The following is a 110858-nucleotide window of genomic DNA, read 5'->3' as shown; positions in this document are numbered from 1 at the left end:
AAGGCAAAACGGAAGCCCGTGGCCCTCAGTTTGGCATTGGAAACCCGCTTGTTCTCTCCATAAAAGGAGCGGGCCATGGGCGTCATCTCGGCAGTCTCGAAAGGTTGCTCTGGCGGCGGTGCGACGCCCATCAGGCGGGCGGCTTCGACGATGACATCCTGTGGCGGGCCGGGCTGGTCGTCGGTGACATTATAGATGCCACCGAGCTCATGCTCTGACAAAAAGCGGGTGGAAGCGCCGATGTCCTCCACGCGGATGCGGTTGAAGACCTGATCCTTCTTGATGATGCGGCGCGCCGTGCCGCGATCCAGATTGATGAAGGCGTTGCGTCCTGGTCCGTAAATGCCGGAAAGACGCAATATTGCGGCCGGTACGTCGCGGCCACGTCCGAGCGCAAGCCAGGCGTCCTCAGCGTCCAGACGTTCCTTGGAGCGGCCGGAAACCGGCACACAAGGGGTTTCCTCGGTCACCCAGGAGCCTTTGTGGTCGCCATAGACGCCGACCGTGGAGAGATAGCCGATCCATTGCAGCTTCGGCAGAAGCACCGTGCTGTCGTTACCGAGCAATGCAAGCAGCGGATCGGCATCGCGCGGAGCTATCGACTGCACGAGATGCGTAACGCCGGCCATCGCCGCACGCAGATCGTCGCTCAGGGTCTCGCCGTCGAAGATGAAGGCTTCGATCCCGGATCTCCGCAGCTCTTCCGTTTTTTCCTCTGAACGGGTCGTGCCGGAGATGCGCATGCTGCTGTCACCAAAAGCTCTGGCGATCGCCGTACCGGAATAACCGCAGCCAAAGATCATCACATGCATTAGCTTACCCCCGCCAGTCGCCATTCGTTGAGGACCTCTTCGTCCGACTCATTTTCCCTTTGTGCGGCAAAGGCTTCGAATTCGCCAGCCTCCATGAGCCGCGACAGTGCCCAAACCGCCATGCCGCGCACGACAGGCGAGGCATCGGCGGCGAGCGCGCGACATCGCTCGATCAGGCTACGCTCGCCGGAATTGCCTGCAGCGATCAGCACATTACGAATGAAACGGTCGCGCCCGATGCGCTTGACCGGCGAACCGCTGAAGAACGTGCGGAAGGTCGGGTCGTCGAGGGTCAAAAGGAAGGCGATCGAAGGTTGCTTCAGATCCTCACGCGCCTTCAGCTTCATTTCCGACGCTTCGTTTGCGAACTTGTTCCAGGGGCATACGGCGAGGCAATCGTCGCAGCCGTAAATGCGGTTGCCGATCAGCGGCCTGAACTCGGGATCGATCGGCCCCTTGTGCTCGATCGTCAGATACGAAATGCAACGGCGCGCATCGATCTGGTAGGGCGCAGGAAAGGCAGCCGTCGGACAGGCATCGAGGCAGGCGCGGCAGGAGCCGCAATGATCGGTCTCCGAGGCATCTATATTGAGATCGGCAGTCGTGAACATAGAGCCGAGGAAAAGCCAGGAGCCGTGCTCGCGGCTGACGAGATTGGTGTGTTTGCCCTGCCAGCCGAGACCGGCCGCCGCGGCCAGCGGCTTTTCCATGACGGGTGCGGTATCGACGAAGACCTTTACGTCTGCGCCAGCCTTGGCTGCGAAGCGGGTGGCGATCTCCTTCAGTCGGCCCTTCATGACGTCATGATAGTCGCGGTTGCGGGCGTAGACGGAGATTGCCGCCCTATCCTTCTTGTCGAGAATGCCGCGAGGATCCTCGTCCGGCCCGTAATTGAGGCCGAAGACGGCAACAGCGCGCACATCGCTCCAGAGCGTGCGCGGATCGCCGCGGCGCTCACGCGTTTCCGCCATCCATTCCATTGTTCCGTGCCGGCCGGCATCGATGAATTGGCCGAGCCGATCCTTTGCGTCTGGGATCGAATCCGGGCGGGTGACACGACAGAGATCGAAGCCGAGAGCGGCCGATTCCGCCTTCAGGAAGGCGGTCAAATTGTCGCGGCGCTTCCGCTCCTTGATATCTTCGGCTTTCGGTTCGGGCATCAAACGCCCTCGTCAGAAATCCAGGTCGGCGTAATGGGAAACCGGCGTCAGACCGCGCACGCGCTCGGTGAGCAGCGGACGGAAGGAGGGGCGCGATTTCAGCCGCTGGTACCAGTCCTTGGCGAGTGGCGATTCCGACCAGTCGATCTCGCCGAGATAATCGAGAATGGAGATCGAGGCTGCGGCGGCAAGATCGGCATAGCTCATCCGCTCGCCGGCGAGCCATTGGCGCGAGCCGGCGAGCCAGGTGAGATAACGCATGTGCTGGCGGATATTGGCGCGTGCCGTGCGCAACATCTTGGAATCCGGGGCGCCGCCGCCCTGATCGGCCGTCATTTGCAGCTTGTAGACGCGCTCGCGCGCCAGCGGCTTGGTGACGTCGTTTTCCATCTTCTGCATGAACCATTCCGTCAGGCGACGGATTTCCGCGCGCTGGAACGGATCTTCGGCGAGCAACCGGCGGTCGCGCTTCAGCACGCCATGCGTCTCGTCGAGATATTCCGAAATGACCGTCGCGCCGCAGAGCGCGCGCATGCTGTCGTCCACATAGACGGGCAGCGTGCCAGCCGGGTTGAGCGCCAGGAAGTCGCGGCGTTTCTCCCAGGTCTGTTCTTCGATCAGCTCTGCTTGATAGCCGTATTCCGCCAGAATGAGCCTGACGAAGCGAGACGCGGACGACATGGGATGATGATAAAGCGTGGGCATCGATACTCGGACTTTTGATTGTTGTGCATGGGCTCAGGGGCGCGCCGATTATACCGCCCTAGTCATGACTCATTAGTTGAAGCTATAGGAGCTTGGCCCCTTCAATACAAGCGAATCGGGCCACACCTGCCTGACAAGGGACAAAACATGGCTGCCTGAACGATCGCAACTCCCCGCTCGCCTTTTCTTGCCTCCCGCTCTGGCGAATGATGATTGTGCAGTGCAATATAGCCTGACCGCCATTCCAGTCCGACCGAACCCCAAACCGGAGACACTTTATGGACTACATAAACTCTATAATTCTGGGCATTATAGAAGGGATCACAGAGTTCCTGCCGATTTCGAGCACCGGCCATCTGATCATTGCGGAGCAGTGGCTCGGCGCTCGCAGCGACACCTTCAACATCGTCATTCAGGCAGGAGCGATCCTCGCCGTTACGATCATCTACTGGCGTCGTCTGCTCGATCTGCTGCTTGGCTGGCGCGATCCGCAAAACCGCGATTATGCCTTTAAGCTGATTGTCGCCTTTCTGATAACGGCGGTTCTCGGACTGTTGGTCAAGAAGCTCGGTTTCGAACTGCCTGAGAACGCAACGCCGGTTGCCTGGGCGCTGATCATCGGCGGTATCTGGATGATCTTTGCCGAATGGGCTGCCGCCCGCCGCCCGCCGAGTTCCCATATCACCTGGCTCGTCGCCATACTTGTGGGCATTGCCCAGGTCGTTGCCGGCGTCTTCCCCGGAACGTCCCGCTCGGGTGCCACGATCTTCGTCGCCATGCTCGCCGGCACGGCTAATCGCGCTGCGGCAACCGAATTTGCCTTCCTGGTCGGTATTCCGACCATGTATGCGGCAAGCGCCTTTTCGCTCCTGAAAACCTTCAAGGATGGCGGTGCGGCAAACGAGGACTGGACCGCGCTCGGCATTGCCTTCGTCGTTTCCACGATTGTCGCCTTCGTCGCCGTCAAGTGGCTGCTGGCCTATATCAGGAGCAACCGTTTCACGGTATTTGCGATCTATCGCATCATTCTGGGTGTTGTGCTGCTCGGCATGGCGATGGCCGGCATGATCAGCTGAGTCACCGGACACGCGAGTGAGCGATATGTATCGCTCACTCCGGGAGAAAAAAATGAAGCCGGTTCGAAAGGACCGGCTTTTCTGTTAGTGGGTGATGGAGGCCGTTGAGCAGGGATCGACGCCGTAAGCAGGCGAGCAACTGCCCTTCACCGCTGCGACGGAGCCCGGCGCAATGAAGGAGCCTGCGAGGATTACCAGTGCCGCACACGCAAAAAGAAGCGCGATTGACTTACCCATCAGAAATAGCCTTTCACAGTGATTGCCGCACGCCTGCGAGGCGCCTTGAGTCTGTCTGGAGACGCGCGGGGGTGTTTAGTCAGTGGAATAGCAAATAGCAATAAATGTTCCTGCTAAATTTGGTGTTAATTCCACTAAATTTCCTATGCGTCTTTTATGCAACGTCACACAACATGAGATGCAGCTTAACACGCCAGGCTTGTGCCGGATTGACGCCTCGCGAAAATGGAAAACGCCGCCCGCGAAGACTCGCGAACGGCGTTTGAATTGCCGGCTATCGATTGATCAGGCAGCCTTGCCGGAGCCGGTATACTGGCCGTGCGGACGATACTGCACGAGATAGGAGTCGAGCACTGAAGTCGCCATCGTCGGCGTGATGCCGAGGCCCTTCAGTGTGCGGCCCTCGGCTTCGGCTTCCTTCGAAACGACGTTGTCGTGCTTGAGAAGCTTGACCTGGTCCGGCGTGATTGGCGGCGCGATGAACGGCACGAGTGAGGCGATGCTGCCGATCAGCGATGCGATGCTGAAGGGCAGGGAAACGAGCTGATTCTTGCGTACCGTAACCTTGAGTATGGTTTCGAGACATTCGCGGAAGGTCAGGACCTCAGGACCGCCGAGCTCATAGATCTTGCCGCCTTCGACCTTACCGTCGACGGCGCGGGCAACGGCCTCGGCGACATCCTCGACATAAACGGGCTGGAACTTCGTCTTGCCGCCGCCGACGAGCGGAAGGACCGGGAACGTACGCGCCATATCGGCGAACTTGTTGAAGAAGCTGTCCTCCGGGCCGAAGACGATCGACGGACGGAAGATGATCGCATCCGGCTTGATCGACAGGATGGCGGCTTCCGCGCGGCCCTTGGTGCGGCCGTAATTTGAGTTCGAACCGGCGTTGGCGCCGATGGCGGAAATGTGCGTCAACGTTGCACCGACGTTGCGGGCGGCTTCCGCTACGGCGCGACCGCCGAACTCCTGCACGGCGTCGAAGGTGTTGCGGCCGCTCTCGAAGAGAATACCGACGCAGTTGATGACATGGTCGGCGCCTTCGACAGCCCGGTCGATCGAGTTGCGGTAGCGCAGGTTGGCCTGAACCAAGGAGATCTGGCCGACATTGCCGAGCGGCTGCAGGAAGCCGGCAAGGTCGGGGCGGCGCACCGCAACGCGGATGCGATAGCCGCGCTTGGCCAGCACACGCACGACATGTCTGCCGATGAAGCCGGACCCTCCGAACACGGTAACGAGCGGCGGCAGGTTGGCAAGGGTCATGGCAGGCTCCTCGAAAGGCTTTGGAATGCTGTGATTGTTTTCGTCTTAGCCGAATACCGGCGCGACGAAAAGGGCCATCGCGCCGCAGTTCTTACCCGTTCGAAACTGGCTCAGACGCCTTCGACCACGACCATTTCCGCATCAGCCACCTCATGGCGAATTTTTGCGGCAGCCTGGTATTCCGGCGAATTATAGCAGTCGACGGCATGCTGCATCGAGGGAAATTCGATGACGACGTTGCGAGCGCGTGCTTTGCCTTCGAGTTCGGTGATCGCGCCGCCGCGGGCGAGAAAGTTCGCGCCGTACTTCTCGAAGGCAGGTTTTGCGGTTGCGACGTAATCCTTGTAGCGCTCGAGGTCGCGCACATCGACGCGAGCAATCCAGTATCCCTTGGGCATTTTTATCTCCCCTTCAGCGGATGTGTCAGCGGTTCGCCGGCCAGAGCGCGGCAACCATTTCATTGAGGATTGCGCGGGCCGCTTCCCGCGGCTCCGGCGCCTTGACGATCGGCCGGGCGACGACGAGATGGGTGGAACCGGCCTTCAGTGCATCCGAAGGCGTCATCACCCGCTTCTGATCGCCCCTCTCGGCGCCTGTCGGGCGGATGCCCGGGGTGACGATCGCCATGTCAGGTCCGACAATCTCGCGGACGCTGGCTGACTCCTCGGCGGAGCAGACGATGCCGCCCATCCCGGCAATGCGCGCCTGTTCAGCACGCCGAGCGACCAATGTTTTCGGGTCGTACTGATAGCCGGCCTCGACGAGGTCCTCAGCATCCATGGAGGTCAGCACCGTAACGCCGAGCAGGCAGAGGCTGGAGCCCTTGGCCGCCTCGACGGCGGCCTTCATCGCTTTCGGATAGGCATGCAGCGTCAGCATCGACATGCCCATCTTGGCGATGTTCTCGACGCCGGATGCGACCGTATTGTCGATGTCGAGCAGTTTCATGTCGAGAAAGATCTTCTTGCCGCTGGCAGCGAGATCGCGGGCAAATTCCAGCCCGCCGGCAAAGACAAGCTGATAGCCGATCTTGTAGAAGAGAATGTCGTCGCCGAGCGTGGAAACAATTTTTTCCGCTTCGCCAATCGTTGGAACATCAAGCCCGACGATCAACCGCTCGCGTGCGTCCATCTCAATTCATCCCCGCCAGTCCTCAATGGCTGTCCAGTCGCATGATAAGCGCCGATCCGCAAGGCCGAAAGCATAGAGATTGCCACCACCGCCTGGCTGGTCGCGATCACGCGCAATCGGTGCGCCCACCAGATGGCACTTGAGCAGCGTTCCAACGCCGCCATGGCCGATAAAGGCGATCGGCGCATTCGCCTCATGCGAGGATAGGATGGTCTCGACGGCGGAGGCGATGCGGATCTGCGCATCTGCGGCTCGCTCCCAGCCCCTGAAGCTCTCCAGCGGGTGGGCGAAGAACCAGTTGGCCGCCTCCTCGAACTTGTCGGGCGGCAGGAAACCGGTAGCGGAGCGGTCGTTCTCATGCATGCCATGCACGATCTCGATTTTCACGCCTGAGGCCGCAGCAAGGATTTCCGCCGTCTCGATCGCCTTCGTCTCATCGCTGGAGACGATGCGGGTCAGCCGCTTCGCCCAGTCGCTCGAAGCAGCCTTGCGGGCGCGCTCGGCGCCGATCTCGGAAAGACCCCATTGGGGAACGGGAACCTGTGGGTCGATCTTGACCTGAGGGTGGGTGATATAAAGTCCAAACATTTATCCGCGCCGATAGATCCAGAGTTGAGCCGGAGGAATATTGCGCACGATGAAATCAAAATGATGAATGCTGTAACGATCGGCATTGGCGACGATCGGCGAAACTGCGCCATAAGAGATCTGCACCATCGGCCGACCAGCCGGCATGCGGTCGAGCAGGCTTTCCAAGAGCGCAATACGCGCCTGCATGGGGAAATTCAGGAGCGGTATGCCCGAAATAACGGAATCGAATTTCTGATCCTTGAGCGAGCCGAGCGTTTTGTCGAGATCGAAGGCATCGCCGTTGATGAAGCTCACGCCGGGATAAAGCCGCATAAGGTGTTCGTAGAAGTCCGTCGAATATTCGATGGCGACAAGCTTTTCCGGCTTCACGCCATGGGCAAGGATCGCCTTGGTGATGGCGCCGGTGCCGGGACCGAGTTCGAGAACGGGCAGGTCCGAATGCGGATTTGCGACGCTTGCCATCTTGCGGGCAGTGATCGAGGAAGTCGGAACGATGGAGCCGACGGTCTTCGGCCCCTGCATCATGCCCTTGAAGAAGCGGATCTCCTCGTCAAACTTCCTGCCGAGGCGTTCCTTGAGCCGCAATGCCATGCCGTCCTCCCATGCCTGCCGGTCAACTTTCCCTTAATTGCAGGAGGTTGAAGCAAAAACAAGAGGCGATGTCGCGATCAGAAAAGTTTCAACCGCAAAAGCGACGCGTGCTTAAACGCGCATCGGCATCAGCACGTAGAGCGCGTCATCGCCGGCAGTGTCACGCACGAGTGTCGGCGAACCCGCATCGGCCAGAAGGAAGATCGCCTCGTCGCCGGAAAGCTGCGCGGTGATGTCGAGCAGGTACTTGGCATTGAAGCCGATTTCCATCGGATCCGTGTCATAGCCGACGGCGACTTCTTCCGTTGCGCTGCCGGAATCCGGATTGTTGACGGTGAGCAGAAGCTGACCATCGGAGAGCGCGAGCTTCACGGCGCGGCCACGTTCCGAGGAAATGGTCGAAACGCGGTCAACGGCCTGAGCGAAGCTCGTGCAGTCGACGCGCATTTCCTTGTCGTTATTGGTCGGGATGACGCGCTGATAGTCAGGAAAAGTACCGTCGATCAGTTTCGAGGTCATAACGATGGAACTGAGGGTGACCCGGATCTTGGCATCGGAAACTTCGACGGTGACGATCGCGTCAGGCGTATCCACCAGCTTCTGCAATTCGCCAACAGTCTTGCGCGGAATGATGATGCCGGGCATGCCTTCCGAGCCGGAGGGGGCATCGACATCGGCTCGGGCCAGACGGTGGCCGTCAGTCGCAACGGCGCGCAGCTTCAGGTCGCCGCTGCTCTCGATCGTATGGAAGAAGATACCGTTCAGATAGTAGCGGGTTTCCTCGGTCGAAATCGCAAACTGTGTGCGATCGATCAGCATCTTCAGATCGCTTGCCTTCAGCTTAAAGGAATGCGTGAAGGTTCCGGCGGTCAGATCCGGGAAGTCGGATTCCGGCAGGCATTGCAGCGAGAACTTCGAACGGCCGGACTGGACATTCATCGAGCCCCCGTCCGGCGTGGTCGCGAGCAGTACTTCCGCGCCATCGGGAAGCTTGCGGACGATATCGTAAAGAAGATGGGCGGGAACAGTGGTGGCGCCGGCCTGCTCGACATTCGCAGGCGTCGCTTCGGTGATTTCCAGATCGAGGTCGGTCGCCTTCATGTCGAGGCTCTGCCCATCGGCCTTCAACAGCACGTTGGACAGGATCGGAATCGTGTTGCGGCGTTCGACCACGCGGTGCACGTGGTTCAGCGACTTCAAAAGGTTTGACCGCTCAATAGTAATACGCATGGGATGCTACCGCTTTCGACCTTTATTGTCCGGGCGCCCGGAAGCGCCGCGTCACTGCTTTCCCCTTTGGGAGAGGGGAGTGGACGGGCAAAATGGCAGAACTTTGCCGGCGATTGCAAGAGGCATGGCTGCCCGCAGGCCCGCAAATGCCGTTTTGCAGTGCAATGCTCACAGAAATTGCGGCCCTTGTCGAAGCCACACCGCTCGCCCATAAAGGCAAGAGGCCGGCGGAATGAAAGCGAATGACATGACGGAAGAGACGACAGCGGAAACTGGCGCCCGGCGCGGCTTTCGCCTGCACAATATCGCGGTGCCGGCGCGCCCGCTCGAACCGGCTCTCTATCTCGTCGCAACGCCGATCGGCAATCTCGGCGATATCACGCTGCGGGCGCTGGAAACGCTTGCCGGTGCGGACGTCCTGGCCTGCGAGGATACACGCGTTACCCGCGTCCTGCTCGATCGCTACGGCATTCAGAACCGCCCCTTTGCCTATCATGAACACAATGCCGATGAGGCCGGGCCGCGACTCCTGCAGGCGCTCGAAGCCGGCAAGTCTGTGGCGCTCGTTTCCGATGCCGGCACGCCGCTCGTCTCCGATCCCGGCTATCGCCTGGCGCAGCAGGCGATCGAAGCAGGCTACCGCGTTATCCCCATTCCCGGCGCTTCCGCGCCGCTTGCGGCTCTCGTCGGCTCAGGGCTGCCGAACGATGCTTTTCTCTTTGCCGGTTTCCTGCCGACCAAGGACAAGGCCCGTCGCGACCGTCTCGCAGAATTCGCAAACGCACCGGCCACACTGATCTTCTTTGAATCGCCCCATCGCATCGGCGCAACGCTGCTGGCCGCTGCCGATGTGCTCGGCGCTGAACGCGAGGCGTCGGTCTGCCGCGAACTGACGAAGACCTATGAGGAATTCCGCCGCGGCACGCTTGCCGAGCTCGCCACCTATTATGAAGAGCATGACAATGTGAAGGGTGAGATCGTTCTCGTCATCGGCCCGCCGAAGGACGAGCCGGCAACTGCGGCGGATGTCGACGCCATTCTCGCCGATCTCTCAAAATCGCTGCCAACCGCCGGGGCCGCGACCGAGGCTGCCCGCTTGACCGGCCTGCCGCGCAAGGTGCTCTACCAGAAGCTTCTCGACATGAAGGCGGCGAATGGCTGACGGCGAAGCCACGCTCCGCAGGAGAAAGGCGCTGCGTCGGGGCTCGACGGCCGAATATGTCGCCGCCATTTTCCTGATGCTGAAAGGCTATCGCATCCTCGCCATGCGCTACAAAACGAAGCTCGGCGAGATCGATATTATCGCTCGCAAGGGAGACTTGGCCGTCTTTGTCGAGGTCAAGGCGCGCGCTGACGAAATGGGCGCGGTGGATGCTGTGTCCTACGCCTCGCAAAAACGCATCCGGGCTGCGAGCGATCTCTGGCTCGCCCGCCAGAGGGACTATGCCCGCCTCTCACAGCGCTATGATATCGTTGCGATATTACCGAGAAAACTACCTCGTCATTTCCCCGATGCTTTCTAGGAGGTCGCTAAATTCCGCAGGCGGCTAAAAACTGACGAATAAGCTTTCGTTAAAATTTTAGCGTCTGCTTGAACGGGCTTTTACGACTCTTTTGTTATCCACGGCTCAGCTAGGGGTAGCAAACTGGGGGTAATTCATGGCCTTGAAGATGATGCTTGCAACCGCGGTCGCCATGGCAGCGCGGTCCGTGCCTTACGCCGCGTTGAAGCCATCAGGTAAATCTTTCGTTGCACAGGCAAGCGACGGCATGGTGCTGAAGTCGACGCCTATCAATCCGGACTGGATCATCAGCGGCAATCCGCAGGCGCGTACGGCAGAACATTCCCGCGGCCATGACGAAGCATCGCTGACGGCGATCTGGGATTGCACATCGGGCGAATTCCGCTGGCGTTTCGGCTGGGACGAGACGGTCATGATCCTCGAAGGCGAAGTGCACGTCACCACCGAAGATGGCCTGGAACGCACGCTGCAGGTTGGCGATGTCGCTTTCTTTGCCGGCGGCACCTGGGCAAACTGGCGGGTCGACAATTATGTCCGTAAGGTCGCCTTCCTGCGCAAGCCTTTCCCGAAGCCGCTCGCCATTGCCTATCGCCTGCGCAACCTCTTGCGCAACGGCGGCGGCACCGGCATCGCGGCCTGAAAATTGCGCCGGCGGAGGCGCGCGAAGCCATTCATTGCCGTTGCGTTTGACGCCTGACCGACCTACATCTGGGCGGCATCAGCTCAAGGGACGGAAATGGCCAAGATCAAGAACGTAGCGGTCCAGATGGACCATGTCTCCGGCATCAATATCGCGGGCGATTCCACCTTCGCCATGAGCCTTGAGGCTCAGGCGCGTGGCTACAAGCTCTTCCATTACACGCCCGATCGCCTGAGCTTCCGCGATGACAAGCTCTATGCCGCCGTCGAGCCGATGGTGCTGCGCGACGTCAAGGGCGATCACTATGAACTCGGCGCGCCTGAGCGCATCGACCTGTCGACCATGGATGTCGTCCTGCTGCGCCAGGACCCGCCTTTCGACATGTCCTACATCACCTCGACGCATCTTCTGGAGCGCATCCATCCGAAGACGCTCGTCGTCAATGATCCGGCCTGGGTGCGCAACTCGCCGGAAAAGATTTTCGTCACCGAATTTTCAGACCTGATGCCGAAGACGCTGATCACCAAGGATCCGGGCGAGATCCGCCGCTTCCGCGACGAGATGGGCGATATCATCCTGAAGCCGCTCTACGGCAATGGCGGCGCCGGCGTTTTCCATTCCACCAAGGACGACCGCAACCTGTCCTCGCTGCTCGAAATGTTCGGCCAGCTCTTCCGCGAGCCTTTCATCGCTCAGCAGTACCTGCCAGACGTGCGCAAGGGCGACAAGCGCATCATCCTCGTTGACGGCGAATTTGCCGGCGCCATCAATCGCGTCCCGGCCGAGCATGACAGTCGCTCCAACATGCATGTCGGCGGCCGCGCCGAGGCGACCGAACTGACGGCGCGCGAAAAGGAAATCTGCGAACGCATTGGCCCGGCTCTGCGCGAACGCGGCTTCCTGCTCGTCGGCATCGATGTGATCGGCGATTATATGACCGAGATCAACGTGACCTCGCCGACCGGTATCCGCGAAGTGAAGAAGTTCGGCGGCGCCGATATCGCAAGTCTGTTGTGGGATGCGATCGAGCGCAAGCGCGGCTAAAGCAATACCAGCAAAAGTGCATAGCGGTTTTGCGTTCGGAATTGCGGGCAAAAAAGAGCAATACCAGCAAAACTGTGCAGCGATTTTGTGTGAAAACAAAGAGATAGAGCCTTTTCGTGTTTCGAAGAAAAACGGAAATGCTCCAAGTGTTCCGCCTTTGATCGCCTTCGTTCCGGCTTTACAACCTGCTGCAATTTGATTGCAGCAGATAGCTGAGTTCGTTCGCTTATCGTTCTTGTTTTATTCCAGATTCCATGCCAGATTGTGACCGCCTTCATAGGTTGGGGTTCAGGGTCACGGGGCAGGGCATGGTCGCGCGCGTCAGCACGGTTGCATTTCAGGGCATTGAAGGTGTGCCGGTCGAGGTCCAGGTCATGGTCGCTCCCGGTAAGATGGGAATCCAGATCGTCGGGCTTCCTGACAAGGCGGTGGCGGAAAGTCGCGAGCGGGTGCAGGCGGCCCTGCACGCTTCCGGCCTGGCGCTGCCATCCAAGCGCGTGACGGTCAATCTTGCGCCAGCCGATCTTCCAAAAGAGGGTAGTCATTTCGATCTCCCTATCGCACTTGGCCTGATGGCGGCACTCGGCGCCATCCCGGCGGATGCCTTGTCCGACTATGTTGTCGTCGGCGAACTCAATCTCGACGGCACAATTGCCGCCATCGCCGGTGCGCTGCCGGCTGCAATCGGCGCAAATGCGGCTGGAAAGGGCCTGATCTGCCCGGCCGAAAGCGGATCGGAGGCAGCATGGGCAGGTTCCGGGGTCGATATCCTGGCGCCACGGAGCCTGATCGCACTCGCCAATCATTTCCGCGGCACACAGATCCTCTCACGTCCGGAACCGTCCATTCGCCCGAATGCCGCCAACCTTCCCGATCTCGCGGAGATCAAGGGGCAGGAAAGCGCCAAGCGGGCGCTGGAAGTGGCGGCTGCCGGCGGCCATAACCTCCTGATGGTCGGGCCTCCCGGCTCCGGCAAATCGATGCTGGCCTCGAGGCTGCCGTCCATCCTGCCACCGCTCTCGGCTGCCGAACTGCTCGAAGTTTCAATGATCCATTCCATCGCCGGCCAACTGTCCGGCGGCAAGCTCTCCGACCGCCGGCCCTTTCGCACGCCGCACCATTCGGCGACCATGGCAGCTCTCATCGGCGGCGGCCTGCGTGCCCGGCCGGGCGAGGCTTCGCTTGCCCATCATGGCGTGCTTTTCCTCGACGAGTTTCCGGAATTCGCGCCACAAGTACTCGATGCCCTGCGTCAGCCGCTGGAAAGCGGCGAATGCGTCATCGCGCGCGCCAATCACCGCGTCTCCTATCCGGCGCGGATCCAGCTCATTGCGGCCATGAACCCCTGCCGCTGCGGCATGGCGGGCGAGCCCGGCCACACCTGTGCCCGAGGACCGCGCTGCATGACGGATTATCAGGCCCGCATCTCCGGTCCGCTGATGGACCGCATCGATATCCGCATCGACGTGCCGGCCGTTTCCGCCGCCGACCTGATCCGGCCGACGGTAGCCGAAGCGAGTGCCGATGTTGCCCGGCGCGTTGCGCGTGCCCGTGACATTCAGCGTGAACGCTATGCTGCAGGCGCTGTGGGTATTTCCACCAATGCCGGATGCTCGACGGCAATGATCGAGAAATTCGCAGAGCCGGATGCGGCAGGATTGCAGCTGTTGCGAGATGCCGCGGACAAGATGAAGTTTTCGGCGCGCGGTTACCACCGCGTTCTGAAGGTTGCCCGCACGCTTGCCGATCTCGACGGCAAGGAAATGGTCGGCCGCATTCATCTGGCCGAGGCGATTTCCTATCGTGTTGCTGGCGAGAGGCTTACCGCTGCGGCATGATAAAAGGGGCGCCGAAGCGCCCCAGGTACCGGGTGAGAGGAAGAACCCCGGAAGGTTCGATCAGCTTCCAAGACCTTCAAACAATGCCGTCGAAAGATACCGTTCCGCGAAGGACGGGATGATGACGACGATGTTCTTGCCGGCGTTTTCCGGACGGCGGCCGACCTCGATCGCGGCCGTCAATGCTGCACCCGAGGAGATGCCGACCGGCACGCCTTCGAGCTTGGCGACGAGGCGCGCCTGCTGAAACGCGTCGTCATTGCTGACGGTGACGACTTCGTCATAGATGCTGGTATCGAGAATCTTCGGTGCGAAGCCGGCGCCGATGCCCTGGATCTTGTGCGGGCCGGGCGTGCCGCCTGACAGTACCGGCGAGTCCGCCGGCTCGACGGCCACGACCCGGATATCCGGTTTGCGGCTCTTCAGCACTTGGCCGACGCCGGTAATCGTGCCGCCGGTGCCGATGCCGGCAACGAAGATATCGACCGTGCCATCCGTATCGTTCCAGATTTCCTCGGCGGTCGTCTTGCGGTGGATTTCCGGGTTGGCCGGGTTTTCGAACTGCTGCGGGATAACGGCGTCGGGCAGCGAGGCGGCGAGTTCTTCCGCCTTGGCGATCGCCCCCTTCATGCCCTTCGGTCCTTCGGTCAGCACCAACTCGGCGCCGAGCAGCGCCAGCATCTTGCGGCGCTCGACGGACATGGTTTCCGGCATGGTGAGGATCAGCCGGTAGCCTTTGGCGGCGGCGGCGAAAGCGAGCGCGATACCGGTATTGCCCGAGGTCGGCTCGATCAGCACGGTCTTGCCGGGTGAGATCTTGCCCTGCGTTTCCAGGTTCTCGATCATGGCAACGCCGATACGGTCCTTCACCGAGGCGATTGGGTTGAAGAATTCCAGCTTGGCAAGGATGTTGGCCACCACGCCCTTTTCCTTGGCGAGTTTGTCGAGGCGAACGAGTGGCGTGTCGCCGATTGTGTCCGTTATCGAGGAATAGATGCGGCCGCGGCCCGGTTTGTGCGACATGGTGCTCTCCCTTTGAAATCCATTCTGAAATCTGTGGAGAGAATAGGGTCAAAGTGGTGATGAGACCAGAGTGGCTTCACCCGCCGGCCGCTTGAGCTGGAGAAAAAATCCTTTGAGAACCGTCCGTTGCCGAATGTTTATTTCAGGCGGCGCGCGTGGCGATGAAGGCTGCCGTACCCGCCAGGATGCTTGCGGCGACGCGGTTCAGCGCCTGCAATGCACGCGGCTGCTTCAGCATCGTACGGGCGCGCGACGCAAGCATCATGTAGGGAATGAGCACGATCATCAGCACCACGAAAGTGACGGCGAGCAGGATGAGATACTCGCGCATGCCGATGCTGCCGAGATCGATCAAGGTCGGCACCAGCGCCACGTAGAACAGCATGGTCTTCGGATTGCCGAGCGTCACCAGCAGGCCGGAGAGGAAGGACATGCCGGCACTGCTGGATTTCTTCGCGGCGATATCCTGCGGCAGCAGGCCGGCAGTCCAGAGCTTCCAGGCGATGTAGCCGAGATAGAGGGCACCTGCGATCTTGATGACGAGGAAGATCTCAGTGAAGGTCTGCGCCACGAAGGCAAGACCGAGGATGACAGCGGTGAGATAGGTCATGTCACCGAGCACGAGGCCGAGACCCATGAAGAAGGTCTCGCAGAAGTTCGAGCCGAGTGCACGCGCCACGATCGCCGTGATCCCCGGGCCGGGAATGGCGGCGGCGATGAACAGGGCTCCGGCATAGGCGATCAGGACGGTAAGGCTCATCTTCATATCCACTGGCTTGCGCAGCCTCTCTATAGGCGCGCAAGGCAGGCCTCATCAATCGCCTGGCGCTGATCTGTCCATAACCATAAAGAATAGGTCGGCTGAACCATGATCTACTTGGAAACCGATCCGGCCTTGCTATTTTCCCCTTGCAAGCGGCCGCAGACACGGCCCGCCGCGGCTTCCCAAGGCTGTCGGCGCAGAAGGTTTTCATCACCAAGGAGAGAATGCATGTCGCCTACCTCAGCCGAAGCCCGCAGACGTTCGCCGCTCAAGACCCCTTCCGACCTGCCGACCAACGCGATCACCGATATTTCGGCCGCGTTGACCGCGCTGCTCGCCGATGTGTTTGCGCTTTATGTGAAGACCAAGAACTTCCATTGGCACATGTCCGGCCCGCATTTTCGCGATTACCATCTGCTGCTCGATGAGCAGGCGGAACAGATCTTCGATATGACGGACGAGGTTGCCGAACGCGCCCGCAAGATCGGCGGCACGACGCTGCGCTCGATCGGCCAGATCGCCCGCCAGCAGCGCATTCCGGACAATGATGCTGACTACGTCACCCCCGAGGATATGCTCTCCGAGCTGCGCGAAGACAACCTTCACCTCGTCTCCATCCTGCGCGAAGTGCACGAAGTCTGCGACGAGCATAACGATGTCGCGACCGCAAGCCTGATCGAGAACTGGATCGACCAGAGCGAGCGCCGTACCTGGTTCCTGTTCGAAACGACCCGCCAAGCGAAGTAACAGGTAAGCCGAAGTAATGGCTCAGCGTCCGGCCGCCGGCAGGCGAATAAGTCTCGCCGGCGACCAGCCCAGATTCATGCCGGCGGCGGCAAGCAGAATAACCGCCGCCCCGGCAATCTGCATCGGCTGCAGTGCGTGGTCGAAAGCGAAACGGTCGACTAGGATCGCGGCGACCGGATAGATGAACGACAAAGCGCCGGTCAGATGGGTCGGCAGCTTCTGGATCGCGCCATAAAGCAGCACATACATGAGACCGGTATGGACGACGCCGACGGCGATCAGGATCATCCAGGAACTGCTATCGGCGGGAAGGTTCGAGAAATCGGTCATCGGCGCCAGCATGACGATGCCGGTGGAAACCTGGATCAGCGCGATCAGATGCGGCGGCGTGCCTTTCAACCATTTGGCGGCAAGCGCTGCCAGCGCATAAAAGAAGGCGGCACCCAGCGCCATCAGGATGCCGAGACCGTAGCTGCCGGAGACTGCATCGGTATTTGGTTTCGCCTCGACGATAACAGCCATGCCGGCAAAGGAAAGCCCGAGCCAGAAGAGCTTGGTGCCGGTGATCTTCTCCCCAAGAAAGAGTGCGCCGAGCGCAAGCAGCATGAAGGGCTGGGTGTTGTACACCGTCGTCGCGATCGAGATCGAGGCGTGCGAATAGGAGGCGAACAGCAGCAGCCAGTTGGAGACGATTGCTATGCCGCCGAAGACAGCTATAGCGAGCGATCGCAGGCTGATGATGCCGGGCCTCAGCAGGCCGAGCGCGGTGCAGACCACCAGCAGGGTCAGCGCGCCGAAGAAGCAGCGCCAGAAGACCACGCCGCTGACCGGCTGACCCGACATGACGACGAACCAGCCGATCGTTCCCGAGATCAGCATCGCTGCCGTCATCTCTGCTGTGCCTCTTCTGATGTCACTCTGCATCGCCATCTCCATTCGTTAGCGGGAAATTGTATTGCGGCATCGCAGCATTTTCTATAAGCTGAAAAAGGGAAAGGCTGGATAAACCTAATCTTGTTAGGAGTTTTTGCCATGTTGGCTAACGAGATGCAGGCAGTCGACGATATTGACCGCGCAATGATAGAGGCGCTGGCAGGAAATTCGCGTATTTCCCTAAAAGAGCTCGCCCAGGCTGTAGGACTTTCTTCGCCGAGCGCGGCAGAGCGTCTGCGTCGGCTCGAGGATCGCGGCGTCGTGACGCTCTTCACCATCGATCTCGATCCGGCGGCGATCGGTTATCCCTTGCAGGCGATCGTGCGGGTGCGTCCACTGCCCGGTCAACTCCACATCGTCGAGCGTATTATCCAGGACACGCCCGAATTCATCGAATGCGATAAGGTGACCGGAGACGATTGTTTCATCGCCCGCCTCGTCGTCCGCTCCATGGGAGAGCTCGATAGCATTCTCGACAAGGTCGCCGAGCGCGCGGAGACCAATACGTCGATGATTAAATCCTCGCCGGTCAAGCGGCGCCTGCCGCCCCTGATACGGAAAAAATAGTCTCAGAAATCCGCCATTGGCGACAGCATGGCGGGATGATCGAGGCTCATCTCCTCCAGTCCACGCAGCATGAGCCGTGTTCCGCCTCCGTAAGGCGTCGCCTCGCCGGACCAGCCGAGCCTGTCCGGCCGGAACTGCGTTTCGACTGACGTTGCCTGGATGCCGAGACCGGCAAGGATGGCGGCGAGTGAGGGGATTTCACGCGCGACCACGTCGAGAAGAACGACGTGGCCGGGTGCCGGCATCTTCCATGCGATGACGGCCTTGCTCTCTTCCAGATAGCTCAAGCGGATATCGGGATCGAGCTGCGTGTTGATGAGGAACATCGCAGAGCTGCTGGCGACAGCGAGCGTCTCCGAAACTGGCTCGCGGTTCCTCAGCAGGCCCTGAAGCAGAGCGAGATCATCGGCATCGCGGGGCTGAAGAGGCCGTGATGCGGCGGCACCTTCAGACTTTGGTGCAGCGCCGACATACTTGTGAAGCGGAAGTGAGCGGAAACCGTAGGGCTCATAAAGCGCCGGCTTGTCCGTGTAGAGGATGATGGCCTCGAAATCCCGCGCCTCACACCAGGCAAGCGCCTTGCCCGTCACATCTCGGTAAAGGCCGCGGCCGCGCCATGGCGGGCGGACCGCGCCGGACTGAAAGGCGGCGGCATTGATGAGCCTGCCGTTGAGGACAAAAGGCATGGCGAAGGCGGAGAGATTAGCGGCGAGCAGGCCTTCATCCGTAAACCAGCCGAACGGCATACTGGTCGGGTCTGGGCCGCCAAGTTCGCGCAGCGGATCGATATCGATGCCGAACGTATCGTCGAGAAGCGAGACGAGAGCGGCCCAGGCCGCCGGGTCGCTGAAATAGTCCTGCCGGAAATAGAGGCCGGTCGTATCAGCGGCGCTCATACGCCTGTCGAGCCGAACCCGCCGGCGCCGCGTATGGTTTCGGTCGTCTCCGAGACTTCGGCGATGCGGGTCTGAACGAATGGCGCAATCACCATCTGCGCGATGCGCATGCCGCGTGTCACCATAAAATCCTCCTCGCCGTGATTGACGAGAATGACCTTCACTTCGCCGCGATAGTCGCAATCGACGGTGCCGGGCGCATTGAGGCAGGTGACGCCATTCTTGGCGGCAAGGCCCGAACGCGGACGAATCTGCCCCTCGAAACCCTCTGGGATTTCAAAGATGAAACCGGTCGGAACAAGAGCGCGCTTGCCGGGCGCCAGCACCAGCGGCTTGTCCTCTTCGATTGCCGCGCGCAGGTCCATGCCGGCTGCTCCGCGCGTTTCATAGGCGGGCAGATCAAGGCCTTGGCCGTTGGGCAGGCGGATGAGATTGAGGGTCGGGCGGGTGTCGGTGTGAATGGTCATGCGGCATTACTTCGCGCCACACGCCGCAAGGTCAATTGCAATGACGCTCTTTAGTCGCTAGATACGCGGCAATTCCACAGGATTTACATTATGGCCGAAAGTCTCGCCGAGGCGGTCTCCCGCCGCCGCACATTCGCTATTATCGCGCACCCGGACGCGGGTAAGACGACGCTCACCGAAAAGCTGCTGCTGTTCGGCGGCGCCATTCAGCTCGCCGGTGAAGTGAAGGCGAAGAAGGACCGCATTCAGACCCGCTCGGACTGGATGAAGATCGAGCGCGAACGCGGCATCTCGGTCGTGACTTCGGTCATGACCTTCGAGTATGAAGGCAATGTCTTCAACATTCTCGACACGCCCGGTCACGAAGACTTCGCCGACGATACCTACCGTACGCTCACGGCAGTCGATGCCGCCGTCATGGTCATCGACGCCGCCAAGGGTATCGAGCCGCGCACGCTGAAGCTTTTCGAAGTCTGCCGCATGCGCGACATTCCGATCATCACCTTCATCAACAAGATGGACCGCGAAAGCCGCGACCCCTTCGAGATCCTGGATGAAGTTGAAGAGAAGCTGGCGCTTGATACGGCCCCGGTCACCTGGCCGATCGGTCGCGCCAAGACCTTTTGCGGCTCCTATCACCTGAAGGAAAACACCGTTCGCGGCTCCGATACGGAAATCGCCGTCACCGCCGTCAATGGTCCGCAGAGTGTCGCCGACCGCCTGCCGGAAAATGAGCGCGACGCCTTCATCGAAGAAGTCGAGTTGGCAATAGAGGCCTGCCGTCCCTTCGATCGGGAATCTTTCCTCGAAGGTCATATGACGCCGGTTTTCTTCGGCTCGGCCCTGCGCAATTTCGGTGTGCGCGATCTCATTAACGCGCTCGGTGATTTTGCTCCGCCGCCGCGTGACCAGGTGGCCGATATCCGCACCGTGCATGCCGCCGAAGACAGGATGACGGCCTTCGTCTTCAAGATTCAGGCGAACATGGACCCGAACCATCGCGACCGTATCGCCTTCGCTCGCATCTGCTCCGGCAAACTGGAGCGCGGCATGAAGGCGCGGCTAGCACGTACCGGCAAGCAGCTCGGCCTCACCGCGCCGCAGTTCTTCTTTGCCTCGCAGCGCCAGCTCGCCGATACGGCTTTCGCCGGTGATGTGGTCGGCATTCCGAACCATGGCACGCTGCGCATCGGCGATACGCTGACGGAAGGCGAAAGCTTGGTTTTCCAGGGCGTGCCGAATTTCTCGCCGGAAATCCTGCGCCGTGTGCGCCTGGAAGACGCCATGAAGGCCAAGAAGCTGAAGGAAGCCCTGCAGCAGATGGCTGAAGAAGGTGTCGTTCAGCTCTTCCAGCCGGAGGATGGTTCGCCTGCCATCGTCGGTGTCGTCGGCGCGCTGCAGCTCGATGTCCTGAAGGAGCGCCTGATGGCCGAATATGGCCTGCCGGTCTCCTTCGAAATGTCGCGCTTCTCCGTCTGCCGCTGGATTTCGTCCGACCAGGCTGCTGAACTCGACAAGTTCCTCACCGTCAAGCGCGGCGATATCGCCCGCGATCTGGATGGCGACCCGGTCTTCCTGGCGCAAGATGGTTTCTCGCTGCGCTACGAGGCAGAGCGCTATCCGGCGATCAAGATGGTGGCAATCAAGGAATATCACGCGGCCAAGGCCGCCTGATCACCCCGCCAGCCGTTCGGCAAGGAACTCGACGACCGCGCGCACGGAGGGCAATTGCCCTCGTCGGTGCGGCATCAGGATCGTTGTCGTGATGCTGCCGGCCGTCCAGCCGGGAAGCAGACGCACGAGTTGGCCGTCCTTCAAAGCGTCGTTGCAGACCGAGGTCGGCAGAATGGTAATGCCCATGCCGGCCGCAGCCGCTTTCAGCAGCACCATCGGCTCGTCTGCCGCCATCACAGGCCGAGGCGTTACCATCGCCTCAGCGCCGTTATCCGAGATGAGACGCCACTGCTCCTCGGAAAGGCTGGGCATGATCGCCCTGTGACCGGCAATATCCTCCGGCCATTCGGGTTTCCCATACTGCGCTATGTAGTCGGGCGAGGCGACAAGCAGGAACGGATGAGCCGCGATCCGGCGCTGCACGAGCGTCGAATCCCCGAGTGGAAAGCGGTGRCTGCGCAGCGCAATGTCGAATCCTTCCTGAACGATATCGACGAAACGATCCGTCACGTGCAGTGATATCTTCAGCTTTGGATAGCGTGCTGTCAGTTCGGCCAGATGGTCGGCGAGCGTGAATTGCGCCGTCGGCACCGCTGCAGTCAGCCTGACGATACCGCTCGGCTCTCCCAGGCGGTTGCGCACGATACTCTCGGCCATTTCCGCTTCGATGATCGAAGCCTGCGCATGGTCGAAGAAATCCCCGCCGATATCCGTCAGTGCGAAGCTGCGCGACGTGCGCTGGATCAGCCGCACGCCGAGCCTCTCCTCCAGTTCCGCCACGCGTTTGCTGATCGTCGATTTCGGAATGCCGAGATGGCGTCCTGCCGCCGTGAAGCTGCCGCTTTCCACCGCTTGCACGAAGAGATGGAGGTCGTTGAGGTTGAAGGCGGTCACATTTATCTTCCATGCTTGTGGACTTTAAGATGCATTATCGCCGTCTACTGCCTCATCGTCCATGAAATCATATTGGTTGGGTCAACAATTCCTATGGAAAGGACCCGATAATGTCCCTCATATTGTTTTACGGCGTGCCGGAAGGTTGTTCCTTCGGTTCGATCGTCGCACTGGAATGGTCCGGCCTGCCGTACCGTCTCTGCCGCGTTCAGATGCCGGAAGTCGTCTCCGGTGACGAATACAGGCGCATCAACACCGTCGGCGAAACGCCGTCATTGCTGCTGCCCGATGGCCGGCTGATCAGCGAAAGCATGGCGATCCTGAATTACATAGGCGCGCAGTCGATCGACAAAGGATTGGGCTTTGCGCAGGGTACCGCGGATTTCGACCGCCTGAACCAGATGCTCGCCTATTTGAACACCAGCTTCTTCAATGCTTTCAGCCCGCTTTGGCACGCTGTCGAGCATGAACTGGAACCGAAAGAGAAAGACGTTCTCGTCGCCTACGGCACGGCCAAGGTGGAAAAGGCGCACCGCACGCTGGAGGGTCTGCTTGCCGGCCGGAAATGGCTGCTCGGCAACAGGCCCGGCATTGCGGATGCCTATTTCACCGGCATCGCCCGCTGGAACGACTTCCATAAGGTCGTCGATATCAGCCAGTTTCCTGCGCTGAACGATCTCTATCAGCGCATGCTGCAGGAGCCAGCCGTTCGCTTCGCGCATGCGATCGAGCACCAGGAAAATGCGGAAAGCACCGGTCGCTTTCTGGGAGAAATCGATCTGGAAGAAGCGCTCGGCCTGCTGCGCCAGGCTGCTTGAATATCCTATGGTGCCGCCTTGTTCAGACAGGGCGGCATTTCACGCGGCAGCGATGATTTCGATTTCCACCAGCCAGTCTTTCTGAAGCGTTTGAACGACGATGGCGGTGGTCGGTACGATATGATCGCCGAGTGCGGCCAGCCGCGCATTCTGGTTTGCTTCGGCATAGTCAGCGTCCCGTAGATAGCTGGTCAGGCGCACGATATTGCTGACGTCCATGTCGGCATCCGCAAGGATCACCCGCAGGTTCGACCAGATGAGGTCGAGTTGGACCGACAGATCTCTACCCGGCGTACGCTCCGCGTCGAGGCCCATCGTGCCGCTCACGAACAGAAAGCGGGTGGGATTCCTGACCTCCATCGCGTGGATATAATCGGATGTTGCCGCATAGATGCCGCCGCTCGGACTGCGCTTCACCAGCTCCATTTGAAAGTCCCTCCCTCGAATACCTGAAAGCTTGGCGCTATTATTGCCGAATATCCTTCGGCGATAAGGCGGATTTTCCGAATGGCAAAAGAAACGAATGGTATTCGACGCCGCAGGCGAGAGCCTGAGCAACTGGACCTTTTCGACCGAAAGATATTAGGCGCGTTGGCAGAGGATGCTCTGCAGAGCTATGCGGCGCTTGGCAAAGCCGTCAATCTCTCGCCGCCCGCCGTGCATGAGCGTGTCAAGCGGCTGCGCCGGTCCGGTGTCATGAAAGGCGCGCACGCTGCGCTCGACGGTACGGCGCTCGGCAAGCCGCTGCTGGCCTTCGTGCATGTCGAGGCCGCAGGCTGGGGCAAAAGCGAAAGGCTGATGCAGCTCTGCCGCTTTCCCGAGGTGGAGGAGATGCATTCGGTTGCCGGCGACGCCAGCGTCATCTTCAAGGTGCGGACCGAAAGCCCACGCGCATTGGAAGCCTTCCTCTCGCAGGTTCATGCTGTTCCCGGCGTGATGGCCACGAAAAGCTATGTGGCGCTTTCCACCTATCTCGAGCGGACGGTTCAGGCGGACATGACGGTGGACTGGCCGGAAAACCCGCTGCCGGCCTGAAGTGCCGAAGCGCTGTATTCCAACTGCTATATCGTCATGCAATAGTGCCGTTTTTGCGGGGAGAGTAGCCGATGGTGCGAGAAAACGAGATCCGCGAAAACGAGCTGGCGCTCGACAATCCGCCTGAAGCGACGGATGCCGGTCTCGTCTTCATCGGCCGTATTGTTACGCCCTGGACCTCACGCATGGAAACCCCGCGCCAGGGCCGTCATGACGGGCCGCTCTGCCGGATCGAGATATTCGATCTCTGGGTACCAGCCCTGCAGGGTATCGCGGCCTATGAGCGGCTGGAAGTGCTTTATTGGCTCCATCAGTCGCGGCGCGACCTGCTGCTGCAGAGCCCGGCCCGCAACGGCAAGACGCACGGCACCTTTGCGTTGCGCTCACCCGTACGTCCCAATCCGATCGGCACCTCCATCGTCAAGCTGGAAGCAGTTGAGGGCAATACGGTGCTGGTCCGCGGTTTGGATTGTCTCGACGGCRCGCCGCTCCTCGACTTGAAGCCGGACCGGACCCTTTTCAAGCCCATCGCCCCGCCGCAGCTGGGCGATTTCCAGACGGGCGATGCGTCGTAGCGAACGGCGAAACGTTAGTCGACACCCACCATCACATCGGAAGCCTTGATGACGGCATAGGCCTCTGAACCGACCTTGAGGCCAAGCTCGTCAACCGCCTCGTTGGTGATGGAGGCGGTGACGATAACGCCATTACCGATATCGATGCGGATATGAGCGGTCGTCGCACCCTTCACCACATCCACGACCTTGCCCTTCAGGCGGTTGCGCGCACTGATCTTCATGAAATCCTCTCTTGTTGTGCTCGCGAGACTATCTGCCGACAGACTTCAGCGTCAAATCGTTCAGGCGGCGAGATCGCCGAGAAAGTCATCGCACCAGCGCGAGACGTCGTGCTCCAGCAGATGGTCCATCATCCGCCGCCAGCGGTCGCGGCGCTCCTCGAGCGGCATGTTGAGGCCGCGCGCCAGCGCATTGGATGTGCCGACAATGTCGTAGGGATTGACAAGCAGCGCTCCGTTCAGCTCGCGCGCTGCGCCGGCAAAACGGGAGAGGACCAGCACGCCCGGATCATCAGGGTCCTGCGCGGCAACATATTCCTTGGCGACGAGGTTCATGCCGTCGCGCAACGGCGTCACGAGGCCGACCTTGGCAAGCCGATAGAGACCCGCGAGTACCGGCCGGCTGACAGAGCGGTTGATATAGCGGATCGGCACCCAGTCGACCGTGCCGAGTGCACCGTTCACGCGGCCGGCCTGTTCTGCGACCGTGCGCTGCATTGCCTCGTATTCCGGCACTTCAGAGCGCGATTTTGGAGTGATTTGCAGATAGGTGACCTGGCGCTGATGTGCCGGATTGTTGGTGACGAAATGCTCGAAGGCATCGATACGCTGGGTAATGCCCTTGGAATAATCCAGCCTGTCCACGCCGATGATAAGGCTGCGGTCTTCGATACTATGGCGTGCCTTCAGCACCATGCTGTGCGTGCCGGCCTTCCTGGCGAATTCGGCGAAGGCGGCCGTCTCGATGGCGATCGGATAGGCGCCGCCGCGGAACGTGCGCTCGCCGGCGACGAAACGCCCTTCGCTGATCATGTCGCCCATCTCCTCGCGGCGCAGGCAGCCCGCAAAATTTTCAAGGTCGTGATCGGTCTGAAAGCCGACGAGATCATAGGCGGCGAGCCCGCGCATGATTTCCTCATGGACGGGCATGGCGAACAGCACGTCGGCGGGCGGCCAGGGGATATGCAGGAAGAAGCCGATCTTGTTCTTGATGCCCATCTGCCGCAGTTCCGCAGCAAGCGGGATCAGGTGATAATCGTGGACCCAGATGATGTCATCAGGCTTGATCAGTGGTGCCAGCCGATGGGCGAAGAAGCGGTTGACCCGGAAATAGCCGGCCATCTCCGTGCGCCCATATTCTGCGAGATCCAGCCGGTAATGACAGATAGGCCAGAGCATGCGGTTGGCGAAGCCGAAGTAATATTCGTCGACATCCTTGGATGTCAGGTCGGTCAGCGCATAGGTGATGTTGCCGCGCTGCTCGATCGCAAGTGGACCGGGTTCGCCCTCGTCGTTGACGTTGCCTGACCAGCCCATCCAGACACCCCCCCGTTTCCCAAGGGCGGCCTCCAGTGCGACAGCGAGCCCGCCGGCAGACGCCGCCCCTTTCTTCTCCGGAACGGGCACGCGGTTTGAAACGACGACAAGGCGGCTCATGGTAAATTCCTTTCATTAGAAATAACTGCAAAAATACAATCAGCCGGCAAAACGCGCGACGATCTCGCGGACCGCTTCCGCGGAAGGCAGAGTGCCGCGGGCGGCAGTGCCTGCAGACGGCGGGCCGACGCGGATGGAGTAACCGCCAAGCCGGTTCGCCATGCCGAACATCGCCTCATCGGTGACATCGTCACCGATCGCGATCGGATGGCGGCCGCGGAAGGCTGGAGTTGCGAGAAAGCTTTCCAATGCATCGCCCTTGTTGGCTCTGGCGGGCCGGATTTCGAGAACCATCTTGCCGTGCTGCAAGGCCCAATCCGGTCCTGCACGGTTCAGGAAACGCTGCATCAGTTCCGTCAGTTCCGCCCGCCGCGCCGGCGCAAGACGGAAATGGGCGGCGACGGCCGCGCCCTTATCCTCGATGAGGACGCCGGTCCAGCCCGCCGTTTCCGCCCGAAGTTCAATCTTCAGCCTCTCGAACTCGGCCGTTGGCTCCACCTTGAAGATGCTGCCGTCGGGGTTGCGGCGTTCGGCTCCGTGTAGTCCGGCGATGGGAAACTGGTAGGGGGCGAAGAGGCGGTCTGCATAGGTAAGCCCGCGCCCGGTCACCAGAGCCAGTGCCCCGCCGAGCCTCTGCGACAGCGCATCGAGCTGCGCAGGAAGCGACGGCGGCACGAATATCTCATCCGGCGTCGGCGCAAGATCGAGGAGCGTGCCGTCGATATCGAGGAAGAGTGCGCCGTTTTGAAGATAGGAAGAGAGCGTGGAGAGGGTTTCATCCTGCCGGGAAGCGCTGCCGGATGGCGGAGCTTCTGGTAGCTGATTGCTGTTTGCCATGCTGGAGAAACTAGGTCAGCACGCCCCTCCGGCAACCCTCGATCGTCTTCAATCCGCTGGCGGGTTGGCGGGATGCTCGGCATAGAAGGCCTTGGCATCCGCCGTGAATGCGGCGCGCTGACCGGCGGTCGTGTAGAACATATGCCCGCCGCGATAGAGCTTCAGCGATACGCGATTTCCAGCAAGGGACGGCGGCAAGTGATCGCCCACATAGCGGCTGACGCCGTAGGGCGTCACGAGATCGCTGTAACCATGGGCGATCAGCAGGTGGAAAGATGGGTTGGAGGCGAGCATCTGCCTGATATCGTCGGTGGCGCTCGCCTGGAAACGTGAACCGCCGCCGCGGCCGCTGCCCCACTCCCAGCGCTGGCTGACATCATTTTCGAGCAGCGTATAGGTCATCTCGGTTTTGAAGCCGAGCTCGTTGCGGGCGTAGTCGGCGAAGGCGCCGCCATAGGCGCGGGTAAAGCCGTCAAGGATCGCATCGTCGCCTCGGTCGTAATCGGATTCCGGATAGGGGTCGGGCGTGGCGAAGGCAGCATCGTATGGGCTCATCACCTCGCCCGCCTGCTTGCCGGAATGCTTGGCGTAAGCATCGCCGAGGAAGCCGCGATTGCGGGTAACGACATCCTGCGGAATGCCCGTAAGACCGGAGATCTTGTTGTAAAAGGCTGTTGCCGCATCGCCCGTCGGTGCTGGGCCGGCAAGCGTCGTGAGATATTCGCCAAGCGCGAAACTCTCGGCATCGCGCTGGCCGGATTCGCTGAAGCTTTTGCGCCGGTCGGCCTCGGCGGCTGCCAATGAGGGGAATTCCAGCGCGGCACCCAGCGCGAACTGGTCGGCATTGAACATCAGCTGACCTTCGAGCAGCGGTGAAAGCATGACGGTGCCGGCGATGATGATGCCCTGGCTCTGCTGCAGGGCCGAGGCGACCTTGGCGGCGCGGAAGCCGCCATAGCTTTCGCCGAGCAGATATTTCGGCGAATTGCCGCGGTTATTATGCGCGACGTAGAGGGCGATCGTCTTCGCCATCGTCTGCGCATCGGCGCCGACATTGTAATAGTTCGAGGCATCGTCGGCCTTCACCGTGCGGCTCCAGCCGGTGCCGATTGGGTCGATCAGCACGAGATCGGTAAAGTCGAGCCAGCTATGCGTGTTATCGACGAGCTTCGCATTGGCGCCGTCGCGACCATCGGGCCCGAAGTCGAGTATCTTCGGCCCCACAAGGCCGAGATGCAGGAAGGCGGAAGCCGCACCCGGCCCGCCATTGAAGGCGAAGGTGATCGGCCGGTTCGGCCCGGCATCCTTGGCGACATAGGCGGTGTAGAAGATCGCAGCGTTCTGCCCGCCATCCTGACCGAAGAGATCAAGTGTGCCTGCTGTAGCCGTATAGGCGATCTTGCGTCCATCGGCCGTCGTCAACTCGTGCTCGGTAACGGAATCGCCTGGCAGCAGCTTGAGGACGCCCTCGCGGGACGAACCCTGTGCAGCAGGAGTACGGCGTTCGCCAGCCTCCTGCGCAAAGGAGAAAGCGGGTGCGAGCGCAGCGGTCAGCGCGGCGAACAGAAACAGGGATCGGAAACGCAAGGATTTTCCTCCGGTGGGCCAGAATGCGGCTGAGATAGGGTAGCAGCCGCATTCCTTCGATGGAGATCAAGAGATGGTGATACGCAAGTGAGCCTGGCTCATTCGCCCTTCTCGATCGTGAGCGCATTCACATGCAGCGCTCGACCGGCCCGCCACCCATTGAAGGCGGCACCAAGGCCAAGCGCGACGAAAAGCACTGCGCACCAGGCGAAGCTTCCCGTCCAGCCGCGGATCAGACCGACGATGAACGGGCCGATGGCGGCAAGCAGATAGCCCACGCATTGCGCCATGCCGGAAAGGTGAGCGGCGACATGCGGATCGCGCGAACGCAGCACGATGGCTGTCATCGCCGCGGCGATCAGCCCGCCCTGACCGATGCCCTGTAGCACGGCCCAGACCCAGACGGTGGAAAGCGGCGCAAAGAGCAGGCCGAGAAGTGCGACGACGGCGAAGGTGCAGAGCGTCACGTTGATGAGGCGCTGATCCTTGCCGCGTACCGCTATATGCGGCACGACGAGACAGGCGGCGGCCTGTACCATGACGGAGACCGAGACGATGCCGCCTGCCACAACACCGTCAAGACCGCGTTCACGCAGGATCGGCACCAGCCAGCCGAAGACGCAATAGGCAAGCGCCGATTGCAGGCCCATGAAAAGCGTGACCTGCCAGGCGAGCTTGTCCCGCCACAGACCTTCGACACGGAAACCGCTGCGCCGCGCCTGTCGACTGCTCGCAAAGACCTGCGGCAGCCAAATCAACCCAACGACGAGGGCAGGCAGTGCCCAGATGGCGAGCGCGCCTTCCAGCGAGCCGCCGAGCGCATGTTCGATCGGTAGTGTCAGGCCGGCGGCACTGGCAGCGCCCGCGCAGAGCGCCATCGTATAGAAGCCGGTCATCAGAGCCGTATTCGCGGCGAAGTCGCGTTTCACCAGTCCGGGCAGCAACACGTTGCCGACGGCGATCGCAGCACCGGCAAGCGCAGTGCCGAAAAAGAGCAAAGGGACGGAGGAAAGACCGCGTAGCGCGGTACCGAGCGTCAGCAGCAGGAGCACGCCGAGCAGTGTCCGCTCCGAGCCGATCCGCTGGGCAAGCCGCGGAGCAAGCGGCGAGAAGGCGCCAAGGCAAACGACGGGCAGGGTCGTCAGCAGACTGGCGCCGAGCGGCGACAGGCCGAGTTCGGTACGGATTTCCGGCAGCAGGGCGGAAGCGCTGGAAAACAAGGGCCGCAGATTGAAGGCGATCAGAACGAGGCTGGCACCGAGCAGGAAGCGAGCCGTCAGGCTCTGCTTCTGCGGCGGCAGTGGCATAGGCACGCTGTCGATTTCGGCATCGATCATCGTTTCGTCGACTGCGTCGAACGAGGATGTGGCATTCTGTATGGGCATCGTCATGAAAGAAGCATCCGGTCGAGCGCGGAAAGGATGGGTGCCATGAAGTCGCGCACGGCTGCATCAGCCTCGTCGGGGCTGCCGGTTTCGATGGCGTCGACGATCGACTGGTGCGCCTGCATGTCAGGCTCGGGAATCGCCTTGTCGAGCGTGGCGGCAATCGTCTCCGCGATCGAGGTGGAGAAGAAATCGTAGATCTCGATCATCGCCCGGTTGTTGGAGGCGGCGATGACGGCCTTGTGGAAGGCAAGGTCGCGTTCGATGAAGCCTGCCGGATCGCCGCCTTCATAATTGCCACGTTCGGCAAGCAATGCGCGAAGCCCGGCGATGATGCCGGGCGTCTTGCGGATGGCGACGAGCCGCGCGCCTTCGACATCGAGAGCACAGCGCGCCTCGAACTGGTCGCGCAGGCTGGCGCGCCGCGCCATGGTGAGCGGTCGGCTGCTATCGGTTGTCGAAAGCACATAGGTGCCGGAGCCCTGCCGCGTTTCCAAAAGACCCTGCGAGACGAGAACGCGCACGGCTTCGCGCACAGTGCCGCGACTGACCGACAGCATGGCCGAAAGCGATGCCTCATTCGGCAGTTTCTCGCCGACAGCCCAGCGCTTGGCGAGTATCTCGCTGCGGATCGCTTCGGTGGCCGTATCGGCAAGATTAGTCTTGTTGAGAGGTTGCATGAGCATTATTCATAAAGTCATCAGATGACTTTATGAATAATGCTATTCCGCTCGAGCGTCAACGGGGCAAAGAAAGCAATAAAAAAGGGCCGCTTTCGCGACCCTTTCCATGAGGTTTGGCCTGTAACTGGCCCGGACCGTCTTGTGCGATCCTAGGAAGGTGGGGTTTTAGAGCGAGGGCTGCCTCGCTTTCATCACCACTTCCATGCCCATTACGAGGTCCGAAAACTCATTAGACATTGGATCACCTTCCTTTCGTTACGTTGATAATGACCTAAAGGTAGGCCGATTCCCTGTAGATGCAAGAAAAAATCGCACGCCTTAAATCTAGCCGGCGTCTGGTTATGTCTTTCAATTATCGAGCTTTCCGCCATTGCGATCACGCAAATCCATATTGTTTTTGCTGAAAGTGATCCTGGCCGGCGTCAAGAATTCGTCATCTTCGCCTTGCAAATCGGGTAGCTGTTAAGCCGTTATTAGCCATGGCGTCAGACAATCCAAGACGTTTTCAGCATTCCTGCCGCAGCAGGCGGCGGGCCGGAGCAAGAGCATGTGTCGCTGGGCAGCCTATCGCGGAGACCCCCTCTATCTGGAGGAGCTGGTATCTTCGCCCGCCCATTCCCTGATCGAGCAATCCCATTGCGCCACCCGCGCCAAGACGGCGACGAATGGCGATGGTTTCGGCATCGCCTGGTATGGTGACCGACCTGAGCCGGGCCGCTACCGCGATATCCTGCCGGCATGGTCCGACTGTAATCTGAAGAGCCTGGCGCGGCAGATCCGTTCGCCGCTGTTCCTCGCCCATGTTAGGGCAGCGACCGGCGGCGGCACGCGGCGCGACAACTGCCATCCCTTCACGCATGAGACCTGGTCCTTCATGCATAACGGCCAGATCTCCGGCTTCGAGCGTCTGCGTCGGCCGATGGAGACCATGCTGGATGACGAACTCTTCAATGCTCGCAGTGGCACGACGGATTCCGAGCTTCTGTTCCTGCTCGCTCTGCAGTTCGGCCTCCGGGATGCGCCGATCGCCGCTGTGGCTCAGACCATCGCCTTCGTCGAAGGCCTGGCGGAAAATATTCTCGGCTCCGTGCTGCTGCGCTTCACCGCGGCCTTCTCGGACGGCAAGTCTCTTTACGCGGTCCGCTATGCCACCGACCACAAGGCGCCGACGCTCTATGCCTCGCCGCTTGCCAAGGGCTACTGCCTCGTGTCCGAGCCGCTGAATGATGATGGTGATGCCTGGCGGGAAATACCCGATGGGAGCGCTGTGATCGTCAGCGCCGATGGTCTTGGGATCACGTCTTTCCAGCCTGAAAAGCGCGCGTCCGCAAGGCCAGAGCCCGTCTCTATTCCTGCTTGAGTCGTTCGGCGATGAGCGCCGCCAGCCGATCCGCCACCTCGTCCTTGGAAAGATCGGGCCACTGCTCGATGCCGTCGCGGCGGATGAGCTTTACGCTGTTGCGCGTGCCCCCCATGATGCCGGTCGAAGGCGATACGTCATTGGCGACGATCACGTCAGCACCCTTGCGCTCCAGCTTCAGCTTGGCATTGGCCTCGACATCCTGTGTCTCTGCTGCAAAGCCGATCACCAATTTCGGCCGCGTCGTGTGATGGCCGACGGTCTTGAGAATATCCGGGTTCTCCGTCAGCGCCAGCGTCGGAATGGATTCGCCCGGATGCTTCTTGAGCTTCTGGTCGGCGGCCGAAGCCACCCGCCAGTCGGCGACCGCAGCCACCATGACGGCGACATCAGCGGGAAGGGCAGCGAGCACGGCATCGCGCATCTCTTCCGCTCGCTCGACATGTACCATCCTGACGCCCGCAGGATCAGGAATGGTTACCGGGCCGGACACGAGCGTCACATCCGCGCCGAGCCGCGCCAGCGCTGCGGCAATGGCATGGCCCTGCCGGCCGGAGGAGCGGTTGGCGATGTAGCGCACCGGATCGATCGGCTCATGCGTCGGACCTGAAGTGACGATCGCCTTTTTGCCGGCAAGCGGTTTCGGACCATCATCGAGCAGGACGTCGGCGGCCGCGACGATTTCCAGCGGTTCGGCCATACGGCCCGTGCCGGTCTCCCGGCTTTCCGCCATCTCGCCGGCGACAGGACCGATGAAGCGGATGCCGTCGCGCCGCAATGTCTCGATATTGCGTTTCGTCGCCGGATGCGCCCACATTTTCGGGTTCATGGCAGGGGCGGCAAGCACCGGCCGATCGGTGGCGAGCAGCACCGTGGAAGCGAGGTCATCGGCAAGCCCATGCGCCATCTTCGCCATGAGATCGGCGGTTGCAGGCGCGATCAGCACCAGATCGCAGTCGCGCGCCAGCCGGATATGGCCGACATCCTGCTCGTCCTGTCGCGAAAAGAGATCGGTAAAGACATGGTCGGCCGCGAGCGCGCCGACGGCAAGCGAGGTCACGAATTCCTGCGAACCCTTCGTCATGAGCGGCCGCACGGAAGCGCCGCGTTCCCGCAGGCGTCGGATAAGATCGAGGCTCTTATAGGCGGCGATGCCGCCCGAGATGATGAGGAGGATGCGTTTGCCGCTGAGAGCCATGGTTTTTCCCGCCGCTTCTTTGACCGGACAAAACCCTAAGCCTTTGGCAGAAAACATGCAATCGCGGCACTCAGGCTTGTTTGACCCGCTTCGGCGTGAAGATTGCGATCGCCATGCCGACGCCGATCAGCTGAAGGATGGCGCCGCCGGCTTCGGGCACGGTCGGCATGCGCTGCTCGAATAGAAAGCCGTAGAAAAGGCCGAAGACGGTTTCTGCGACGATCAACTGGGCGGCAAGCGCGAGCGGCAGAAGGCGTGAGGCAATCATCCAGCACAGCGTGGCAAGCCACGAGCCGGCAATGCCCATGATTGTCGCCCAGAGCACGAAGTGAAAGGTCTGCGTGCCGGTGAAGCTGACAGTCTCCCCGAGCGACGTGAAGGGCAGGAGAACGAGTGCGCCGATGCCGGCGCCGATCCCCTGCAAGGCGGTCCAGTATATGGCACTTGGCGCATCCTGCGACTGCATGACCGCAGCGCTCATCATCCCATAGGCGACCCAGAGCGCCAGGCCGATCAGCGCGGCCGCGATGCCGAGCAGGATCTCCGGCTGATCGCTGGCGGATGTCGTGGCGAAGATCGAGACATTCACCCAGCCGATGCCGGCAGCTATCAGGATCAGCGGTATTGCCAGTGTTCTCCAGTCGATGGACCGGTCCTTGAGATTGGCGATGATGGCAAGCAGTACAGGCATCGTGCCGATGACGAGCGGTGGAATGGCGGTGCCTGCGTAACGCACGGCATAGGAAATACTCATGAAATAACCGACATAACCGATGCTGCCGAGCGCAATGCCGGTCAGAACAAGCGACCGCCGCAAACCCACCGGACGAAAGCGTGGATTGACCATCAGGATAAGGCTGACGACGGCAAAAAGTCCGTAGCGTGCCACGGTCAGGTCGATCGCCGTATAGGGCGCGACGACGCGCGGGGCGACAAAGCTTAGCCCCCATAGCGCACAGGTGGCCAGACCGCAGAGGATGCCGATCAGCATGTGAAACTCCGAAGAGATGGGACTGGGCTCCGGCAGGAAAGGGATATGGAGCGGTCGAGAAGAGATATCGCCTAGCCGATATGCCCTATCGCGGGCGGAAACAAGAGCCTGCCTGCGACATCGCGGAGACGGGCTCGGCATAACGAGTCCAAATTGCTGCCTTCGTGTCATCAATCATATGACGTAAGCGCACTTCAGTCAAAGATAGTGCGGCAGCATAGTGGGCCAACCCAAATAAAGGAGTTGCCCCATGTTTGCTATAACCGGAATGACAGGCCAGGTCGGCGCCGCCGTTGCCGATCACTTGCTGAAGGATGGCGCCACGGTCCGCGCCGTCGTAAGAAATCCCGAAAAGGCCGCCGGCTGGAAAGAGCGGGGCTGCGAGATCGCTGTCGCCGACATGAACGACGCCGTATCGCTGACATCAGCGTTCAGAGGCGCGGAAGGTGTTTTTCTCGTCATCCCGCCGCTTTTTGATCCCGCTCCGGGCTTCCCGGAGGCGAAAGGCATGCTGGCAACACTGAAGACCGCGCTTGAGGCTGCAAGGCCCGGGAAGCTCGTCTGCCTGTCGACGGTCGGCGCACAGGCCACGCAGCCGAACCTGTTGAGCCAGCTCGGCATCGTCGAGAAGGAGCTTTCGACACTCTCCATCCCGGTCGCTTTCCTGCGCGCCGCCTGGTTCATGGAAAACGCCGCCTGGGATGTAGCGCCCGCACGCGAAACCGGCGTCATCCCGAGCTTCCTTCAGCCGCTAGACCGTGCCGTGCCGATGATTGCCGTGGATGATATCGGCGTGCTCGGTGCGAAGATGCTGCGCGAGAACTGGCAGGGTGCGCGCGTGGCGGAATTGGAAGCGCAGGAGCGCGTCAGCCCGGCCATGATTGCCGCCGCCTTCGCCAAGGCGCTCGGCAAGCCGGTGACGGCGGAAGTCGTGCCGCAGGAAAGCTGGGAAGAGCTGTTCCGTGCCCAAGGCATGAAGAACCCCGCGCCTCGCATGCGCATGCTCGACGGCTTCAACGAAGGCTGGATCGACTTTGAGGCCGGGTGTGAGAAATCGCTGAAGGGTACGACCAGGATCGAAACAGTGATCCGCCGCCTCGCCGCCGGCGCGTAAGCGAAAAGGCCGCGGTCAAAAGAAACCGCGGCCATTGCTTGAGACCTTGATATCAAGGGGGCTTAGAGGTTGCTCATGCCGCCGTCGATGATCAGTTCGCTGCCGACGATGTAGGCAGCCTCATCCGAGGCGAAGAAGACGATGGTCTTGGCGACTTCGCTGACCTCGCCGAAGCGACCGGCCGGGATCTGCGACTGGATCTGGGACGCCATCGCCTTGGAATCGGCTTCCGACATGCCGAGCTTGCCATAGAGCGGAGTGGCGATCGGGCCGGGGCTGACGGCGTTGACCCGGATGCCGCGACCGATCAGCTCGCCGGATAGCGTTTTGGCAAGCGTCAGCAGCGCACCCTTCGTCAGCGAGTAGACGCTCGAATTCGGCATGCCGATATGCGCATTGATCGAAGTATTGAGCACGATCGAAGCCTTCTTCGAGAAGATCGGCAGCAAGGCCTGGATCAGGAAGTAGGGGCCTTTGACATTGATTGCGAAAGACTTGTCGAAAGCAGCTTCGCTCCAGCCCTCGACAGGGCCGAATTCGGCAATGCCGGCATTGACGAAGAGGATGTCGAGCGTGCCGAAGGTGTTCCTCACCGTTTCGGCGACGGCGGCCTGACCGGCGACATTGCCGGCATCGGCCTGGATGACGAGAACCTTGTCGCCGAGTTCGGCGCGAGCGACTTCCACGCTCTTTGCACTGCTGCCGGTAATAACCACACGTGCGCCTTCGGCGATGAACTGGCGGGCGGTTTCAAGGCCGATGCCGCTGGTGCCGCCGGTAATCATGGCTGTCTTGTTTGCGAGGCGAGTCATTGTCGTGTTCCTTCGGGGGGTCGTTTGGCGTTTGACGCTTTTGATGCTGAGAGAATGCAGGAGGAAAGCCGGCGCGATAATCTGTTCGTTTCAGGAAGCATCATCAACCTGTAACGGACAATAGCGCCGTAGCCATCAGGTGCGGGTGATCGAGGCGCCGCCGTCGACCAATGTCGCCGTGCCGGTGACGAAGCTTGCATCGTCGGATGCGAGGTAGAGCACGGAACGAGCCAGCTCTTCCGGTGCTGCAACACGCTTCAGCGCATGAAGGTTGGTGATGAAGGCCTGCTTGTCCGACGTATCGTTCATTTCGCGGTACATGTCCGTATCGACAGCACCTGGCAGGATCGCGTTGACGCGGACGTTCTGCGGACCGTATTCGGCGGCGAGCGCCTGCGTCAGGCCGATGAGGCCGGACTTGCTGGCGGCATAGGCGGCAACACCCGGGAAGGCGAAGCTGTAGCCGACGAAGGTCGAGGTGAAGACGACGGAGCCACCGCCGTGCTTGACCATTTCGGCGATCTGATGCTTGGCGGCAAGGAAGGAAGCCGTCAGGTTGATTGCCAGGGCGTCGCTGAAGCCTGCCTCGGAGACTTCGGTGCTTGGGCCGGCTTCGCCGAGCGCGCCGGCATTGTTGAAGGCGATGTCGAGCTTGCCGTAGTTTACGACTGCGGCCGCGACCAATGCCTTGTGATAGTCTTCCGAGCGGACGTCGCCGGCAACGGCGACAGCTTCACCACCAGCAGCCTTGATTTCGTTGACGAGGCTGTCGAGTTCGGCCTGGCGGCGGGCGCCGACGACGACCTTGGCGCCCTCGGCGGCAAAAAGCTTGGCGGTCACACGGCCGATGCCCGAGCTTGCGCCGGTGACGATTGCGACTTTGTTGATCAGACGATTCATTGTTCCATCTCCTGAATTTGGGTTGGATCGGCATTGCCGTCCCGTTTCGATGACTGGAAGATGGCATTCTTCTTTCGTTCGGATTAGTCTCCTGATCGCGGAGTTCGAATTCGGAAAAGCCGAACGATGATGAAAATCGAAGGGATCGCGGCTTTTGTTGCCGTAGTGGAGGCGGGCTCGGTGAGCGAAGCCGCCCGGCGGCTGCGCCTGTCGAAGTCGGTCGTCAGCGAAAGACTGGCGGAACTGGAAAAGACATTGGGCGCCATGCTCGTCCATCGCACCACACGCAAGCTGACCTTGACGGAGGATGGAGCCGCCTTTTTGGAGCGCGCTGGGCGCATCGTCCGCGAGATGGAAGACGCCGCGGCCGATATGGCCGAGCGCCGAGGCACGCTTTCCGGCCCGCTGCGCATTGCAGCCCCCGTCACCTTCGGTCGCCTGCATCTCGGGCCTGCCCTCTATCCGTTTTTAAAGGCGCATCCGCAGATCGTGCTGACGCTCGACATGGATGACAGGCGTGTCGATCCGGCTTCGGATGGCTATGATGCTATCATCCGCCACGGCGCCATCGCCGATACAAGGCTTGTCGCCTGGAAGCTCGCTCGCAGCCGCAGGCTGCTGGTCGCCTCGCCCGATTATATCGAGCGTCATGGCAAGCCTGCCTCATTGTCCGATCTCAACGATCATCGTGGCGTCTTCTATACCAACCGCGGCGCAGCCGACTGGCGATTCCAGACGGGTGAGGGCACCGTCATCATCCGCGCGATGCTCGGCCTCGGCATCAACAATGGCGACATGCTGCATGATGCGGCGATCGAAGGTCTCGGCATCGCACTTCTACCGGCCTTCATTGCCGGCCCCTCTGTTCGTGATGGCCGCCTGATAGAGATCGATGTCGGCGCAAAGCCGGAGCCGGAATTCATCTACATGGCCCATCCCGAAGGCCGAAACCCCTCCGCCAAGCTGCGCGCCATCGCCGATCATCTGAAAAAGACCTTCGGCGATCCGCCCTATTGGGATCCCGACTGTTAGTTCAAAAGACCCATCAGGTTTTCGGTCACCGGCGAGCGCTGACTGCGCAACACCGCAAGCGCCAGCCGCGCCACGGCCGGCGGCCCCTCGATCGGCCGATAGGCGACGCCGGCAAGTTTGATCTGGGAAATCGAGGCAGGCACGATCGAGACGCCGAGATCGGCGGCGACGAGGTTGACGACCGATGAGATCTGCGGTGCTTCCTGCGCCACCTTCAGTTCGAAGCCGGCCCCGCGGCAGGCGCGTACCACGTCGTCATAGAGACTGAGGCCGACAAGACGCGGAAACAGGATGAAAGGCTCCTTCGCCAGCAGGGCAAGCGGCAGCGTCTTCTGCTTCGCCAGCCGATGGCTGGCCGGCAGGGCGACGACCATCGGTTCGTCCGGCAGGCGCTTCAGCCTGATGCCGTCGGGATCGTCGAGGCCGGGCCGCATAAAGGTCGCGTCCAGTTCTCCGCGTTCCAGCTTCTGCATCAGGCCGAGTGTGTTCATCTCCGTCAGCGACAGCTGCACGTCCGGCCATCTGGCCTGAAAACGGCGGATCGTCGTGCTGACGATGGGATTGAAGGCAGAAGAAGCGGTAAAGCCGAGCGACAGCCGGCCGGTCTCGCCACGATTGGCGCTCTGCGCTGCAAGCCGTGCCTTTTCAGCCGCCGCAAGCGACGCCTTCGCCTCCGGCAGAAAGGCCGTGCCGGCCGCCGTCAGCTCCGCCCCATGCGGCACGCGATGAAAGAGCATGGCGCCGATTTCGGTTTCGAGATCGCGGATCTGCTGGCTGAGCGGTGGCTGGCCGATGCCGAGGCGCGCGGCCGCCCGCGTGAAATTGCCCTCTTCGGCCACCGCCAGAAAATACCTCAGATGCCGCAACTCCATCGTCATCTCCAAAACCTATCAAGATCGCCAGTTTCATATATTGGACAAATGGAGGCGTCCTGACTAGATCGGAGGGCAGGAAGGAGTTGAGAATGTCCGACACTGCAATCCAAGACGTTGCCGACCTGAAAACGGCATACAGGAAACAGGCCAAGGAATATCTGACACGCGGCACCGGCGCCTATCGCCGCGCCAGCCTGGCGCTCTTCCTCTCGGGCTTTGCCACCTTCTCGCTGCTCTATTGCGTTCAGCCGATGCTACCGATTTTCGCGCAGGAATTTTCCGTCAGCCCGGCCGAAAGTTCGCTGGCACTGTCGCTCTCCACCGGTTTCCTGGCGATCGCCATCGTCTGCGCCGCCGCTGTCTCGGAAGGGCTTGGCCGTCGCAGCCTCATGTCGATCTCGCTGGTCGGCGCCGCCGTATTGACGATCGCCACTGCCTTTGCGCCGAACTGGCATCTGATGCTGGTCATCCGCGCCCTGCAGGGCTTCGTGCTCGGCGGCGTTCCGGCCGTCGCCATGGCCTATCTCGCGGAGGAGATCGACCCGCGCGGCCTCGGCGCCACCATGGGCCTTTATGTTGGCGGCACGGCCTTCGGCGGCATGTCGGGGCGGGTGCTGACGGGCATTTTCGCCGAATATCTCTCCTGGCGGCCGGCTCTGTTCCTGATCGGCGCAATCGGCCTTGCCGCCGCGATCGGGTTTCTCTTGCTCCTGCCGCCCTCGCGCAATTTCGTGCGCCGCGCCGGCTTTGACCCTCAGTTCCACTTGAAGGCATGGATGGGGCATCTTAACAATCCGGCTCTGCCCTTCATCTTCGCCATCGCCTTCTTCGCGATGGGGTCCTTCGTGACGATCTACAATTACGCCGGCTTCCGCCTCGTCGCGCCGCCCTATGAGCTGAACCAGACCGAACTCGGCCTGATCTTCACCGTGTACTTGTTCGGTATCGGCGCCTCCTCCGTCGGTGGCATTCTGGGCGATCGGCTCGGCCATTTTACCGTGCTACTGGCCGGCATCGTCATCACTGCCGCAGGCTGCGCTCTGACGCTGTCGGCCTCCCTGCCGCTCATCATCCTCGGCATCGTCGTGCTGACCAGCGGTTTCTTCATGAGCCATTCGGTAGCAAGTGGTCTGGTCGGTAAACTCGCCGCCGGCACCAAGGGCCACGCCTCCTCGCTTTACATGCTTGCCTATTACGTCGGCTCCAGCGTCATGGGCTCGGCCGGCGGCTGGTTCTGGGCGATGGAGGGATGGGCGGCGATCGTGATCTTCACGCTGGTCATGATGGCATTCGCTCTCCTGTCAGCACTCGCCGCGCGCCGGCTCGCTCGACGCCCGTCTTGACTTCCGGCCTGCGACGATTAATTTAACTTGTAGGTTAAATAAGAGTCGGAGGAGCATTGTGAAGAAGATCTATCATGGAAGTTGCCATTGCGGCGCCGTCGCCTATGAGGCCGGGCTCGACCTTTCGGCTGGCACTTTCAAGTGCAATTGCTCTGTTTGCCGCAAGAAACGCAGCTGGCTGGCAATCGTTCAGCCCGCTGACTTCCGGCTGGTTTCGGGCAGGGATGGGTTGCGTGAATATCTTTTCGGCTCCGGCTCTATCCATCACCTTTTCTGCGAAAATTGCGGCGTGGCTTCCTTTGCCCGCAACGACAACGAGACGATCGGCCCCTTCATCGCCATCGCCGTCAGTTGCCTCGATGATGCCAGCGCCGAAGAGCTTGCCGCCGCCCCAGTCGCCTATTTTGATGGCATGCACGATCGCTATGACGCCGCGCCGGCCGAAACGCGGCATCTGTGACGACGGCCTTCAGCCAAGCCGGATATAGGGCACGTCCTTCTTCGCCACCTCGTCCAGCGCTTCGTCGTAACCGGCATCGGCATAGCGCATGACGCCGAGCGCCGTATCGTTGGTCAGCGCATGGTCTAAGCGCTCGTCGGCGGCTTCCGAGCCGTCGGCCACGACCGTGACGCCGCAGCTCGTCATGTAACCGGCATAACCGCCGCCGCCCGAATGGACGACCACGAGCTCGGCCATYGAKGAGCAGAGCATCATCGCATCGATGAGCGGCCAGTCGGCAATGGCATCCGAACCATCCTTCATGCGCTCGGTCATGATGTTCGGATGTGCCATGGCGCCGGCATCGAGATGGTCGCGCGAGAAGGCGACCGGACCCTTGAGCTCGCCATTGGCGACCAGTTCGTTGACCCGCCGCGCCAGCGCCGTACGCTCGCCGTGGCCGAGCCAGGCGATACGTGCTGGCAGACCCTCGAAGGGAATATGYTCGCGCGCCAGCCGGATCCAGTTGGTGATGATCTTGTTGTCGGGAAACATCTCGAGCAGCAGATCGTCGATACGGGCGATATCGCTCTCCTCGCCCGAAAGTGCCATCCACCGGAACGGGCCAATAGCGCGGGCAAAGAGGGGACGCAGATAGGCTTCGGTGAAGATCGGAATGTCGAAGGCGTTGGCTACGCCGCCCTCGCGGGCCTGGGTGCGGATGAGATTGCCGTTGTCGAAAACCTCCGAGCCGCGCTTCTGGAATTCCAGCATCGCGGTGACATGCTCGACGATCGAGGCGCGGCTCGCAGCCATCAGCTGGCCCTGGCCGTCATCGCGCAGGCCCTTCACCTGATCGATACTCATGCCCTTCGGCACATAGCCATAGACGAGATCATGTGCCGACGTCTGGTCGGTGACGACATCGGGCACGATGCCGCGTCGGGCGATTTCCGGATAGATCTCGGCCGCATTGCCGACGAGACCGACGGAGAGCGCCCGCTTTTCCTTGACCGCGGCATTGATCATCGCAAGCGCGCTGTCGAGATCGGGCGCAATCTCCTGCAGGTAACCGATCTGCTGGCGCTTGCGGGCGCGTTCCGGATCGATATCGACGCAGAGGATCGCTGCCCCCGCCATACGCCCGGCAAGCGGCTGCGCTCCACCCATGCCGCCAAGCCCGGCTGTCAGCACGAAACGGCCGTGAAGGTCGCCACCGAAACGGCGCTCGGCAATGCGCATGAAGATTTCGTAGGTGCCCTGAATGACACCCTGGCTGCCGATATATTGCCAGGCGCCGGCCGTCAGTCCGCCCCAGCAGATCAGGCCCTTGCGCTGCAGCTCGTAGAAGACTTCGGCCTTTGCCCATTGGCCGACGATGTTGCAATTCGCCATGATGACGAGCGGCGCCTTGGCGTGAGTCTTCACGAGGCCGATCGGCTTGCCGGACTGGATGAGCAGCGTCTGGTCCTCGTCCATTTCGGTGAGCGCCTTGACGATGCCGCGATGCGCCGGCCAGTTGCGCGCTGCCTTGCCAAGCGCAGCATAGACCACGAGATTGTCGGGGTCTTCGCCGACCGAGAGCACGTTTTCCAGAAGCCTCAGCAGCGCTTCTTGCCGCCAGCCCTTGGCGCGCAGCTCCGGCCCGCCGGGAATCGGAAATTTCGGATGGCGTGGATTGGCCTTCGGCATCTTGGGTTCCTCGTCTTTCGTCATCGGCGCCTTGAAGGCACCGGTTCATTCACTTGGCGGGCATCGGTTCCACATAGGCAAGCGCCGCATCGATGAGCCGCCGCCGCGTGGCATCGTCGCCATAAACATCGGCATTGGCGCGTACCCAGCCATGCATGGTCCGTTCGCCCGAAAGCATCTGGATCACGCCGGGCAGAGCCAGTGCCCAGCCGTCATTACCCCTGCCGAGACGCAGCAGCATACCGTCCTGGCGCGCGCAGCAGAGCAGGTTGCCGTTGAGCATGAAGGCCCAGCCCCCGAACATGGATTTTTCGGTCAGCCCCGGTCGGTCGCCGAGTTCCTCGCGCATCAGTTCTTCCAGGCCGGGATCACGCGCCATGGTTCAGGCCCTCGTCTCCAGTGCATAGCGTGCTATCTCGATACCCATCGCCTTTTCGACGGGCGGATAAACGGTCGGATCGAGCACACTGGCCGAAAGCGGAATGATGTCCTTCGGCACGTGCAGGATAAAGACATGCATGCCGCCCTTGAGCTGCCCGACGGAGAGCGGCTCGCCCTCCTCGGAAAGCGTGGTGATCACGGCCGGGAAGGTTGCAACACGTGTGCCACTGGCGTCATCGACAGCCATATATTCGTTCATCACATGCAGGGTCACGGCCTTGTCGCCCGCGCCGACCGTGATCGTGCCGATATCGAAGGCTTCCTTGGTGTAGACGACATCCTTCTTGGTGATTGTACCCTCAGCCAGGATATGGCCGCCCGTCGTCTTGCAGATCGCATCGATGATCGCCGATCCACCTTTCTTTTCCGCTTCTATGATCGCTTCGCCGAGCTTCAGCGCCATGGAGATGCCGCCGAGCGCGGCATTCTTGCGGACATAGGAGGCGCGCAGCGGATTGCGGCAGCTGGCAATGAAGCCGCCAGACTGGTCTGCGGCCGCCCGCAGTACCGGCGAGATCTTCGCCGTCGCGCCCTTGACGACCAGCTCGATATAGCGGTTTTCAGTCCGGTTGCCGCCAACAGCCGTCTGGATCATCTGTTCCGGCGAACCTGCCATGCCGATCGACCCCATGTCGCCGGTCGGATGGGCGCGGATATCGCCCACTGCGTCCACAACCTTGGTGCCGAGGATAGCCGAAGGCAGCCAGCCGTTCAGTGTCGAGGATTTGCCGTTCTGGCCGATGATGAGACCGGAGAGCTTTTCGCCGAGCGTCTCCTGCAGGAGCTGCACGGCTTTCACGTAGTCGATACCCTGCATTTCCCAGGGCGTGGTCGAGGCCGGCGCGCCGATAGCAGCCGCCGTCGCGATCCAGTCGTTGTCGCCGAGTTCCTCAATGGAGACGAGTTCGGGCTTGCCGACATTGACGGCGGCATAACCGAGCATGCGGCCGTGATCGGCCCAGCCACCACCGCCGGCGGCATAGACGGAACCGCCCTTGACGGCGGCTTCCACGTCCTTCTCAACCAGTATGCGTCCCATTATCCTTCTCCGTCGTAAGTGTCCTGTCCATCTCGCGCACCGCCTCGAAAAGCACGGCGGCCCCGAGCGCTATGTCGTCATTTTCAGCCCATTCATCCGGGGAGTGGCTGCGGCCTTCCCGGCAAGGCACGAAGATCATCGCAGCCGGCGCCACGCGGGCGATCCAGGCCGTATCGTGGCCCGCACCCGAGGCCATGAAGCGGTGTTTGGCGCCGACAGTCTCGCAGGCCCGTTCCAAAATCGAGAGCAGGCCCTTATCGCTCGGTGTCGGGAAATTGTCAGAGATGCAGTTCGGGGGCGCGATCGTCACGCCAAAGGCCAGAGCGAGCTTTTCCGTATGGCCGTCCAGCCAGCGGCAGAAGGCTTCCATGTCGGCACGGATTTCGGCCCGCCCATCGATCAGCAACAAGACACGCGACGGCACGACATTGGCGGCATTCGGCTCAATGCGGAATTCGCCGACGGTCGCTGCAAAATGGCCGGGCGTCTTGGCAAGCTCGCTTGCAGCATTGCGGATATCGAGCACGATCTGCGAAGCGGCAACCAGCGCATCGGCGCGTGTATCCATCGGCGTCGTGCCGGCATGATCGGCGCGACCCTCGACGGTGATTTCGATACGGGTGATGCCTGATATCGCCGTGACGATGCCGATATCCTTGCGCTCGTTTTCAAGGACGGGGCCTTGTTCGATGTGCAGCTCCAGGAAGCCGGCAATGTCGGGCTTGTTCTCATGCGTCAGCACACCCGGCGACCCGCCGACCTCGGCAATCGCTTCGGCAAGATCGCGACCTTCGACTGTGCGAGAGAGCCATGCATGCGGCAATTGCCCGGTCATGCCGCGGCTGCCGATGCAGGAAACGCCGAAAATGCTGACCTCCTCGGCCAGGAAATCGACGATCTCCAGATCATGGTCGAGATGGATCTCCTGTTCGCGCAGCGCCCGCGCAACTTCGAGTGCCGCGGCAACACCGGCAATACCGTCGAAGCGCCCGCCGTCGGGGACGGTGTCGGAATGCGAGCCGAGCATGATGATGCCCGAGCCCGGCTTTGCGCCTTTGCGCCGGCCGATCAGATTACCTGATGCGTCGATGCGGGTATCGAGACCGATCGCCTGCATGCGTGCCTCAAGATAGGCGCGGCCTTCGAGGAAAAGCGGTGAAAAAGCCCGTCGCGTCCAGGGATGCCCCGGCTCGGTGATGGCGGAAAGGGCTTCGATATCAGCGGAGATCCGGCCAGGATTGACGGGCAGGTTGCGGCTCATGCCAGCACCTGTCGTGGAAGCGGGCGCACGAAGCGGCCGGCGCCGGGCTCGGCCAGAACCTTCAACCCCTCGGTGATCTTTTCGCCGCGCAGCCAGGCGGCAGAAACCGTCCACGGTAGGCGGATGCCGTTATAAGGGCTCCAGCCGACGACATTGTTGCCGCTGGCCGACGCGTCGTAGACCATCTCCTTCGGCTCCAGCACGACGATGTCGGCATCCTTGCCCGGCGTCAGTGCGCCCTTGATATGGTCGAGACGGAAGTGCTTCGCCGGATTTTCAGCCATAAGCTTCGCTGCCCAGGTCAGGGGGACGCCACGTTCCAGCGCGCCCTTGACGAAAAGCGGCACCATGACTTCCAGACCCGGAACACCTGATGCATTCGCCAACATGTCGGGATTGGTCTTGCGGTTTTCCGACCAACTCACGTGATCGGTCGACACCAGCCAGACGTTGCCTTCGGCAACCTTGCGCCACAGCGTCTCGACTTCGGCGCGCGGCCGCACCGGCGGATTAATCTTCGCCTTGCCGCCAAGCCGCTTCACATCGTTTTCTTCATCGAGCGTCAGGTAGTGAATGCAGCATTCCACCGTCGCCGCAAAGCCGTCGCGGCGATAGGCCCGCGCGATGTCGTAACCACGTCCGAGCGAGCAATGCACGACATGGGACGGGCAGCCGGTATTGGCGCCGGTCTCGAAGATCGTGTGCATGGCAAGCAGCTCGGTGATCGGCGGGCGCGACAGGCCATGGGCGCGCCAGTCGGTAATGCCGCTTGCCTTCACCTGCTCCATATAGGTGCGGACCGCCTCGTCATCCTCGTTGTGCACGCCGGCCGTCAGCCCGGTCGGGGCGATGGCCGCAAAGCAGGCGTCGAGCAGGGCGGGCGGAATGCGCGGGAAACGTTTGGGATCGGTGCCAAAGGTCGAGAACTTGAAGGCGGCAACGCCTGCCGCCACCATCTCGGCGATGCGGGCAGCACCTTCTTCGGGATCCACCGTACCGTAAAGTGCGAAATCGACCCGCGCCTGCGGGCCGGCATGATCGACCTTCTTCTTCACCGCAGCGGCTGAGCAGACGAGATTGCCTTCGTCATAGGGCATGTCGACGATGGTGGTAACGCCGCCGGCAGCGGCCGAGCGCGTCGACCAGATGAAATCCTCCTGGTCCTTCTGGGAGAGCGAGTGGACCTGCGCATCGATGGCGCCCGGCAGGATCAGTGCCTTGCCGAGCAGGTGCCGTTCTTTGGCCGCGGGCGGCACGCCGATACCGACTTCCGCGATCTTTCCGTCGTAAACGGCGACATAGCCGCCTTCGACAATGCGCTCCGGCAGCACCACCGTGCCCTGCAGAACGAGATCGAAATCCATGCCGCGTCTCCCTCGATAGGTCGAAATTCAGATGATGGCCGGTTCCCGCGTCAGCCTTTCCTCGATGCGCTCGAGTGACCCGAGCGCGAAGAAATCGTCAAAGGAGGCGATCGGCACCTGCTCGATCAACTTGGAGAGGAACGCATCCGAGCCGAGTTCCTCTTCGATTGCCTCGACCTCGGCCGAAAGCGGCCGGTCGACCGTATAGAAGCCCGCATGTTTGCGTACGACCTCATAGAGCATGCCGGCCACACCCTTCGGCGTATCGCCGATAATATCGATCGCCTGTGCCGAAAGCAGGGCTTCCAATGCGGCGAGACGCTTCAGCGCCCGCATCTGCCGGTCGAAACGTTCGATGACGAGTGGCAGAAAGGCCGCCTCGTCCTCAAGGCCCGCCGCAACGACGAGCGATTGCGCCGAAACCGGGTTCGACATGGAGAGTACGCGCGAAAAGATTTCGCCCGCAAGCTTGATGATTGGCCCGAAGCCGGTGGCGATGCGGCCGGGAGGCACGAGATTAACCGGCAGGCCGCGCCGCTGCCCGTTACCAAGCAGGACACAGCGGTTGAAGGCGTTGCGCGCCGCATGCGCCATGCAGAGTGCTGCCGATTCCAGCAGGATGGTCACGTCAAGCGGCAGCGAGCCGCCGGATGTCATCACGCGTCCCTCGACGACGACGGGATTGTCGTCAGAGCGGCCGGTGGCGGCGAGAATCTTATGGCCCGTCGAAAGCAGGTTCTCAATAACGGCACCAAAGACTTGGGCGATCATGCGGAGACTGAGCGCATCCTGCACGTGGGTCGCGACCGGCCATTCCCATTCGTCCGAGGCATTGCACAGCCAGGCGCCGATCAGCGCCTCCCGCGCTGTGCCGACATGGCGCACGGCCCTCCAGGGATCGCGCGATGCGCCAAGCGCACCTGAGGCCATCATGCCGGTTGCCAACAGCACACGGATCGAGGCGGCGGCATTACGCGTCGTTTCGGCGGCGGCGGCAAAGCTGACGGCGTTGACGCTGAGCGAGGCGAGGCTGTCGCGCGGCGCCATCCTCACCGGCTCCATGCCGGCTGCCTGGAAGGCTTCTGCGGCCTGCATGCGGTTGCCGCGATAGATCGCCTCGCCGACGCCCGTCAGCACCGCGCCGATCTGACCCATCAGGCCGATATCGGCGCAGCCGATCGAGCCGGTGCGGCGCACGACCGGAATGAGGTTTGCCTTCAGCATGCGCATATAGGCGTCGATGAGATCAGGCGTGCAGCCGACCTGGCCGGTCAGCGCGGTGTTCACGCGCATCGCCATGGCATTACGCACGACATTACAGGAAAAAGGCGTGCCGGTGCCGAAGTGGTGGGCGCGTACCAGGCCGAGATTGAAGACCTCGAGATCCTCGGGCGACCACTCGACATCTTTCATGGCACCCACACCCGTGGTCGCGCCATAAACCGGCATGCCGGATTCGATGGCATCCTCGACGATCGAACGCGCGATCTTCACGCGCTGCATACCGATCTCCGAGGCCGAAAGCGCAACCTTGCCGGAGCCGATCCTCATCATCTCGGCAAAGCTGAAGGGCTGGCCGCTCAGTTCGATTCCGGGGCGTTCATGCTTCATGTGCTCATCTCCATGGAGGCGAGACTAAGCGAGCCTCACGTCTGGCGGGATATCCCAAATGCCGAACACATCATGCTTTTGTTGCTTCCCGATCAGCTCAGTATCCAGGCAATATAGAGAAGCGTGAGCGCAATGATCCAGAGGGCCGCTTTGGCCGAGCGGTTGTGGCGTGCTTCCGCCTTGCCGATGGCCTCGGCCGTCTGCTCATCGAAGCGCAATCCGTGTTCGCTCATATGCAGAAGCTGATGGTGGAATTTCTCTGTCTGGGCGGCGATTTCGGGCGCGGCTTCGGCGAGCTTCACGGCCGCCTTCAGCCCATCCTTGAGATCGGTGACGATGCGCTTGGGGCCGAGATTGTTCTTGATCCAGTCGCCGACGACAGGCTCGGATGCCTTCCACATGTTGAAGCGCGGATTGAGCATGCGCGAGACGCCTTCGACGACGACCATCGTCTTCTGCAGCATGACGAGCTCTGGCCGTGTCTGCATGTCGAAGAGTTCGGTGACCTCGAAAAGCAGCGTCAACAGCTTGCCCATCGAGATCGTCTCTGCCGGCTGGCCGTGGATCGGCTCGCCGATCGCCCGGATCGCCTGCGCAAAACTCTCGACATTGTGGTGACCGGGCACATAGCCCGCCTCAAAATGCACCTCCGCCACCCGGATATAGTCGCGGGTGATGAAGCCGTAGAGGATTTCGGCAAGGAAGCGGCGCTCCTTCTTCCCGAGACGCCCGACAATGCCCATGTCGACAGCGACGATCATGCCGTCGGAATCGACGAAGAGGTTGCCCGGATGCATGTCGGCATGGAAAAAGCCGTCGCGCAGCGTATGGCGCAGGAATGACTGGATCAGCGTGTCCGCAAGCCGATTGAGATCGTGGCCGGCAGCCGGCAGCCCTTCGACATCGGACATTTTGACGCCGTCGATCCACTCCATGGTGATGACGTCGCGGCCGGTGCGTTCCCAGTCCACCTTCGGCACGCGGAAGCCTGGATCCTTTTCGGTATTCTCGGCAATCTCAGAAAGGGCAGCCGCCTCAAGGCGCAGGTCCATCTCTACCTTGGTGGTCTGTTCCAGCGTTTTCGTCACCTCGACCGGCCGCAGGCGTCGGCTGGCCGGCATGAAGCGTTCCTGCATATGGGCGACGAGATACATCGCCTCGATATCGTGGGCAAACCGCGCCCGGACACCTGGCCGCACGACCTTTACGGCGACCTTCTTGAGTCCCGCCGGCGTATCGACCTCGGCCGGATGCACCTGCGCAATGGAGGCCGCTGCAATCGGATCGCCGAAGCTCGCGTAGAGATCAGTGATCGATCGCCCGAGCGAGCCTTCGATATTGGCCTTGGCGGCTGCTGCCGGGAAAAAGGCCATCCGGTCCTGAAGCTGTGACAGGTCGTCGGCGAACTCGACGCCGACCACATCGGGGCGCGTCGCAAGGAACTGGCCAATCTTCACATAGGATGGACCGAGCCGCTCGACGGCCTGTGCCAGCCGGTCGCTGCGCTTCTGATACTTGCTGCGATTGCGCGCAAACATGCCGACAAAGGATTTTGCCAGGCTCACGGATGGCGGCAAGCCTTCCGAAGGCAGCGCCGAAATGACGCCTTCACGCACCAGAATCCAGCCGACCCTTACGAGCCTGAAATATGCCCCGAAAGCACTCATGCGGATCAGAGCTTCCAGCCGGAATGCAGCGCTGCGATGCCGCCGGTATAGCTGGTATAGGTCACGCGCGAGAAGCCGGCCGTGCGGATCATCGCCGCGAAATTCTCCTGGTTCGGGAACTTGCGGATCGATTCCACGAGATACTGGTAAGGTTCGGCATCACCGGTGATCGCCTTACCGAACTTCGGAATGGCATTGAACGACCAGGCGTCATAGACCTTGTCGAGAAGTGGCAGTTCCACTTCCGAAAATTCGAGCACCAACAGACGGCCGCCGCGTTTCAAGACGCGATAGGCTTCGGAGAGCGCCACTTCGATCCGCGGCACGTTGCGGATGCCGAAGGCGATCGTATAGGCATCGAAGCTGTTTGCCTCGAAAGGAAGGTCCTCGGCATTAGCTTCCACGAAAGTAAGGTTGTCCGAAAGCTTCTTCTTTTCCGCCCGCTCGGCGCCGACGCCAAGCATCGAACCGTTGATGTCGAGCACGGTCGCATGTGCCTGGCGGTTCGAGGCTTCAACGATGCGGAAGGCGATGTCGCCGGTGCCACCGGCCACGTCGAGCACCTTATAGCCGGGCTCCTTGCGCGGGTTCAGCGCCGCGATCATCGCATCCTTCCAGGCGCGATGCATGCCCATGGACATGACGTCGTTCATGATGTCGTAGCGCTTGGCGACCTTGTGGAAGACCTCGTTGACGAGGCCCTGCTTCTCACCGGTCGGCACCTCGCGGAAGCCGTAGGATGTTTCCATGCCGCCATCGGCGGAGGTCCGGCTGTCTGACATCAAGTTACTCCGTTCGCATCAAGAATTCGCGCGGCGACCATAGCGAAAGCGTAGCTGCGGCGCTATCTGTGGACCACGGTCCGCCCGCGGCACGTTGGCGCTATAGCGCACATCGCGGGCGGTTGAAACACGTTAGATATAGATGGGTTAAGATGCCGGAATTGCCAGAAGTCGAAACGGTGAAGCGCGGGCTCACGCCGGCAATGGAAGGTGCGCGCATCGAAAGGCTGGAGTTGCGCCGCGGCGACCTGCGGTTTCCATTTCCGCAGGATTTCGAAAGCCAGGTTTCCGGCCGCAAGATCATCGGCCTCGGACGGCGCGCCAAGTACCTGCTCATTGATCTCGACAGCGGCAAGACGATCATTTCCCATCTCGGCATGTCCGGCTCCTTTCGGATCGAGCAGGGGCCGCTGACGGCCACGCCGGGCGATTTTCACCACGAGCGCTCCAAGGACGAGAAGCACGATCACGCCATCTTCCATCTGGATGGCGAGGGCGGCCCGCGCCGCGTTATCTACAATGACCCGCGCCGCTTCGGCTTCATGGATATTGCCGATCGTTCCAAGCTCGATGCGAACCCTTTCCTGTTCGGCCTGGGGCCGGAGCCCACCGGCAACGAACTGTCAGCCGCCTATCTGGCCGAGCGTTTCGCCGGCAAGGCCCAGCCACTAAAGAGCGCGCTCCTGGACCAGAAGACCATCGCCGGGCTCGGCAATATATATGTCTGCGAGGCATTGTGGCGGGCGCATCTGTCGCCCGTGCGCGCTGCCGGCACGCTGGTGACGAAGACGGGCAAGCCGAAGGAGGCGCTGAACCTGCTTGTGACCTCCATCCGCGATGTCATCGCCGATGCGATCGCCGCCGGCGGATCGTCGCTGCGCGACCATATCCAGACGGATGGCTCGCTCGGCTACTTCCAGCACTCCTTTTCCGTCTATGATCGCGAAGGTCTTGCTTGCCGCACGCCGGGCTGTGGCGGTACGGTCTCGCGCATCGTGCAGGCTGGCCGTTCCACCTTTTATTGCGCCACCTGCCAGAAATAGGAGAGCGCCATGGCCTATGAAACTCTTGTTGTCGAAACCCGCGGCAATGTCGGCCTGATCACACTGAACCGGCCGCAGGCGCTGAACGCCTTGAATTCGACCGTGCTGAAGGAATTGAAATTGGCCTATGCGGCCTTTCATGCGGATGAGGTGATCGGCGCGATCGTGCTGACCGGCTCGGAGCGCGCCTTTGCCGCCGGCGCCGATATCAAGGAAATGCAGCCGCTCGATTTCGCCGAAGTCTATAAGAGCGATTTCATCAGCGGCTGGGACGAGATTGCCAAGGCCCGCAAGCCGATCATCGCCGCCGTCAGCGGCTTTGCGCTCGGTGGTGGGTGCGAGCTTGCCATGCTCTGTGACTTCATCATTGCTTCCGAGACTGCAAAGTTCGGCCAGCCGGAGATCACACTCGGCGTCATTCCTGGCATCGGCGGCTCGCAGCGCCTGACGCGGGCGGTTGGCAAGGCCAAGGCGATGGACCTAATCCTGACCGGCCGGATGATGGATGCGGCGGAAGCCGAGCGCGCGGGACTCGTTTCACGTGTGGTGGCGCCAGAGCGGCTTCTGGACGAAGCGATGGAGGCCGCTACCAAGATCGCATCGCTGTCCCACCCCTCGGTGCTAATGGCCAAGGAGGCGGTAAGCCGCGCCTTCGAGACGACGCTGGAAGAGGGCCTGCGTTTCGAGCGCCGTCTGTTCCAGAGCCTCTTTGCGACCGAGGACCAGAAAGAGGGTATGGCCGCCTTCATCGAGAAGCGTAAACCGGCCTTCAAGAACAGGTGAGCGGGCGGCGGCGGGAAAGGGGCCTTTCCTTGAAAATGCGCGTTGACGTGGCGCGGCTTTAGCGTTATATGCCCGCCCACGGTTCGGAAAGCCGCTCAGGTTTTCCGCTAATGCTCCCGCATTGCTGAATTGAGTGGCCGCAGGGCCAGCGCGGCAATGGCGGAGTTTTGTTCGAATTCTTGAGAGAGGCATCCATGGCCAATACAACTTCGGCGAAAAAGGCGACCCGCAAGATCGCACGCCGCACCGCAGTCAACAAGGCTCGCCGTTCGCGCGTTCGTACCTACGTTCGCCAGGTCGAAGAGGCACTCGCCGCTGGCGATGCCGCCAAGGCAAAGGAAGCCTTCATCGCCGCTGAGCCCGAGCTGGCGCGCGCCGCAAGCAAGGGCGTCGTGCATGCCAACACGGCATCCCGCAAGGTCTCGCGCCTCGCTGCTCGTGTGAAGGCTCTTTCGGCTTCTGCGAACGCCTAAATATCTCATTAACGAATTGCTCGTTATGATTAGCCCGGTAATTTTACCGGGCTTTTTCGATTCCGCCGTCCGCCGTGGGTATGGTTAATCCGGCGACGATTTCGTGTCAGAGGCATGACAGGAAAAATTCTTTTAAAACAATGGCTTACGCAAGGATCTTTTTAAGGCTTGCGACTCTGGTCACGCAACCCGTGGCCTCAAATGAGTCAAGAAGATTTTTTCTTTTTTCTTTTTATGCGTGTCCAAAATAACCCGGTCGGGGAATCTCCTTGATTCAAAAGCGATTCTTTTTTGACGTTGGTGTGACGCCCTAAAGGCCCCGCCGGAGTCAATGGCCGCGTCTTAATTTTGCGTAAAATTCATCGTTGATCTTGCCTTTTGATCCTGCCTAAATGGCGTCCAGCAAAGGGCGCGGACATCACCTGCAGAAGTCAGTCCAAACTGCCAAGTCGGCAGGAAGATGGTTCTGTGTCACTTGCAGCGGAGCGGACAGCTTCCGTTTTCTCACGCACTCGACGGCATTGTACCGTGACGTGGCTGTCACGGGACGGGACGTTTTGTGCGCTCCGCGGCCACACGTTTTGCGTGAGGCCGGGAGAAGGGCAGGGGAAAGTGTAGCATTGCGTTCGGGCTTGCGGGCGAAAACGAGGATCGGCCGCCAGCCTGACATAGAGTCTTTGAGACGGTTGTCGCATGACCGCGACCACCGAAGGGTTTCTGTGTCAGTCCCAAAAGGGACAGTGTTTGAGTGAACCGGCATGCGAGAGCGGCTCATGAAGATGCCGCCGGCTTTGTCAAAGCGGGGAATGATCGGGCGGCTGTCAACGAATGACCGCCCGAGGAAATGAAAGGCGGCATTATGCAGATGAATTCGATGACGACGGGTGCACTGGATAACGGGGAAGCTGCACAGCAGTCTTTCGGTTCCATTCACCTGAACGCAACGGAAGAAAAGGGCGAGATGAAGCATGGTGTTCTCTTCGACCGCGTCAGCGCGCGTCTGAAGGCACAAGTTGGTCCTGACGTCTATGCAAGTTGGTTTGCACGGCTCAAGCTTCATTCGGTTTCCAAGAGTGTCGTCCGTCTCACCGTTCCCACGACCTTTCTGAAGTCGTGGATCAACAACCGGTATCTCGATCTCATTGTCGGCCTGTTCCAGGCTGAAGACCCCGAAATCCTGAAAGTCGAGATCCTTGTGCGCACGGCAACGCGCGCCGGCACGAAGGCGCTGGACGACGCAGTCTCCGTCGAGACGGTCACCCAGCCCACCCAGCTTCGCCGCCCGGCATCTGCCCAGCCGGCGGGGCATATCGTCCAGCAGGCTGTTTCGGCCGCCGCTGCGGCACGCCCGGCAAGTGTCGGTTCGCCGCTCTTTGGCTCGCCGCTGGATTCCCGCTTCACCTTCGACACTTTCGTTGAGGGCAGCTCCAACCGTGTGGCGCTCGCCGCCGCAAAGACCATTGCGGAAGCAGGTCAGGGCGCCGTGCGCTTCAACCCGCTCTTCGTCCATGCGACCGTCGGCCTCGGCAAGACCCATCTGCTGCAGGCGATCGCCAATGCCGCGGTGCAGAACCCGCGCGGCCTGCGCGTCGTCTATCTGACGGCCGAATACTTCATGTGGCGTTTTGCGACCGCAATCCGCGACAATGATGCACTGACGCTGAAGGACTCGCTGCGTAACATCGACCTTCTGATCATCGACGACATGCAGTTCCTGCAGGGCAAGATGATCCAGCACGAGTTCTGCCACCTGCTGAACATGCTGCTCGACAGCGCCAAGCAGGTTGTCGTCGCCGGCGACCGAGCGCCGTGGGAGCTGGAATCGCTTGATCCACGCGTCCGTTCGCGTCTGCAGGGTGGTGTTGCGATCGAACTCGATGGTCCCGACTACGAGATGCGTCTCGAAATCCTGAATCGTCGCCTTGCGGTTGCCCGTCTGGAAGATCCATCACTGGAAATCTCGACCGATCTGCTGCAGCATGTTGCCCGCAACATCACGGCAAGCGGCCGCGAGCTGGAAGGCGCCTTCAACCAGTTGATCTTCCGCCGCTCCTTCGAGCCGAACCTGTCGATCGAGCGCGTGGATGAGCTTCTGGCCCATCTCGTCGGTTCCGGCGAGCCGCGCCGTGTGCGTATCGAGGATATCCAGCGTATCGTCGCGCGTCACTACAACGTCTCGCGACAGGAACTGGTCTCGAACCGCCGCACGCGTGTCATCGTCAAGCCGCGCCAGATCGCCATGTATCTGGCGAAGACATTGACGCCGCGCTCCTTCCCGGAGATCGGACGCCGCTTCGGTGGACGCGATCACACAACGGTTCTGCATGCCGTGCGCAAGATCGAGGAACTGATCTCGGGAGACACGAAGCTGTCGCATGAGATCGAGCTTTTGAAGCGCCTCATCAACGAATAAGCGGTGCGCAGGCACCGCGTTTCAACAGCCGGGAGCAATCCCGGCTGTTTTCTTTTATAAGCTTTTTATTCTATACAGCCCCCACGTGAGAAAAATGCGCCGGTGAAGAACGTCGGCGTTCGGGAGGACATCAATGAGTTTTGAACGGATTGCCGTGATCGGCCTCGGCAAGGTCGGACGGCTGGCGGCGACGCTTTTGCATGAGGGCGGCTTCGAGGTCATCGGCGTCGATGCACAACTGCCCGTGGGCGACCTGCCCTTCAAATGCCGGGCAGGCGATATCACCGATACCTCCGTCATCGGCGAGTTGCTGTCGAGCGTCGAGGCGGTCCTGTCCTGCCTGCCCTATCATTTGAATATCGAGTTGGCGCGGGCCGCCCATCTCGCCGGCATCCATTATTTCGATCTGACCGAGGATGTGCCGACCACCAATTTCATCATCGAGCTTTCCAAGACCGCCCGCGGGCTGATGGCGCCGCAATGCGGTCTGGCGCCTGGCTTCGTCGGCATCGTCGGTGCAAGCCTTGCCGATGGTTTTGACCGCTGCCGCTCGATCCGCATGCGCGTCGGCGCTCTGCCGCAGCATCCGACCGGGCTTCTGGGCTATGCCTTCAACTGGTCGCCGGAAGGTGTGGTCAATGAATATCTGAACGATTGCGAGGTCATCGAGGGTGGGGTTCGTAAACTCGTCTCGCCGATGGAATGGCACGAGACGATCTATGTCGGCGGCGTCAAGCTGGAGGCCTTCACGACCTCGGGCGGCCTCGGCACCATGTGCGACACCATGCTCGGCAAGGTCGATAATCTCGATTACAAGACGATGCGTTATCCCGGCCACATGGAGCTGATGAATTTCTTCTTCCATGAGCTTCTGATGCGTGACAAACGCCAGCTCGCCGGCGAGATCCTGACCAACGCCAAGCCGCCGGTCGATGATGACGTCGTCTATGTGCATGTCGCGGCCGAAGGCACGATCAACGGCTCCTTGCGCCGGAAGGAGTTTGTCCGCGCCTATTATCCGATCGAGATTGCCGGCGCCCGGCGTACGGCAATCGCCTGGACGACATCGGCCTCGGTGGTTGCCGTCATCGAAATGGTCCGGGACGGCCTGCTGCCGGCCAATGGCTTCCTGCATCAGGAGCACATTCCGCTGGACATGTTCCTGAAGACACCGACGGGCAGCCTGTTCAAGGCGGGTGCTACGAGCAGGGATTAGCGCAATTCCAGCAAAAGTGTGCGGCGGTTTTGCGTCCGGAATTGAGCAACACAGAGATAGAGCATTTCCGAATTTCGAAGAAAAACGGAAATGCTCTAAGCTTTTGCCTCCGAAAGCAGCCAGCGCCGGAAGGCCGCGACCGCCGGCCGTTCCAGCGCTGTGCCCGGATAGACGAGATGGTAGGCAAGCTTGCTTGTCAGCCCCAGCGGAAACGGAGCGACAAGCCGGCCTTCGGCAAGTTCCTTCTCAATGAAGGAACGGCGCATCAGCGCCACGCCGAAACCTGATTTCATCGCCTCGAAGGCGCCGTTGCCATCACTGAAGATCGGGCCACGGGAGGCGTCCACCTTGGTGGCGCCCGCTGCGGCCAGCCAGAGCTGCCAGTCGCGGCGGTAGACGTCATGGATGAGCTGATATCCTGCGAGCAGATCGGGCGAAGGATCGGCGCCAAGGGTCGCCGCAAGCGCAGGCGTGCAGATCGGCACCAGTTCGTCATCCACCAGCCGCTCGCTGATCAATCCCTCATAACCGCCAAGCCCGTGGCGGATGGCGAGATCGATCCCGTCGCGCTCGAAATCGAACATGCGATGGGAGGCGCTAATGCGCACATCGATATCAGGATGCATGTCCTCGAACCGCTGAAGCCGTGGCAGTAGCCAGTGCGTTGCAAAACCTGCCGTACAGGTGAGCGTCAGCGCATTGCCGCGCCGCCGTGCGGTCAGCGATGCCGTCGCCTCGCGTACGAGTTGGAAGGCGGTGCGCAGCGTCGCGAAATAGTCCCGGCCTTCCGCCGTCAGCAGAATCTGCCGGGTTCGCCGCTCGAACAGCGACACGCCAAGCGAGGCTTCGAGATCGCGGATCTGCAGGCTGACGGCGCCAGGCGTGACGTGCAACTCGTGCGCCGCCTGCGTCATGCTCAGATGACGCGCCGTCGCCTCAAAGGCGCGCAGGGCCGACAGTGAGGGCAGAGGATCGATCATGCTTTAGCTCAACTCAATCATGCAGACAGAAATGCTCGTTTGTCAGATGCAGGGAATACTAATAAAAACTGATACATCTGGCAAATCGATACGGGTGAGCCGGAAAGAACACTTTAGCAAAAATCGACAAAGGAGATTGTTATGTCCATTCAGAAGTCCATGGGAGCTGCAGAATGGACCATGCTGATCGTGCTGTCGCTTCTCTGGGGCGGCTCCTTCTTCTTCAACGGCATTCTCGTAAAGGCGCTGCCACCTTTCACCATCGTGACCGGGCGCGTGCTGCTTGCCGCTATCGCACTCAATCTGATCGTGCGCGCCATGGGCCACACCATGCCGCGCGACAGGCAGAGCTGGATCGCTTTCTTCGGCATGGGGCTCCTGAACAATATGATTCCCTTCTGCCTGATTGTCTGGGGTCAGACACATATTGCGAGCGGCCTCGCCTCGATCCTCAACGCCACGACGCCGCTCTTTGCCGTGGTCGTTGCCCATGTGCTGACTGTGGATGAAAAGCTGACGGCAAACCGTCTCTTCGGCGTGATCGTCGGTTTTGCCGGCGTGGCCTATATGATCGGTTTTGACGCCTTGAAGGATCTCGGATCGAACGTGCTTGCCCAGCTCGCGATCCTCGGTGCGGCCTTCTCCTATTCGCTGGCCGGCATCTGGGGACGGCGGTTCCGCCGGATGGGCCTTGCGCCGCTCATTCCGGCGGCCGGGCAGGTCACTGCTTCCACCGTGCTGATGCTGCCGATTGCGCTGATTGCTGACCAGCCCTGGACGCTCGCCATGCCCTCTGCCGAAACTTGGCTGGCGCTATCAGGCCTTGCGATCCTCTCGACTGCCGTGGCCTATGTGCTCTTCTTTCGCATCCTGGCGACGGCGGGCGCTACGAATCTGATGCTTGTGACCTTTCTGATCCCCGTCAGCGCGATCCTGCTCGGCGCCGCAGCACTCGGCGAGCAGCTGCAGTTCAAGCATCTGATCGGCATGGCCTTGATCGCGGTCGGCCTTGCGGCGATCGATGGAAGACTCGTTAATTTGAGAAAGAGGCGCGCTGCTTGACGCGGCTTAGAACATTCCAGCAATAGTGTGCTGCGGTTTTGTGCCCGGAACTGCGTAAAAACAGAGATAGAGCATTCCCGTGTTTCGAAGAATAACGGGAATGCTTTAGCAGGCGAGGTCCGCAACGACGGAATCGAGGATCAGCATGCCTGACGGAGTGCAGCGCAGCCGCGAATTGCCGATCCGTTCGATGAAGCGGTGTTCCAGTAAAAACTCTTCGCGTTTCGGATCGAGATCGCGGCCGGAAAGCTGCTGCCATCGGGCAAGATCGACGCCTTCCTTCAGGCGCAGTCCCATCAGCAGCAATTCATCGGCCTGCTCGTCGAAACCCAGGCGCTCTTGCTCGATGAGACCGTGCCCGTCGCGTTCGACGAGGTCCAGCCAGGCTTCCGGCTTGCGCTCCGTAGCGGTTGCGATCTTTTCTGGCCCGCGCGTCAGGCGCCCATGCGCGCCAGGGCCGATGCCGGCATAATCGCCATAGCGCCAGTAGGTGAGGTTGTGGCGGCTCTCGGCGCCGGGCCGGGCATGGTTGGATACCTCATAAGCCGGCAATCCTTCACGCTCGGTGATTTCCTGCGTGGCCTCATAGAGTGCGGCGGACTGGTCCCCATCGGGCACGATCAGCTTTCCGGCCTTGTGGAGGCCGTAGAAGGGCGTGCCTTCCTCGATGGTAAGCTGGTAGAGCGAAAGGTGATCGACTGCATAGGAGATCGCTTCTTTCAGTTCGCGCTCCCATTCCTCCACCGTCTGGTTCGGCCTGGCATAGATCAGATCGAAGGACATGCGCGGGAAGATGTCGCGCGCCAGCCTGATCGCCTTCAGCGCGTCGGCAACGTCATGCAGTCGTCCGAGGAATTTGAGATCGCGATCGTTCAGCGCCTGCACACCGAGCGAGACGCGGTTGACACCAGCGGCGCGGTAGCCGCGGAAGCGTTCGGCTTCAACGCTTGAGGGGTTGGCCTCCATCGTGATCTCGATACCGTCGGGCACATGCCAGTGTCGAGAAATGCCGTTCATGATCGCGTCCACCGTTTCCGGCTTCATCAACGAGGGTGTGCCGCCGCCGAGGAAGACGCTGGTCACCGTCTTCGGCCCGCTCATCTGGCGGGCCGTGGCGATCTCCTTCAGGAAAGCGGCGACATAACGCTCCTGATCGACCGGCTGATGGCGGACATGGCTGTTGAAATCGCAATAGGGACACTTCGCCGCACAAAAAGGCCAATGCACATAGATCCCGAACCCGGGTTCGCCGGTATCGGGCAGAAGCTTTGCGTCGGGTATCAGCGCAGGCGACTCGATCATGTTCTAAGCTTGGCCTTATGCTTCCAGGCAGGTTTCGACAAAAAGCTTGAAGGCGCGGGCGCGGTGCGACAGCGCCTGCGGCTTGCCGATATTCCAGCCATGCTTTTCCTCCGCACTCATCTCGCCGAAGGTCACATCATAGCCTTCTGGCTGGAAGACTGGATCATAGCCGAAACCCTGCGTTCCACGCGGCGGCCAGGCAACGGTGCCTTCCACTTCGCCGCGGAAAAGCTCCGTGTGGCCATCCGGCCAGGCAAGGCAGAGCACGCTGACGAAACGCGCGGTGCGCTGCTCCGGCTTCGTGGCGCCTGCCTTTTCCAGTGCCTTCTCGACCTTTTCCATGGCCATGTTGAAATCACGGGGGCCGTTGCCTGTCTCCGCCCAGTCGGCCGTGTAGACGCCGGGATCACCGCCGAGTGCATCGACGACGAGGCCGGAATCGTCAGAAAGCGCGGGCATGCCAGAGGCCTTGGCCGAGGCGAGCGCCTTGATCGTGGCATTTTCCTCGAAGGTCGTCCCGGTTTCCTTGGGCTCGATGAAATTGAGCTCGGCAGCCGATTTGGCGGTGAAGCCAAGCGGCCCGATCAGATCCTGGATTTCGCGGATCTTGCCCTGATTATGGCTGGCGACGACAATAGTTTTGGTTTCAAGCTTACGCATAAATATCCTTACCCCATGCCCCAGATTTTCGCTTCCGCGCATTCCAGGCTATTGCCATCAGGATCGCGGAAATAAATCGATCGGCCGCCCTGCGGCCAGTGAACCTCGGATTCGATACCGATGCCGGCAGCTTTCAGCTTCTCCGCCATCGCATCGAGATTATCTCCCGAAACCCTGAAGCAGGCATGGCCTTTTCCGATGGTGCCATGTGGCGGAACCTGCAGGCTGTCAGGTGCCGGTGGCTTCACCGTTTCCTCCGGGTTGAAAATCAGGAGCACGCCCTGTCCGCACCGGAAGAATACATGGCGGTTGCCCGAACGTGCGATCTTCTCAAGGCCCAGCACAGTCCCGTAAAAGCCTTCGGCCGCATCGAGATCGGTTGCGTAGAGCGCGGTCTCAAGAATGCCTTCGATGGGTTGCGCCATTGCCCGCCCCTTGTCCGGCCTTGCCCCCGGGAGCAGGGACAAGGAAATTCACTAGCGAGGCTTGAATAGGCCTCAGGCGATCGCCTGCTTCTGCAGATCCACCAGTTCGGCAATGCCTGCTTTGGCAAGGCCCATCAGCGAGGAGAATTCTTCCTCGGTGAAAGGCGTGCCTTCTGCCGTGCCTTGAATCTCCACAATGCCGCCGGCGCCCGTCATGACGAAATTGGCATCGGTCTCGGCCGAGGAATCCTCGAGATAGTCGAGGTCGATCACCGGCTGGTTGGCGAAGATGCCGCAGGAGATCGCCGCGACATGATCCTTCAGCACGCGGTCGGCCTTGATCATGTTGCGGGTTTCCATCCAGCGCAGGCAATCGTAAAGCGCAATCCAGCCACCGGTGATCGAGGCAGTGCGCGTGCCGCCATCCGCCTGGATGACATCGCAGTCGAGCGTGATCTGGCGTTCGCCGAGCGCGGTCAGATCGACCACGGCACGCAGCGAGCGGCCGATGAGGCGCTGGATTTCCTGCGTGCGGCCGCCCTGCTTGCCGGCAGCAGCTTCGCGCTTCATGCGCTCGCCGGTTGCGCGCGGCAGCATGCCATACTCGGCCGTGACCCAGCCCTTGCCTGTGTTGCGCAGCCACGGCGGCGTCTTGTCTTCGAGGCTTGCCGTGCAGAGCACGTGTGTGTCGCCGAACTTTACCAGGCAGGAACCTTCCGCATGCTTGGAAAAATTGCGCTCGAAGGAGACCTTGCGCATCTGGTCTGTTTTTCTGCCTGAGGGCCGCATTCTCTTCTCCTGAAACATGATGCCGAAAAGGGTAAGCGCTTCTCGGGCAATGTCTGCATGCATCGTATCGTCGCCCGCTTCTACGATTGGCTGCGTGCATTTGCAAATTCCCTTTTGCCACGGGGGGCAGATTGGCTATATTTCCCTGACATCATTCAATGCGGGTGCGAAAAGTTCATGAGCTACAGGTCGACATCAATTTCGGATGCCGTGGCTGCTCTGGATGAACGATCGAAGGAAATTTTCCGGCGCATCGTCGAAGGCTACCTGGAGCATGGCGAGCCCTTGGGCTCCCGCAATCTTTCGCGCCTTCTGCCCATGTCTCTGTCGCCTGCCTCCGTTCGCAATGTCATGAGCGATCTGGAAGAGCTCGGGCTTATCTATTCTCCGCATGTCAGCGCCGGCCGCCTGCCGACCCAGATCGGCCTGCGCTTCTTCGTCGATGCCTTCATGCAGGTCGGCGATCTCTCCGTCGAGGAGCGTGCCAGCATCGACCGCCAGGTCCGGGCCGGAAGCCGCGACAATCCGGTGGAATCGATGATGAACGAGGCAAGCCGCATGCTCTCGGGCATTTCGCGTGGCGCTGGCCTCGTCATAACGTCCAAGAGCGACCCGGTTTTGAAGCATGTCGAGTTCATCCGCCTGGAGCCTACCAAGGCGCTGGCCGTGCTCGTCGGCGATCATGATCAGATAGAAAACCGCATCATCGAGCTGCCTGCGGGCGTTACCTCCTCGCAGCTCACCGAAGCCGCCAATTTTCTCAACGCGCACATGACCGGCCAGACGCTGCCGGAATTGCGCCTGCAATTGAGCCGGCTGAAAGATGAAGTTCGCCACGAGCTCGACGCGTTGTCGCGAGATCTCGTGGAGCGCGGCATTGCCGTATGGGCAGGCAGCTCGGACGAGACCAAGCCTGCACAGCTCATCATCCGCGGCCGCGCAAACCTGCTGGAAGGCGTGGGCGGGGCGGAAGACCTCGACCGGCTGCGCCTTCTCTTCGATGACCTCGAGAAGAAGGACAGCTTGATCGAACTCCTGAACCTTGCCGAAAGCGGGCCGGGCGTGCGCATTTTCATCGGTTCGGAAAACAAGCTCTTCTCACTTTCCGGCTCCTCGCTCATTGTGGCGCCTTATCGCGATGACGACGACCGCATCGTCGGCGCGGTCGGCGTGATCGGTCCCACGCGGCTCAATTATTCCCGCATCGTGCCGATGGTGGACTATACGGCCCAGCTCGTGTCGCGCCTTTCACGCGGATCTCTCTGATCCCTTGCGCGAAACCGGCGGAATTTTAGCTTCTTCGTCACGCAGACTTGATTTTTTCCGGCCAAACATCGATATCGGGCGCATCTGAGAATACACGAACCGGAGACCGTCATGACTGATGAAACGACGAAGAACGGACCTGACGCGGCTGCGGCGGAAGCCACAGCCGACGCCGCCGCAAACGTCGAGAATGAAGCCGTGAAGGAAGCAGTTGCAGGCGAACCGGATGCGCTTGAGCTTCTGAAGGCCGAGAATACCGAATTGCGCGACCGCTATCTGCGGCTTGCCGCTGAAATGGATAATCTGCGGCGCCGTACAGAGCGCGAAGTCAAGGACGCCAAGTCCTATTCCGTCGCAGGCTTCGCCCGCGACATGCTGGCCGTCTCGGACAATCTGCGCCGTGCGATCGACGCCATTCCGCCCGAGGTCAGGGCTGCTGCCGACGCCGGCCTGATGACGCTGATCGAAGGTGTCGAGATGACCGAGCGTTCCATGCTCTCGGCTCTCGAGCGCCACGGCGTTCGTAAGCTGGAGCCGGTCGGCCAGAAGTTCGATCCGAACTTCCATCAGGCGATGTTCGAAGTGCCGAATACCGAAGTGCCGAACAATACGGTCGTACAGGTCGTACAGGCCGGTTTCTCCATCGGTGAGCGCGTGCTGCGCCCGGCCATGGTCGGCGTCGCCAAGGGTGGTCCGAAACTCGTGGAAGCCGAGGCCAACTCGGTTCTGGACGAGAAGGACGCCTAAGACAAAGGACGTCTGACAATTAAGAAAGGCCGCGCGAGCGGCCTTTTTGGCTCCTGTCTAATCTTGGCGGATCATATCCGCGCAAAGCGCTCGATCAGCAGATCGAAAAAGCCGTCGGCATCGACGTAGCGCATGACCTTCGCATTGCGCTTGCGCTCGGTCACATGCCACCAGTCGACAACGGTCATGCCGACGGTCAGCTCCGACGCTACCTCGATCTCGACATTGCAGTCCCGGCCCTTGAAGAGCTCAGGCTTCAGAAGGTAGGCGACCGTCGTCGGGTCGTGAAGCGGGCCGCCATCCGAGCCATATTTTTCGATGTCGAAGCGCTCGAAGAATTCCAGCATCTCCACCATCGCCTTGGCGGGCGCCGTGCCGATTTCGGCCATGCGCTTGACGCGGTCCTTCCGAGTCAAAAGCTGATGCGTCACGTCGAGCGGCATCATGACGACGGGCACGCCTGAGCGGAACACGATATCGGCGGCTTCCGGATCGACATAGATGTTGAATTCAGCAGCCGGCGTGATGTTGCCGCCTTCAAAGAAGCCACCGCCCATCATCACAAGTTCGTGGATACGCGGCACGATGTCAGGCGCTTTCTGGAAGGCCAGGCCGATATTGGTCAGCGGTCCGAGCGTGCAGAGCGTGACGGTGCCTTCCGGCTCGCGTCGCAGCGTTTCGATGATGAAGTCGACGGAATGCTGCGCCTGCAGCGGCATCGTCGGCTCAGGAAGGGTAGGGCCGTCGAGACCCGTCTTGCCATGCACGTGCTCGGCGGTGACGAGCTTGCGGGCGATCGGCCGGTCGGCGCCGGCAAAGACCTTGATATCAGTCCGCTCGCAAAGCTCGCAGATGATGCGCGCATTGCGGCTTGTCAGCGACAGCGGCACGTTACCGGCGACAGTGGTGATGCCCAACACGTCAAGCTCTTCGGGGCTGCCGAAGGCCAGCATGATCGCGGCAGCATCGTCCTGGCCGGGATCGGTGTCGATAATGATTTTTCTCGGTTCTGCCATCCGGGTAGTTCCATCCTCTGGTGCGCGTCGCTCTAGCATGCACCTTTTCATTGTCTTCACGCTCCCGTCGCAAATCAACACAGTGCACCGGGGCATGTTTTGATGCGGGGCACTGCGTCCTTTGTCAAGGAAGCGGTCCTACGAAGCTTTACCATAAAATATGGGAGGCCTGGCCGGCGGCCATCATGCCTTGCAGCGGGCAACCGTCGTTCCCATATTAGCGGTACCCGGATGCTGCATGTTGAGGTCCGGAGAGGTCGCTTGCGTCAAGGACTTTGGAAGATGAGCCGTATCACCCCTTTCGCCAGCCCGCTGCTTCTGGGCTTCGATGCCATGGAAAAGACGCTCGAGCGGATTTCCAAGGCGAGCGATGGTTATCCACCCTATAATATCGAACGCATCGCCGCAGGCCACGACGCGCCTGAGCGGCTTCGCATCACGCTTGCAGTGGCCGGTTTCAGCGAAGAAGAGCTCGATGTGTCGACCGAGGAAAACCAGCTTCTGATCCGTGGCCGGCAGATCGATCAGGGCGAGCGCGATTATCTCTATCGTGGCATTGCGGCGAGACAGTTCCAGCGGACCTTCGTTCTCGCGGATGGCATGCAGGTCTTAGGCGCAAGCCTCAAGAACGGTCTGCTCTCGGTGGATCTAATTCGCCCGGAACCGGCGCGCATGGTCAAGAAAATTAACATTTCGGTTTCACAGTAGCACAACGGTTTGTTGAACCGTTGGTCCCTTCTCTCGGAGGAACAGGAATGTTGATGAAAGAAGCTACGTCGCGTCTGACCAAGTCCGAACTTGCCGGCATCGGCAATGGCGAGGTCGCCTATATCCGCAAAATACGCAATGAAGAGGTTGCCAAGTGCTTCCCCGAGGCGCCGGATATCGATCCAAGCGTTGATCTCTGGGCATTGTTCGGCGCTGATGGTACACCGATCCTGCTGACGGATAACCGCTCTAGCACCTTCTTCAAGGCTGCCGAAGACGAGCTGAAAACAGTCAGCCTGCATTGATCACGACCGGACTGCCGCAAGGCTGGCCGTTAGAATGCATGTGTGAAGAATGATAATGGGCGATGCGAGGGACTCATGCTAGTCCCTTGCCCATGCGTATAGCCGCCTTCCAGCGTTTTCCCATTTTCGACGACGCGGAGGCCGCGGCCGATGCGATATTGAGCGATTTGCTCTGGGCCGATGCGCATGGCGTCGATCTTGCCCTCTTTTCCGAATCCTATCTCCAGGGACATAGCTACCGGCAGAGCCTGGTTGAGGGCCGTGCGCTATCGCTCGACAGTGCGGCATTCCTTTCGATCCTTGAAAAGCTCGCGCCGACAAGGGCAACCGCCATCGTCGGCTGTTTCGAACGCCGTGGCGAAGCGGTCTTCAACAGTGCCGTAGTGATCGAAGCCGGCGTGCTGCGTGGCACCTATGCCAAGGCCTATCCCATCGAGAGCGGCTGTGCTCCGGGAACCGACTTCCCTGTCTGGAGCCGCGCCGGCCGCACCTTCGGCATCAATATCTGTAACGACACCAACTATCCCGATGCCGCTGACAGGCTCGTTGCGCAGGGCGCGGATCTGATCTGCTGCCCGATCAATATGGTGCTGCGGCCCATCAAGGCCGAGATCTGGCGCGAGGAATCACTGGAGCATATGCGCTCCTGCGCGCGGCGGACCAAGCGCTGGTACATGTGTTGCGACGCCGTCGGTGAAAACCCGGACGGCTGGTTTGGCTATGGCTGCACAGCCATCATCGCGCCCGACGGCTCTGTCATAGGCCAAGCCGTCGAAGGCGTCGAGGATGTCGTGATGGCTGATCTGCCCTGAAAGCTCACACCTAAGTAGGTCAGACACGCTTGAAGGTGAGATAGGCCGAGGAGCGGCCTTCGCGGCGGGCCTTGGCTTCGTAGCGGGTGCTCGGCCAGCCCTCATAGGGCGTCAGCCAGTCGGCGGCATTCTGCGCTATCCATTCGAAGCCGCCATGATCGCGGCATTTCAGCAGCGTCCAGTTCACATAGGTGTCGATGTCTGAGGCGAAGCAGAACAGCCCGCCCGGCTTCAGCACCCGGTGAAAACGGTCGAGATTGGTCTTGGAGACGAAGCGACGCTTCCAGTGCTTCCGCTTCGGCCAGGGATCCGGATAGAGCAGGTCGATCTGATCGAGGCAATGATCGGGAAGCCAGTCGAGAAGCTGCGTCGCGTCGTCATTATAGACACGCACGTTGCGCGCACCCGTTTCGTCGACGCGTGCAAGCAGCTTCTGCATGGAGTTTACAAAAGGCTCGACGCCAATAAAGCCCGTCGAAGGCGTTTCCAGCGCGCGGTGGATGAGATGTTCTCCACCGCCGAAGCCGATCTCCAGCCGCATTTTCTCGACCGGATCAGGGAAAATGTTCTTCGGCGGCTCCGGGGGAGCCGCCGAAAGATCGATGATGAATGCCGGAAGCAGGGTAGCGAGCCGATCGGCCTGCTGTTCACGCAGGGCTTTTCCCTTGCGGCGACCGAAGAAGGCTTCGGTCGCCCGACCCCGGCGTTCCATATCCGTCATGCAGCAGCCTTGGTCTTGACGGAGTCCTTGAGCGCCTTCACGAGATCCGTGCGCTCCCAGGAGAACGAGCCGTCGCGGCCAGCCTTGCGGCCGAAATGGCCGTAGGCCGAAGTCTTGGCATAGATCGGCTTGTTGAGATCGAGATGACGGCGGATGCCTGACGGCGACAGGTCCATGTTCTGGCGGATCGCGGCTTCGACCTGATCCTCAGAAACACCCTTGCCTGTGCCATGCAGGTCGACATAGATCGACAGCGGCTGGGCAACGCCGATGGCGTAGGAGAGCTGGATCGTGCAACGGTCGGCAAGGCCGGCAGCTACGACGTTCTTGGCGAGGTAGCGGGCAGCATAGGCAGCCGAACGGTCGACCTTGGTCGTGTCCTTGCCGGAGAATGCGCCACCGCCGTGCGGAGCAGCACCGCCATAGGTGTCGACGATGATCTTGCGGCCAGTGAGGCCGGCGTCACCATCCGGGCCACCGATGACGAACTTGCCGGTGGGGTTGATGTACCACTTGCAATCGTCGGCGATCTTCAGGTCGCCGAGAGCTTCGCGGATATAGGGCTCGACGACGCTGCGAACCTTCTTTGAATCCCAACTATCGTCCAGATGCTGGGTGGAAAGAACGATCGAGGTGGCTTCAGCCGGCTTGCCGTCGACATAGCGTACGGTCACCTGGCTCTTGGCGTCGGGGCCGAGCTTGGCGACTTCGCCCTCGCCCTTCTTGCGGGCGACAGCAAGGAGCTGAAGGATCTTGTGGGAATAGTAGATCGGCGCCGGCATGAGATCAGGCGTTTCCTTGCAGGCGTAGCCGAACATGATGCCCTGGTCGCCGGCGCCCTCGTCACCCTGCTGGTCGGCGGCGCTGTCCACGCCCTGGGCGATGTCGGCCGACTGAGAATGCAGCAGCACATCGATCTTGGCCTTCTTCCAGTGGAAGCCGTCCTGCTCGTAACCGATGTCCTTGATAGCGCGACGAGCCGCAGCTTTGAACTTCGACGGGTTGATGACGTCGTTGCCGTCCTTGTCCTTCTTCATCAGGCTCGGCGGCAGGCGAACTTCACCGGCGATGACGACGCGGTTGGTCGTCGCGAGGGTTTCGCAGGCAATGCGCACGCCCCACGGATTGATGCCGGTCTTTGCCGCTTCGCGGTAGACCAGATCGACGATCTCGTCGGAGATGCGGTCACACACCTTGTCCGGGTGACCTTCGGCAACAGATTCGCTGGTAAAGAGATAGTTCGCGCGCATTCCGGGATTCCCCTCAAAGAACAAAAGCGGTCTAGTAGGTACTCACTTCGTGCCCCGATGACAAGCACAGAAGGACATAAATATATCTTTATATCTGCGGCGAAATGACAAATTTTGCCCCAAAAACGCAAAAAGGCGGCCTTTTGAGCCGCCTTAAGCTTTCCGAGCGTGGGGGACGCTCAGTCGGAGTCGGCTTCCGCCGCCAGTGCCTTCACCAGTTCGACGACTTTGCGACGAACCTTGGGATCGGTGATCTTCACAAATGCGCGGTTGAGCTGGAGACCTTCCGAAGAGGAGAGGAAATCGACGACGTAGTTCGAACTCGAGGCTTCCGACATGCCTGTCAAGGCACCGGAATGTTCGCCGGGAGCGTCTTCGAAGAAGAAGGAAACGGGAACGTTGAGGATGCTTGAAATGTTCTGGAGGCGGCTGGCACCAACGCGGTTGGTACCCTTCTCGTATTTCTGGATTTGCTGAAAGGTGATGCCGAGGCTTTCGCCGAGCTTCTCCTGGCTCATGCCTAACATAGTACGGCGAAGTCGAATGCGGCTACCGACATGGATGTCGATAGGATTCGGCTTCTTCTTATTTTCAATCATGGTCGTGCCCTAGCAAAGAAAAATTCAACTCTGTTCTAACCGGCATGCCCTGACCTCATTCCGTAACGCCACGTTGCAAGTCGCGATAACCCACCTTGAAGCATACGTTACTAACGCCGATTGCGACCACTATGCAATTTTAGGGGTTTTCGGTCAATTCAACCTGAAAATAAAACCCCTGCGTGAAATTAGCGCAATGATCATCAGTAACGTTTCAGTCAACCAGAAGTACGTTTGGCGGGGGTATGGGCTTCCCTTGTTTTTTCCGAATCCATCGAGAGTTGCATCAATAAAGCCCATTTCGTCCAATTTTAGACCTGAAACGATTTCGCCGCGCGCGTCTACAACCGCCGAAATTCCACTATTCGCATCGCGAATCAGCGGCAAACCGGTCTCAACCGCTCGTACGCGTGCCTGCTGAAAATGCTGGTAGGGACCCGGTGTTGAGCCGAACCAGCTGTCATTCGTGATGTTGAGAATGGCGTTCGCTTGGCCGATGTCGCCGGTCATTTCGTCCGGGAAGATGATCTCGTAGCAGACGAGCGGATAGAATTTCAGCCCGCTCGGAAGCTCGAGCAGATGACGGCTGGCGGCCGCCGAAAAACCGCCCGGCATCTCCACCACATTCTGGATGCCAAGTTCGTTGAGCATGTCCTCGAAGGGAAGATATTCGCCGAAGGGAACGAGATGCACCTTGTCGGAGGCGGCGACGATCTGCCCCCGCCCATCGATCACATAGATCGAATTATAATAGCGGGTGGGATAGCCGGGGCCGAGTTCTTCAGCGCGCACGGCGCCTGCGATCAGGATCTGGTCGTCGTCGAGCGTATCGGCAATCCGCGTCAGCGCATCCTTGTTGTCGGTGAGGATAAAGGGGATCGAGGTTTCCGGCCACACGATGATGTCAGGCCTCTTGCTGCCTTCCTTGGGAGGCTCAGTCGAAAGCTTGAGATGTGTCTCGAAGATCGCCTCGCGATCCGCATCATTGTCCATCTTGGCGGATTGATCGATTGCCGGCTGGACCAGGCGAATCACAGGCCGCTTGTCCTCGGGTAACGCCTCGGGCTTCGGCGTGAGATAGAGGATATAGGCGCCGTAACCGAGATGCGCCGCAAAGAGGATTGCCGCGAGGCTGATGCCGAGTTTCGCTCCCTGCCGCGTTCCGAGCAGGGCAGGGGCAGCAAAGACGAAGACCGAGAGAGCCGTCACCCCCATGGTACCGATCACATGCGCGGACTGCATCATGACAGGCATGGGCATCATGGCATAGCCGATGGTGTTCCACGGAAAACCGGTGAAGATGAAGCTGCGTACCCACTCAAGCAGGCCGAAGCTGGCAGCAAGTGCTGCAATCCGCCCCATGCCATCGGACCAGAAGATACGGGCAAGCGCTGCAGCCAAGCCGTAGAAGATGGCAAGGCAGGCCGGAAGGCCGAGGATCGCGAGCGGCAAAGCCCAGGCAAACTCCTCTGAATCGATCAGCAGCGCATGCCCAACCCACCAGAGCCCCGCAACGAAGTAACCGAAGCCGAACAGCCAGCCCGTGGCAAATGCCGGCCAGAGCCTGCCGGGAAGGCTGCTTTCAGGCGAGGCGGCCGCCCCGTCGATCAGCCAGACGAGTAGCGTGAAGGAAACGAACATCGCGGCGAAGAAGCCGATGGGAGGCAGCGCCAGGACGCCAAAGGCGCCTGCTGCGATCGCAAGCAATGACCGTTTGAAACCCCAGACGAGGATAATCCTGTCCGCAAGCCGCTCCATGCGCACCCCCATCAAAGCCGCGAATCAATCCAATCGCAGTCTTTCAAAAAAGCGCGCGCTTGTCGTCTTACGGAAAGGTCAGTTTGCGGTCGATTCCGCCGACCGATCATCGTTTCCGTCGCCGATGGGCGGCCCGTCACCATCCGCCTTGGCGCGGCGGCGGATTGCCTGGCGCTTGCGGGTGATGCGCACCCGCTTGATGCGGCGCGGATCGGCATCGAGGATGTGGAATTCGAAATCCGACAGGGCCTGGACGACTTCTCCGCGCACTGGGATGCGCCCCAGTGCCGAGAAGATCAGGCCTCCCAGCGTATCGACCTCATCAATCTGCTCGCTGATGTCGAAATCTGGACCGATGGCTTCGGCAATCTCCTCGAGCTCGACGCGCGCATCGGCAACGAAGACGTCCTCCGAAATGCGTTTGAACATGACTTCCTCATCGTCATGTTCGTCGTCGATATCGCCTATCACCATCTCCACAATATCTTCGTGCGAGGCGAGGCCGTCAGTGCCGCCATATTCGTCGATGACCAGCGCCATCTGTGTGCGGTTCACCTGCATGCGGCGCAGAAGATCGGATGCCAGCATGGAAGGCGGCACGAAGAGGATCTGTCTGATAATGCCGGTTTCGGCGAGCGTCTTCTGCAAGTCGACGCGCCCGAGATCGAAGTTCGGCTTGGCCGAGCGCGGCGCCTTCTGGATATTTTCCGGAGAGACCTCGATGGCGGGCGTGCCTGCCGCAGGCTTTGTACCGCTGCGGCGCTTGTTGCGTGCCTGCTTGGCGACGTAGGAAAGAAGATCGCGGATATGCACCATGCCGCGCGGGTCATCGAGCGTTTCGGCATAGACAGGCATGCGTGAACGGCCGCTTTCCTCGAAGAGGATCATCAGTTCGCCGATCGTGATGTTCTGGTCGACCGCCTCGATATCGGCGCGCGGCACCATCACGTCGGCAACGCGCACTTCGCGGAAGCGCAGGATATTGTGGAGCATCGCCCGCTCGTCGGGCGAAAAGGCATCGGCTGCAGCCGGGTCGGTCATCAGCGCGTCGGCGATGTCTTCACGCAGGCGCGAGCCTTGTTGCGGTCTTAAGATGCGCGCGGCGCGTGACCAGAAGGATTGCGGTCGGTGTCGACTACTGCCACCCTCATCGGAAGAGGAGGATTGCTCGGAGTCCCTGGCGTCTGACGCCGGCTTCGTTGAAAAGTCGCTCATGGTTCCATTTTAAGGTCTTGACCCTCGTAGGGGTCAGATAGGCCGAGTACTGCCAAAATGCGAGTCTCCAGCCCCTCCATAATTTCGGCTTCGTCATTATTCATATGGTCGTAGCCGAGCAGATGCAAGAAACCATGCACCATAAGATGGGTCAGATGATCATCAAAGCTCTTTTCGAGCTCTTGCGCCTCGCGCTCGACCGTTTCCAGGGCAATGATGATATCGCCGAGCATCGGACCGGGCATTTTGCCGGGTTTGACCGGAAAGGCCGGAAACGACAGCACGTTGGTCGGCTTGTCCTTGCCGCGCCATTCCGCATTGATGTCCTGGATGGACGCATCGTCGGTGAAGACGAGCGAAACTTCCGGCGGCATCTTCGGGAACGGTTGCTGTTCCTCTTCCCGCAGGTAAGTGACAGCCGCACCCAACACGCGTTCGCCAAGAGCATGCAATACATCTTCGGCGGGCCAGCCCGTGTCCTCGATGCTGATCTGTATGTCGAGCTCGGCCATCAGTCCTGCCGGCTGGCCTCTTCGTTTGCTGCGGTATAGGTCGCGTCATAGGCCTTGACGATGCGGCCGACGAGCGGATGGCGAACGACGTCGACATCCTTGAAGCGCACGATCGAAATACCCTCGACGTCGTTCAAGAGATGCAGCGCCTCTACAAGGCCGGATTTGACGCCACGCGGCAAGTCGATCTGGCTCGGGTCGCCGGTAATGATCATCCGCGAGTTCTCGCCAAGGCGCGTCAGGAACATCTTCATTTGCATCGCCGTGGTGTTCTGCGCCTCATCGAGGATGACGGCGGCATTGGCGAGCGTGCGTCCACGCATGAAGGCAAGCGGCGCGATTTCGATGACGCCGGCGGTAATCGCCCGTTCCACCTTATCGCCGGGCATCATGTCGTAGAGCGCGTCATAAAGCGGGCGCAGATAGGGATCGACTTTCTCCTTCATATCACCCGGCAGGAAGCCCAGGCGTTCGCCGGCTTCGACGGCCGGTCTCGAAAGGATGATCTTTTCGACCGCGCCACGCTCCAGAAGCTGGGCGGCATGAGCGACGGCGAGATAGGTCTTGCCGGTACCGGCCGGACCAACGCCGAACACCATCTCCGAACGCTCGAGCGCCCGCATATAGGCATCCTGTGTCGGCGTGCGCGCGATGATCGTCTTCTTGCGCGTCGAAATCTGCGCCATCGTCAATTTGGCTTTTTTCTCCATCGTCGGCAGCGTGAGCTGATCGTCGGCGGCAACCGCCATACGGATTGCGCCTTCCACGTCTGAACGCTCCACACTGCCGCCTTTCTGGAGTTTTTCATAGAGGTAATCGAGTGTGCGCCGCGCCTGATTGGTGGCCAGCACATCGCCGGTGATGACAACGGAATTGCCGCGCGCCCGCGCATCGATATGGAGCCGCTGTTCCAGCAGCTTGAGATTCTGATCGAACTGTCCGAAAAGTTCGCTGGCGAACCGATTGTTCTCGAACGTCAGGACGAAGTGATTGGCGTCGCTCGCAATGCGTGGGTGGCGCGGTGAAGTGGAAACCAATTCCTGTCCGTTCAAGCGGTCGAGCTCCTTGGGTTAGACCTCAGCCTCTGCGCGTTCGGCAAACAGGCTGTTGGTTCCGGTTCCTGTGATTCGCACTTTAATAATGTCACCGATTTGCGATGCTTTTGCATCAACATTCACGGACTGCAGCCACGGTGAGCGGCCAATAAGTTGGCCGGGCATACGGCCGGGCTTTTCCAGGAGAAGATCGATTTCCTTGCCGATGCAGGACTCGTTGAATTCCTGCGTCTGCTTGAGAAGCAGCGCCTGCAGGCGTTCCAGCCGTTCTGCCTTGATGTTTTCCGGCACTTGGTCCTTCAATTCCGCTCCGGGCGTACCTGGCCGCGTCGAATATTTGAACGAGAAAGCCTGTGCATAACGAACCTCCTCAACGAGTTTTAGTGTATCCTCAAATTCCCGGTCTGTCTCCCCCGGAAAGCCGGTAATGAAGTCGCCTGAGAGCGCGATATCGGGGCGGGCTTTGCGGATGCGCTCGATGAGGGAAAGATATTCGGCTGCCGTGTGGCGGCGGTTCATGGCCTTTAGAATGCGGTCCGAACCGGCCTGAACCGGAAGGTGCAGATAAGGCATTAGCGTGCGAAGGTCGCGATGGGCCTCGATCAGCCGGGTGTCCATGTCGCGCGGGTGGCTGGTCGTGTAGCGAAGCCGCGCAAGGCCGGGGATATCTGCAAGCCGGTAGAGCAGGTCGCCAAGGCTCCACTCTTCGCCCTTCGGGCCGACGCCATGCCAGGCATTGACGTTCTGCCCAAGCAGGGTGATTTCGCGCACGCCGCCATCAACGAGCTTCATCGCCTCCTCGACGATTTGTGCGACTGGCCGCGACACTTCGGAGCCGCGCGTATAGGGCACGACGCAGAAGGTGCAGAACTTGTCGCAGCCTTCCTGAACCGTCAGGAAGGCGGTCACGCCACGGGCACGGATCTTCGGTGCCTCGGCGATCGGCAGGTGCTCGAACTTGTCCTCGATTGCATATTCCGTATCGATGACGCGGTGGCCTTCCTTGGCGCGACGCAGCGCTTCCGGCAGGCGGTGATAGGTCTGTGGGCCGATGACCACATCGACAGCCGGCGCACGGCGCAGGATTTCCTCGCCTTCCGCCTGCGCTACGCAACCGGCAACACCGATCATCATCTCGCGGCCGTCGGCCGCCTTGCGCTTCTTCATCTCGCGCAGGCGCCCAAGCGCGGAATAGACCTTCTCGGCGGCCTTCTCGCGGATATGGCAGGTGTTGAGCAGGACGAGGTCGGCCTCTTCCATGTCCTCGGTCGTCTCATAGCCGTCGCGGGCAAGAGCATCGCTCATGCGCGTCGAGTCGTAGACGTTCATCTGGCAGCCATAGGTCTTGATGAAAACCTTTCGGCTGTTGGAGCCATCGCGGAGAGAAGCCTCCGGGGCCTGAAGAAGGGCGCTGTCCTGGGTCATGGCCCGTTATCTAGTGGTTTTTGACGCGCGAGAAAAGGGTATCTCGGATCAGTCGATCGCGCGGCCGCGCAGGCTGCGGTTCAACAGGTTGCGGATGCGAGCAGCGATCGTCGCGCTGACGTCCTTGCGATTGGTCTTTTCGCCATATTCGATCGCCTCGCCGAAGGAGACTTCGGCATCGATCGCGCCGCATTTCATGATGTCGGTCAGATGCGGTAGAAGCTCGATATCGCCGGGCCATGCCGCAAGCGGGCGGTGATAGCGGCCCATGGCGATACCATGCACCTGCGTATAGGCGATGGAAACCGGCTGGACCATGACGCCGCCGGTCGGGGAATGGGGCACGGCCATTGCGGCAGCGCCGAAGAGCGACGATTTGACCTCCAGCAGTCGATTGCCATCAGAGGTCGTTCCCTCGGGAAAAAGAACGACGATTTCGCCGTCTGCCATGCGGCCGGCGATCTCGCTCGCCTGATGGCCGGTGCGGCGCTTTTCCTCCCGCACCACGAAGACGCTTTTCTGCAGCTTGGCGAGCGTGCCGAAAATCGGCCAGTCGCGCACCTCGATCTTGGCGATGAAGGCGACGTCGGCCACGGCCGACATGACCATGATGTCCATCCACGAAGAATGGTTGGAACAGAGCATCAGCGGCCGGCGGCTCTCAAGCGTGCCGCGCACCTGAATGCGGATGCCGAGACAATAGCAGACGATACGATGCCAGCGCCGGGGCAGGGTACGCCTGAGTTTCCAGTCGAAACGCAGCGCCAGCACCTGTAGCGGCATGAGCAGGATGCTGACGACAATGATGCCGGTAATGGCGAAGGCGATGCGCAGCCAGACGATCAAATGCGGCGCTCCCGGACTGCCATGATATCAGATTTCGTCTTTCTTCAGCGGGATGCCATAGAGTTCCAGGCGGTGATCCACCAGCTTGAAGCCGTGCTCGCGAGCGATCCGCTCCTGCAGCGCCTCGATCTCCGGCGAACGGAATTCGATGACGACACCAGTCTTCAGATCGATCAGATGGTCGTGATGCTCTTCAGGCACTGTCTCGTAGCGGGAGCGGCCGTCACGGAAATCGTGGCGGGCGATGATACCGGCATCCTCGAACAGCTTCACCGTGCGATAAACCGTCGAAATCGAAATCTTGGCGTCGACCTTGACGGAGCGGCGATAGAGTTCCTCGACATCGGGGTGATCTTCGGAGTCCTCAAGAATGCGCGCGATCACCCGGCGCTGCTCGGTCATGCGCATGCCGCGTTCAGCGCAAAGCTCCTCAAGGGTTTTGGCTACCTCAGTCATGGCTGCCTTCTCGCTATTCCTGCCGAGAAGGGAACTACCGAAGAACGCGCTTCATGACAAGCGCCGTGGAGGTAGCCCCATTGGCATCCTTATAATAGCCTTTGCGCTCGCCAGCCACCTCGAAGCCAAGCTTGCGGTAAAGGCCGAGGGCGGCGGTATTGCCGTTATCGACTTCCAGGAACATGTTCTCGCCGCCACGAAGGCGTGCTTCGCGCATGGCGGCCTGCATCAGCCGCCAGCCGAGGCCTGAACGCGCGACCTTCGCCTGCACGGCGACCGTCAGGATTTCCGCCTCGCCCGCCACCTGGCGCGCCAGGATGAAGCCCGGCAGCGTCTTTTTCAGGATGGCATTGGTCTGGCGAGCGACAAAGCCGAAGACGGTGTTCTGCGAAAGCAGGCTGTGGAATTCGCCGTCACCCCAAGGGCGGGCAAAGCGCTCGCCATGCAGGACGGAAACGTCGAGGCAATCCTCCGGCTCCATGACGACGATTTCGAATTCCGGTTTCAGCGTCAGATAGGCTTCCAGCATCGTCATACTCTTGCAATCGCATACCCGGCCTGCGGTTTGGCATCGGGTCCGCGCAGATAAAGGGGCTTCGGCTTTCCGGTATTCGGGTTCGCGGCAGCACCAAGACGCGCCACGAGGGAGATCGGGAAGGAGTTGGCGTATTCGCCCGTTGCATCCGGCTTCAGGATCGGGATTGCCGAACCGGTGATCTCGCCGTCGAAACCGGCAGCGAAAGCCTGCGCTTCGGCAATGCTGACCGCCCGGGGCTCATCGAGCGCTGAGCCGTCGGCTGCAAAAGACTGGAGGTAGATTTCGTCCCGCTTGGCATCCATCGCCGCGAGCACTGCGCGGCCAGGCGTCTTTTCGCGCTGGGCGGCGGCCATCACTTCCAGCGTGGTTATGCCGACAGCGGGAATATTGAGGGAAAGCGCAAAGCCGCGGGCTGCGGCAACGCCAACGCGGATACCGGTAAAGGAGCCGGGGCCGATGGTGACGGCAAGGCGGTCGACATCCGAAAGTGCGACGCCCGCCTGATCCAGCGCGCGGTCGACGATACCCATCAGATGTTCAGCATGCCCCTTGCCGATCATGTCCGATGCCTCCCCCAGCATCGTATCCCTGCCGCTGTCATAAATAGCGGCAGCGCAATCCACACCTGCCGTGTCGAGCGCCAGAACGATCATGCTATCAATTTCCGAATAAACTATTGTCGCCTATCCATAAATCCGTCTGGCCGAACCCTAGATGAACGGCCGGACGAATCTTACATTTTAAGCGGCAATCACTTCCTGCACTTCCGGAACAAAATGGCGCAGCAGGTTCTGGACGCCGTGCTTCAGCGTTGCCGTCGAAGACGGGCAGCCGGAGCAGGAACCCTTCATATTGAGGTAAACCTTACCGTCCTTGAAGCCGCGGAAGGTGATGTCGCCGCCATCCTGGGCAACAGCCGGACGCACACGCGTCTCCAGCAGTTCCTTGATGGTGAGCACGATCGATTCGTCACCTTCATCGAAGAACTCATCGCCGGCATCGATGTCTTCCGAGAGGATGGAGGCATCGCCCATGACCGGCTTGCCGGACATGAAATGCTCCATGATCGAGCCGAGAATAGCCGGCTTCAGATGCTGCCACTCGGCATCGTCCTTGGAGACGGAGATGAAATCGTAGCCGAAATAGACGCCGGTCACGCCCGGAATCTCGAAAAGACGGGCAGCGAGCGGCGAAGCCTGGGCTTCATCGGCATTGCGGAATTCGGCCGTGCCGTTTTCCATTACGACCTTGCCAGGAAGGAACTTCTGCGTTGCTGGGTTCGGCGTGGCTTCGGTCTGAATGAACATCTCGCTCTCCATGCGGCGGGCCGTGGCCTCTGCCGTCTTTAGAATTCTTCAAAAGAAAATAAGCCTATTGTCCGGCCGATTCAAGAGACTGATACTCAAGAAATGGCTTAACAGAGGGCGTCGATTTCTTCATTCGTCAGCGTGTCGGGAAGCACGGTGACGGGAATGGGAAAGGCAGCTCCACGTCCTGCGACGGACGAAACCAGCGGTCCCGGTCCCTCCTTGGCGGAGCCTGCGGCAAGCACGAGGATGGCGACGTCCCTGTCTTCCTCGATCACCGCATTGATCTGCTCAGCCGAATTGCCCTCGCGGATGACGATCTCCGGTTCGATGCCGATCGTCTCGCGCACGATTTGTGCGATCTTGGCGACAGTGGCTTCCGCCTCCTCGCGGGCTTCCGCCCGCATGATCTCCTCGACGCCAAGCCATTGCTGAAAATCGCCTTCCGGGATCACATAGAGAAGAACGAGGCCGCCATTGGAATTCTTGGCGCGCCGTCCGGCATAATGGACGGCGCGTTGGCATTCGGGTGTCCCGTCTATCACCGCCATGAATTTGCGGCGATGACCTTCGAGCCGTGAGAGTCGCTTTGATACCATGATGCAAACTCTGACACCTGAGACCAAAAATTTGCAAGCCCCCGTTTTGCACGGGAGCTCTGCATGTCGATCGGACTAGTAGAGGAAGCCGATGATCTCGCGAAGTTCGCGCATCGTCACGTCGGCGCGTGCCCTTGCGCGCTCGTTGCCGTTGCGCAGAATCGCATCGATATGGCTCGTATCGTTCATCAGACGGCGCATTTCGCCTGTTATCGGCGACAGCACCTGGACAGCGAGATCGATCAGCGCCGGCTTGAAGACGGAGAACTGCTGGCCGCCAAATTCGGCGAGCACCTGTTCCCTCGTTTTGTCGGCGAGTGCGGCATAGATCGAGACGAGGTTTTCAGCCTCCGGCCGGTTTTCGAGACCGGCGATTTCGCTCGGCAAGCCATCCGGGTCGGTCTTGGCCTTGCGGATCTTTTTGGAGATCGCATCCTCGTCGTCCATCAGGTTGATGCGCGAAAGATCCGACGGATCGGACTTCGACATCTTCTTCGTGCCGTCGCGCAGCGACATGACGCGCGGCGCCGGCCCGCCGATCAGCGGTTCGACCATCGGGAAATAGGCATGCACAGGCTCGTCGCCGACGGTGATGTCGATCCCGTAATTCGTCTTGCGGATATGCGAGGCGTAATCGAGATTGAACTTCATCGCGATGTCACGCGTCAGCTCGAGGTGCTGCTTCTGATCCTCGCCGACGGGCACATGCGTGGCGCGGTAGACGAGAATGTCGGCAGCCATCAGGCTCGGATAGGCGTAAAGACCCAGCGAGGCCTGCTCGCGGTCCTTGCCGGCCTTGTCCTTGAACTGCGTCATGCGGTTCATCCAGCCGAGGCGGGCGACACAATTGAAGATCCAGGCGAGTTCGGCGTGCTGTGGCACGGCGGACTGGTTGAAGACGATATGCTTTTCAGCGTCGATGCCGGAAGCGATGAAGGCGGCTGCGATCGAGCGCGTCTGCGACAGCATGTCCTCATGGACTAGCTGCGCGGTCAGCGCATGCAGGTCGACGACGCAATAGATGCAGTCGTTGCCGTCCTGGAGCTGCACGAAGCGGCGGATCGCGCCGAGATAATTGCCGAGATGCAGATTGCCCGTCGGCTGAACGCCGGAGAATACGAGCTTCTTGAATTCGCCCATGATGTTGTCCTCGATTAGGCTGGTGGAGGGCCCCAGGGCCAAAGGCCCATGTTGCTAACGCGGGCGCTTATGCACGCGCTCCCGGTCGCAATCAAGAGGCGGTGGGTGCAGCGTGTTGAATGAGGTCGAAGGTGTTGCCGTAAGGATCCGAAAAGACCGCAACGGTGCCATAAACCTCATGTCGCGGCTTCTCCAGAAAGTGAACGCCGGCATCAAGCATCGCTGCGTGATCGCGCGCAAAATCGTCGGTCTTGAGGAAGAAGCCGACACGCCCGCCGGTCTGATTTCCGACAGCAGCTCGCTGCGCTTCATTTGCCGCCTGCGCCAGTAGAAAGGCCGCGCCATCCCCGCTCTTCGGCTTGACGACGACCCAGCGCTTGCCTTCCGGCTGTACTTCGTCCTGAAGGCATTCGAAGCCGAGGGCCTCACAATAGAAGGCTTTGGCACGGTCATAATCGTCGACGACGAGGGTGACGAGAAACAGAGATTGGATCATGAGATCTCCAGATTCGGACGTTTATTCCATTTATATGCAGAAAAGTGCCCGGTTTTACGCCAAATTGATCAGTGTGTTTAGCTAAAACTGAGTATAAAATTTCACAGAAAAGCTTTCTTTGAACTGAAAATCCTCTCGCCGGGCTGGCGGCCCAAGGGGCCGTCGGGATAACCGATCGGAGGGACCATGCAGAACGCTAGTTTGCTCGCCATGGCAGGCCTTTTCGCCCTACAATCAGCAACGACGGCCGTCGGTCAAGATAATCGACGGCAGACCAGTCAACTTCCCAAATACGAGACGCGTATTGCTTACACGATGCAGACCGTCAGCGTTCGCGCCGGCTGCTTCCCGGAGCGATTGCGGGCGGTCCTGTCGCATATCGCGGCAAAGACCGGACGACGGCCGATGATAACTTCGGGCTTCCGGCCACATCCCCGCCGCCACGGTTCCATGCACGGGAAATGCCTTGCGGCTGATATCCGGATTCCCGGCGTGTCAGAGCGCACGATCGTCGCCGCTGCGAAAACCGCACCCGGCATCGGAGGGATCGGCACCTATTGCAATGGCATCGTCCACGTCGATGTCGGGCCGCAGCGACGATGGGTGGATTGCTAAAGCAATTCCAGCAAAAGTGTGCAGCGGTTTTGCGTCCGGAATTGCGAARAAAGGGCGTTAGGCATCTTTCACCGGCGCCGGCTTGCGGTTGAGGTTGCGGCGGATCATGCCGAGGTCCGCCCCGCCGATCAGGAAGGCTGTCGCGAAATAGACGACCATCGAAATCGTAATCAGCAGACCAAGCGTGCCGACCTTGGTCAGAAGCGGTGCGCCCGAGGCAAGCCAGGGCGCCCAGTGCTGCTTGAGGTAGAAGATGACGGCGCCCATGACGGCAGAGGCGACGATCAGCAGGACGGCGCGTTTGGCAAGCGCCCATTCCCATGTCAGATGGCCGCGGCGCAGAAGTGTCGTGAAAAGCAGCACGGTGCTGATCCAGCCGGCCGTGGCTTCGGCTACCGCGATGCCGGGCGCGCCCATATAGGGAAAGAGCGTCAGCGCCGTAGCACAGTTGACCGCGACGGCAACAGCCGAGAAACGCATCGGCGTCTTGGTGTCCTCGCGGGCATAAAAGCCCGGCTGCAGCGCCTTGATCAGCACGAAAGCCGGCAGGCCGATGCCGTAGATGGCCAGTATCGAGCCGACGATGAACGTGTTTTCCTGGTGGAAGGCGCCACGCTCATAGAGCACGCGGATGATCTCGTCGGAGAGGATCCAGAGCGCGAAGGCGGCAGGAATCGTCATGAACAGCACGAATTCGATCGAGCGGTTCTGCAGATAGCCCGCTTCGCGCAATGCCCCACTCTTCAGTGCGCGGGCGAGTTCGGGCAGCAGGACCACACCGACGGCGACGCCGACGACGCCGAGGGGAAGCTGGTAGATGCGGTCGGCATATTGCAGGGCGGCGATAGCGCCTTCGCGCGAAGAGGCGATTGCCTGGCCGATGAGCTGGTTGATCTGCGTAATACCGCCCGTGACGGCCGCTGGAACGGCAAGGATCAGCAGCCGCTTGACGTTCGGTGTCATCTTCGGGAAGCGGAAGCCGATGCTCATGCCGGCATGCAGGACACCGAGATAGACGACGGCGAGCTGCAGGACGCCGGCTGCCAGCACACCCCAGGAAAGATACCACGCCGTCGCCAACGGTTCGGCGCCGGTATAGAGCGCGTAGAACAGCGCGCCGATCATCACCACATTGAGGAAGATAGGCGCGACGGCCGCGGCGAAGAAGTGATGCAGCGAATTCAGCATGCCGCTCATCATCGCCGTCAGCGACATGCACATGAGATAAGGGAACATGACTGCCGCCAGGCGGATGGTGATGCCGAATTTCTCGGGATCATCAGCAAAGCCCGGCGCGATGACGAAGCGCACCAGCAGCGGCATGGAAAGCTCCATCACGATGGTGATGAGCAGCAGGACGGAGAACAGAACACCGAAGACTTCTTCCGAAAAGCGCTTGGCACCATCAGTGCCGTTCGCCTCGATCTCCTTGGCGAAAAGCGGCACGAAGGCGGCGTTGAATGCGCCTTCGGCAAAGAGCCGGCGGAAGAGGTTCGGGAAACGGAAGGCGGCATAGAAAACGTCGGCCATCGGCCCGGTGCCGAGAGCGGCTGCCATCAGCGTTTCGCGGGCAAAACCAAAGATACGGCTTCCGAGCGTGGCGCCGCCGACCGTGGCGAATTTCTTGACGAGGCTCATGCGGGGGAATCGGCTTTCTTTTCGGCGGCGGTAGCGGCAGGGGCGATGATCCCTGATGGCATGCGTTCGCGCAGTTCGTCCTGCTCCTCGGCCATGACCGCTTTCATACGGGCGGTGATATTGGCGCGCTTGCTGTCACCGGAGATCTTCTGGCCGACAAGATCGGTGACGTAGAAAGTATCGATGACTTTTTCACCGAAGGTGGTGATGCGGGCCGACTGGATGTCGAGCGACAGATCGGACAGGACAGCAGTCATTTCCGATAGCAGGCCGGGCCGGTCGAGGCATTCCACCTCGATGACCGTGAACTTGTTCGACAGGCTATTCGTGATCGCCACCGACGGCGGAATGATGAAGGCCTTGCTCTTCTTACGGTTCTTCGCGCGGGTGGCGATCACATCGGGCAGGCGCTTGCGGCCTGACAGCACGTCTTCGATCATCCGGCCGATCGTGCCGGCGCGGCGAAGTTCGTCCTCGTCGTTCGGAAACTCGCGACTGACATGGATCGTATCGAGCGCCCGGCCATCCGAGGTCGTGAAGATCTGCGCATCGACGATGTTGGCGCCGGCTGCCGCACAGGCTCCAGCAATGACGGCGAGCAGGCGCGGATGGTCGGGCGAGAGAACGGTGATTTCGGTGATCGCGTGGAAGCTGTCCGTGCGCACTGTGGTTGCCAGCGCCTGGCCGGCCTTATCCGCCTGGCGGATGAAATGCGCATGGCGGATCTGGTCTTCCAGCGGCACGGAGAGCAGATAGGGCTGGTAATGCAGCTTGGCGTAGGTGCGGCGATCCTTCTGTGGCCAGTCGGAAAGCGCTGCATAAAGCGCTTCGGCGGCAGCCTGCGCGCGTTCCTTGCGCGACACTTCCGAGAAACCGCCGGCGAGCAGCAGTTCCGTTTCATAGTAGAGCGTGCGCAGCAACTGGCCCTTCCAGCCGTTCCACACACCCGGTCCAACGGCGCGGATGTCGCAAATCGTCAGGATCATCAGCATCTTCAGGCGGTCGAGAGACTGAACACGGTCGGCAAAATCGGTGATCGTCTTGCGGTCCGTCAGGTCGCGCGTCTGGGCGACCATCGACATGGTCAGGTGTTCCTCGATCAGCCAGACGACAATCTCGGCCTGCTTCTGCGACAGGCCRAAGCGSGCRCWGAGYTTGCGGGCRACRCGSGCGCCGGCRATCGAATGRTCTTCCTGSCGGCCCTTGGCAATATCGTGCAGCAGCACGGCGACATAAAGCGCCTCGCGGTCCTCGATATGCGGCATCAGCTTGTTGGCGAGCGGATGCAGCTCCTCCGCCTTGCCCTTGTCGATCTCTGACAGCACGTCGATGGCGCGGATCAGATGCTCGTCGACCGTATAGTGATGATACATGTTGAACTGCATCATCGCGACGATCTTGCCGAATTCGGGAATGAAGCGGCCAAGCACGCCGGCCTCGTTCATGCGCCGCAGGATGAGGGCGGGGTCGCGCTTGGAGGTGAGGATCGACAGGAAAAGCCGGTTGGCCTCGTCATTCTCGCGCAGATCGTTGTTGATGAGGCCGAGCGAACGCGTGACGCGCTTCAGCGCATCGGGATGGAATTCCAGCCCATTGATATCGGCCACATGGAACAGGCGGATGATGCTGACCGGATCACGCTTGAAGACATCGGGATTGGCAAGCGCAATGCGGCCGCGATCTTCGACGAACTCGACGCTGCCGGGGATCTTGCGATTGCGGTGGGTAAAGCGGTTGATGACGCCCGTCAGACCGGGGATCGACTTCGCCTGCTGGTCTTCGAGCGCGGCGCAGAGGATGCGCGTCAGGTCGCCGACATCTTTAGCCACCAGGAAATAGTGCTTCATGAAACGCTCGACGGCCGAAAGGCCGGGGCGGGAATGATAGCCGAGCGCCTCGGCGATCTCGCGCTGGATATCGAAGGAAAGACGTTCCTCCGCTTTCCCGGTCAGGAAATGCATGTGGCAGCGCACGGCCCAGAGAAAGTCGTCGGCCTTCTCCAGAAGCCGGTATTCCTGCTTCGACAGCACGCCGAGCGGCACCAGATCGGCCGGGTCGCGGACATGATAATAATATTTCGAAATCCAGAAGAGCGTATGCAGGTCACGAAGGCCACCCTTGCCCTCCTTGACGTTCGGCTCGACGAGATAGCGCGTGTCGCCGGCCTTACGGTGGCGTTCGTCGCGTTCGGCAAGCTTGGCGGCAATGAATTCCGGCCCCGTGCCGGTGACGATTTCCTTGTCGAAGCGGGCTTCCAGCTCCGTCTCCAGCGACTTCAGGCCGCAGATGTAGCGCATCTCCAGGATGGCGGTGCGGATCGTCATGTCGGATTTGGAAAGCGCGATGCATTCCTCGATGGTGCGGGTCGCGTGGCCGACCTTGAAGCCCATGTCCCATAGCATGTAGAGCATGAACTCGACGGCTTTATGCGTCTCTTCCGCTGGCTTCGGCAGGAAGAGAAAGAGCAAGTCGATATCGGAGCCCGGCGCCAGTGTGTCGCGCCCGTAGCCGCCGACCGCCGTGACTGCGAATTTGTCCTTCTGCTTCGGGAAGACATGCGCGGTGGCGAAATTATAGAGAACGGTTATGATCTGGTCCTGCAGCCAGGAAATGCGGTGGGCGCAATCAAGCCCGCCGCCCTGGGCGTTGAGCAGTTCGCGCGCCTTGTTGCGTCCTTCGACGCTGGCTTTCTTCAAAACGGCAAGAAGATCGCTCCGCAGCACGTCGGGACGGTTGCGGTTGGCTTCGGCAATGGCGTCGCATTGTCCCTGCAGCAATTCCACATCGAGGATGTCGGAAAAATCGATGTCCTGCGTCGCCATCGGCCGGGCGGTTACCTCTTCGGTCCGGGCCGCTTGCTCATGGCGCGCCTCTGATTTGATCTGCATGCGCTATAGCCTCTTTGCCCGCGGATTGACACAGGCCTCCATATTCCATGAACCTTTAAATTTGGCGAAATGGTGTTGGCAAGCCGTCGGCCGCGGACGCTTTGCCGCAAGTCCTTAGGCTGAAGCCTGCGTCAGCAGCGTATCGAGAACCTGCCGCGTTTCACTCATGATGCCATTGAGCGTCGCCTTGTCGCATTCGCGGTATCCAGCGTCAATGATTGCACCGCTGAGCTCGCCGATCTTCAAGCAGGAGCCGGTAATCTTCGCCATGCCGATCGGCGTATTCCAGCCGCGCGCCTCCAGATTAGCATCAGATTGTTTCATAATCTCCAGCATCGATACGATGACGGAGAGGCGCTGGGTTTCCTGAAGCAGTTTTTCCATGAACATCGGGGAATTCCTACTTCATCTTTTTCTTGAGATCGTAGAGCGCATCGAGCGCCTCGCGCGGTGTCATATCGTCGAGGCTCATCGCCTTCAGGGCTTCCTCGACCTTGGACGGCCCGCGGGTCGCCTCCTCGCGGCGCACAGCGACCTGGAAGAGCGGCAAATCGTCGATCAGTTGGCTTGCCGGGTTCTTGCGGTCGGCATCCTCAAGACGGGTCAGCACGTCGCGCGCCCGCGCCACGACCGAAGCCGGCAGGCCGGCGAGCCGCGCGACCTGAATGCCGTAGGACCGGTCGGCTGCACCTGGACCGACCTCATGCAGGAAGATGACGTCGCCGTCCCATTCCTTCACGCGCATCGTTGCGTTCGATAGCCGGGCAAGCTTTTCGGAAAGCACGGTCAGCTCATGGAAATGCGTCGCGAAAAGCCCGCGGCAGCGGTTGGCTTCGTGCAGATGCTCGACAGCCGCCCAGGCGATGGAAAGACCGTCGAAGGTCGCAGTACCCCGGCCGATCTCGTCGAGAATGACCAGCGAGTGCTCGCTCGCCTGATTGAGGATCGCCGCAGTCTCGACCATCTCCACCATGAAGGTGGAACGCCCGCGCGCCAGATCGTCGGATGCGCCGACGCGCGAGAACAGCCGGTCGACGATGCCGATATGCGCTGACGTCGCCGGCACGAAGGAACCCATCTGCGCAAGAATGGCGATCAGCGCATTCTGACGCAGGAACGTCGATTTACCGCCCATGTTCGGGCCGGTCAGAAGCCAGATCGCCCCATCCTTGCCATCGGAGACGGGCGACAGATCGCAATTATTGGCGACGAAAGGACCGATGGACTGGCGTCGCAGTGCCTGTTCGACGACGGGATGGCGCCCACCCTCGATCGCAAACATCTTCGAGCCATCGACCAGCGGCCGGCAATAGGCCTGCTCTTCGGCAAGCAGTGCCAGACCTGCAGCGACATCGATGACGGCAAGCGCCCGCGCGCCGGCCTTGATCGCTTCGGCCTCGGCAACAGTCGCCTCCCTCATCCGGTCGAAGGCTTCGAGCTCGATCTGCAGCGCGCGGTCGGCGGCGTTGGCGATGCGGCTTTCGAGATCGGCAAGCTCGGTCGTGGTGAACCGCATGGCATTTGCCATCGTCTGCCGATGGATGAAGCGAGCCTTCGCCTCGGCCGTATCGGTCATTGGTCCGGCATTGCCGGCGGTGACCTCTATGAAGTAACCGAGGATATTGTTGTGTTTGATCTTCAGCGATTTGATGCCGGTCTCTTCGGCATATTGCAGCTGCAGGCCTGCAATGACCCGGCGCGACTGGTCGCGCAGCGCCCGAACCTCGTCGAGATCGGCATTGGCACCGTCGCGCAGGAAGCCACCATCGCGTTTTAAGAGCGGCAGCTCTTCGGCGAGGTTATCCGCAAGCAAGGTTTCGAGCTCGGACGGCAGAGCCTGCAGCCCCATACGCGCCTGTTCCAGCTCCTCCGGCAGCATCGCGCTTCCCAGCAGATCGGCGATATGCGCGGCTGCGCCAAGCCCTTGGCGGATCGCCCAGAGATCACGCGGACCGCCGCGGTCGAGCGCCAGGCGGGAGAGCGCCCGCGGCATGTCGGGTACGTGTTTCAGTGCGTCGCGCAGATCGCCGCAGAGCGACGGTTCCTGCATCAGGAAGCCGATCGAATCCAGGCGCTCGTTGACGCGGGCGGGATCGGTGAGCGGCGACATCAGCCGTTCGGCAAGCAGTCGTGCCCCACCGCCGGTGGTCGTGCGGTCGATCGCCTTCAGCAGCGCACCGTTGCGATCACCGGAGAGTGTGCGTACAAGTTCCAGATTGGCGCGTGTGGCCGGATCGATGAACAGCGTCGAGGCGCCGCTCTCCCGTTCCGGTCTGCCGAGCGGCGGCCGTTCGGCAATCTGCGTCTTCTCCACATAGGCGATGGCGGCTGCCGCGGCTGCAAGCTCGGCGCGTGAGAAACTTCCAAAACCGTCGAGCGTCGAAACGTCGAAGTAGCGCGCTATACGGGTTTCTGCCATCGCACTGTCGAAAAGCACAGCCGGCTGTGGAACGGCGGTGCGGCCGAGTACATCGAAGACAGACTTCAGTTCGCCGTCATAAAACATCGTATCCGGTACGATGAGTTCGCGCGGATCGATGCGCAGGATGTCGGCGAGCAGTCGCGATGCATCGGTTTCCGCCAACCGGAAGACGCCGGTGGAAATATCGATCCAGGCAAGCGCCAGAACCGGCTCGGAAGAGCCTCGGATACGCGACAGCGTCATAAGATAGTTCGATTCCGAGGGCGAAAGCAGCCTCTCCTCGGTAATGGTGCCCGGCGTGACGAGGCGGACGACATCGCGCTTGACGACCGATTTCGCCCCGCGCTTCTTGGCTTCCGCCGGGTCTTCCACCTGCTCGCAGACGGCGACGCGATAGCCGAGCGCAATCAGCTTCTGCAGATAATCGTCGGCCGCATGCACAGGCACGCCGCACATCGCAATATCCTGCCCCATATGCTGGCCGCGCTTGGTGAGCGTGATGCCGAGCGCGCGCGAAGCCTCGAGCGCATCCTCGAAGAACAGCTCGTAAAAATCGCCCATGCGATAGAAGAGCAGCGAATCCGGATTGTTCGCCTTGATCTCGATAAACTGTTCCATCATCGGCGTCGCCGAGGCGCGGCTTTCTTCAGTCGCGAGCTCGGCTGCCGAGAAGGCTTCGTTTCTGATGTCTATTCGTGCGTTCACGGAGGTGCAGTTTTTCCCAAAAAAACAGGTGCCAACCCTATCCGCGCGCCGCTATAGATGACAACAGCAATTGGGGAAGAGGAAAACGTCACCCACAGACGTTTGGAGGAGGCATGTCCCAGATGGAGAAGAAAGAACGGCCGGTGACCTCTGTTACCGATCAGGAAGCGCTCGAATTTCACGCGATGGGTCGGCCGGGCAAGCTGGAGATCAACCCGACCAAGCCGATGGCGACGCAGCGCGACCTCTCGCTGGCCTATTCTCCGGGTGTCGCGGTGCCGGTCAAAGCCATCGCCACCGATCCGGCCACGGCCTATGATTATACGACCCGCGGCAATATGGTTGCCGTCATTTCCAATGGCACGGCCATTCTCGGTCTCGGCAATCTCGGCGCGCTTGCCTCCAAGCCGGTCATGGAAGGCAAGTCAGTCCTCTTCAAGCGTTTCGCCGATGTCGATTCCATCGACCTTGAAGTCGATACGGAAAATGTCGACGAATTCATCAACTGCGTGCGTTTCCTCGGTCCGTCCTTCGGCGGCATCAATCTGGAAGACATCAAGGCGCCGGACTGTTTCGTCATCGAAAGCCGTCTGCGGGAGCTGATGGATATTCCTGTTTTCCATGACGATCAGCACGGCACCGCGATCATTGCCGCCGCCGGCCTCATCAACGCGCTGGAACTGACCGGCCGCGATCTCAAGACCACCAAGCTCGTCTGCAACGGTGCTGGCGCTGCCGCCATCGCCTGCGTCGAACTCATCAAGTCGATGGGTTTTGCGCCTGAGAACATCATCCTCTGCGATACCAAGGGCGTCATCTATCAGGGTCGTACCGAAGGCATGAACCAGTGGAAATCGGCGCATGCGGCAAAGACCGATACCCGCACGCTGGAAGAAGCCATGAAGGGCGCTGACGTCGTTTTCGGCCTGTCGCAGAAGGGCGCCTTCTCCGAGGAGATGATCAGCTCCATGGCCGACCGGCCGATCATCTTCGCCATGGCCAACCCTGACCCGGAAATTACGCCCGAGGAAGTTGCTCGTGTCCGTGACGACGCCATCATGGCGACGGGCCGTTCGGACTATCCGAACCAGGTCAACAACGTGCTGGGCTTTCCCTATATCTTCCGCGGCGCCCTCGATGTCCGCGCCTCGACAATCAATGATGCGATGAAGATTGCCGCTGTGAAGGCACTCGCCAGCCTTGCCCGTGAAGACGTGCCCGATGATGTTGCGGCCGCCTATCAGGGCAATCGTCCGCGTTTCGGTGCGCAATACATCATCCCGGTTCCCTTCGATCCGCGACTGATATCCGCCATTCCGGCCGCCGTTGCCGAAGCGGCGATCGAAAGCGGCGTCGCCCGCAAGATCATCACCGACATGGCTGGCTACAAGCGGGAGCTGTCGGCCCGCCGCGACCCGATCGCATCCACGCTCGCCAGCCTCTATGAGCGCGTGCGCCGCCATCCGAAGCGCGTGGTCTTTGCCGAGGCCGAGGAAGAGCAGGTGATGCGCGCCGCAATGTCTTACGCCAATCAGCAGCTTGGCACCGCGATCCTGCTCGGCCGCGAGGATCTGATCCGTGCAACGGCCGAACGCGCCGGCATCGACCTCAATCGTCCGGGCCTCGAGATCGTCAACGCCCGCATCTCGACCCGCGTCGAGGCCTATATCGATTATCTCTATGCCCGCCTGCAGCGGAAGGGCTACTTGCACCGCGATGCGCAGCGCCTGATCCATAATGACCGCAACCATTTCGCTGCCACCATGGTGGCGCTTGGCGATGCCGATGGCATGGTGACGGGCATCACCCGCAACTATTCGACGGCACTCGAAGATGTGCGCCGCTGCATCGACCATAAGCCGGGCCATCGAGTGATCGGCGTGTCGATCGCGCTTTGCCGCGGCCGCACGGTCTTCGTTGCCGACACTGCGGTTCACGATATGCCGACGGCCGAGGAGCTTGCCGATATTGCTGAGGAGGCCGCAGGTCTCGCGCGCCGCATGGGCTACCAGCCGCGCGTCGCGTTGCTCGCCTATTCCACCTTCGGGCATCCCTCGGGTGAACGTTCGGAGCGCGTCCGCGAAGCTGTGAAGATCCTCGACAAGCGTCGCGTCGATTTCGAGTATGATGGTGAAATGGCCGCCGACGTTGCCCTGAACCGTAAGGTGATGGAGCAATATCCCTTCTGCCGCCTCTCCGGTCCGGCCAACGTCCTCGTCATGCCGGCATTCCACTCGGCATCGATCTCGACGAAGATGCTGCAGGAACTCGGCGGCTCGACGGTCATCGGACCCATCCTCGTCGGCCTCGACAAGGCGGTGCAGATCACCTCGATGGGCGCCAAGGACAGCGATATCGTCAACATGGCTGCGATTGCGGCCTATGCTGCCGGCTCCTGATAAAGAAGAGAGCGGACCGCTCACGCGGTCTGCTCTCAGACCAGCCTAGCCCGCAAAAGCGATCAGATTTCCATCCCGATCGCATACGATGAATGTTCGTGCACCCCAGGGCTCCAGCCTCAGTGGCTGATGAAACGGAACGCCGTTTGCGGTGTATTCGAGAAACAGCGCCTTCACGTCATCAAGCGTAATCGTCGCCGAGAGGATATCCCTCTCGCGCTGGCGAAGCTCCGGATGGAAGGCAGGCATGTCAACGTGCCGGAGGTTAAGCCTCGCTGCACCGCGAACGACCTGTGCGTAAAAGGGTGGTTCGCCATAAACGAAGGCAAGAGCGAAGCCCAACTTCTGTGTGTAGAAATCGCAGGCGGCCTGGATATCGCTCACGAAAAGCTGCGGCTGGGCATCAAGCAACGTCGGTTGGGATGTGGATTTTTGTTCGGCTGTTGCACTCATGTCGGCGAAATCCTTTTTCAGCGCCGCCCAGCTTTCGAATCCCTCCTGTGCCGCCACGAGTTCCTGCGCATCCGCAAGCTTGAACTCAAGCTCGAGGATTTGCCGGTCACTGAGATGGCGGTAGCGGGCAAGCCAATAGCGGATTTCCGGTGCAACAGGATAATAACGATCCTGATGCCACCGTTTGAACCGCTTGGCTTTCTTCCGGAGATTCTCGAAATTCGGCATGGCGCAAGGTTTTGATGTTGTAGGCGGGCATAGCCCAGCCGGCACCATTGCCGATGCGCCCTACTGAAAACGCCGAAAGAGAATGAATTGACGAGGCACCGCCGTCAAGCGGCAGCCGTCAGCTTGCAAAACGGCCTGCGTCCGCACCGTAATAGTTGAGATACCGGTCGGAAATGCTTGATATCGGCAGCACGATCAGCACGTCGGTCGTGTTGAACGCCTGATCAACGACAGCGTGGGAGCCGACCATTGCGCCGAGGCGCAGGTAACCCTTGATGAGCGGCGGCAGCGCCATCAGTGCCCTTTTCGGATTGACACCTTCAGCCGGCATAAGGTCCATGTCGCGCGCCAGATGCGGCAGCGCGCCGACGGCCCATTCATCCTTGGCGAGTACGCTGTGATAGAGGAAGGAGAGAGCCAGCGCATGACTTTCCGGGTGAACGCCCGGGAAGGAGGCGCAGCCGAACATGGCGCTCATGCCGTGCTTCAGCGCATAGGCCCAATTACCCTGCCAGAGCAGTTCGACGATGCGCTTGGTGCGGTATTCCGGCAGCACGCAGGAGCGGCCAAGCTCCATGAAGCGCTTGTCGGGGTGGCGGGCAATGAGCTCGTTGATTGCAAATTCCGAAGCCGAGTAAAAACCGCCATTGGCCATGGCGACGTCCTGTCTGAGCAGGCGGTAGGTACCGACGATCTGGTCTTCGGCATCGCCCTCGATCGAGCGGTCGAGAACGAGAAGGTGGTCGCAGAAGGCGTCATAGGCATCGAAGTCCCGCTCGCGGCGCATGGCGTCCGCTGGCAGCTGAGCCTTCATTTCCTCGACGAAAACGCGGTAGCGCACGGCCTGCGCGGCATCGATCTCACGCGCGCTGCGGGCAAGGCGGGTCTCTAGATTGCCGATGCGGCCGAGAACATCGCCTTCCTTCGGGGCGGCAGCTGTCGAGGGCCGAGCGGCCTCGGCAGTAGCGTCACAATTAAGGATGTCAACAGACATGGCGATTCTCCCGTCTCCGGCCTATCACACGCCATAAAACACTTATGTACGACAGGAAAGTGACATACCGAATTTGTGCACGCAAGAAACGTGCCGTTTTCCCCAGCTTTAGCGCGCCTCAGCCCGGCGGGCTGAAAGAGCAACAACCGCCTGTACTTCGGTGAGCAGCCTGACCGGATCCACCGGCTTCACCATGACGCGATTGGCGCCGTTGAGCAAGACCTGTCGCCGCGATTCGTCGCTCTTGTCCGCAGTCAAAACGATGACCGGAACCGGTTGAAGATCGAGCCGACGTTCGTGTCCGCGCAGGCGTCCGAGCATGTCGATACCGTTGCCGCCGGGCATGGAAAGATCGCTGATGATGATGTCGGGCCTGTCGTCACCAAGCGCACAATCGAGCAGGGTTTCGAAATCATCCACATGCCTGACCGAGTGGCCGCCTTTTTCCAGCATGACGCGCACCAGCATGGCGTTGATCGGATCGTCCTCGCCGAGGAGGACCGAAAGGCCGTCGCCCACCGCCGTCCGTTCTGCAATGGACGGGCCGAGGCCGGGCTGGTTGTCGTTCAGCGCATCGCGCTTCTCCATGCCACGCATGCGTCCGCGCAGCACGTCGATCAGCGACTGCTCGCGCAGCGGCCGGATCAGCCACGCATCGAAGAGGTCGAGCGAATAGGAGTTCCGCTCTTCCGGATTGACGAGCAGCACTTTGCGCAGGCCGAGTGCCGCGATCTCCGTGCGATCGGCGATATGCAGCGAGAATTCCTCGGACATGCGGTGATCGACGATGATATCGGTCGGCCGGTCACCGCTGCGAGCGAGCGACAGCAAGCTTTCGCGCGCCGCCTCGCCGTCGGCGACGAGGTGGCAGCGCCCGCCGAGCGTCGTGATCGTCTCGGCAATCGCTCTGCGCGCTGCACCCGCCGGGGCAAGCAGCACGATGCTGTTTCCCGCCAGCAATGCATTCCGGCTGGCTTTATCCTCATCCGAAAGTTCGACGGGGAAACGGATGGTGAACTGGCTGCCCTTGCCCCTCTCGCTTGCAACTGTCAGTGAGCCGCCGAATTCGCGCATGATGCGGGCGGAGATTGCAAGGCCGAGGCCCGTGCCGTTGCTCTTCTGGGCAAGCGAGCCGCCCTGTTCGAATTCCCCGAATATGCGGGCCTGCTCCTCCGCCGTCATGCCAGGCCCGGTATCCGTCACGGATATCACCAACTCGCCGGCCGCCCTGGAGACGTGGATGAAGACACCGCCGGTCTGCGTGAATTTCACCGCATTGCCGATGACGTTGAAAAGCACCTGCCGCAGCCGCGCCGGATCGAAGCTCATCAGCTCCGGCACATCGGCGGAGACCGTGGCGCCGATCTCGATACCCTTTTCATGGGCGCGGTGCGCCAGCATTTCCACGACGCTTTCGACGAGCTTGCGCAGCGATTCCGACCGCGGGCGGAGCTGGAAACGGCCGACCTCGATGGTGGAGAAGTCGAGCAGATCCTCGACCAGCTGCGTCAACGCATGGCCGGACTGGCGGATGCTGGTCAGATAGTTCTGCTGTTCCTGCGTCAGCTTCGTTTCGGAAATCAGATGCGCCATGCCGAGAATGCCTGATAGAGGCGTGCGGATTTCGTGGCTGACCGTGGCGAGCAGCCGAGATTTGGCGGCGCTGTTATACTCGGCCTTCTGCCGCGCCTCCTCACGGCTTTCGGCGGCAAGCCGCTCTTCAGTCACGTCGCGTGCGATGCTCTGCAGAAGCAGGCGTCCGTTTGCCGGATCACGGGTCACGACATCTTGCCAGAGAAAGATGCGCTGTCCGGCCGGTGTTGAAATCTCCACATCGTATCGATGCGGTTGCGGGCCGGGACGGAAGGCGAGGCCGATCTCTTCACAGGTCTGGCCTTCAGGTTTGGCGCGCCCGGTCAGGTGGCGGAAGGTATCGTTGGCGCCGATGATGCGCCGGTCCATCATGCGGGTAACGACGATATCGCCGAGCACGTCATGGACCGTGCCGAGCAGACCGGTCGCATTGACACGTTCCGTCGTCTCCGGGCTACGGCCGCCGGGCCGGTTTCCGTTCCTGAAAAGAACAGCAAGATAGCCTGCAATCGCGGAGATCAGGATGAGGCCGAGGCCCGCCATGAGCGGCCCGCCCCAATGAGAAAGCAATAGCAGCAGGATCGCCGAAATGAGACCTGCTCCGCCGAGCCAATGGAAGAGCAATGGATGCAGGGAGCGAAGGGTAGCCGGCGACGTCAATTCACCCGCCGTCCGGCCTCGATAGGCCCTAACGGCGGCTCCGCCGAACGCGGCGGACAATCGTTCCTGTAGCTGCGCCATACTCTGCATGCAGTTCAGCTAACATATTGCCCGTTCCGAATGTTTTCAGGAATCCGCTAAAAATTTAGTGATCCGCCTTTTTCGGCTTCTGCAGCATCTCATCGAGAATGACGCAGCCGGCGCCGACAGTGATGAAACTGTCGGCGAGATTGAAGACAGCGAAAGACCAGGTTTCCGTGTGAAAGAGGATGTAGTCGATCACATGGCCATAGGCGAAACGGTCGATGAGATTGCCGATCGCCCCCGCAATGATGAGCGCATATCCGAGATGCGCCAGCCAGCGGTCTTTGGCCGTGCGATGCCAGAGATAAAGCACGAAGGCGACGATGATCAGACGCATGCCGACGATGAACCACCCATCCATGCCCGACAGCATCGAGAAGGCAACGCCGAGATTGTAGGTGCGGTAGAGCGCCAGCATCGGAATGACGGGAATGGCTTCCTGCAGCGGCAGATAGTGGTCGACGGCGATCTTGACGATCTGGTCGAGGATGACGGCGATCACGATGAAGATCAGGATCGGCAGCGGTCGCGAGAAGAGCGCCGGGCGTGCGGTCGCAAGATCAGTCATTTGCCCTCGGACAGTGAGAGGAGATGGCGGCGTGCCTCGAAAAGCATGACGGCGGTGGCAACGGCGAGATTGAGGGAATCGGCGCGGCCCTGCTGGGGAATGCGGGCAAGCGCATCGGCTTCCTTGGCAAGCTGGTCCGGCAGGCCGGATTGTTCGTTGCCCATCAACAGCACGACCGGTTTTTTCTTGTAATCGATCGTGCGGTAATCGACCGAGCCGGCAAGGTGGGTCGCAACGACGGAAACGCCGGCATGCTTCTTCCAGGCGGTGAATTCCTCTGCCGTCGCATGGGCAACCGGAACGGCAAAGACCGAGCCCATGGTGGCCCGCACCGTTTCCAGCGAGAAGGGATCGGTCGTCTCGCCGACAAGGATGACGCCGGAAGCGCCGGCCGCATCGGCTGTGCGGATGATCGTTCCGAGATTGCCGGGATCGCGCACGCGGTCGAGCGCTACCCAGGTCTCGCCATCCTTTGGCCTGATATCCCTAAGCTTCGTCCAGCGTGTTTCGAAAATGCCGACCACCATCTGCGGATTGTCGCGCCGGGTGATGGAGGAAATCACCTTCTCGTTGACTTCGAGCACGAGACCGCCGGATGCGACGGTCTTTGCTGCCATCTGTTCGACCAGCGGCTTGCCCTTGGCGGCCTTGGCATAGACAAGCGTGCGGATCGTCCAGCCGAGCTCGATCGCATCTATGACGAGCTTCAGCCCTTCGGCCATGAAGGTGCCGCTCTCTTCGCGCGACTTCTTGTTGGTCAGCGCCTTGATGTCCTTGATGATCGGATTGGCAAGCGAGGTGACTTCCTTCACATGCCCGACCTTGCGAGGGCCGCGATCGTGGAATTCGTTCATTTCGGCACCCAGCGGGAAAAGAGAGATGTGGAGAGTGCGCGGCCCGGCGTTTTACCGTCAAGGCCGGCCTCGCGGATGACGAGTTCGCCTGACTCGACGACGCCGCCTGCGCCGCGCATCGTCTCGCGCATCAGTTCATGGATGGAATAGAAGCTTGCCCGGATCGAATAGGCCGTCAGCACGAGGCCAACCGCCTTCGGCGACAGGATCTCGCGGCAGATATCCAGCATCAACGGCAGGTGCTCGAAAAGGTGCCAGACCTCGCCATTCGGACCGCGGCCGAATTTCGGCGGGTCGGTGAGGATAATGTCGTACTGGCTGCCGCGCCGTTCCTCACGCAGGATGAATTTCATCGCATCCTCGCAGATCCAGCGGATCGGCAGCTTTTCCATGCGTCCCAACGCCTGGTTTTCACGCGCCCAGCCGATCGCCTTCTTCGAGGCATCGACATGGGTGACTTCCGCACCGGCAGCCGCTGCGACCAGCGAGGCAACGCCCGTATAACCGAAAAGGTTCAGCACCTTCAGCGGCCGTCCGGCGCTTTCCACCTGTTGCTTCATCCAGCTCCAGTGAACGATCTGCTCTGGAAAGACCCCGACATGCCGGAAAGAGGTGAAGCGCCCGAAGAAATCGACACCGAGCAGGTTGAGCGGCCAGGTTTCGCCAAGCGCTTCCTTCGGAAAACGCCAGCGGCCGGTGCCTTCTTCATCCGTATCGCCGGTGAAGGCAGCATCGACCTTCTCCCAGACATGGGCGGGCAGCGACGGCTGCCAAAGCGCCTGTCCCTCCGGCCGCACGACCCGATAGGGGCCGTATTGTTCAAGCTTCTGGCCATTGCCGCTGTCGATCAGATGGAAATCGCCAGCACCCGTCGATTCCAGGATGACAGGTACGCGCTCTGCCGGCCGCTCGCCGTGGCGCGCCGTCAGCGGGCGTTCTATTACCGCTGGAACGGCTGCCGGTGGGCGCTGTTCGCGCGTTGGTGTCGCCTTAACGGGCGTCTTTTCCGGTTTTGTAGGCCGCACATCGGAGCGGCGTCCGCCGGAAGGGCCTGTCGCTACCTTCGCGCCAGGCCGGCGTTCTCTTTGTTTCAACGTGGTCTTCCGCGTCTTAATTCAATTGAGCCAGTGCAAATAGCATTCCGCCCGACCTTGGCAAAGCGCTTTCCCGTTATGATATGGTCAGATCATGGAAATGGGGAATTGCTGATGGACCTGATCGGGGAGGAGCGCATCGCCGCGCGGCGGGATGTCGTATGGGCGGCCATGAACGATCCCGATATCATCAGGCAATGCATTCCCGGCTGCCAGAGCGTGGAAAAGCTGTCGCCCACGCAATTCCTGGCAACCGTCAAAGTCGGCTTCGGCCTGTTTTCTGTGACGCTCCACGGCGAGATCAAGCTTTCGAATGTCGATGCGCCGCGCAGTTACACCATCGCCGCGGAAGGGCGGGGCGGCATTGCTGGTTTTGCCAGGGGCGAAGCCGACGTCACCTTGGTGGATGAGGGGCTGCACACCCTGCTGCGTTATAGTGCGGACGGCGATACGGGTGGCCGGATTGCCGAGCTCGGCGGCCGGCTGATCCGCACCACGCTGGAAAAGCTCGCGCGACGCTTCTGGGGGAGCTTCAATGCGGCCGTCATCGAAAAGGCCGTAAGCTAGGCACATGGGCTTGGCATCATCGATAATCCCTTTTACGCAAGACCGATGACCTGGAAAATCCGACCCAACTGCCCCGAAGACGCGATGCAGCTTGCCGATATCTACCTGTCCGTCCGACGCCAGACCTTTACCTGGGTCGATCCCGGCAAATTTCATCGGGAGGATTTTGCCGCCCATACCAACGGCGAGGTCGTTTCCGTCTGTGAGGGGGCTGACGGGAAAATAGCTGGTTTTATCTCGATCTGGGCGGCGGATGATTTCATCCACATGCTCTATATCCTGCCCGAATTCCAGGGCAAAGGCGCAGGAACCGCCCTGCTGCAATCGCTCCCCGGCTGGCCAGAGCATAACTATCGGCTGAAATGCCTCATCAACAACCGCGACGCCAAGGCCTTCTATCTGGCACATGGCTTTCAGGTCACCGGCAGAGGCGCCTCACCCGAAGGCGATTATGAAGAGCTGAGTTTCACTCCGGCGCCAGTGGAATAGCGGCAGTCACCGTGAGGGCAGTTGCCCGACGATCTCTTCCGCGCGCGTCTTGTGACGATCTGCTTCGCCCTGCCAGCGGATCGCCTCCTTGGCTTCGACGCGTGCGCGCTTGCGGTGCTTGCCCTGGTTGAACCAAGTCGCAGCAGAGCCCACCAGCATGCCGATGATGAAAGCGATCAGCAGGAAAACGAAGAACGGCGCGGCGAGCGAAAGAACCTGATCCTCCGGCCGAAACGGATTGAAGGCAAGCGTTACACTCTGCCGGTTGGCGACGCAGAAGATAATCAGGATGACACCAAGCGGCAGCAAAATCAAAAGGTTGATGATCTTCTTGGTCATGTCGGTCTCCGCGCCGGTTTAGCGAAGGCAAGCTTCGTGGACGCCAGAATAGAAGTGCGGCGGCGAAGTTCAAGTGCGGCTTGATGCCTGATGCCGAGGATCAATCCTCTTCGTCGGCCTGTCCCGGGTTCAGGCGCTCGCGCAGTTCCTTGCCGGTCTTGAAGAAGGGGACCCACTTCTCCTCGACGAAGACCGTATCGCCGGTGCGCGGGTTGCGGCCGGAGCGGGAAGGGCGGTTCTTTACGGAAAATGCACCGAAGCCGCGCAGTTCGACGCGGTTGCCGGCGGCAAGTGCATCAGTGATCTCGTCGAGGACCGCATTGACGATATTTTCGACATCGCGGTGGTAGAGATGCGGATTGCGTGCCGCAACAATCTGCACCAATTCGGACTTGATCACGGTCGCCCCCTTAAATTATTGATTTCTTATTCAATCCTGGCCAACCTGCCAAACTGAAAGCAGCCCGTCAAGAAGCAACTTTGGGGGCAGGATGCCGTTGAGATCCTGGCTTTTGACAAGATCACCATAACCAAGGATCGTAATCAACCGGGAAACAGCTCCAGCGAGCAAGAAGGGCGTGTTGCTCTTCTTGTCCCAGTCGACAACCGGCAGTTTGTCGCTGACGTTTCGGGAGGTCAGATAGGCGCGGATTTCGGGCTGTCCACCGACCGCATCGATGAGTTTCACCTTCAGCGCCTGCCGGCCCGTATAGATCGTTCCGTCGGCAAGTTTCAGCACCTCGTCATGCGGCAATTTGCGCCGGTCGGCAACGAGGTTGACGAACCAGTCGTAACTGTCGAGAACCATGTTGCGGATCATGGCCTTGGCTTCTTCACTGGTGTCGTGGAACGGCGAGGGTTCGGCCTTGAGCGGAGAGGATTTGATCTCCTGCAGCGAGACGCCGAGCTTGTCGAGCAGTGGCTGGATCTGCGGGTATTGGAAGATGACGCCGATCGAGCCGGTGATCGAGCTTTCGCCGGCGATGATCGTATCGCCGGCCGTCGCAATCATATAGCCGGCGGAGGCTGCAAGCGTCCTGACGTCGGAGACGACGGGCTTCTTTTCTGAAATCGCCCGGATCGCCTTGAAGATCTTTTCGCCGCCATAGGTCGTGCCGCCCGGCGAGGAGATCGAGATCACGACTGCCTTGACCTGATCATTGTCCTTGATCTTTTCCAGTCGCTCGAGCAGCTCATCATCATCGGTGATCAGGCCGGAGATCGTCACATGGGCGATATGGGGCCGCGCGGTGCTGCCTTCGCCGAAGGCAAAATTATAAAGCGCAAAGCCGAGCGCGACGAGCAGCACGACCGCGGCAAGGCGCCAGAAGCCAAGCCTGCGGCGCAGCAGCCGGCGGTCTGCGATGATCGAGCTGTCCATTCCAACCTCCAGAGACGAAACCCAACGGCGGTGCTCCGCCGCTGGGGAGATAAGGCGCGAGCTGCCGCGAGAAAATGCCCCGGGAACCTGCTATTTTCGGTTTAGTTGCTTGTTGCAGAAAAAAATCCATATTGGCAAGCCAATGTAATAATGCGAAACGAACTGTGATTGGCGCCCGGCATTGCTATATAAGCGGCACGATCATCATACACGGACCAGGCATATGCTCGATACCCTCAGGAACAACGGGAAGCCCGCATACGCGGGGCCAAAGGACAGCGCCTATGGCCTTGCCCGGTTCCATTCCGCGCGTGTCCGCCGCCTGAAGTTCTTGCTGCCGGGCGCAGCCCTCATCATTTCCCTTATCTTCATCGCCGTCTCGGTGATCCGCACTTACCTGCCGGAAACCATCAAGATCGAGGGCGCTAAAATTGAGAACGGTAAGGTCGTGATGGAAAAACCGGCAATCGCCGGCCGCAACTCCGATGGCATCAACTATTCGATGCTCGCCGAACGCGCGCTGCAGGATATCCGCAATCCCGACTTCATCACGCTGGAGACGATCAAGGCTGCCGTGCCGATGAATGACGGCTTGATGGCCCGCGTTACCGCGGCGACGGCGGATTTCAATCGTGCCACGGATAGCCTGCATATGACGGCACCGTTCACGCTCGTTTTGAGCAGCGGTCTCGTTGCGAATTTTCAGTCCGCCCATCTTGATATCAAGGGCGGAAACATGTCGACGGACGATCCCGTCAGAATTACCAAGGACAATGCTTCGATTGTTGCGCAGACCCTCAATATAACAGATAAGGGGCGCGTGATCACATTCGAGGGGAATGTTCGCATGAATGTTGATTCATCCTCCATCCATAAACAGGGCACCTAAAGAGCCGGGTCAAATGACAAAAGATCGTCGCATTTCAACTTGCAAGACTGGTGTAGCTTTCATCACCGGCGCGCTTGCCTTCGTCCTGTCGGTCGCGGGGGCGGCCGCCCAGTCGACGACGATGCCTGGCATGAAGCTTTCCAGCGATCAGCCGATCCAGATTGAAAGCAACAAGCTGGAAATCCACGATCAGGAACACACGGCGCTCTTCACCGGCGACGTCAAGGTCGTCCAGGGCACGACGACGCTGCAGGCCGGCAAAATGACAGTCTATTACAAGGACAAGGCGAAGCAGCCCGCAACGGGCGCCGCTGCAGCACCTGCTGCCCAGCCGGCCCCGGCCGCCGCAGAACAGTCGAATTCGCTTGCCTCGGGCAGTGCAGACATCGACAAGATCCTGGTGACCGACAAGGTTTACCTGACCTCGGGAACGCAGACGGCAACAGCCGATGATGGCAATTTCGACATGACCTCGCAGGTCTTTATCCTCACCGGCAAAAAGGTCGTGCTGACCGATGGCCCGAACGTCTTTACCGGCTGCCAGCTCACCGTTCACATGGCGACAGGCCAGGCAGAGCTTGAAAGCTGCGGTGGTCGTGTCCAGATTCAGCTCGACCCGAAATCGCAGCCGAGTCAGCAGCCAAAGCAGAACTGAGAAGTCGGCCTTTCACGTGAAGCTATTCTCCTTATCCACCAAGTCCGGCAGAGCCGCGACGGAAGCCGCGGCTCCGGTCGACAAGGCCCGTTATCAGGGAACGCTGATCGCACGCGGTCTGACCAAGACCTATGCGACGCGGCGTGTCGTCAACGGCGTTTCACTCGTGGTGCGGCGTGGTGAGGCTGTGGGTCTTCTGGGACCGAACGGCGCCGGTAAGACCACCTGTTTCTACATGATCACCGGCCTTGTGCCTGTTGACGAGGGAACGATCGAAATCGACGGCAACGACGTGACGACGATGCCCATGTATCGTCGCTCCCGCCTCGGCGTCGGGTACCTCCCGCAGGAAGCCTCGATCTTCCGCGGCCTGACGGTGGAGGAAAATATCCGCGCCGTTCTCGAGGTCCATGAAAGGGACAAGGCGGCGCGTGAGCGCAAGCTCGACGAACTGCTCGAGGAATTTCACATCGCGAAGCTCCGCAAGAGTGCCGCCGTGGCTCTCTCGGGCGGCGAACGCCGGCGCCTGGAAATTGCCCGCGCGCTTGCGACCGACCCGACCTTCATGCTGCTCGACGAGCCCTTTGCGGGTGTCGACCCAATCTCGGTTGCCGATATTCAGAACCTCGTGCATCATTTGACGGCACGCGGCATCGGCGTTCTCATCACCGACCACAATGTGCGTGAGACGCTGGGATTGATCGACCGGGCCTATATTATCCATGCCGGCGAAGTGCTGACCCATGGACGCGCGAACGATATCGTCAACAATCCGGAAGTGCGCCGGCTTTACTTGGGCGACAATTTCAGTCTCTGAACCAGTCCCGGACGACAGAAAATTGCGGCTGCGGCATAGGTTCCGCTTGACCAAGTAGGATAAAAAAGCAATTTTTGGGCCAACTCGGAATTCCGTGGCCTGAAATCTTGATCAGACGCGGTTTCCTGGAGGAGTCGAGGGAGTTTCGCGTCCGCCATGGCCCTGTCTGCCAATCTTTTTCTGCGACAGAACCAGTCCCTGGTGATGACACCGCAACTGATGCAATCCATCCAGTTGCTGCAGATGACGCATGTCGAACTCACTCAGTTCATCGCCCAGGAAGTGGAGAAGAACCCGCTTCTGGAACTTCCGTCGGGCGAGGGCGAGGCCGGCGAACGCGGCGAGGCTGCGGACGAACCATACCCCCAGCAAACGGATGATGCGGGTGACGGCGAATATGAGGATCGCGGCGAAACGCTGTCCGGCGACTGGTACGATAATGGCAGCTCAAGCCGGCTGAGTGACGAGCTGGATGCCAATTATACCAATGCCTTCCCCGATGACGGCGCGCCGCAGCGACTCGACGCACCGGAACTCATCAGCCAGTGGAAATCGATGCCGGGCAGCGCCGAAGGTGCTGACAGCAATTACGATCTTGATGATTTCGTCGCCGGTCAGGTCTCTTTGCGCGACCATCTTGCCCAGCAGATACCCTTCATATTGCCCGATATGGCCGATCGCCTGATTGCCCAGAATCTGGTCGATCAGCTCGACGATGCCGGCTATCTGCAGGCCGATGTCGCGGAAGCCGGCGAGCGTCTCGGTACCGATGCAGACGACATCGAGCGCGTGCTCTCAGCGCTGCAGACACTCGATCCGCCCGGCGTGTTCGCCCGTAGCCTTGCCGAATGCCTGGCGATCCAGCTTCGCCAGAAGGATCGTTTCGATCCCGCCATGCAGGCGCTGGTCGAAAACCTCGAACTGTTGGCGCGCCGCGACTTCGTCACCCTGAAGCGCCTCTGCGGCGTCGATGAGGAAGACCTGCTCGACATGCTCGCCGAAATCCGCCAACTCAATCCGAAGCCCGGCAGCGGCTTCGAGGCTGGCGTTTCAGAGGCGATCATGCCTGACGTCGTGGTTCGCCCCTCCTCGGATGGCGCCTGGCTGGTCGAGCTCAACCCGGATACGCTGCCGCGGGTCCTCGTCAATCAGTCCTATTTTTCGCGCGTCGCGAAGAACGGCGAGGATCACGCCTTCCTCTCCGAATGTCTGCAGAGCGCCAACTGGCTGACGCGCAGCCTGGATCAGCGCGCCAAGACCATCATGAAGGTCGCAAGCGAGATCGTGCGCCAGCAGGATGCCTTCCTCTTGCACGGCGTCGATCATCTGCGGCCGCTGAACCTGAAGACGGTGGCCGAGGCGATTAAGATGCATGAATCGACGGTCAGCCGTGTCACCTCGAATAAATACATGCTGACGCCGCGCGGCCTCTTCGAGCTGAAATACTTTTTCACGGTTTCGATTAGCGCCGTCGAGGGCGGTGACAGTCATTCGGCTGAAGCAGTTCGCCACAAGATCCGCACGCTGATCCTGCAGGAAAGCCCCGATGCGGTGCTCTCCGATGATGATATTGTCGATATGCTCAAGAAGGGCGGCATCGATCTCGCTCGTCGTACGGTCGCCAAATACCGCGAGGCGATGAACATCGCCTCTTCCGTCCAGCGCCGTAGGGAAAAGCGCGCACTGGCCAAGGTCGCTGGTTTCTGACTTGCACCGTCGGGGCGATCCAATGATCGCCGCTTGGAACCATTGATGGCGGAGACATCCCAATTTCATGGGATTTTCAATGCACGTTTTCCGCGTATGCTAGACCTCGCTGTGCCGGGCTATTGACTTTCCGGGAGGCTGTCGCTAGAAGCCCGCCGCAATCGGAGCAGCGAAGGGCATCCGGGCATTATCCCCATCATCCTCAAGGCACCAAGGACACGCAGACTTGAGCTCATCTTGCTTGAGATTGCGCGAAGTGCTTGGATGAGGTTGAGGCTTGGCGTAAACTGATACTCGCAAACTACCATAAGAAGGGAAACTCCATGAGTGTGCGTGTATCCGGTAAACATATGGAAATTGGTGACTCCTTCCGTCAAAAGATCGAGGACCAAATCGGTTTGGCCGTCACGAAATACTTCGACGGGGGATATTCCGGTCAGGTGATCGTGGAGAAGTCGAACTCCCGTTTTTCCGCCGATTGCAAGCTTCATCTCGATAGCGGCGTCGTGTTGCATGCGGCAGGCGAGGCCATGGATCCGCAGATTGCCTTTGATGCGGCATCCGAGCGTATCGAGAAGCGGCTGCGCCGCTACAAGCGGAAGCTCAAGGATCACCATGCCGGAAATCATCTGAACGGTAACGGCTTTGCAGGCGCAGGGCGCCGCTCCCCCGGATCCCGTGCTCTCGGCGACAGAAGGAAAAAGAAATGGCATTGGCAGATTTGCTGCACCAGGATGCGATCATTCCCGCCCTCAGGGTAAATTCCAAGAAACAGTTGCTTCAGGAATTGGCAGCAAAAGCCTCCAGGACTACGGGGCTTTCCGAACGGGAAATCTTCGATGTGATCCTGCAGCGCGAACGCTTGGGCTCGACCGGTGTCGGCAACGGCATCGCCATCCCCCACGGCAAGCTCGTCAATATCCACTCCATCGTCGGTATCTTCGCCCGGCTGGAACAGCCCGTCGATTTCGAAGCGCTGGACGACCAGCCGGTCGATCTGGTGTTTCTGCTTCTGGCGCCGGAAGGCGCCGGTGCCGATCATCTCAAGGCGCTTTCGCGCATCGCCCGCGTTCTGCGCGACCACGATCTGGTCGCCAAGCTGCGCGCGACCGATTCCGCTTCAGCGATTTATGCCTTCCTCAATGAAGAGCAGACGTCGAACGCTGCCTGACGGTTGAGACGATCTACCCGGAATGCAAGAAAGGCGCCTGATCGCTCAGGCGCCTTTTTCTTGTCATGCGATGAGCGATCAGAACTCTTCCCAATTGTCCTGGGCAACAGCGGCTGAGCCGCGAGACTGTGCAACGGCCCGGCGCGGTGCCGGAGCAGCCGGTGCGCGCATCTGCTGTGCGGTGGAGCGCAGTGTTGCCGCGACATTTCCCCGGCCAGCGACGCGGAAGCGGGTGACCAGTGTCTTCAGCGTCTGAGCCTCGTCGTTCAGCGTCACGCTGGCTGCAGTGGTTTCTTCCACCATCGCGGCGTTCTGCTGCGTGACTTGGTCCATCTGGTTCACGGCCTGGTTGATTTCCTTCAGGCCGATGGCCTGTTCGCTGGCCGAGGCCGAGATCTGACGGATAAGGCCGTTGATGCCCATCACCTGCTCGGCAATCTTGTGCAGCGTCTCGCCGGCGCGGCCGACGAGATCGACGCCTTCCTTGACCTGGACGGCCGAGGTGTTGATGAGTGTCTTGATCTCCTTGGCGGCATTCGCCGAACGCTGAGCGAGTTCCCGGACTTCCTGTGCGACGACTGCAAAGCCCTTGCCTGCTTCACCGGCGCGGGCCGCTTCGACACCGGCGTTCAGAGCCAGAAGATTCGTCTGGAAGGCGATCTCGTCGATAACACCGATGATGCGCGAAACTTCCGTCGAGGACTGTTCGATACCGTGCATGGAGGCAATCGCCTTCTGCACCACTTCACCTGATTTCTCGGCGTCTTCGCAAGCGAGATTGACGTTGTCAGCTGCGGTGCGGGCGTTCTCGGCGCTGGAATTGACCTGGGCGGTCAGCTCGTTGAGCGCCGCTGCCGTCTCTTCCAGACTTGCCGCCTGCTGCTCGGTGCGCTTGGCAAGGTCGGAGGCGCTGTTGCTGATCTCGCCCGTACCGGAGCCGATATTGACGACGCTGAGGCTCATCGTGTTGATGGTTTCCTCGAGGCTTGCCAGAGCGGCATTGAAGTCCTGCTTCAACTTGCCGTATTCGCCGGGGAATTCCTCTGTAATGCGGTGGCCCAGATTGCCCTGTGACAATTCGGAAAGGCCTGCACCGACGATCGAGACGACGTGACGCTGCAGGTTGACCGATTGTTGGCGTTCCGATTCCGAGCGACCGCGTTCGGTTTCGGCGGCAAGGCGCTGGTTGTCGGCCTCGGTTTCGAGACGCCGCGTATCGGCAAGCGCGAAGCGGAAGCCTTCGAGAGCCTTGGCGACCGAGCCGATTTCATCGGCACGGTTCTGGCCGGCAACCGTTTCGTCGTATTTTCCGTCGCTCAGCGCCTTGACGCTGGAAACGAGGCCAGCGAGCGGACGCTGAACAAGCGCACGGACGGCGAAGTAGAGGGCGAGCAGCACGGCGCCGAGCACGATGATGCCGTTGATGACCATCATGAAGGTCTGGTCCTGAACCGGGGCATTCATCGCCGTGTGCGGGACGTCGACCAGCACGACCCAGTTGGCGTTCAGGCCGGGAACTGCGAAGGGATAGACGACGCGGTCGAAAGGATCGAGGCCGTCGAAGCTGAGGTTCTTGACGAGGCCGACCTTCATGGACGAAAGCGCAGCCTTTACGTCAGCCGAGCCAGGATTGTCGCCATAAGGCTTCGACATCAGGTCGGGGGTCGGAGCGACGATCCAGTTGCCGTTCTGGGCGATCAGCGTCACACGGCCAGAGCCGAAGGGGCGCAGCGCCTGCACCTTGTCGGTGAGCGACTTCAGCGAAATATCGACGCCTTCAACACCGATCATCTTGCCGCCGGACATGACCGGATAGGCAATCGAAGTCAGCAGCGTCGGGACGTCGGTGCCTTCTGCGAGGTAGGGCGCTGTGATCGCGCCCTTGCCGCTGTCGGCGGCAAGCTTCCACCATTCGGCGGTGTAATCGTTATCGAAGGTCGAGAACTGGATGTCGCCGGTCCTGTTCTTCGACCAGTAGGGCGTGAAGGCGCCGACCTTGTTGGTGCCTTCGTCATTATTGTTGGCGATTTCCGTGGTCTTGCCGTCGAAGGCGCCAAGCTGCTCGCAGAACCAGCTGCCGAAGGCGAAAGCGTTCTGTTCGAGATTGGCCTTCAGAACGCTGATGATGCCCTTGCGGTCGAGGATCTTGCCTTCATGCCCGCGTCCAACGACGCCCGACATGGTGCGGGCAGCACTCGCAAGCTCGCCGACATTGGCAGCAATCTCGTTGGCGATCGACTTGGCTTCCGAATTGGCCTGATCCAGCGTCAGGGTCTGGACGCGGCTACGGGTCTGGTCAATGAGGAAGAGGTTCGAAACGACAAGCACCAGTGCAATGGCGGCACCGGTAATGACGATGAGCTTCGCCGCAAGCGATTTCATTCTGAAAATGAACATAGGTTCCTCGGGGCAAGGACGCACCGAAGGGCCATTCTCCGGCGCAGCGGGTAAGGCAGGCTCTATCATGGAGCAGCCATGGGGGTTGACCGCCTCGAAGATGAACGAGGTGGCGATCGCCCGAAGGATCGCCAGAAACCTCTTAAATTTGAATGAAATTCGCTATGTTTCGGCAGCAAATCCGGAATGCCACCCCAAAACTAGGGGTGGCTTTTCATCGATTGTTCGCGGCTGGACTGGACTATATTCTGTCTGCGACTTCGGCGGCCAGCGGAATGGAGGGCTGAGCCCCCGGCTTCAGGCAGGCGAGCGAGCCGGCGGCCGCTGCACGGCGCAGCGCCGAGTTGAAATCCAGTCCCTCATCGAGGCTTGCTGCGAAGTAGCCGCAGAACGTATCGCCGGCGCCGACAGTATCGACAGGTTCAATGACAAGCCCCAGCGCGTGGGAAATCTGGCCATCCCGAATCGCAATCACGCCATCGCCGCCGAGCGTAACGATCAGCGTCTGACCAGTTTCCGCATGCAGCCGCTCCAACGCCGCCTCACGGTCGCCGGCAGTCATGTTCTCCTGTCCAGCCAGTCGCTCGAACTCGGTTTCATTGGCAATGACGATATCGGCCAGTCGCCCGAGACGCGGCGCATCCGGAATAAGCGGCGCGAGATTGAGAATGCTGGTGATGCCCTTGGCGCGAGAGGCAGCAAGCGCGCGCTCGACCGCCTCGACGGGAACTTCGAGCTGCAGCATGAGGATATCGCCCTCGTTCATGGCATTGACGGCAGCCTCGGCATTGTCGCCGCTCACCTTTCCGTTCGCGCCGGGAATGACCGCGATCATGTTCTCGCCGTCGCCGCCAACGAGAATGAGAGCCGTGCCTGTCGGCCCCTCGACATGGTTGACGAGGGAAAGGTCGGTGCCTGCGCCGTCGAGCAGTTCAAGGGCGCCCTCGGCAAAGGCATCCTTGCCGACAGCGCCCGCCATATGGACATAGCGGCCTGCTCGCCGGGCGGCGAGCGCCTGATTGGCGCCTTTGCCGCCGGCAGCCGTTGCAAAGCTGTTGCCGGCAACTGTTTCGCCGGGCTTCGGCAGGCGCTCGGTGGTGGCGATAAGGTCCATATTGATGGAGCCAAAAACTGTGATCATGGCATGTCCGTCCCTTGCTTTGGGCCGCGACACTGCCGAAGCGATCACTCCTCGTCAACCACCCTGAGCTTGAGCAACCCAGTTCGGCTTTCGACGGATTTCGCCGCCGGCTCGTTCTCGCGGGCCGGCTTGCTGTCGCCGCTTGCTTCGAACTCCAGCGCCTCGATCTTCGCACCGCGCTTGGTGAGCTTGTCCGCTGAGGTGATGATCTGGTCCACGTCGCGCTGCGTCTGGGAAAAATGTCCCTGCAGCTTGCGTACGCGCTCGTCGAGCCGGCCGAGATCGTCCATGAGAAGGGCGACTTCTCCCTGGATGACATGCGCCTGCGCCCGCATGCGCTGGTCTTTGAGCACGGCCTGAATGACCTGGATTGACAGCATCAAGAGCGAAGGCGAAACGATAACGATGCGCGCGCGGTGCGCCTTCTGCACGATCCCTTCGAAATTTTCGTGAATTTCAGCGAAGATCGATTCCGAGGGAACGAAGAGGAAAGCCGTCTCCTGCGTCTCGCCCTGGATCAGATATTTCTCGGAAATATCCTTGATGTGAACTTCCATGTCACGGCGAAACTGCTGACCAGCAAGCTTACCGGCGTCCGCGCCGCCTGCATCGCGGATCGCGTTCCACGCCTCGAGCGGAAATTTGGCATCGATGACGAGCGGCGGTGCGCCATTCGGCATCCTGATCGTGCAGTCCGGTCGCGAGCCGTTGGAAAGCGTCTGCTGGAAGGCATAGGCGCCCATCGGCAGGCCATCGGCGACGATCGTTTCCATGCGCGACTGGCCGAAAGCCCCACGCGTCTGCTTGTTGGAAAGAATAGCCTGCAGTCCGACGACATCCTTGGCGAGCGTCTGGATATTGTTCTGGGCAACATCGATCACCGCCAGGCGCTCCTGCAGCTTCTGCAGGTTGTCATGCGTTGATTTCGTCTGCTCGGTCAACGTCGAGCTCATGCGCTGTGACATGCCGTCAAGGCGCTGGTTGATCGCATGATTGAGCTCGGCCTGCCGTGCACCGAAGACTTCCGTCATGGTCGAGATGCGCCCCTGCATCTCCGCCTGTATTTTCAGAAGTTCTGCCATGCGCGCCTCGCTTTCGGCGGCGCGAAGATTGGCCTCTTCAGCTTCCTCGCGACGAATGCCGGCATTGCGCAACGCAAACACGATTGTCACGAGAATGAGAACGGCGAGTGTACCGCCAGCAAGTGCAAGCACGCCGGGGCTCAGTATCGGCAGGGAAATGGTGAGTGAGTCGGATGTCATGGTCATGCTGCACCATAACAAAATAAGCGGCAATATCCAGATCAAAACGTGAACAATCCGCGCCGTATCACCAATACGAGCGACGCTAATTTGCTGTAACGGAAGAAAAATCAGCCGCGCACTTAACGATTGCTAAACCATATTCGCCAAATCTGGCGCTGCAATTTCCCTCCGCATTCGCGCCAGATAGAGATCCCCCATGACTTCCCACCAGACCGACAATGCCCTCAGGCAGCGCCTCGACTTCATTGAGCTTGACGATGAGGCGCGCAAGAACCTGCGGGAGATGCGGCCGGCGATCTCGGAGCTTCTCGGCGGCGCACTCGACAAGTTCTACAGCAAGCTCGCAAAGACCCCGGCGGTCGCAGGCTTCTTCTCCAACAAGGCCCATATGGGCCACGCCAAGAAGCGCCAGCAGGAACATTGGGGCAATCTTTCGGGCGGCAATTTCGATGAAAGCTATGTGAATGGCGTTACTGCCGTCGGCCGCACCCATGCCCGCATCGGCCTGGAGCCGCGCTGGTATATCGGCGGCTATGCGCTTGTCATGTCGGAGCTCGTCCGTGGCCTCATGGAAAAGCAGTGGCCATCGCTCTTTGCCCGCCAGCAGGGAAAGGCGCTTGC

112 protein-coding genes and 1 pseudogene (2 of these 113 only partly in view) are annotated in these 110858 nt (G+C 60.7%); 39 read left to right on the top strand and 74 right to left on the bottom strand.

Annotated elements, in window-relative coordinates:
• The 3 genes in view from AC1DM5_RS14695 to AC1DM5_RS14685 are tightly spaced (at most 12 nt apart) and all read right to left on the bottom strand, a layout consistent with a single transcriptional unit that may run on beyond the window.
• Positions 1-812: the 5' portion of an SDR family oxidoreductase gene (locus AC1DM5_RS14695; protein ID WP_477819155.1), read on the bottom strand. Its footprint begins 58 nt before the window's first position; the window shows 812 of its 870 coding nt (coding positions 1-812); the start codon lies at positions 810-812; the stop codon falls past the left edge of the window.
• The gene (gene queG / locus AC1DM5_RS14690; RefSeq protein ID WP_477819154.1) at positions 812-1972 is read right to left on the bottom strand and encodes a tRNA epoxyqueuosine(34) reductase QueG; all 1161 of its coding nucleotides are present in this window, start codon (positions 1970-1972) and stop codon (positions 812-814) included. The genes AC1DM5_RS14695 and queG overlap by 1 nt, the downstream gene beginning before the upstream one ends.
• 12 nt (positions 1973-1984) lie before the next feature.
• Positions 1985-2677, bottom strand: a complete 693-nt coding sequence (locus AC1DM5_RS14685) for a glutathione S-transferase family protein (RefSeq protein ID WP_192728435.1) — start codon at positions 2675-2677, stop codon at positions 1985-1987.
• 278 nt (positions 2678-2955) lie between these two features.
• Between AC1DM5_RS14685 and AC1DM5_RS14680 the strand changes: the two genes are divergently transcribed.
• Positions 2956-3753 carry an undecaprenyl-diphosphate phosphatase gene (locus AC1DM5_RS14680; RefSeq protein WP_037100744.1) on the top strand — a complete coding sequence of 266 codons (798 nt, stop codon included), beginning with the start codon at positions 2956-2958 and terminating at the stop codon, positions 3751-3753.
• An 84-nt stretch (positions 3754-3837) separates the two neighbouring features.
• On the opposite strand, the gene AC1DM5_RS14675 is transcribed toward AC1DM5_RS14680, so the two are convergent.
• The 7 genes from AC1DM5_RS14675 to dnaN all read right to left on the bottom strand — a co-directional run bounded on the left by AC1DM5_RS14675 (position 3838) and on the right by dnaN (position 8799).
• On the bottom strand, positions 3838-3990 hold the full coding sequence (locus AC1DM5_RS14675; protein WP_007813451.1) for a hypothetical protein: 153 nt from the start codon (positions 3988-3990) through the stop codon (positions 3838-3840).
• 285 nt (positions 3991-4275) lie between these two features.
• On the bottom strand, positions 4276-5256 hold the full coding sequence (locus AC1DM5_RS14670) for a complex I NDUFA9 subunit family protein (RefSeq protein ID WP_477819153.1): 981 nt from the start codon (positions 5254-5256) through the stop codon (positions 4276-4278).
• Between the two features lie 110 nt (positions 5257-5366).
• Positions 5367-5654: a DUF1330 domain-containing protein gene (locus AC1DM5_RS14665; RefSeq protein WP_007813455.1), complete on the bottom strand. Its 288-nt coding sequence runs from the start codon at positions 5652-5654 to the stop codon at positions 5367-5369.
• A gap of 25 nt (positions 5655-5679) precedes the next feature.
• Positions 5680-6387, bottom strand: coding sequence for an orotidine-5'-phosphate decarboxylase (gene pyrF / locus AC1DM5_RS14660; protein ID WP_477819152.1), 708 nt, complete (start codon positions 6385-6387; stop codon positions 5680-5682).
• A 6-nt stretch (positions 6388-6393) separates the two neighbouring features.
• Positions 6394-6975 (bottom strand): histidine phosphatase family protein, encoded by a 582-nt coding sequence (locus tag AC1DM5_RS14655; protein ID WP_477819151.1) that lies wholly within the window; start codon positions 6973-6975, stop codon positions 6394-6396.
• Positions 6976-7569 carry a phospholipid N-methyltransferase PmtA gene (pmtA, locus tag AC1DM5_RS14650; RefSeq protein WP_007813466.1) on the bottom strand — a complete coding sequence of 198 codons (594 nt, stop codon included), beginning with the start codon at positions 7567-7569 and terminating at the stop codon, positions 6976-6978.
• A gap of 111 nt (positions 7570-7680) precedes the next feature.
• Positions 7681-8799, bottom strand: a complete 1119-nt coding sequence (dnaN, locus tag AC1DM5_RS14645) for a DNA polymerase III subunit beta (protein WP_477819150.1) — start codon at positions 8797-8799, stop codon at positions 7681-7683.
• Positions 8800-9046: 247 nt separating this feature from the next.
• On the opposite strand from dnaN, the gene rsmI reads away from it, so the two are divergent.
• The 5 genes from rsmI (at position 9047) to AC1DM5_RS14620 (ending at position 13844) form a co-directional block, all read left to right on the top strand.
• Positions 9047-9961, top strand: coding sequence for a 16S rRNA (cytidine(1402)-2'-O)-methyltransferase (gene rsmI, locus AC1DM5_RS14640; RefSeq protein WP_477975240.1), 915 nt, complete (start codon positions 9047-9049; stop codon positions 9959-9961).
• Positions 9954-10322 (top strand): YraN family protein, encoded by a 369-nt coding sequence (locus AC1DM5_RS14635; protein ID WP_477819149.1) that lies wholly within the window; start codon positions 9954-9956, stop codon positions 10320-10322. Before rsmI ends, AC1DM5_RS14635 begins: the two co-directional genes overlap by 8 nt.
• A gap of 136 nt (positions 10323-10458) precedes the next feature.
• Complete coding sequence (locus AC1DM5_RS14630) at positions 10459-10962, top strand: cupin domain-containing protein (protein ID WP_037100757.1); 504 nt, start codon at positions 10459-10461, stop codon at positions 10960-10962.
• Between the two features lie 96 nt (positions 10963-11058).
• Positions 11059-12006, top strand: coding sequence for a glutathione synthase (gshB, locus tag AC1DM5_RS14625; RefSeq protein WP_477819148.1), 948 nt, complete (start codon positions 11059-11061; stop codon positions 12004-12006).
• A gap of 308 nt (positions 12007-12314) precedes the next feature.
• A complete protein-coding gene (locus tag AC1DM5_RS14620; RefSeq protein ID WP_477819147.1) occupies positions 12315-13844 on the top strand; it encodes a YifB family Mg chelatase-like AAA ATPase in 1530 nt (509 codons plus the stop codon).
• A 60-nt stretch (positions 13845-13904) separates the two neighbouring features.
• Here the strand turns inward: AC1DM5_RS14620 and cysK are convergent, their stop codons facing one another.
• Positions 13905-14867, bottom strand: a complete 963-nt coding sequence (gene cysK / locus AC1DM5_RS14615) for a cysteine synthase A (protein ID WP_477819146.1) — start codon at positions 14865-14867, stop codon at positions 13905-13907.
• Positions 14868-15009: 142 nt separating this feature from the next.
• A complete protein-coding gene (locus AC1DM5_RS14610; protein ID WP_477819145.1) occupies positions 15010-15627 on the bottom strand; it encodes a LysE family translocator in 618 nt (205 codons plus the stop codon).
• Between the two features lie 231 nt (positions 15628-15858).
• Between AC1DM5_RS14610 and AC1DM5_RS14605 the strand changes: the two genes are divergently transcribed.
• Positions 15859-16377: a Dps family protein gene (locus tag AC1DM5_RS14605; protein WP_112970044.1), complete on the top strand. Its 519-nt coding sequence runs from the start codon at positions 15859-15861 to the stop codon at positions 16375-16377.
• Between the two features lie 21 nt (positions 16378-16398).
• Here the strand turns inward: AC1DM5_RS14605 and AC1DM5_RS14600 are convergent, their stop codons facing one another.
• Positions 16399-17313 carry a DMT family transporter gene (locus AC1DM5_RS14600; protein WP_477819144.1) on the bottom strand — a complete coding sequence of 305 codons (915 nt, stop codon included), beginning with the start codon at positions 17311-17313 and terminating at the stop codon, positions 16399-16401.
• A gap of 96 nt (positions 17314-17409) precedes the next feature.
• Between AC1DM5_RS14600 and AC1DM5_RS14595 the strand changes: the two genes are divergently transcribed.
• Positions 17410-17877 carry an Lrp/AsnC family transcriptional regulator gene (locus AC1DM5_RS14595; protein ID WP_376776545.1) on the top strand — a complete coding sequence of 156 codons (468 nt, stop codon included), beginning with the start codon at positions 17410-17412 and terminating at the stop codon, positions 17875-17877.
• A gap of 2 nt (positions 17878-17879) precedes the next feature.
• Here AC1DM5_RS14595 and AC1DM5_RS14590 read toward each other — a convergent pair whose 3' ends face one another.
• Both AC1DM5_RS14590 and dut read right to left on the bottom strand, forming a co-directional pair.
• Positions 17880-18773 (bottom strand): GNAT family N-acetyltransferase, encoded by an 894-nt coding sequence (locus tag AC1DM5_RS14590; protein WP_477819143.1) that lies wholly within the window; start codon positions 18771-18773, stop codon positions 17880-17882.
• The gene (gene dut, locus AC1DM5_RS14585) at positions 18770-19240 is read right to left on the bottom strand and encodes a dUTP diphosphatase (RefSeq protein ID WP_477819142.1); all 471 of its coding nucleotides are present in this window, start codon (positions 19238-19240) and stop codon (positions 18770-18772) included. The genes AC1DM5_RS14590 and dut overlap by 4 nt, the downstream gene beginning before the upstream one ends.
• Before the next feature lie 90 nt (positions 19241-19330).
• On the opposite strand from dut, the gene AC1DM5_RS14580 reads away from it, so the two are divergent.
• A complete protein-coding gene (locus AC1DM5_RS14580; RefSeq protein WP_477819141.1) occupies positions 19331-20914 on the top strand; it encodes a peptide chain release factor 3 in 1584 nt (527 codons plus the stop codon).
• Here AC1DM5_RS14580 and AC1DM5_RS14575 read toward each other — a convergent pair whose 3' ends face one another.
• On the bottom strand, positions 20915-21808 hold the full coding sequence (locus AC1DM5_RS14575) for a LysR substrate-binding domain-containing protein (RefSeq protein ID WP_477975170.1): 894 nt from the start codon (positions 21806-21808) through the stop codon (positions 20915-20917).
• A gap of 110 nt (positions 21809-21918) precedes the next feature.
• Here AC1DM5_RS14575 and AC1DM5_RS14570 point away from each other — a divergent pair, with 110 nt between their 5' ends.
• Complete coding sequence (locus AC1DM5_RS14570) at positions 21919-22626, top strand: glutathione S-transferase family protein (RefSeq protein WP_477819139.1); 708 nt, start codon at positions 21919-21921, stop codon at positions 22624-22626.
• Between the two features lie 39 nt (positions 22627-22665).
• On the opposite strand, the gene AC1DM5_RS14565 is transcribed toward AC1DM5_RS14570, so the two are convergent.
• Entirely contained in the window at positions 22666-23052 is a 387-nt protein-coding gene (locus AC1DM5_RS14565; protein WP_477819138.1) for a RidA family protein, read from the bottom strand.
• Positions 23053-23133: 81 nt separating this feature from the next.
• Between AC1DM5_RS14565 and AC1DM5_RS14560 the strand changes: the two genes are divergently transcribed.
• Both AC1DM5_RS14560 and tsaA read left to right on the top strand, forming a co-directional pair.
• Positions 23134-23661, top strand: coding sequence for an Lrp/AsnC family transcriptional regulator (locus AC1DM5_RS14560; RefSeq protein ID WP_477819137.1), 528 nt, complete (start codon positions 23134-23136; stop codon positions 23659-23661).
• 71 nt (positions 23662-23732) lie between these two features.
• On the top strand, positions 23733-24236 hold the full coding sequence (tsaA, locus tag AC1DM5_RS14555) for a tRNA (N6-threonylcarbamoyladenosine(37)-N6)-methyltransferase TrmO (protein ID WP_477975168.1): 504 nt from the start codon (positions 23733-23735) through the stop codon (positions 24234-24236).
• Between the two features lie 14 nt (positions 24237-24250).
• Here the strand turns inward: tsaA and AC1DM5_RS14550 are convergent, their stop codons facing one another.
• The 6 genes from AC1DM5_RS14550 to AC1DM5_RS14525 all read right to left on the bottom strand — a co-directional run bounded on the left by AC1DM5_RS14550 (position 24251) and on the right by AC1DM5_RS14525 (position 30383).
• Positions 24251-24460, bottom strand: a complete 210-nt coding sequence (locus tag AC1DM5_RS14550) for a TOBE domain-containing protein (protein ID WP_025669386.1) — start codon at positions 24458-24460, stop codon at positions 24251-24253.
• A 60-nt stretch (positions 24461-24520) separates the two neighbouring features.
• Entirely contained in the window at positions 24521-25894 is a 1374-nt protein-coding gene (gene otsA, locus AC1DM5_RS14545) for an alpha,alpha-trehalose-phosphate synthase (UDP-forming) (RefSeq protein ID WP_477819135.1), read from the bottom strand.
• A 39-nt stretch (positions 25895-25933) separates the two neighbouring features.
• Positions 25934-26731, bottom strand: coding sequence for a trehalose-phosphatase (otsB, locus tag AC1DM5_RS14540; RefSeq protein ID WP_477819134.1), 798 nt, complete (start codon positions 26729-26731; stop codon positions 25934-25936).
• A gap of 48 nt (positions 26732-26779) precedes the next feature.
• Entirely contained in the window at positions 26780-28318 is a 1539-nt protein-coding gene (locus AC1DM5_RS14535) for a S10 family peptidase (protein ID WP_477819133.1), read from the bottom strand.
• Positions 28319-28416: 98 nt separating this feature from the next.
• Positions 28417-29709 (bottom strand): CynX/NimT family MFS transporter, encoded by a 1293-nt coding sequence (locus AC1DM5_RS14530; protein WP_477819132.1) that lies wholly within the window; start codon positions 29707-29709, stop codon positions 28417-28419.
• Positions 29706-30383 carry a FadR/GntR family transcriptional regulator gene (locus tag AC1DM5_RS14525; RefSeq protein ID WP_477819131.1) on the bottom strand — a complete coding sequence of 226 codons (678 nt, stop codon included), beginning with the start codon at positions 30381-30383 and terminating at the stop codon, positions 29706-29708. The genes AC1DM5_RS14530 and AC1DM5_RS14525 overlap by 4 nt, the downstream gene beginning before the upstream one ends.
• Before the next feature lie 550 nt (positions 30384-30933).
• On the opposite strand from AC1DM5_RS14525, the gene AC1DM5_RS14520 reads away from it, so the two are divergent.
• Positions 30934-31746, top strand: coding sequence for a class II glutamine amidotransferase (locus AC1DM5_RS14520; protein WP_477975166.1), 813 nt, complete (start codon positions 30934-30936; stop codon positions 31744-31746).
• On the opposite strand, the gene coaBC is transcribed toward AC1DM5_RS14520, so the two are convergent.
• On the bottom strand, positions 31733-32944 hold the full coding sequence (coaBC, locus tag AC1DM5_RS14515) for a bifunctional phosphopantothenoylcysteine decarboxylase/phosphopantothenate--cysteine ligase CoaBC (RefSeq protein WP_477819129.1): 1212 nt from the start codon (positions 32942-32944) through the stop codon (positions 31733-31735). The genes AC1DM5_RS14520 and coaBC overlap by 14 nt on opposite strands.
• Before the next feature lie 70 nt (positions 32945-33014).
• Complete coding sequence (locus AC1DM5_RS14510; RefSeq protein WP_477819128.1) at positions 33015-33935, bottom strand: DMT family transporter; 921 nt, start codon at positions 33933-33935, stop codon at positions 33015-33017.
• Between the two features lie 250 nt (positions 33936-34185).
• Here AC1DM5_RS14510 and AC1DM5_RS14505 point away from each other — a divergent pair, with 250 nt between their 5' ends.
• Positions 34186-35049: an NmrA family NAD(P)-binding protein gene (locus AC1DM5_RS14505; RefSeq protein WP_477819127.1), complete on the top strand. Its 864-nt coding sequence runs from the start codon at positions 34186-34188 to the stop codon at positions 35047-35049.
• A gap of 62 nt (positions 35050-35111) precedes the next feature.
• Here the strand turns inward: AC1DM5_RS14505 and AC1DM5_RS14500 are convergent, their stop codons facing one another.
• Both AC1DM5_RS14500 and AC1DM5_RS14495 read right to left on the bottom strand, forming a co-directional pair.
• A complete protein-coding gene (locus tag AC1DM5_RS14500) occupies positions 35112-35861 on the bottom strand; it encodes an SDR family oxidoreductase (protein WP_477819126.1) in 750 nt (249 codons plus the stop codon).
• A gap of 135 nt (positions 35862-35996) precedes the next feature.
• Positions 35997-36761: an SDR family oxidoreductase gene (locus AC1DM5_RS14495; RefSeq protein WP_477975164.1), complete on the bottom strand. Its 765-nt coding sequence runs from the start codon at positions 36759-36761 to the stop codon at positions 35997-35999.
• Between the two features lie 126 nt (positions 36762-36887).
• Between AC1DM5_RS14495 and AC1DM5_RS14490 the strand changes: the two genes are divergently transcribed.
• The gene (locus AC1DM5_RS14490) at positions 36888-37793 is read left to right on the top strand and encodes a LysR family transcriptional regulator (RefSeq protein WP_477975162.1); all 906 of its coding nucleotides are present in this window, start codon (positions 36888-36890) and stop codon (positions 37791-37793) included.
• Here AC1DM5_RS14490 and AC1DM5_RS14485 read toward each other — a convergent pair.
• Positions 37790-38665 carry a LysR family transcriptional regulator gene (locus AC1DM5_RS14485; RefSeq protein ID WP_477819123.1) on the bottom strand — a complete coding sequence of 292 codons (876 nt, stop codon included), beginning with the start codon at positions 38663-38665 and terminating at the stop codon, positions 37790-37792. The genes AC1DM5_RS14490 and AC1DM5_RS14485 overlap by 4 nt on opposite strands.
• 92 nt (positions 38666-38757) lie before the next feature.
• On the opposite strand from AC1DM5_RS14485, the gene AC1DM5_RS14480 reads away from it, so the two are divergent.
• Both AC1DM5_RS14480 and AC1DM5_RS14475 read left to right on the top strand, forming a co-directional pair.
• The gene (locus AC1DM5_RS14480; protein WP_477819122.1) at positions 38758-40011 is read left to right on the top strand and encodes an MFS transporter; all 1254 of its coding nucleotides are present in this window, start codon (positions 38758-38760) and stop codon (positions 40009-40011) included.
• A gap of 58 nt (positions 40012-40069) precedes the next feature.
• Positions 40070-40471 carry a GFA family protein gene (locus AC1DM5_RS14475; protein WP_113324745.1) on the top strand — a complete coding sequence of 134 codons (402 nt, stop codon included), beginning with the start codon at positions 40070-40072 and terminating at the stop codon, positions 40469-40471.
• A gap of 9 nt (positions 40472-40480) precedes the next feature.
• Here AC1DM5_RS14475 and AC1DM5_RS14470 read toward each other — a convergent pair whose 3' ends face one another.
• The 8 genes from AC1DM5_RS14470 to ubiE form a co-directional block, all read right to left on the bottom strand.
• Positions 40481-42142, bottom strand: coding sequence for a urocanate hydratase (locus tag AC1DM5_RS14470; RefSeq protein WP_477975238.1), 1662 nt, complete (start codon positions 42140-42142; stop codon positions 40481-40483).
• Between the two features lie 49 nt (positions 42143-42191).
• Positions 42192-42521, bottom strand: a complete 330-nt coding sequence (locus AC1DM5_RS14465) for a TfoX/Sxy family protein (protein ID WP_477819121.1) — start codon at positions 42519-42521, stop codon at positions 42192-42194.
• 3 nt (positions 42522-42524) lie between these two features.
• A complete protein-coding gene (locus AC1DM5_RS14460) occupies positions 42525-43622 on the bottom strand; it encodes a DUF917 domain-containing protein (RefSeq protein WP_477819120.1) in 1098 nt (365 codons plus the stop codon).
• The gene (locus AC1DM5_RS14455; protein WP_477819119.1) at positions 43603-44883 is read right to left on the bottom strand and encodes a Zn-dependent hydrolase; all 1281 of its coding nucleotides are present in this window, start codon (positions 44881-44883) and stop codon (positions 43603-43605) included. The genes AC1DM5_RS14460 and AC1DM5_RS14455 overlap by 20 nt, the downstream gene beginning before the upstream one ends.
• Entirely contained in the window at positions 44880-46247 is a 1368-nt protein-coding gene (locus AC1DM5_RS14450) for a dihydroorotase (protein ID WP_477975160.1), read from the bottom strand. The genes AC1DM5_RS14455 and AC1DM5_RS14450 overlap by 4 nt, the downstream gene beginning before the upstream one ends.
• 27 nt (positions 46248-46274) lie before the next feature.
• Positions 46275-47858 carry an aromatic amino acid lyase gene (locus tag AC1DM5_RS14445; RefSeq protein ID WP_477819117.1) on the bottom strand — a complete coding sequence of 528 codons (1584 nt, stop codon included), beginning with the start codon at positions 47856-47858 and terminating at the stop codon, positions 46275-46277.
• Between the two features lie 92 nt (positions 47859-47950).
• Complete coding sequence (ubiB, locus tag AC1DM5_RS14440; RefSeq protein ID WP_477819116.1) at positions 47951-49525, bottom strand: 2-polyprenylphenol 6-hydroxylase; 1575 nt, start codon at positions 49523-49525, stop codon at positions 47951-47953.
• Between the two features lie 5 nt (positions 49526-49530).
• Positions 49531-50307, bottom strand: a complete 777-nt coding sequence (ubiE, locus tag AC1DM5_RS14435) for a bifunctional demethylmenaquinone methyltransferase/2-methoxy-6-polyprenyl-1,4-benzoquinol methylase UbiE (protein ID WP_477819115.1) — start codon at positions 50305-50307, stop codon at positions 49531-49533.
• Between the two features lie 152 nt (positions 50308-50459).
• On the opposite strand from ubiE, the gene mutM reads away from it, so the two are divergent.
• From mutM to AC1DM5_RS14410, 5 genes are all read left to right on the top strand, one after another.
• Positions 50460-51350 (top strand): bifunctional DNA-formamidopyrimidine glycosylase/DNA-(apurinic or apyrimidinic site) lyase, encoded by an 891-nt coding sequence (gene mutM / locus AC1DM5_RS14430; protein WP_477819114.1) that lies wholly within the window; start codon positions 50460-50462, stop codon positions 51348-51350.
• Positions 51351-51359: 9 nt separating this feature from the next.
• The gene (locus AC1DM5_RS14425; RefSeq protein WP_477819113.1) at positions 51360-52133 is read left to right on the top strand and encodes an enoyl-CoA hydratase; all 774 of its coding nucleotides are present in this window, start codon (positions 51360-51362) and stop codon (positions 52131-52133) included.
• 194 nt (positions 52134-52327) lie between these two features.
• Entirely contained in the window at positions 52328-52606 is a 279-nt protein-coding gene (rpsT, locus tag AC1DM5_RS14420; RefSeq protein WP_113324735.1) for a 30S ribosomal protein S20, read from the top strand.
• Positions 52607-53465: 859 nt separating this feature from the next.
• Positions 53466-55019: a chromosomal replication initiator protein DnaA gene (gene dnaA / locus AC1DM5_RS14415; protein WP_477819112.1), complete on the top strand. Its 1554-nt coding sequence runs from the start codon at positions 53466-53468 to the stop codon at positions 55017-55019.
• Positions 55020-55152: 133 nt separating this feature from the next.
• A complete protein-coding gene (locus AC1DM5_RS14410) occupies positions 55153-56235 on the top strand; it encodes a saccharopine dehydrogenase family protein (protein ID WP_113182158.1) in 1083 nt (360 codons plus the stop codon).
• Positions 56236-56330: 95 nt separating this feature from the next.
• Here the strand turns inward: AC1DM5_RS14410 and gcvA are convergent, their stop codons facing one another.
• Entirely contained in the window at positions 56331-57215 is an 885-nt protein-coding gene (gene gcvA / locus AC1DM5_RS14405; protein ID WP_477819111.1) for a transcriptional regulator GcvA, read from the bottom strand.
• 141 nt (positions 57216-57356) lie between these two features.
• Between gcvA and AC1DM5_RS14400 the strand changes: the two genes are divergently transcribed.
• Complete coding sequence (locus tag AC1DM5_RS14400) at positions 57357-58277, top strand: DMT family transporter (protein WP_477819110.1); 921 nt, start codon at positions 57357-57359, stop codon at positions 58275-58277.
• Positions 58278-58382: 105 nt separating this feature from the next.
• Here the strand turns inward: AC1DM5_RS14400 and hemW are convergent, their stop codons facing one another.
• The 4 genes from hemW to rph form a co-directional block, all read right to left on the bottom strand.
• A complete protein-coding gene (hemW, locus tag AC1DM5_RS14395) occupies positions 58383-59579 on the bottom strand; it encodes a radical SAM family heme chaperone HemW (RefSeq protein ID WP_477975158.1) in 1197 nt (398 codons plus the stop codon).
• A 15-nt stretch (positions 59580-59594) separates the two neighbouring features.
• Positions 59595-60239: an RdgB/HAM1 family non-canonical purine NTP pyrophosphatase gene (gene rdgB / locus AC1DM5_RS14390; protein WP_477819108.1), complete on the bottom strand. Its 645-nt coding sequence runs from the start codon at positions 60237-60239 to the stop codon at positions 59595-59597.
• A gap of 8 nt (positions 60240-60247) precedes the next feature.
• The gene (locus AC1DM5_RS14385) at positions 60248-60664 is read right to left on the bottom strand and encodes a VOC family protein (RefSeq protein ID WP_477819107.1); all 417 of its coding nucleotides are present in this window, start codon (positions 60662-60664) and stop codon (positions 60248-60250) included.
• A 72-nt stretch (positions 60665-60736) separates the two neighbouring features.
• Complete coding sequence (gene rph / locus AC1DM5_RS14380; protein WP_310379476.1) at positions 60737-61453, bottom strand: ribonuclease PH; 717 nt, start codon at positions 61451-61453, stop codon at positions 60737-60739.
• 177 nt (positions 61454-61630) lie between these two features.
• On the opposite strand from rph, the gene hrcA reads away from it, so the two are divergent.
• Together hrcA and grpE are read left to right on the top strand one after the other, a co-directional pair.
• Complete coding sequence (gene hrcA / locus AC1DM5_RS14375) at positions 61631-62719, top strand: heat-inducible transcriptional repressor HrcA (RefSeq protein ID WP_037070837.1); 1089 nt, start codon at positions 61631-61633, stop codon at positions 62717-62719.
• 111 nt (positions 62720-62830) lie between these two features.
• On the top strand, positions 62831-63466 hold the full coding sequence (gene grpE / locus AC1DM5_RS14370; RefSeq protein ID WP_477819106.1) for a nucleotide exchange factor GrpE: 636 nt from the start codon (positions 62831-62833) through the stop codon (positions 63464-63466).
• A gap of 71 nt (positions 63467-63537) precedes the next feature.
• Here the strand turns inward: grpE and AC1DM5_RS14365 are convergent, their stop codons facing one another.
• Positions 63538-64482, bottom strand: coding sequence for a nucleoside hydrolase (locus AC1DM5_RS14365; protein ID WP_477819105.1), 945 nt, complete (start codon positions 64480-64482; stop codon positions 63538-63540).
• Between the two features lie 282 nt (positions 64483-64764).
• Here AC1DM5_RS14365 and AC1DM5_RS14360 point away from each other — a divergent pair, with 282 nt between their 5' ends.
• From AC1DM5_RS14360 to AC1DM5_RS14350, 3 genes are all read left to right on the top strand, one after another.
• Positions 64765-65190 carry an Hsp20 family protein gene (locus AC1DM5_RS14360; protein ID WP_037100862.1) on the top strand — a complete coding sequence of 142 codons (426 nt, stop codon included), beginning with the start codon at positions 64765-64767 and terminating at the stop codon, positions 65188-65190.
• A 47-nt stretch (positions 65191-65237) separates the two neighbouring features.
• Complete coding sequence (locus AC1DM5_RS14355; RefSeq protein WP_007814896.1) at positions 65238-65495, top strand: BQ00720 family protein; 258 nt, start codon at positions 65238-65240, stop codon at positions 65493-65495.
• A gap of 158 nt (positions 65496-65653) precedes the next feature.
• Positions 65654-66307, top strand: a complete 654-nt coding sequence (locus tag AC1DM5_RS14350) for a carbon-nitrogen hydrolase family protein (RefSeq protein ID WP_477819104.1) — start codon at positions 65654-65656, stop codon at positions 66305-66307.
• Between the two features lie 19 nt (positions 66308-66326).
• Here the strand turns inward: AC1DM5_RS14350 and trmB are convergent, their stop codons facing one another.
• The 16 genes from trmB to AC1DM5_RS14270 all read right to left on the bottom strand — a co-directional run bounded on the left by trmB (position 66327) and on the right by AC1DM5_RS14270 (position 80224).
• The gene (gene trmB, locus AC1DM5_RS14345) at positions 66327-67028 is read right to left on the bottom strand and encodes a tRNA (guanine(46)-N(7))-methyltransferase TrmB (protein ID WP_477819103.1); all 702 of its coding nucleotides are present in this window, start codon (positions 67026-67028) and stop codon (positions 66327-66329) included.
• Entirely contained in the window at positions 67025-68278 is a 1254-nt protein-coding gene (gene metK / locus AC1DM5_RS14340; RefSeq protein ID WP_477819102.1) for a methionine adenosyltransferase, read from the bottom strand. Before metK ends, trmB begins: the two co-directional genes overlap by 4 nt.
• Positions 68279-68457: 179 nt before the next feature.
• Entirely contained in the window at positions 68458-68877 is a 420-nt protein-coding gene (locus AC1DM5_RS14335) for a helix-turn-helix domain-containing protein (protein WP_007814904.1), read from the bottom strand.
• Between the two features lie 153 nt (positions 68878-69030).
• Positions 69031-70635: an apolipoprotein N-acyltransferase gene (gene lnt / locus AC1DM5_RS14330; protein ID WP_477819101.1), complete on the bottom strand. Its 1605-nt coding sequence runs from the start codon at positions 70633-70635 to the stop codon at positions 69031-69033.
• Positions 70636-70713: 78 nt separating this feature from the next.
• Complete coding sequence (locus AC1DM5_RS14325; RefSeq protein ID WP_477819100.1) at positions 70714-71850, bottom strand: hemolysin family protein; 1137 nt, start codon at positions 71848-71850, stop codon at positions 70714-70716.
• A complete protein-coding gene (gene ybeY / locus AC1DM5_RS14320; protein ID WP_113323563.1) occupies positions 71847-72362 on the bottom strand; it encodes an rRNA maturation RNase YbeY in 516 nt (171 codons plus the stop codon). Before ybeY ends, AC1DM5_RS14325 begins: the two co-directional genes overlap by 4 nt.
• Positions 72362-73414: a PhoH family protein gene (locus AC1DM5_RS14315; protein WP_113323564.1), complete on the bottom strand. Its 1053-nt coding sequence runs from the start codon at positions 73412-73414 to the stop codon at positions 72362-72364. Before AC1DM5_RS14315 ends, ybeY begins: the two co-directional genes overlap by 1 nt.
• 18 nt (positions 73415-73432) lie before the next feature.
• Positions 73433-74842 (bottom strand): tRNA (N6-isopentenyl adenosine(37)-C2)-methylthiotransferase MiaB, encoded by a 1410-nt coding sequence (miaB, locus tag AC1DM5_RS14310; RefSeq protein ID WP_477819099.1) that lies wholly within the window; start codon positions 74840-74842, stop codon positions 73433-73435.
• Between the two features lie 48 nt (positions 74843-74890).
• Entirely contained in the window at positions 74891-75688 is a 798-nt protein-coding gene (gene olsA / locus AC1DM5_RS14305) for a lyso-ornithine lipid O-acyltransferase (protein WP_477975156.1), read from the bottom strand.
• A 27-nt stretch (positions 75689-75715) separates the two neighbouring features.
• Positions 75716-76144 carry a Fur family transcriptional regulator gene (locus AC1DM5_RS14300; protein ID WP_007814920.1) on the bottom strand — a complete coding sequence of 143 codons (429 nt, stop codon included), beginning with the start codon at positions 76142-76144 and terminating at the stop codon, positions 75716-75718.
• Positions 76145-76178: 34 nt separating this feature from the next.
• Complete coding sequence (locus AC1DM5_RS14295) at positions 76179-76679, bottom strand: GNAT family N-acetyltransferase (RefSeq protein ID WP_477819098.1); 501 nt, start codon at positions 76677-76679, stop codon at positions 76179-76181.
• Positions 76676-77335 (bottom strand): tRNA (adenosine(37)-N6)-threonylcarbamoyltransferase complex dimerization subunit type 1 TsaB, encoded by a 660-nt coding sequence (tsaB, locus tag AC1DM5_RS14290; RefSeq protein WP_477819097.1) that lies wholly within the window; start codon positions 77333-77335, stop codon positions 76676-76678. Before tsaB ends, AC1DM5_RS14295 begins: the two co-directional genes overlap by 4 nt.
• 87 nt (positions 77336-77422) lie before the next feature.
• On the bottom strand, positions 77423-77989 hold the full coding sequence (locus AC1DM5_RS14285; protein WP_007814928.1) for a NifU family protein: 567 nt from the start codon (positions 77987-77989) through the stop codon (positions 77423-77425).
• A gap of 107 nt (positions 77990-78096) precedes the next feature.
• Positions 78097-78588 (bottom strand): universal stress protein, encoded by a 492-nt coding sequence (locus tag AC1DM5_RS14280; RefSeq protein ID WP_007814929.1) that lies wholly within the window; start codon positions 78586-78588, stop codon positions 78097-78099.
• A 75-nt stretch (positions 78589-78663) separates the two neighbouring features.
• The gene (trpS, locus tag AC1DM5_RS14275) at positions 78664-79728 is read right to left on the bottom strand and encodes a tryptophan--tRNA ligase (protein ID WP_477819096.1); all 1065 of its coding nucleotides are present in this window, start codon (positions 79726-79728) and stop codon (positions 78664-78666) included.
• A gap of 91 nt (positions 79729-79819) precedes the next feature.
• Entirely contained in the window at positions 79820-80224 is a 405-nt protein-coding gene (locus AC1DM5_RS14270) for a VOC family protein (RefSeq protein ID WP_477819095.1), read from the bottom strand.
• Positions 80225-80410: 186 nt separating this feature from the next.
• On the opposite strand from AC1DM5_RS14270, the gene AC1DM5_RS14265 reads away from it, so the two are divergent.
• The gene (locus tag AC1DM5_RS14265; RefSeq protein ID WP_113182141.1) at positions 80411-80839 is read left to right on the top strand and encodes a YcbK family protein; all 429 of its coding nucleotides are present in this window, start codon (positions 80411-80413) and stop codon (positions 80837-80839) included.
• A 57-nt stretch (positions 80840-80896) separates the two neighbouring features.
• Here the strand turns inward: AC1DM5_RS14265 and murJ are convergent, their stop codons facing one another.
• The 4 genes from murJ to mutS all read right to left on the bottom strand — a co-directional run bounded on the left by murJ (position 80897) and on the right by mutS (position 88492).
• Positions 80897-82477, bottom strand: coding sequence for a murein biosynthesis integral membrane protein MurJ (murJ, locus tag AC1DM5_RS14260; protein WP_477819094.1), 1581 nt, complete (start codon positions 82475-82477; stop codon positions 80897-80899).
• Complete coding sequence (locus AC1DM5_RS14255; protein ID WP_477975154.1) at positions 82474-85365, bottom strand: [protein-PII] uridylyltransferase; 2892 nt, start codon at positions 85363-85365, stop codon at positions 82474-82476. Before AC1DM5_RS14255 ends, murJ begins: the two co-directional genes overlap by 4 nt.
• A 114-nt stretch (positions 85366-85479) precedes the next feature.
• A complete protein-coding gene (locus tag AC1DM5_RS14250; protein WP_477819092.1) occupies positions 85480-85755 on the bottom strand; it encodes a hypothetical protein in 276 nt (91 codons plus the stop codon).
• Between the two features lie 10 nt (positions 85756-85765).
• Positions 85766-88492 (bottom strand): DNA mismatch repair protein MutS, encoded by a 2727-nt coding sequence (gene mutS, locus AC1DM5_RS14245; RefSeq protein WP_477819091.1) that lies wholly within the window; start codon positions 88490-88492, stop codon positions 85766-85768.
• A 113-nt stretch (positions 88493-88605) separates the two neighbouring features.
• Between mutS and AC1DM5_RS14240 the strand changes: the two genes are divergently transcribed.
• A complete protein-coding gene (locus tag AC1DM5_RS14240) occupies positions 88606-90891 on the top strand; it encodes an NADP-dependent malic enzyme (protein WP_477819090.1) in 2286 nt (761 codons plus the stop codon).
• Positions 90892-90936: 45 nt separating this feature from the next.
• Here AC1DM5_RS14240 and AC1DM5_RS14235 read toward each other — a convergent pair whose 3' ends face one another.
• The 6 genes from AC1DM5_RS14235 to AC1DM5_RS14210 all read right to left on the bottom strand — a co-directional run bounded on the left by AC1DM5_RS14235 (position 90937) and on the right by AC1DM5_RS14210 (position 97419).
• Entirely contained in the window at positions 90937-91572 is a 636-nt protein-coding gene (locus tag AC1DM5_RS14235) for a bleomycin resistance protein (protein ID WP_477819089.1), read from the bottom strand.
• 118 nt (positions 91573-91690) lie between these two features.
• On the bottom strand, positions 91691-92566 hold the full coding sequence (olsB, locus tag AC1DM5_RS14230) for a l-ornithine N(alpha)-acyltransferase (RefSeq protein ID WP_477819088.1): 876 nt from the start codon (positions 92564-92566) through the stop codon (positions 91691-91693).
• Between the two features lie 108 nt (positions 92567-92674).
• Positions 92675-94909, bottom strand: a complete 2235-nt coding sequence (locus AC1DM5_RS14225; protein WP_477975152.1) for a hybrid sensor histidine kinase/response regulator — start codon at positions 94907-94909, stop codon at positions 92675-92677.
• Positions 94910-94964: 55 nt separating this feature from the next.
• Positions 94965-95471 carry a signal peptidase II gene (gene lspA / locus AC1DM5_RS14220; RefSeq protein WP_113325060.1) on the bottom strand — a complete coding sequence of 169 codons (507 nt, stop codon included), beginning with the start codon at positions 95469-95471 and terminating at the stop codon, positions 94965-94967.
• A complete protein-coding gene (locus tag AC1DM5_RS14215; RefSeq protein ID WP_477819086.1) occupies positions 95468-96325 on the bottom strand; it encodes a TrmH family RNA methyltransferase in 858 nt (285 codons plus the stop codon). Before AC1DM5_RS14215 ends, lspA begins: the two co-directional genes overlap by 4 nt.
• Positions 96322-97419, bottom strand: a complete 1098-nt coding sequence (locus AC1DM5_RS14210; protein WP_477819085.1) for a class I SAM-dependent methyltransferase — start codon at positions 97417-97419, stop codon at positions 96322-96324. Before AC1DM5_RS14210 ends, AC1DM5_RS14215 begins: the two co-directional genes overlap by 4 nt.
• Before the next feature lie 114 nt (positions 97420-97533).
• On the opposite strand from AC1DM5_RS14210, the gene AC1DM5_RS14205 reads away from it, so the two are divergent.
• Both AC1DM5_RS14205 and AC1DM5_RS14200 read left to right on the top strand, forming a co-directional pair.
• Complete coding sequence (locus tag AC1DM5_RS14205) at positions 97534-97986, top strand: CoxG family protein (protein ID WP_477819084.1); 453 nt, start codon at positions 97534-97536, stop codon at positions 97984-97986.
• Between the two features lie 45 nt (positions 97987-98031).
• Positions 98032-98475, top strand: coding sequence for an N-acetyltransferase family protein (locus tag AC1DM5_RS14200; RefSeq protein ID WP_477819083.1), 444 nt, complete (start codon positions 98032-98034; stop codon positions 98473-98475).
• A 6-nt stretch (positions 98476-98481) separates the two neighbouring features.
• Here AC1DM5_RS14200 and AC1DM5_RS14195 read toward each other — a convergent pair whose 3' ends face one another.
• From AC1DM5_RS14195 to sppA, 3 genes are all read right to left on the bottom strand, one after another.
• Positions 98482-98814, bottom strand: coding sequence for a LapA family protein (locus AC1DM5_RS14195; RefSeq protein ID WP_037100920.1), 333 nt, complete (start codon positions 98812-98814; stop codon positions 98482-98484).
• Positions 98815-98914: 100 nt separating this feature from the next.
• Positions 98915-99214, bottom strand: coding sequence for an integration host factor subunit beta (locus AC1DM5_RS14190; RefSeq protein ID WP_003544934.1), 300 nt, complete (start codon positions 99212-99214; stop codon positions 98915-98917).
• Positions 99215-99244: 30 nt separating this feature from the next.
• Positions 99245-100195 (bottom strand): signal peptide peptidase SppA, encoded by a 951-nt coding sequence (sppA, locus tag AC1DM5_RS14185; protein ID WP_477819081.1) that lies wholly within the window; start codon positions 100193-100195, stop codon positions 99245-99247.
• A 223-nt stretch (positions 100196-100418) separates the two neighbouring features.
• Between sppA and lptC the strand changes: the two genes are divergently transcribed.
• From lptC to ptsN, 6 genes and pseudogenes are all read left to right on the top strand, one after another.
• Complete coding sequence (gene lptC / locus AC1DM5_RS14180) at positions 100419-101084, top strand: LPS export ABC transporter periplasmic protein LptC (RefSeq protein WP_477819080.1); 666 nt, start codon at positions 100419-100421, stop codon at positions 101082-101084.
• Between the two features lie 13 nt (positions 101085-101097).
• Positions 101098-101739: an LptA/OstA family protein gene (locus AC1DM5_RS14175; protein ID WP_477819079.1), complete on the top strand. Its 642-nt coding sequence runs from the start codon at positions 101098-101100 to the stop codon at positions 101737-101739.
• 16 nt (positions 101740-101755) lie between these two features.
• Positions 101756-102556 carry an LPS export ABC transporter ATP-binding protein gene (lptB, locus tag AC1DM5_RS14170; RefSeq protein WP_477819078.1) on the top strand — a complete coding sequence of 267 codons (801 nt, stop codon included), beginning with the start codon at positions 101756-101758 and terminating at the stop codon, positions 102554-102556.
• Between the two features lie 156 nt (positions 102557-102712).
• Positions 102713-104263, top strand: a complete 1551-nt coding sequence (gene rpoN, locus AC1DM5_RS14165) for an RNA polymerase factor sigma-54 (protein WP_477819077.1) — start codon at positions 102713-102715, stop codon at positions 104261-104263.
• 323 nt (positions 104264-104586) lie between these two features.
• Positions 104587-104901, top strand: a pseudogene (gene hpf / locus AC1DM5_RS14160) (ribosome hibernation-promoting factor, HPF/YfiA family); the annotation flags it as partial.
• Between the two features lie 68 nt (positions 104902-104969).
• On the top strand, positions 104970-105434 hold the full coding sequence (gene ptsN / locus AC1DM5_RS14155; RefSeq protein WP_029868958.1) for a PTS IIA-like nitrogen regulatory protein PtsN: 465 nt from the start codon (positions 104970-104972) through the stop codon (positions 105432-105434).
• Positions 105435-105512: 78 nt separating this feature from the next.
• On the opposite strand, the gene AC1DM5_RS14150 is transcribed toward ptsN, so the two are convergent.
• The 3 genes from AC1DM5_RS14150 to AC1DM5_RS14140 form a co-directional block, all read right to left on the bottom strand.
• Positions 105513-107831 carry a methyl-accepting chemotaxis protein gene (locus AC1DM5_RS14150; RefSeq protein ID WP_477975150.1) on the bottom strand — a complete coding sequence of 773 codons (2319 nt, stop codon included), beginning with the start codon at positions 107829-107831 and terminating at the stop codon, positions 105513-105515.
• 241 nt (positions 107832-108072) lie between these two features.
• Positions 108073-108972 carry a ribokinase gene (locus AC1DM5_RS14145; RefSeq protein WP_477819075.1) on the bottom strand — a complete coding sequence of 300 codons (900 nt, stop codon included), beginning with the start codon at positions 108970-108972 and terminating at the stop codon, positions 108073-108075.
• Between the two features lie 44 nt (positions 108973-109016).
• Complete coding sequence (locus AC1DM5_RS14140) at positions 109017-110240, bottom strand: DNA recombination protein RmuC (protein ID WP_477819074.1); 1224 nt, start codon at positions 110238-110240, stop codon at positions 109017-109019.
• 193 nt (positions 110241-110433) lie between these two features.
• Here AC1DM5_RS14140 and AC1DM5_RS14135 point away from each other — a divergent pair, with 193 nt between their 5' ends.
• Positions 110434-110858 carry the start of a methyl-accepting chemotaxis protein gene (locus AC1DM5_RS14135; protein WP_477975148.1) on the top strand. It continues 1075 nt past the right edge of the window, so only the first 425 of its 1500 coding nucleotides appear in the window; it begins with the start codon at positions 110434-110436; its stop codon lies off the right edge, out of view.

It is taken from the genome of Rhizobium sp. 01T437 (assembly GCF_056398505.1).
The sequence above is the reverse complement of the archived record's forward strand: the minus strand, read 5'-3'. Positions and strand labels throughout refer to the sequence as shown.

Excerpts from the sequence above, each read along its gene's own strand:
- queG (WP_477819154.1), bottom strand. The coding sequence starts at position 1,972 with ATGCCCGAACCGAAAGCCGAAGATATCAAGGAGCGGAAGCGCCGCGAC.
- AC1DM5_RS14685 (WP_192728435.1), bottom strand. The coding sequence starts at position 2,677 with ATGCCCACGCTTTATCATCATCCCATGTCGTCCGCGTCTCGCTTCGTC.
- AC1DM5_RS14680 (WP_037100744.1), top strand. The coding sequence starts at position 2,956 with ATGGACTACATAAACTCTATAATTCTGGGCATTATAGAAGGGATCACA.
- AC1DM5_RS14675 (WP_007813451.1), bottom strand. The coding sequence starts at position 3,990 with ATGGGTAAGTCAATCGCGCTTCTTTTTGCGTGTGCGGCACTGGTAATC.
- AC1DM5_RS14670 (WP_477819153.1), bottom strand. The coding sequence starts at position 5,256 with ATGACCCTTGCCAACCTGCCGCCGCTCGTTACCGTGTTCGGAGGGTCC.
- AC1DM5_RS14665 (WP_007813455.1), bottom strand. The coding sequence starts at position 5,654 with ATGCCCAAGGGATACTGGATTGCTCGCGTCGATGTGCGCGACCTCGAG.
- pyrF (WP_477819152.1), bottom strand. The coding sequence starts at position 6,387 with ATGGACGCACGCGAGCGGTTGATCGTCGGGCTTGATGTTCCAACGATT.
- AC1DM5_RS14655 (WP_477819151.1), bottom strand. The coding sequence starts at position 6,975 with ATGTTTGGACTTTATATCACCCACCCTCAGGTCAAGATCGACCCACAG.
- pmtA (WP_007813466.1), bottom strand. The coding sequence starts at position 7,569 with ATGGCATTGCGGCTCAAGGAACGCCTCGGCAGGAAGTTTGACGAGGAG.
- dnaN (WP_477819150.1), bottom strand. The coding sequence starts at position 8,799 with ATGCGTATTACTATTGAGCGGTCAAACCTTTTGAAGTCGCTGAACCAC.
- rsmI (WP_477975240.1), top strand. The coding sequence starts at position 9,047 with ATGACGGAAGAGACGACAGCGGAAACTGGCGCCCGGCGCGGCTTTCGC.
- AC1DM5_RS14635 (WP_477819149.1), top strand. The coding sequence starts at position 9,954 with ATGGCTGACGGCGAAGCCACGCTCCGCAGGAGAAAGGCGCTGCGTCGG.
- AC1DM5_RS14630 (WP_037100757.1), top strand. The coding sequence starts at position 10,459 with ATGGCCTTGAAGATGATGCTTGCAACCGCGGTCGCCATGGCAGCGCGG.
- gshB (WP_477819148.1), top strand. The coding sequence starts at position 11,059 with ATGGCCAAGATCAAGAACGTAGCGGTCCAGATGGACCATGTCTCCGGC.
- AC1DM5_RS14620 (WP_477819147.1), top strand. The coding sequence starts at position 12,315 with ATGGTCGCGCGCGTCAGCACGGTTGCATTTCAGGGCATTGAAGGTGTG.
- cysK (WP_477819146.1), bottom strand. The coding sequence starts at position 14,867 with ATGTCGCACAAACCGGGCCGCGGCCGCATCTATTCCTCGATAACGGAC.
- AC1DM5_RS14610 (WP_477819145.1), bottom strand. The coding sequence starts at position 15,627 with ATGAGCCTTACCGTCCTGATCGCCTATGCCGGAGCCCTGTTCATCGCC.
- AC1DM5_RS14605 (WP_112970044.1), top strand. The coding sequence starts at position 15,859 with ATGTCGCCTACCTCAGCCGAAGCCCGCAGACGTTCGCCGCTCAAGACC.
- AC1DM5_RS14600 (WP_477819144.1), bottom strand. The coding sequence starts at position 17,313 with ATGGAGATGGCGATGCAGAGTGACATCAGAAGAGGCACAGCAGAGATG.
- AC1DM5_RS14595 (WP_376776545.1), top strand. The coding sequence starts at position 17,410 with ATGTTGGCTAACGAGATGCAGGCAGTCGACGATATTGACCGCGCAATG.
- AC1DM5_RS14590 (WP_477819143.1), bottom strand. The coding sequence starts at position 18,773 with ATGAGCGCCGCTGATACGACCGGCCTCTATTTCCGGCAGGACTATTTC.
- dut (WP_477819142.1), bottom strand. The coding sequence starts at position 19,240 with ATGACCATTCACACCGACACCCGCCCGACCCTCAATCTCATCCGCCTG.
- AC1DM5_RS14580 (WP_477819141.1), top strand. The coding sequence starts at position 19,331 with ATGGCCGAAAGTCTCGCCGAGGCGGTCTCCCGCCGCCGCACATTCGCT.
- AC1DM5_RS14570 (WP_477819139.1), top strand. The coding sequence starts at position 21,919 with ATGTCCCTCATATTGTTTTACGGCGTGCCGGAAGGTTGTTCCTTCGGT.
- AC1DM5_RS14565 (WP_477819138.1), bottom strand. The coding sequence starts at position 23,052 with ATGGAGCTGGTGAAGCGCAGTCCGAGCGGCGGCATCTATGCGGCAACA.
- AC1DM5_RS14560 (WP_477819137.1), top strand. The coding sequence starts at position 23,134 with ATGGCAAAAGAAACGAATGGTATTCGACGCCGCAGGCGAGAGCCTGAG.
- AC1DM5_RS14550 (WP_025669386.1), bottom strand. The coding sequence starts at position 24,460 with ATGAAGATCAGTGCGCGCAACCGCCTGAAGGGCAAGGTCGTGGATGTG.
- otsA (WP_477819135.1), bottom strand. The coding sequence starts at position 25,894 with ATGAGCCGCCTTGTCGTCGTTTCAAACCGCGTGCCCGTTCCGGAGAAG.
- otsB (WP_477819134.1), bottom strand. The coding sequence starts at position 26,731 with ATGGCAAACAGCAATCAGCTACCAGAAGCTCCGCCATCCGGCAGCGCT.
- AC1DM5_RS14530 (WP_477819132.1), bottom strand. The coding sequence starts at position 29,709 with ATGACGATGCCCATACAGAATGCCACATCCTCGTTCGACGCAGTCGAC.
- AC1DM5_RS14525 (WP_477819131.1), bottom strand. The coding sequence starts at position 30,383 with ATGCAACCTCTCAACAAGACTAATCTTGCCGATACGGCCACCGAAGCG.
- AC1DM5_RS14520 (WP_477975166.1), top strand. The coding sequence starts at position 30,934 with ATGTGTCGCTGGGCAGCCTATCGCGGAGACCCCCTCTATCTGGAGGAG.
- coaBC (WP_477819129.1), bottom strand. The coding sequence starts at position 32,944 with ATGGCTCTCAGCGGCAAACGCATCCTCCTCATCATCTCGGGCGGCATC.
- AC1DM5_RS14510 (WP_477819128.1), bottom strand. The coding sequence starts at position 33,935 with ATGCTGATCGGCATCCTCTGCGGTCTGGCCACCTGTGCGCTATGGGGG.
- AC1DM5_RS14505 (WP_477819127.1), top strand. The coding sequence starts at position 34,186 with ATGTTTGCTATAACCGGAATGACAGGCCAGGTCGGCGCCGCCGTTGCC.
- AC1DM5_RS14500 (WP_477819126.1), bottom strand. The coding sequence starts at position 35,861 with ATGACTCGCCTCGCAAACAAGACAGCCATGATTACCGGCGGCACCAGC.
- AC1DM5_RS14495 (WP_477975164.1), bottom strand. The coding sequence starts at position 36,761 with ATGAATCGTCTGATCAACAAAGTCGCAATCGTCACCGGCGCAAGCTCG.
- AC1DM5_RS14490 (WP_477975162.1), top strand. The coding sequence starts at position 36,888 with ATGATGAAAATCGAAGGGATCGCGGCTTTTGTTGCCGTAGTGGAGGCG.
- AC1DM5_RS14485 (WP_477819123.1), bottom strand. The coding sequence starts at position 38,665 with ATGGAGTTGCGGCATCTGAGGTATTTTCTGGCGGTGGCCGAAGAGGGC.
- AC1DM5_RS14480 (WP_477819122.1), top strand. The coding sequence starts at position 38,758 with ATGTCCGACACTGCAATCCAAGACGTTGCCGACCTGAAAACGGCATAC.
- AC1DM5_RS14465 (WP_477819121.1), bottom strand. The coding sequence starts at position 42,521 with ATGGCGCGTGATCCCGGCCTGGAAGAACTGATGCGCGAGGAACTCGGC.
- AC1DM5_RS14460 (WP_477819120.1), bottom strand. The coding sequence starts at position 43,622 with ATGGGACGCATACTGGTTGAGAAGGACGTGGAAGCCGCCGTCAAGGGC.
- AC1DM5_RS14455 (WP_477819119.1), bottom strand. The coding sequence starts at position 44,883 with ATGAGCCGCAACCTGCCCGTCAATCCTGGCCGGATCTCCGCTGATATC.
- AC1DM5_RS14450 (WP_477975160.1), bottom strand. The coding sequence starts at position 46,247 with ATGGATTTCGATCTCGTTCTGCAGGGCACGGTGGTGCTGCCGGAGCGC.
- AC1DM5_RS14445 (WP_477819117.1), bottom strand. The coding sequence starts at position 47,858 with ATGAAGCATGAACGCCCCGGAATCGAACTGAGCGGCCAGCCCTTCAGC.
- ubiB (WP_477819116.1), bottom strand. The coding sequence starts at position 49,525 with ATGAGTGCTTTCGGGGCATATTTCAGGCTCGTAAGGGTCGGCTGGATT.
- ubiE (WP_477819115.1), bottom strand. The coding sequence starts at position 50,307 with ATGTCAGACAGCCGGACCTCCGCCGATGGCGGCATGGAAACATCCTAC.
- mutM (WP_477819114.1), top strand. The coding sequence starts at position 50,460 with ATGCCGGAATTGCCAGAAGTCGAAACGGTGAAGCGCGGGCTCACGCCG.
- AC1DM5_RS14425 (WP_477819113.1), top strand. The coding sequence starts at position 51,360 with ATGGCCTATGAAACTCTTGTTGTCGAAACCCGCGGCAATGTCGGCCTG.
- rpsT (WP_113324735.1), top strand. The coding sequence starts at position 52,328 with ATGGCCAATACAACTTCGGCGAAAAAGGCGACCCGCAAGATCGCACGC.
- dnaA (WP_477819112.1), top strand. The coding sequence starts at position 53,466 with ATGCAGATGAATTCGATGACGACGGGTGCACTGGATAACGGGGAAGCT.
- AC1DM5_RS14410 (WP_113182158.1), top strand. The coding sequence starts at position 55,153 with ATGAGTTTTGAACGGATTGCCGTGATCGGCCTCGGCAAGGTCGGACGG.
- gcvA (WP_477819111.1), bottom strand. The coding sequence starts at position 57,215 with ATGATCGATCCTCTGCCCTCACTGTCGGCCCTGCGCGCCTTTGAGGCG.
- AC1DM5_RS14400 (WP_477819110.1), top strand. The coding sequence starts at position 57,357 with ATGTCCATTCAGAAGTCCATGGGAGCTGCAGAATGGACCATGCTGATC.
- hemW (WP_477975158.1), bottom strand. The coding sequence starts at position 59,579 with ATGATCGAGTCGCCTGCGCTGATACCCGACGCAAAGCTTCTGCCCGAT.
- rdgB (WP_477819108.1), bottom strand. The coding sequence starts at position 60,239 with ATGCGTAAGCTTGAAACCAAAACTATTGTCGTCGCCAGCCATAATCAG.
- AC1DM5_RS14385 (WP_477819107.1), bottom strand. The coding sequence starts at position 60,664 with ATGGCGCAACCCATCGAAGGCATTCTTGAGACCGCGCTCTACGCAACC.
- rph (WP_310379476.1), bottom strand. The coding sequence starts at position 61,453 with ATGCGGCCCTCAGGCAGAAAAACAGACCAGATGCGCAAGGTCTCCTTC.
- hrcA (WP_037070837.1), top strand. The coding sequence starts at position 61,631 with ATGAGCTACAGGTCGACATCAATTTCGGATGCCGTGGCTGCTCTGGAT.
- grpE (WP_477819106.1), top strand. The coding sequence starts at position 62,831 with ATGACTGATGAAACGACGAAGAACGGACCTGACGCGGCTGCGGCGGAA.
- AC1DM5_RS14365 (WP_477819105.1), bottom strand. The coding sequence starts at position 64,482 with ATGGCAGAACCGAGAAAAATCATTATCGACACCGATCCCGGCCAGGAC.
- AC1DM5_RS14360 (WP_037100862.1), top strand. The coding sequence starts at position 64,765 with ATGAGCCGTATCACCCCTTTCGCCAGCCCGCTGCTTCTGGGCTTCGAT.
- AC1DM5_RS14355 (WP_007814896.1), top strand. The coding sequence starts at position 65,238 with ATGTTGATGAAAGAAGCTACGTCGCGTCTGACCAAGTCCGAACTTGCC.
- trmB (WP_477819103.1), bottom strand. The coding sequence starts at position 67,028 with ATGACGGATATGGAACGCCGGGGTCGGGCGACCGAAGCCTTCTTCGGT.
- metK (WP_477819102.1), bottom strand. The coding sequence starts at position 68,278 with ATGCGCGCGAACTATCTCTTTACCAGCGAATCTGTTGCCGAAGGTCAC.
- AC1DM5_RS14335 (WP_007814904.1), bottom strand. The coding sequence starts at position 68,877 with ATGATTGAAAATAAGAAGAAGCCGAATCCTATCGACATCCATGTCGGT.
- lnt (WP_477819101.1), bottom strand. The coding sequence starts at position 70,635 with ATGGAGCGGCTTGCGGACAGGATTATCCTCGTCTGGGGTTTCAAACGG.
- AC1DM5_RS14325 (WP_477819100.1), bottom strand. The coding sequence starts at position 71,850 with ATGAGCGACTTTTCAACGAAGCCGGCGTCAGACGCCAGGGACTCCGAG.
- ybeY (WP_113323563.1), bottom strand. The coding sequence starts at position 72,362 with ATGGCCGAGCTCGACATACAGATCAGCATCGAGGACACGGGCTGGCCC.
- miaB (WP_477819099.1), bottom strand. The coding sequence starts at position 74,842 with ATGACCCAGGACAGCGCCCTTCTTCAGGCCCCGGAGGCTTCTCTCCGC.
- AC1DM5_RS14300 (WP_007814920.1), bottom strand. The coding sequence starts at position 76,144 with ATGACTGAGGTAGCCAAAACCCTTGAGGAGCTTTGCGCTGAACGCGGC.
- AC1DM5_RS14295 (WP_477819098.1), bottom strand. The coding sequence starts at position 76,679 with ATGACGATGCTGGAAGCCTATCTGACGCTGAAACCGGAATTCGAAATC.
- tsaB (WP_477819097.1), bottom strand. The coding sequence starts at position 77,335 with ATGATCGTTCTGGCGCTCGACACGGCAGGTGTGGATTGCGCTGCCGCT.
- AC1DM5_RS14285 (WP_007814928.1), bottom strand. The coding sequence starts at position 77,989 with ATGTTCATTCAGACCGAAGCCACGCCGAACCCAGCAACGCAGAAGTTC.
- AC1DM5_RS14280 (WP_007814929.1), bottom strand. The coding sequence starts at position 78,588 with ATGGTATCAAAGCGACTCTCACGGCTCGAAGGTCATCGCCGCAAATTC.
- trpS (WP_477819096.1), bottom strand. The coding sequence starts at position 79,728 with ATGGGCGAATTCAAGAAGCTCGTATTCTCCGGCGTTCAGCCGACGGGC.
- AC1DM5_RS14270 (WP_477819095.1), bottom strand. The coding sequence starts at position 80,224 with ATGATCCAATCTCTGTTTCTCGTCACCCTCGTCGTCGACGATTATGAC.
- AC1DM5_RS14265 (WP_113182141.1), top strand. The coding sequence starts at position 80,411 with ATGCAGAACGCTAGTTTGCTCGCCATGGCAGGCCTTTTCGCCCTACAA.
- murJ (WP_477819094.1), bottom strand. The coding sequence starts at position 82,477 with ATGAGCCTCGTCAAGAAATTCGCCACGGTCGGCGGCGCCACGCTCGGA.
- AC1DM5_RS14250 (WP_477819092.1), bottom strand. The coding sequence starts at position 85,755 with ATGTTCATGGAAAAACTGCTTCAGGAAACCCAGCGCCTCTCCGTCATC.
- AC1DM5_RS14240 (WP_477819090.1), top strand. The coding sequence starts at position 88,606 with ATGTCCCAGATGGAGAAGAAAGAACGGCCGGTGACCTCTGTTACCGAT.
- AC1DM5_RS14235 (WP_477819089.1), bottom strand. The coding sequence starts at position 91,572 with ATGCCGAATTTCGAGAATCTCCGGAAGAAAGCCAAGCGGTTCAAACGG.
- olsB (WP_477819088.1), bottom strand. The coding sequence starts at position 92,566 with ATGTCTGTTGACATCCTTAATTGTGACGCTACTGCCGAGGCCGCTCGG.
- AC1DM5_RS14225 (WP_477975152.1), bottom strand. The coding sequence starts at position 94,909 with ATGCAGAGTATGGCGCAGCTACAGGAACGATTGTCCGCCGCGTTCGGC.
- lspA (WP_113325060.1), bottom strand. The coding sequence starts at position 95,471 with ATGACTGATCTTGCGACCGCACGCCCGGCGCTCTTCTCGCGACCGCTG.
- AC1DM5_RS14215 (WP_477819086.1), bottom strand. The coding sequence starts at position 96,325 with ATGAACGAATTCCACGATCGCGGCCCTCGCAAGGTCGGGCATGTGAAG.
- AC1DM5_RS14205 (WP_477819084.1), top strand. The coding sequence starts at position 97,534 with ATGGACCTGATCGGGGAGGAGCGCATCGCCGCGCGGCGGGATGTCGTA.
- AC1DM5_RS14200 (WP_477819083.1), top strand. The coding sequence starts at position 98,032 with ATGACCTGGAAAATCCGACCCAACTGCCCCGAAGACGCGATGCAGCTT.
- AC1DM5_RS14195 (WP_037100920.1), bottom strand. The coding sequence starts at position 98,814 with ATGACCAAGAAGATCATCAACCTTTTGATTTTGCTGCCGCTTGGTGTC.
- sppA (WP_477819081.1), bottom strand. The coding sequence starts at position 100,195 with ATGGACAGCTCGATCATCGCAGACCGCCGGCTGCTGCGCCGCAGGCTT.
- lptC (WP_477819080.1), top strand. The coding sequence starts at position 100,419 with ATGCTCGATACCCTCAGGAACAACGGGAAGCCCGCATACGCGGGGCCA.
- AC1DM5_RS14175 (WP_477819079.1), top strand. The coding sequence starts at position 101,098 with ATGACAAAAGATCGTCGCATTTCAACTTGCAAGACTGGTGTAGCTTTC.
- rpoN (WP_477819077.1), top strand. The coding sequence starts at position 102,713 with ATGGCCCTGTCTGCCAATCTTTTTCTGCGACAGAACCAGTCCCTGGTG.
- ptsN (WP_029868958.1), top strand. The coding sequence starts at position 104,970 with ATGGCATTGGCAGATTTGCTGCACCAGGATGCGATCATTCCCGCCCTC.
- AC1DM5_RS14150 (WP_477975150.1), bottom strand. The coding sequence starts at position 107,831 with ATGTTCATTTTCAGAATGAAATCGCTTGCGGCGAAGCTCATCGTCATT.
- AC1DM5_RS14145 (WP_477819075.1), bottom strand. The coding sequence starts at position 108,972 with ATGATCACAGTTTTTGGCTCCATCAATATGGACCTTATCGCCACCACC.
- AC1DM5_RS14140 (WP_477819074.1), bottom strand. The coding sequence starts at position 110,240 with ATGACCATGACATCCGACTCACTCACCATTTCCCTGCCGATACTGAGC.